Origin of the sequence: Staphylococcus sp. ZWU0021 (assembly GCF_000798895.1) — a bacterium.
GTDB classification, from domain to species: domain Bacteria; phylum Bacillota; class Bacilli; order Staphylococcales; family Staphylococcaceae; genus Staphylococcus; species Staphylococcus saprophyticus.
Genome location: NZ_JTLN01000034.1, coordinates 1 through 115,343 on the forward strand (window position 1 = coordinate 1; position 115,343 = coordinate 115,343).

Below are 115,343 nucleotides of genomic sequence, written 5' to 3' on the forward strand. Positions count from 1 at the left end.
AATTGCTTCCACCGTTGGTGCTGTTTTATCCGTTACTGTAATCGTGAATGTTGTTTCTGTTTCATTATACGTGCTATCTGAAGTAATGATTGTAACTTTATAATCTCCTACTTCTGTTGGAGTTCCACTAATTGTATTTGTCTTTGAATCGAATATTACTCCGTCAGGTAACCCATATACATCGTTTCTCACAGGTTTATCACTATCATCTTTTGCATTTATAGTAATTGTTTCAATCGGCGTTTTCACTTCTTTTTCTTGGTCTGGAATTATTTCCACCGTTGGGGGCGTTGTATCAGATACAATGACACCTGAAGAGTTACTTGTAGAAGGGGCAGCTTTACCTATTTTATTAGTATTAGAAATACTACTTAAATTAGACCCAGACAAATTAATTTTACTTTCAATAAATGTTCCTGCTACAAAAGGTTTGGAGGTTTTGCTGTCAACAACAATTATATATGGTGAGGTTATATTTTTTAGGCTAATTGATATTGTTCCGTCGGTGTTATATACAGGAGTATATTGTGAAGTTACATCTGTTTTATCAACGTATTCAGCACTACCACTCTCATTTAAAGTTGTAGCATCATTTACTTTATAAATAGTAATATTAGTATCGTTCTTATTAAACTGACTTATAGCGTTTGGAGATTTACTATTATCTACATACGGCGTCAATTTAATATTAGCATTATTTATAGAGTAGTTTTTAGCGTTTATCGTATATGTTGTATTATATGGATGATAACCTTCTTTTTTTCCTTCTACTTCAGTTTCTTGAAATACATTTGACGTTGAAGCATCACTACTAAAAGCAATAGTTTTAGTATTTTCAAATATTTGATTCCCAACTTTAAGTTCGAGATTATAATTTCCAGACTTAAGCGTAGTTTTAAAATTAATAATTTGCATAAGTGAGACATTTACTTTTCTATCTTTATACTTTTCTACGTTATCAGTAAATTTAAATATAAAAGAATTTGCCTCTGCATTATATGTACCTTTTGCATAAATATTATTTTGATTTTCACCTAAAAGGATACCATTGTCCCTGTCAGCTGATGTTGGTTTAAGTTCTTTAGGCATTTTCACTTCAAAATAATCGTTTCGCTTCACTTCATTTGGAACATCTAAATCAAAACTGATTGAATATGGCTTACCCTTTGTCCAAGTACCATCTGTATATTTAACATTAGATGTCTTGATTAAATCATTTACATTTTTACCAGTAATAACAGTTGTATCTGCTGCTTCATTCTTCATAGAAGTTACTTGTGCATTTGTCGCAGCTAGACTTCTAATTTTTAAATTAGCTGTTTTCAACTTATTTTCGACTACATTTTTATCATCTGATTTATTTTTTAAATCTTCTAAAGAAATGACTTTACCGCTTTTATTATCAGAACTAATTAATGAACCGCTGTCTGTTTCTTTAGCAGTAATTTGTGCATTATTTTCAGGTACCGAATTATTTGCAGTAGTTACTTGTTCAATTATTTTATCAGCGGTAATTTTATTATTTATTACATTAGATTCTTCAGATTGTTCATTATTTTCAGCAGTATTTTTTTCTGAATTTGTTCCAGTTTTTTCTTTTAGTTCATCTTGTTCGTCAAACTTCGCAATTTTTTGCACTTCGTCTTCATTCTGTTTCTCAGACTTCGCGTTTTCTTTTACTTCATCTTTGTCCTGTTTCTCAGACTTCGCGTTTTCTTTTACTTCATCTTCGCCCTGTTTCTCAGACTTCGCGTTTTCTTTTACTTCATCTTCGTCCTGTTTCTCAGACTTCGCGTTTTCTTTTACTTCATCTTCGTCCTGTTCCTCATACTTCGTGTTTTCGTTTACATCATCTTCATTCTGGACTTTGGATTTCGCGTTTTCTTCTATCTCTTCATTATTATTTTTATTTATTTTCCTATCTGAAGAATTAGTTTCTTCTTGTTTCGCTGAAACTTCTTGATAATTCTCGTTTGTGTTAATATTCTGTTTTTTATCTCGTCCATTTCCTGTGCTTTCAACATCTTGCTCTGAATTTGTTTCTTCTGAACGCTTCTCTTGTTTCTCAACTGATATTTTTCCATTTGTCGTTTCACGTGCTGCTTCTTGAGTTTCCTCGACACGACCGTCTAAATTTTGTGATTGGTTACTGGCAGTCTCTTGCACATTTAAGTCACTATTTGAATTGGTTTCATCCACTTCATCTTTATCATTATTTTTTTCACTATCTGTCATATGTCCAATACTTGATGGAATATTAGCTTTAGCTTCAGCTGCTTCTACTTTAGCGGAATCAACCGCAAAAGATAAGCTCAAACCAATTAAAACCGAACCTGCTCCAAATGTATATTTCCTAATTGAAAATCTTTGTTTCTCAGTATGTTTTCCCATAAACATCACCTTTTTCTAAATATTTATGTATATTACCCTCAATTAAAAAATTTATTTTTATAATGGTACATCCAATTATACACTTTAAGTAAAAAGATACAACCATTTTTTAATGAATTTAGAATAAAAACATTTTAAAAATTTAGAGTATTACTTAGGATTATTAATTTGGCTATCTTCATGTTATTTACCTAAAATTATTTTAATTCATTGGGTCACCTAATACATCATTTATAATACCAGTAATACTTTTCATTAATTTTCCTTTAAATGAGAAAGTCCTTTTTATTCCAGACAAACTTAACCCTAGAGCTATTGTTGTACCGAATATTCCTGAGGCTGCCAATGGGAAAGCTAATGCAACTTTCCCTATTTGCTTTAAAGTTTTTGACGATGTGCTATAACATTTCCATTACCTTTAGTTTAATGTGACTTTTTGTTCTTCAATTTTTTCATTCATCAAGCCATCCCAAATTTGAACAGTTCCATCTTGATCTACAATAAAGGTATATGAACCGTGACCACTCTTATTATTTGCTGCTATTCTCCATAAGCCATCATCTTGTGCTGAAAATTCTGGTTGTTGAAATTTTATAACAGAAGCATCTCCACCATCAGTTTGATTAACAGCTGCTATGACGTAATCAAACACATTATCTCTATTCACTTTCAAATCAGAAAATTCATCTTTATCCACAGTTCTTTCACTACTTCCTTCGTGAACTTTTACTGTTTGACTAACATCATTCTCTTGCGCTTGACTATTATTTTGACTTTCATTCGATTGATTCTCATTATTAGATATTTCACTAACATTATGAGAATTATTGTCGTCATTCTCTTTTTGCTGAGCTTGTAATTTATTTTTCTCTAACTCTACTTCTTGATACTCGTTGTATCCAAAAAATCCAACAGCTGCTAATATGCCAACAATAGCAATTATTGTTATTATACTTAATAATTTTTTCATGATTTATTCATCCTTAAATTTAATAATTGCCACCTTGACCATTGGCGCGTGCTTCAACTTGACCTCTTAAATAACCAATATAATCTCCAGAACCTTCAGCTCTACTATCAACAGCGGCAGCTTCTTCTTCACTCATGCCTTCTTTATATGCATCTAAGAATTCATCATCAGACATGTTTTTAGCATCTTCAGCTGTATATTTAGGTGAACTTTCATCTGTATTTTCTCCATTTGTAGCTCCACCACCAGATTGGGCCATTACACCTTTTTCAAACTCTTCCTCTTCTTCAGGAGAATCAAATTCACCAGTATAATCTACGCCATTCTTAGTTTTTTTAATTTCTTCACCGTCTTCTGTTGTTCGCACTTCATTAGTATTGAGTTCTTCATTCAATTTGGAGATATAAAAATTATGATTGCGGATGACACTGAAGGTTTACCTATAACCCAAGGTAATAATATATCTCTTTGTATCACTTTTGACCACGTAGATGAAACTAAGCATGTGTATAATCAGTTAATAGATAAAGGCAGTGAGGTATTAAAAGCATTTAGTCCAGAGTTCTATACTGAAGGTTATGGTTATGTAAAAGATCCATATGGTATCTCTTTACATTTATTTACGAAGAGAAAAGATTAAACCAAATTTCAATTGTTCTATTACATTTAATGATCCTCATTCTTATAAAAAATCCTCTTACGCATAAAATGAGTAAGAGGATTATATATATACATAACTTATTTTTAGTCTTATTTATAATACTGTCAAAATTTTACTGGTTCTAATAATTCACTGATTTCACCGTTTGGACCTTTAATAATTGTATTTATTACTTCAACTGCAGATTGACGTAGTGGTAGTGATTCATAGCTATTTAATATTTTATAGTGATTGTACTTTTAAATTATCTAATACTTTTTTTATAGGATCTATTGCTAACGCAACGTGTAATACATATCCATTTATATTCTCATCTGTTTCTTTAGTATAGGTTCTTCACTTGTGATTTTTGTATGTTTATCCAATATTTCAAAATATTTATCTTTTTCATTACGTTAATTTTTTCACCCCTTATAAGATAATTTATATAGAAAGAATATCACTTAATGTTTGGGAATACCTTTTTTTGATAATCACTACCTATTTCATAAAAATATGTCTTTTTATCTTCTTCATCATAACCAGGAGTAACACAAAAACATTTAATATTATTCATCTCATCTATATTTGCAACTATTGCCCCATCTAATTTCAATTTCTTTTTTGCAATTTCTGGTCGAAAACAAACATTATACGATTTCTTATCAATAGTTGAAATATAAGCCCATGCATCCTGAATTTCTTCGGGAGGCAAATCAAAAAAGCTTTTTGCAATAAGTTCTGAAGTTTTATATAGGTGCTCTGTACCAATACCCACTTCTCTACTATATTCTTCCCTTAGAAAGTTATTAATCATTTCATGGATAAATATTGCCTTTTTACTTTTTATATTCATTCTTTCATAATTATATTCTCCACCAATTATGTTAACTTTTATATCTTTTATCGCTCTATACTTTATTAACACAAAAAATTTTCCAGGTTCTATTTTTAATTCATTTATACAAATAAGTGGATTTCCAGGAGTAGTATACAATAAGGACTCTCCAATTTTATTTAAGCGTCCAAAGTTTCTCACTAAATTTTCAGGTGGATTCCAAAAATCCTGAGAAGTTTGCATAATTTGATTTAATCTTACATCCTCGTTTAATGTTCTTACTCTAAAAAATTCTGTATTCTTTTGATAAGTCGCTCCATTAACTATATAACTAAAACCACTATCTTCATCACATAAAACGTTAAAAATTTCATTGTTTATATCTTCATAATTCATATTTTTTAAATCTAATTTTCTAAAATTCTTAATTTTATCTTGTAATACATACTCATCTAAACTCTCTAAATTCTTTTCTACCTCTCTGTAATTAGTCATTCTGTACCTCTTTCTACAGCTTTATATTTTTAATACTATCAAGTTATTTTTTAAACAATATATTTAATAACATTTAAATCAATTTTTTGTATTATCATTTATCTTATTTTTATTAATTAAAGTGTTACTTACAAAAGCCAGAATTAAAACCCCATACACCGATACAAAAGCTTTACTTAATATGCTGAAAATCACTTTGCTTTTGTCTATTAAATGATTATTAGTACTTTTCACAACCGATATTCCAATTTCATTTGTTAAATTATCTACTGCATATGCAATTAAAGCAATAAATATACTATATGCATTTTTATTTTCAGTAATATTCAGTATTGCTTCATTTGGTTTTATATCTTGTATACTCGCATTATACAAGGTAAAACCAACTCCAATAACTATAAATAAGAGTAAAGTAGTAATAATAATTTGAACGTAACATAATATCAGATTTAATTGCTGTAAATATTTCACTTCTTCCAAATAATAAATTTTTATCGATATATATTGCCAAAGAATCAATGTTAATAGCATTAATATGTAGAGTTTTATATTAAAATTCTCACTTTGTAACTGTCTTTGCAAAATTTCTATATAAATAATTATTAAAAAGCATGGTATCATAATTTGACCAAACAAAAACCTTGACACAGAATCCATTTCTTTCAAGAATCTTATAAAGATATTTATTATTAAGTAGATCATAAGTGCAATAATTAAAAATCGATATACAATACTAAGTGATGGTATTCTAATAATAAAAATTAAAACGACTATAATAAGGCCAATTAATTTTTCATAAGAGTTTATCAAAAAAATATTTGGTGCTGAAGCAAAAACATCATCTAAAAATGATTTAAATCGAAATTCTTTAATTTTTCTATTTAACAAATTTATATTTTTTAAATAGGTCGAAAAAATCCAAAAACCATAATATAAAATTATCTCTATATTTATAAAAAAGCATACTACTAAATATAACACTATGCCAAATGTTATCAACAATGCGAATCCTCCTATTCAATCCAATAATTTCAACACATATTATATTGCATAAAATCTCTTTTTAGTTTTATTTGTTGTAGGCTCTTCTTATCGGGTAGTGATGCGGTTGTTGTACATAAATGCTTATAATACAAAATGACTGTTAATACTCCTAATCTTTCACTAACTCAACTTTAATAATTGACAATACATCTATTAGATATAAAAGCTTTATACAATCAATCTTCTTAATTGATTCAATATCCATAATACCATGCATTAATCTATTCCTATTAATGTAGTCTGGATCATCTATATCATTATTAATACCATAATATTCCTTTATCAGCTTAACAGTATATTCAATGATAACTTGTTCGATTTCTTCTTCATTATCGAGTATATCTTTATTCAAAATCATATTTATACTTTTATAATTGGCTTCTCTTTCTTCCTGATACGCACTATATATAGTTAAATAATCAATAGATGCTAATGCAAGCATAGCAGTTTCTGTATAACGCTTATTTTCAAAGTTATCTATGATCCTATGGATATAAGAGCTCTTCGGATAGTAAAAATCATTTTCAATGAGATTATTTTTTATGGTCGCGTAATGAGATTTAAAAGTTACATAAATATCTTCATCAGTGATCTTGTCTTTTTCAAGATAAATATCATAGTAATCAGAAAAATATTCTAATTTCATGCTTAGTCTGTATTTCTTACTATATTTAATGAATAACTTTAAACTTTCTTCTAATAAATTTATTGATTCTCGTAACTTACTAAAATCGATATTGGCCGTTATATTATTAATCAAATTTATATGAACTTTGATGCTATCATTTAAAGCACTATTTACTTTCACTATAGTATCTTCTATCAAATTATTTATATTTGATACAGACGTTTGAACATTTCTCATTTTATTCTCAACATTTGATAAATATGGTTTAATACTAACTATACCTAACTGGTGTAATTTCATATTATTCATGACATTCAAATTGTTATTTATCGCTTTTGTTAGTCCATTACTATAATCTAAACAAGACTTAGATATCTTTAATTTATTCTTCTTATTTACCTTCTTGTTAGCATATAAAATCTTATTATACTTTATTAATTTAAATGATTTCACAATAATCACTCCATATTCAATGTTAAACTTTAAAATACAGCATAAAATGATATAGCTATAATAATTTCAAAAAATTCATCACATCGGAATCATCAATTTTATTTTTTATTGGTATCGAATTTAATATTGATGCTCTATGTCGGTAATTTTTGTTGTTCATTCTTGAATCCAATATTGTCAATAATCCTCTATCTTTTGATGTTCTGATCAATCTACCGGTGCCTTGTTTAAATTTCATAATCATCTCTGGTACTAATACTTGTTCACTATCACCCAGTAATTCAATCTTTCTTTGTATTACTGGATCAGGAACTGGAAATGGTAACCTTGCTATTATAAGTGATGTTAAATCTTTCTCTTTCAAATCAATCCCTTCCCAAAACACTCCAGTGCCTAATATTATGCCATGTGTTTTTTTGAAGTTTTGAATGATTTCATTTTGACTTACTTCGCCGTTATCTAAATAAAGACGCTTTTGGATGTTTAGCTTTTTTAACTCACTAGATACTAATAAAATATCTTCTTTGGCCATAAATAAAACCATTGTACCTCCTGAGTTATGTATTGATACATTGTAAATATACTTTGCTATTTCTTTATAGTATTCATTATCTCGCTTATTATGATTTGGCAATTGCGAAGGAATGTATAACCTACTTTCATCATATGGAAACTCATTTTTTTCGACATTTTCATGGTAGCCATTAAATCCTATACTTTCTATTATATAGTAATATCCGTCCATCTCACTAGAATCACTTGTAATCGTTGCTGAAAAGCAAGCAACTATATTATCACCATTAAATAAAGTTTTATTTAATATTTTAGAGGGGTTGCTAGGACAATACGATATTCTAATTTGATTATTAGATAACTTTTCACTCCATATAACATAATCATCATCATTTGTAGCTATAATTTCTAATGCTTTTATAATATTTTCTATTTCATCTAATTCATTATCATTCACTTTTTGTTTTCTAATAAAAGTATCTAAACTTTTTAATTCAAGCATGCTTTTTAACTCTTCTAAATTTTCTATTAACTTATCCAAGTTAATAATATTACTTTTATTAATCTTTATTCTTCCACTATTTATAACTTGATTACTTTCATACATATTGTGAGACTTTATATAAGTTAACTGGCTATTAAACCAACTCTTTAACTCACTCACACATTCAAAATCGTGTTGATTTCCGTTAACCTTATTTATTGCTCTTTTTAAAGTACTAATACAATAAGAAGATTTAATACTTGTAGTGTACGCATCACGCTGGTTTTCTTCCAAATTATGTACTTCATCAATAATAATCATACAAGGATTTTCATAAATTATTCCCTTTTTACCTGTCTTTTTTTTTTATAATGTTGTAAAAGTAGGTTTTGATTAACAATTATTACTTTTGGTTTAGACCCTTTAAGTCTAATATGATTATTTCCTTTTACCATTTGATTTCTCATTTTCAAAAAAGAGCAATCTTTACTATGAATACATTTTTCATATATACATCTATCAGTTCTCATATCATCCCAATCTATCGGTAAATTATTTACTTCTTGCTTAGTCAAACCTCGATTAGCAATATCTAATGCTATATTTAACTTTTCAGATTTTAAATTATCGTGGATTTTTCTAAAACAAGGATAATTTGTAATCCCTTTGCCAACTATACAATCAATATCAAGGTTAAGTATATTTTCTACTTTTTTTATATCACTAGATAATTGTTCAGTTAATTGAATAGTTGAACTAGCAACAATAAGTGGTTTATTAGTAGCCATTGAAATTATAATCCCCGGTATTAAGTAGCCAAATGATTTGCCAATACCTACTTGTGCTTCTACAATAACATTTTCATGCTTTTCAAAAGCTTCACCAACGCTATACATAAGATTCTCTTGACCTTCCCTAGTCTCCATTCCCATTTTACTCATATTTTGTATTGCTTTATCAATTTCTTGATAAATCCTCTGATAATTCACAGACACACCCCAGAACTTAAGTTCTTATATTATACCATAAAAAGAACTTATGTTCCCTGTGAATATTTATATTTCAATAGAGTATAATTAAAAGAAAATGAAGAAATGAGTGATCTGATGAACAGCAATTGGGGGCGTGAATTGCAATCAATAATTGGAAATATGGATACGAAAGATGTAAAAGATGTGATGAATCAAGCAAGTAAACCTTATGAGGAATTAGATAGCAATCACAACAATCGTGATAAAGAAAATTACCCTTTGAATCTCAATGATATAATTAAACTTGAAGTAGAACGTATTTATTACACCCATCATACAGATGACGAAAATATACCAAAAAAATGGGAAGATCATGATTTATTTGTTTCAACTAAAACTAACTTTTCAGCAAATTTCAAAAAGTTTTGTCTTGCACTAGGCATTGATTCTGAAAACTTTAAAATTGGAAAATCTTATGCATTTAAATCTGAAAGTAAATCTGTTATACATGATATATTGTTAAACAACTCTGAGTATATACATTTTTTGAAAAACGGAGTCAATAAAAAAGATTTGGAATATACAAATAAAATTAATGAAAATATTTTTTATTTTATTAAAACTGAAATCACAGACTTTGTTGATTACGAAACGGCAATGACAAATTATTATTTATATTTCTTAGTCAATTCAAACATTGAAGTCGGTATAAAATCTAAAATTATTGATATACTAACAGCGCCAGATGTGAATAATACACAAAAATTAGATTTAATGGATTACTATCTTGATGAATTAGCTGAACTTAGTGACGAAGTTAATTCAAAATTAGCTATATATCAATCTTATAACTACAATGATTATCTAAAGCAAGAGCACCGTGTCCAAATTGATGTAAACCTTGCGAAGTATTTAACTAGCAAAGAAACTCAAGCATCTGCCCCGAAAGACTTAATAATTAGATTATTAAATCAAAGTGAGTTAGTCGAATCTCCAGTGTACACTAAAGAAAATCGCAACAAACTTATCTCTGAATTAAAAAAAGCTTTAAATTATCATTTAAAGAAGGACATCAATGGTAAAAATAACCTTGATGATTCTGAATATTTTTATATCAAGTCAAAATAGTAACCATCATTATAGAAGTGCCGATGAAAATTGGCACTTCTTTTTTTGTCAATATATTTCTTCCAAATTTTTGTCTGGAATTTTCAAGTCTATTTTACAGACTTACTCTTCACACTATTACCTATATAGTTATATATGTATTCGGCCGATACACAAATTAATACATTCGGAGGTAAATAATTATGAAGTACGAAGGTAAATATTTTGTAAAGCACGCACCAAATGTTCCATTTGTCATTATTGGTAAGAATAGCAACGGGAACTTAGTTTATCGTAAGACAGGACCTAATCCAAAGCTTCACAAACATAACTGGAAAGGTGGTAACAACTAATGACTAACAACATCTTCGAGCAATATCCATACTGGGTAAATCCAACTGGATGTTACGAACTTATTCCAGCAAAAAACAAAAATGACGAAGATAAGATAATTCGTTTATCTAGTGCAATCGTCATAGAAAACAAATTTCTCGACCCTACTACAGGGGTTGAGAAATTGACTATCACGGATGGCAAAAATATTGAACGTATTGAAACGTCAGATATTCTAACGACACAAAAGTTACCTAGACTGGTTATGTTTGGGTTCAGCATCAATGAAAAGTACATTAAATCGCTAGGTAATGCACTACAATTAATGCGTCAATCACTGCCCATTTCTACATTGTATACAGGTGTAGGTGTCTTAAGTACTGATGAAGGTACTGTCATTTCATTAGATGAACCATATCTTTCAAAAGACATCGAGCAGTCTCAGGCTGATGAAATCATTTGTGAAACAAAGTATGACTTACAACCTAAAGGTACATTTGAAGGCTGGTGGCAAATGTATTTGCCGTTGTGATATAGGTCAGTGTGATTCAAATTCTATTACATCAACGTCTTAAGCAAGATGCACCACTTCATCGATTATTTCTGACTCATCATAGTCAACTCAAACTTTATAGTACCTATATCATTACACATGTCATTATTCTATTTTGTATATTAGTGCTCATTAGTATAGGAATGCATCAACCTTTAAGTATATGGTTTTACTTGAAATCAATCATCATATTAGTAGTTTACGAGTTTGGTATGGCACTATAAATGTCTTAAGTCATCGTCTATTTATGGCGATCGTGTATGCCATGGTATTAAGTGTGATTTATATATGGATTCAATTATAAAGGAGTGTGATATACATGATAGACATTCAACACGTAGCAAAACATTATAAGAAGAAGCACATTTTCGATTCACTAAATATGACATTTCAGAACAATCTCATCACGATTCTATTAGGTGAAAATGGTGCAGGTAAGTCTACGTTATTACGCTTAATCGCTGGTATTGAAAAGGTCGATGCAGGTAGCATTCAATATTTTGGAAAGGCATTAACTAAACGTCAAATCAGACAATTAGTGGGTTATGTACCACAAGACATCGCATTATTTGAACATATGACTGTCGAAGAGAATATTCAATTTTTCAAATCATTATGTGAACATCCAATAGCAGAAGAGACGATTCAAAGTTATTTAAAACAACTCAATTTTGATGAAACCAAAGCTAAAGTTTCGAAGCTATCTGGTGGTAATAAAAGAAAAATCAATATATTAATCGGACTACTTAGCCAACCTAAGATTTTAATTCTAGACGAACCAACTGTAGGTATTGATTTAGAATCTAGATATGCTATCCATCATTTATTGGAACAATTAAAATCTCAATGTTTAATTATTATGACCACACACCACTTGGATGAAGTTGAAGTATTAGCTGACCACATTAAAATTATCGGTCAAAATCCATTCTATCGACATGTTCTCGAAGACAAAGGGATGACTTATGAAAATGATGAAAATGCGCTCAATTCATAACTTAATAAAAGTGGAAAAGACTTATGAAAAAATTAATGAGTATTTTTATTTTGGTAATTGCTTTGAGTTTAACTGGTTGTAGTCATGAAGATGATTCGAAAAACAAAGAAGACCATCATAAATCTGAAGCTAAAAGTAAAATTGAACGTTTTAAAGAATACGATGATAATACCGAAGCTTATAAAATAGCTCAGAAAAAATATAGTAAATATCAATCTGTGCCAATCCTTGATAAATTAGATCCAATAATGACAGAAAAAACGTTCACTAATGAAAAAGGTATGCAAGGTTGGAAAGACTATAAAAATTAATGGATAAAGTTGAACTTGCTGATTATAAATATACTAAGGAGTCTAAAGGCTCATCTGTTAATGACGTTGACGCATTTTTCAAAGATAAAAAAGGGGTCAAACGACAAAAAATCGACTCAGGTGAAGATGGTATTAAACAAGTAAATTATTGGTATGTCACCGGTTCTAAAGAAAAAGTTCGTGACACAAATTACCCAGAATTTTATACAGAAATTTTAACAAAATACAAAGACGGTAAGTTAGTATATGCATCAGTAGAACCAGGTTTATACCACGTTTCTTTTAAAGATGCTATATCACAAAAAGACGGAGAAAAAATTAAGAAATAAAACGATTTAATATCGCTTAAAAATCCACACCCTGTTTCTTATAGTGTAGCTCAAATGAAATACAAAGCACTTCCAATCACAAATGTTTCCATGTTTCTAGAAAGTAGCAAAGATGACGAACATCCCAACTACTTAGCGTATTATAACTTCTCTCCTTTAATACATGATAAACACAAAAACCATAAAGTCATTAGTGTCAATACTTTACCATTCCAACAAGCTCAAGTTGACTTTGGTAACTGTGCTTATATTGCTATGCAAGAAGGCATGAAAGACACCGAGTAATATAATAAAAATATCCTCAACTTAAATGGATGAACACCATTGAATCTAGAGTGATGATTGATTCACACTTTTCAATATTGTTGATACCACAAGTTGAGGATTTTATATTAATGTTTCTTCATTTAGATTCTTTTTAAAATATAATAATCTACCCTTAGACAAACCGCAGACTTACCCTTACCTTATCCTTCTGCATTCACTTTACCGACTGTTACAGTTGATACATAGCCCTTTTTAACTACAAATTGTAACCTTGTAGCATCACCTTGATAAACATAAATACCATCATCAGGATATTGTGCATCATTACTTGTATGGGGAATATGTTTTAACTTTGATGAATCATATACGTCCTTCATCTGTTGTAATGACACACTTGGATTTGCTACTGAAAATCTCACACTCGATGCTGAATGGGAATCAATAACTGTGATATCTTGATCAAACACTTGCTTGTTATACGTTGATTTTCCATCATCATTTGATACAACTTGGTAACCATTAAATGAAACAGTTCCTTTATCTAGTGATTTTAGAAACGATTCATCAAGTAAAAATTGTGCGTGATTACCGACATTTCCAGATTTTTCAAACTGAATATCATGGATATCAGTATGTACTGATGACATATTTGTTTGATTAGTTTGCGCATATGCTGAACCATTCATCGGTATCACAGTTAAAGTACAAATTAATACGAGACCTGACCATCGAATTAACTTCATATTCATTCTCCTTTACACTAAGTATATTGATACATTTAATGTAACAATAACTTGATAATCGGAGACCTATCTTCCCCAGTTGATGGTTAGCAATGACTGTATGTCTATATGAATTATTTAAAGACTTCTTCAAATTCCTTAATAGACGATTGTCTAAATGGTTCGAAATTAAATGATTTAATTTCATATTGATTATATCTATGTTTATATAAACCGTTATAGATTCCTTTCGCATTATTATCTACAATAATGGCTTTATCTTCTTCTAAGTATTGAATTGTTTCTGGAAGATCTACAGTGATTACATCTGTTTCTAGCGCTAATGCTTCGTATACAACCAATCCTAATCCCTCGTAATTTGATGATAACACAAATGCATCACATTTCGATAATAGTGGGTATGGATTATTCATTCCACCTAAAAGGACGATACTTTCCCTAGCCGATGAATTTCTAACCCTATTAATCGTTTTACTTTTTAGTGGACCATGCGGACAAACTAAAACTAAGAATATATTTTGATTGATTTCATATAAATCTTCGAATGCCTCAATTAATTTATCGTGTCCTTTTTGATAATCATATCGTCCTATATTAATGTAAACCTTAATATTTTCATCATATATAGCATTTAAAAGTTTCACTTTAGAAATTCTAAAGTGATTGTAAAAATCAAATATTGGTTTTTTAGATAACTGATTTTCATTATCTAAAACTGAGTGATTCATATAGTTAGACACTTTTTCAAACTGTTTACCAAATAAATGATCATATTTAGCTGATAAATCTTTTTCTTTTTTTAAAGTTTGATAACTATCTAAAATTAATTTTTCAACTTTTGGAGATAGTTGTTGTCGAGGTTGATTAATTGCATCATTACTCAAATCTTCATTTTCATCGATTTCACTATCTCTATATTGTTCTATTCGATCGTTTAACTCAGGAAAATCAAAGTGCAGTTCGTCTTCTTTATCTTTTAATGTAGGAAGTATAGCTGATACAAAATCTTCAAATGCTAGTTCATATACCAAATCTTCATTATCATTAAATATACCTTGAAGTCTGTGTATAGACTCATTAATCATTTCAATCTCTTTATTAACGACATGAGTTAAATAGTCACTAAGCTTGTATGTTGAGCTGATTTCAATAATTTTATCTATGACTAACTTATAGTTTATATTTTTCTTATTTTTAATTTCATTTAATAGAGTTTGAATTTCATCTTTAAAGTTCTCTAGATGAATTTGGTTCTTAGATTTATATGCATTGTCATTAAAAGAATAATCGACCTTAACACCCTCTAATGATTCAAACAAATCTTCATTACCAAGATTTCGAGTTCTATTTTCTCCTAAGAAATTATTCACAGTTGTCATTTTATGACTAATACCTTTGATATTGTTCACTAGATTCTCTCTTAAATTATTATGTACCAAAACAATCTTATCCACATCTTTATATGCGCCAAATACAATCTTTTTACTAAAATTACGTTTTGCTTTATATTCTTCAAACATATCAGTATGCACCCATATAGCTGTTTTAGCATCTATATGTCTCATCATCTCGGCTTCTTTTCGTTCAAAACCAGTATAATGAATCATCCAATCTATTTTTACATCTCCGAATAATCGTTTGAATTCTTCACTATAGAGTCGTTTTAATTGGTTTTTCCTAGCTTTTGCAGAATAATTTTCATCCCATAAATACTTTTTAACTAACATCCGATCATATAAATTACCATTTAATTCCCCGGTTGTAGGATAAAAAAGTACATTTTCTGGAAGATTTAGCAATCTATAATAGTGGTCTGGTTTCACCTTAGATTTTTCAAAAAAGCATATATAGTTTCGTTGAGAGGTGTCAACATTTTCCAAAGTATTGATAAGTGCCGTCGTTACACCATTATTCCAAAAGCCCCCGCTAAGAATGGCTACAGTTTCTTTTCCGTTGTGTATATCATATTCTATGATTGAATCATCCGTATAATCATTCAATATATTATTAGTTATTTTATAGGCGCCTGCTTGGCTATCGTATTTAGTGAATCTATTTTTCATTTCAGTGTAATCAGTGGTTGGTTCAATTTTATTAATAACCTTTTCTAATTCTTCTAAGGTATCTGTATTAATAAATGGATAATCTGTTAAATCCTCATACATTCCTCTTGTATTGGCGTATTCATCTAAGTCATATGTATATAGAATGACAGGTTTATCCATGTTCAAATAATCGTACATCACTGATGAATAGTCTGTTATTAAAGCGTCTGTAGCAGTTAAGAATTCATATGTTTCAAAGTTTTCTGGGAAGAATCGTATATTTCTATACGTATTTTTTATACTATTTTTTTCTAAATCATGAAGTTTAACAAATAATATAGTATTGTCATCTAAAAATTTATCTAAGTAGTTGAGCATTTTTTCGACTTCTGTTGATTTTTTTACCTTACCTACTGTTCCTCTCCATGTCGGCATGTAACTTATCACTTTTTTATTCTCTAGACCTAAGTTTTTTCTAATAACTTCTCGTAATTCCTGATTATAAAACACGCTATTTCTAGGTGATGGTCCGACAACTACTTTACCTGGATAGATATTTTTTAAATTATGTGAATCTACTAAAACGTCTTTAGTATGTTCATTACTTACAATGATTTTGTCAGCCATGTAGAAGTTTCGTTGGACATTAGCAACATCTACGACTACTTCCATATCTTTCCCCATATTTTTTAATGGTGTACCATGCCAAATAATATAATATTTTTGTCCTTCTCTTTTACTGAAGAATGGATAAAATGTTGTATCATTGATTAAATACTCAGAAACCGCCATCAATTCATAATATTCTTCTGATAAATGTTTCACCATATGAATGTTAGAAATCCCTTTTTCATCAAGCAATTTTTTATGCTTGTCTGGTTTTTTAGAAACGATGAAAATTTTACTTTTTTCAACTTGCTTTTGGATTTCATCAATAAGATAAAAAATATGTCCACCTACCGAATCACCATGAGTGGATTCTAATACAAAATAGTTTTTTTGTATCTTTTTCTTTCTTCGATTCTTTATATAACAAAATTTACCTTTATTCTTTTTGTAATTATCAATCTTTTTTTTATATCTACTTTTTTCAATTTTTTTCTCCTAATATTAAAAATTCAATTCTCTAATATATTTTTTCACATCGTCTTTCATATCTTCGTTTTTTAATGCATATTCAATCGTTGTTTTAACGAAGCCTAGTTTTTCACCGACATCGTAACGATCACCTTCGAAATCGTATGCGTATACTTGGCTTTCGGCGTTCATACGTTCAATTGCATCTGTTAATTGAATTTCGTTACCTGCACCTTCTTCTTGTGTTTCAAGATAATCAAAGATTTCAGGTGTTAGTACATAGCGTCCCATAATCGCTAAATTAGATGGTGCTGTACCTTGTTTTGGTTTTTCTACGAATTTATTAACTTCATAACGTAAACCCGATTTTTCTAATGGATCGATAATACCGTAACGGTGTGTGTCTTCTTCAGCTACTTCTTGAACACCAATTACGGATTTACCTGTTTCATCGTAAACATCCATCAATTGTTTAATTGCTGGTGTGTCTGATTCCACAATGTCATCACCTAATAATACAGCGAATGGTTCATTTCCAATGAATTGACGTGCTGTATGAATGGCATGGCCTAAACCTTTTTGCTCTTTTTGACGAACATAGAAGATGTTAGCTAAATCTGTTGAGTATTGAACCTTTTCTAATAGGTCATTTTTCCCTTTTTCCTGTAATACCATTTCTAATTCTTTTTGGTTATCGAAATGATCTTCAATCGCACGTTTATGCTTACCTGTAACTATAATAATATCTTCAATTCCCGCTGCTACTGCTTCTTCTACTATATATTGGATAGTAGGCTTATCTAAAATAGGTAACATTTCTTTAGGCATCGCCTTAGTTGCTGGTAAAAATCTTGTACCTAGCCCCGCCGCTGGTATTATTGCCTTTTTAATTTTCATAATTTATTTCCTCCCTTTATCATTTAAAATCACTTATAAAAAGCCCAAATTTTTATCAATAGATCTTATACTTAATAATCAATAAAAACTTTCTTAAATATTATACTTGAATAAAAAGACATCTTTTTTAGTATAACAAAATTTAATAGAAAACATAAAGTGACATTTAATACATTTTGAATTTCTTTTAATAATAAAAATGAACTCTATTTACATGAATCTTTGTATTGAGATTACATCTTTAAAATATCCAAATTAAGATTTCTCTGTTTATAACTTATTTAACAGATTAGAGAAAAATTGAATGATAGATTGAATAATTTCCACAATACCGTCCCATATGCGTTGAAGAAGATTTCTATTTTCTTCTGTACTCAAATCTTTGGCTTTATCCTTCCCTTTATTCAATAAATCATCTGAGTTTTTTCAATATTTTTTAATACATCTTTAGCATTTTGTTTAAATGCTTTAGGATCGGAAGTTAAGGCATTAGAGTTTGCCACATTAATCATATTATTATTAATCATTTGAATTTGATTATCTGATAATATCTCTGATAACCCACGCTCATCGAGGACTTTATTAACAGTGTCTTCAACTTGTTGTTGCGTGATTTGTTTATCTTGATTTTGTTTAATATCGGCAAGTTGTTCTTTAATATCTGCTATAGAAGCATTCAAAGCTTCATCTGAATACCCATCTTTACCTTTATTTTCTTCCGAAATTGTACCTAAATCATTCATTTCTTGATTTGAATTTTGAATATCTTCAGTGTTTAGGTCGTTACCTTTTTTTCATAAGATTTATAAATACCTGCTAAAGCACCTTCACCCGTTACTGGTTCTACAGAAGCTATATGTATTTCTGCATTTTTAATTCCTGCCGTAATTGCATCATTTTGATATTGTTCAGATGTCACTTTTGTAATGTTATCTGGTGTATCAATTTTCACATCAACACCTTTACCCCATTTTTTATGTTCAATTATTGCACTTGAATAAATATAACTTAGATTACTGCTGTTTGGGATATAATTACTCACATCATTGACGTTAACATTATAAGTTTCATATTTATCATCAACGCCTAGATCATTCTCAGTTTGTTGTAAATCTTGCCCTTCTAAGTCAGCGCCTTTAATAAAAACAGGTTCATCCCAATCCTCTTTATTATCAGCTGCTTTAACAACTCCTGTTGCTGATAACAATAATGTAGCTACTGCTAAACTAGTTAATGTTTTTTTCATTTTCAATAAACCATCCCTTAAAATATTTCATATATTTATATTAATCGTATCCAATAACATGTTTTTGGATTGTTTCAATCATTTCTGAATCAGCCTGTGTCATATCATATTTATAAATTTGGTTGAATCTTGGATTATAAATACCAATGTAACGTATATTCTCAAAGGTAGGCTTTTGAGATGCCTTACCCATTAAATAATATATCACTAATTGAAGCGTACTGTTTTTCTGTGGTAGTTGTTTTGAAACTTTAAAATCCCACAAAGTATCTTCAGTTAGAAAGTCTCCATCTCCAGTATCAATAATGCTTGTATAACCACCCTCAAATGTGAAACCATCCATTTTAACTTCACCAATTTGATTAAAAAATGAAAGACTTCTGTTTATAAGTGATTTTATATTATTAATTGTGTCTTGATCTGGAATTTTAAATTCTTTAGGCATGCTTCCTGCTCTATATACCATATCGTAATTTACCAATTGACATGCTTTAATAATAGATAGATCATCATTATCATTAATATCTTTTAACAATGATTCGGCTGTTTGTAATTCCCCAGCTAATTTTGCGCCAGTTAACGATATGGCAAATGATTTTTCTTTGTCTTGATTTATAACCATACGAGTAAGGTAGTCTACGACTAAACCAATTGTTTGAGGTGCTATATTTTCATATTTTGTATCTATAAGTGTTTCTGGTTCTAGTTGCTTAACTTCAAATGATTTTATGTTTAAATACCCACCACGGTGTTGTTTAATTTGTGAAATTCTTTGTGTAACACTAACCAATTAAAGACTCCTTTTGATAATAATATTTTTATATTTATGAAGCGTTTGAAGTTTCTTTGTCATTTTCTGAGCTTTTTGATTCTACATCTTGAGATTGTTCATTTTCATAGTTGTTACCATCAGTATTTTCATCATTGTTTTCGTTATTATTTTCTTGTGCTGCATCTGGGTTTTGCTTATCTTCGCTAGATGGTTGTTCTATTTGTTGATTTGGATCCTCACGTTCCTCATTTTGCGAAGCTTCCTCGTTACTATTTTCTTGCTGTTCTTCATTATTTTGTTTTTGATTGGATTCATCATTATTTGTTTCAATGTTCTCTCGGTTTTGGTCAACTTTTGCATCTTTTTTCGTTGATTGTTTACTATCATCACTTGTTTGATTATTCTCTTTTTCATTTTGAGACTGGTTGTTATTTGATGTTGATTGATTTGACTCATTGTCATATCCTTGTTCTTTTTGCCAATAATTACCTACGATGTTTGAAAGTTCTTTATATTTTTGTTCTGGAACATCAGAAGTAGCAGTTTCAAACTCAGGCATTCCTTTTTTGTATACGTAAGTATTGTAAAAATCAGTAGTTGAATTATAGATATCTTTGTCTATATAACCATTTTTAGCTTTTATAGGTCCATCTGGAGAGGTAATAGCACCACCCGTTTTGATAATTTTTCCTGTATTTCTATCTATAATTGCGTGATGCTTAACGGATTCGTTTATCCCACCAAAAGGTGTTTCAATAAAAATTTCATCATTATTACTTTTATCTTTATTGTAAATTAGTTCATCTTTATTTTGAGTGAAATTGAGTATGTCTTCGGAGTTAAAAGCGATAGATTTTGCTTCATCAATTGTTATAGGTTGACTATTTTGGCTATTAGTTTCATTTGTTGTTTTTGCAGCATTAGACTCACCTTGAGATTGATTCTTTGTATTTTGATTGTTTTCTGCTACTTCATCATTTGATTGATTTTCAGTTGCATCTGATTTTTTATCCCTTTCCTGTGTTTGACCATTGTCTTTTTTATGACTATCGTCTGTATTTTGACCACAAGCACTTAAAATAATAAAAGAAGACAAACCTAACATCCCTAATTTTCTAAATTTCATTATTACATCTCCCTTATGTAAGCTTCACTTTCAATGCTACCAAAAAACAAGGTGTTGTAAAATACAATAAAATAAAAATATACTATACTTAATAATATCAATATAAAAACACTGCAATAACAAATGATTAATTTGTTTGTCTGTATTTCCATAACAATTTAAATGTTATAATTATTAATGAATAAATCATTCAAGCCATGTACCTCATTTGGATTGAACAACCAAGCAAGCATATTACTATGTCTAATTTCTGTATTGATTGTGCCTAATATTTCAAACACATTAAAATTATCTACATTTGCTTCAATTTCATTTAATATATCTACATCTTTTAAAAACTCAACTAATAATTTTTCATCATTATCCACCTGAAGTCCACCCTCTAACACAATAATAATTAATTTTGTCTATTATTAAATCTAAATATTTATATGTCTATATTAATCGTTCAAAGTATACCTTATTTGGCTAATGTTTCTTAATATTTAATAAGCGTTGTTTATAACTCATATCATCGCAAATCTTTTTATAATATTTTGTCATACGATTTCTTTCTAGTACTTTGCTTTTAGAATTTTTTAAGTATCATCATTTTTTATTAGAAAAACTTCTATTAGTAATTTCTGAATAAAGATTATCCTCATAACGTAATTCTCTTGTAAAATCTTCAAAAATGATTCTACAGTAGCCTAGATCTTAAAAGAACACCCATTTTCTTATAACTAATTGAAATTTTACTTTATAATATAATTAAAGTAAACATAACCAGTAAAGACGGTTTGAAAGGACTATCATTTTGAATTTTGAAAATTATAAATATTTTACAGGAAAAGATTTAATGAAAGAATGTAACTTAAGTGAAAAAATGTTTAAGAATAGTATGGATAAGCTCGAACGAGTTTATAAGTTAGATATCAATAGATACAAATCCAATTCATCAGCAAGCAATAGCGGTTACAGCTTTAACTTATTTGAATTAGAGTTATTTAAAATTTTGCTAAACACTATTGAGGACTTTCCTGTTCCAACATCTGCTAAAAAATTTGATGACATAGATTTAAGAGAGGAAGCATTAAAGAAAAATAATAGTCAATTTATTAGCTATATTACTAATATCAGCGATTCAATTGATAATATTAAAAATGATGCATTAAAAGCGCAAATTTATGCATCTGAAAACTATTCTTTTACTTTAGAATGGCTTAGTGCTCAGTCAAAGTGTAATGATGCATTGTCTTCATTTTTTAATTATACAAATTCTCTAGATTTAGATAAGAGTTCAAAATTATATAGAAAATTAGCACATAGAATTGACGAGTTACTGTTTGAAACATTAATGGAAGATAATATGACATTTGATAATGACTTCAATTTCAAGCAATTATATAAAGCTCATCAATATAATAAAGAAAACAATCCCGAAAATTTTATTATATACAACCAAGTAGAACCTGATGATTCCAAGTATTCAAATGTAAATCATGAAGTAGCTAGATATATATCAAATGAGCCAACTATAGATGAGTATAGTGAACGTACTGATAACAAATTATTAGATTTTTTCATTATTGATATATTAAACAAACTCTACCTTCCAAGTTTGAATAAAAGAATCAATCATAAAATTGTGACTGATGATATACAAAATGATGAATCGAAAATCCGTGAAAAATTAAGAAAAAAAGAAATTGTAAAATACCCATTCAACGTTAATGGATACTTTCTCAGTATTGAAAACGACTTATTTTCTAACTATCAAAGAATTATTAATACTATAAATCAATATAAAAACAGTACTTTTGATTTACAAAATTTTGAATCACGTCTAGACAATATAATAAGTAGCTCCAAGCCATTAATATCAAACGATAAGTTTCTCAATATTTATAAAGAATTTTATTTGTCATTATCTAAATTTTCTAACCTATTTTATACTAATCGCCAATCTTATATTGATGATGGTATGAGTCCAAATCAAGTAGAGAGCTTCTTAAATGACTTGTATCGAATTCATCTTTTATTAGATAAATATTCATTTAATGAAGATATTGAGCCACTTTCAAAAATAAACATTACCGAATTAACGAACGCTTTCCACTTATTTGAAGAAATAAAATCTACTCAAATTAAAGACGAAATCGTCAGTAAACAAGTCAATGATTTATCTAGTTGGTCTATCGCAAAAACTCTAAGTGAAACCTTAGACAATTTAAAATTTGAATAGCACTACCAAAGGAGGTCGTCCATTTTTTTTGTTTATGGACGACCTCCTTTTTTGCGTTTAATTCTCCTTTAATATGTATTTAGCAACACAAATTTAATGCTTATATAGCAAAGGAGAGATTTATTATGACTAACAACATATTCAAGCAATATCCATATTTTTTAAATTCAAATGGCTTTTATGAAGTGATTCCACCTAAAAGTAACAATGATGTAGAAAAAATCATTCAATTGTCTACTCCCATCATTATTGAAAATAAATTTCTCGACCCGTCTACAGGGGTTGAGAAGTTGATTATTACAGATGGAAAAAATATTGAACGTATTGAAGCATCGGATATCTTAACATCTTTCAAGCTACCTGGATTGATTAAGTACGGCTTCAACATCAATGAACGGTACATTAAATCATTAAGCTATGCGTTACAATCGATGCGCCAGTCACTTCCATTATCTAAATTATATACCGGCGTAGGTGTATTACAGTCTGATGATGAAGGTATGGTCATTTCATTGGATAAACCATACTTTTCAAAAGAAATAGAGCAATCTCAAGCTAATGAAATCATTTGTGAAACACACTATGATTTACAACCAAAAGGTACTTTCAAAGGCTGGTGGGAGATGTACTTAAAACAAGTTAAAGGGAACTTACTACTAGAACTTGCAGTAGTATTTGCTGCTTCTTCATTAGTTACTGCGTTCCTAAAAACAAGACATGAGGTCGAGTTTGCGGGAACCATATTCTCATTTATGGGAAATTCAAGCACAGGTAAATCGACTGCAGCTGCTTTAGCTGTTTCAATAGCCGGCAACCCTACTAAAGGTAGTAATACCCTGTTTAGATCATGGAATGGTACTAGAAACGCGCTTGAAGGATATTTAAGTAGCAATTATGGTTTGCCTATCGTATTGGACGAATTATCGGCTGCAACCTTCAAAGACACTACCGGGTTGTTGTACAGTCTGGCAGAAGGACAAGGCCGACAACGATCTAATATAGATGGTAATGTCAAAGCACTCAAAAATTGGGGGACCTCAGTGATAAGTACGGCAGAACACAGTGTTTTAAATAATAGTGCACGTAATGATGGATTAAATGTTCGTACCATTGAAATATCAGAAGCTTTTACGACGAGTGCTGACAATGCAGATGCAATTAAAAGGGCTACATCGGTCAATTATGGCCATATCATGCCATTAGTAGCTGAATATCTTTTAAAACGTGAAGACGAAGTAATTAAATGGTTTCATGCGGAACATGATTGGTTCAAAAGCCAACTAAAAAATGAAACGAGTAATACTGGTATTCGTATGTTCAAACGCTATGCAGTAATTACGACATCTGCTCGTATATTCGAGCGTGTTATTGCTATACCTCTCGATATGGATGCATTAAGAGAATACTTGGTTAGTTATCATTTGGAGTCAGTTTCAGAACGCTCACTAGCAGAGAAATCTATCGAGGTCATTGTTCAGTTTGTAGCGCAAAATCGGGGGAAATTCTCTGAAGATGAAAAACTCTCAACGATGATTGAAAATTATGGGCTTATTGAACTCAAAGACGATCACATTCAAGTGAAAATGATTGCCAATGTCTTTAAAAACATGCTTGATGAAAACCAATTCCAAGATGTAAATACTGTAATTGATGCTTTACGAGACAAAGGTTATATCCAATCTGACCGCAACCGTAAAACAACAAAACGTAGTGTCCCAGATTCTAATGGCAAAAAGAAGACTATTGTCTTTTACCATCTTAAGCTAGATATGACTTATGCTTCAATGTTTGGTTTGAGTTCTAAAACAGAACCTAGTATACCACCACCATTCGTTGATAATACAAATAAAAATTTGCTAGAAGATTTTGTAACGAAAGCTAAACAATTCGAAGCAAATGACGATTTAGGATTATAAAATATCGCTATAACACCCTAAAGGCTGTTGTAGCTTACTTAATCAAATACTTGGAGGAAATTAAAATGAATACTAAATTCAAATTAACACAATACACATTATGCTCTTTGGTCGAATTAGAGAATCAACAATTAGTCGTAAACTATATTGATCATGACTATGATATAGAATCCTATACGTTAACTGAGACACAACGTAAGCTCTTGATACTTTATAAATTGCACCCTGAATTTATGAATGAGGTAGCTCTCACTAATTTCTTTGTGAAAAGTACAAGAGACGACAGAATGACTGTTTATCATATTATCAAATCCTTAAATATTTTATAGAATCGGAGGTCTTTTCATTGGACGAATTAATCACATTACTCGCTGATTTAGTGATTGAAGAAATCAATCACTCTGATGACTAATAATAACGCCCAACACCTCACTGGTGTTGGGCTTATATATAAATTCGTTCATAAATATATATTATCAATTTGGAAGGAGGAAACAGGATGAAACAAGCAATAGGTTATCTACGTCAAAGTACACTCAAACAACAATCACTCTCAGCCCAGAAACAAACCATCAAGGCATTAGCCGAAAAGCATAATATTCAACACATTACCTTTTATAGCGATAAGCAATCAGGACGCACTGATAAGCGAAACGGTTACCAGCAAATTACTGAACTGATTCAACAAGGACAATGTGACGTACTATGTTGCTATCGGCTGAATCGACTTCATCGTAATCTAAAAAATGCATTAAAACTCATGAAATTATGTCAAAAATACCATGTTCATATTCTAAGTGTTCATGATGGCTATTTTGATATGGATAAAGCGTTTGATCGCCTAAAGCTCAATATATTCATAAGCCTCGCAGAATTAGAGTCCGATAATATTGGTGAACAAGTCAAAAATGGTCTTAAAGAAAAAGCTAGACAAGGTAAACTCATCACGACACATGCACCATTTGGCTATACCTATCACAATGGCACATTCACAATTAATCAAGATGAAGCACCAACGGTGAAGGCAATATTCCATTACTACCTACAAGGCTATGGTTATAAAAAAATTGCGCAATACCTAGAAACAGATGATCAATATATCAAGCGTAAACCCTACCAAGTACGCGCTATTATCATGAATCCTAATTACTGTAGTCGCGTTATCAATCAATATGGACAATATGACAACATGTTTCCACCTATTATTTCTATCAGTAGCTATGAACAAGCGCAGATTTTACGGTCTGAAAAACATGTCAAACGAACACCTTCAGCTAATCAACTGAAACAAAAAATCAAATGTCCATGCTGTGGCGCCACACTTACAAATATGACAATTAGAAGAAAGCAACATAATACATTACGTTATTATGTCTGTCCTCGAAATATGAATGAATCTCGTTTTGTCTGTGACTTTAAAGGGATTAACGCTAAAGATATAGAAACAAGTGTTTTAAAAACATGTCAACACTTCTTTCAAGACCAACAGGTCTATTCCAAAATAAATGATGCCATTCAACAACACATCCAAAAACAAAACACACTGGAAACTAAGCGCACGTATACCCAAGCACAACTCATCAATAAGTTAGCCAAAGGAACGATAGATGCTGAATCATTCAGAAAACAGACTCATTCGATGAATCAAAAGCACAAAACCATATCCTCCATAAGTGATAATCAGTTACAAACATCACTACAAAATGTGATACAGCATAGTTTCACGTTAAACATGATGTATCCCTATATTGATGAAATTCATATTACTAAAAACAAAGCCCTTGTTGGTATCTATTTCAAAAATGAGCCACTAAACATTGTTAATCAAACCAGGCAATCATCAATTGCCTAAATAAGAAAGGATGAAAAAATATGCAACAACTTAAACAAAAACGTGTCGGTATCTATGTCCGTGTATCAACAGAAATGCAAAGTACTGAAGGATATAGTATCGATGGACAAATCAATCAAATTCGAGAATATTGTGATTTCAATAACTTTGTTGTTGTAGATGTATACGCGGATAGAGGTATCTCTGGAAAATCTATGAACCGACCAGAACTACAACGTTTGTTAAAAGATGCGAACGAAGGTCAGATCGATTCTGTTATGGTCTACAAAACAAACCGACTAGCACGTAACACTTCTGACTTACTCAAAATTGTTGAAGACCTTCATCGTCAAAATGTCGAATTCTTCAGCTTATCTGAGCGTATGGAAGTCAATACGAGTAGTGGTAAACTGATGCTACAAATTCTAGCTTCCTTTTCGGAATTCGAAAGAAATAATATTGTCGAGAACGTATTCATGGGCCAAACCCGACGCGCTCAAGAAGGCTATTATCAAGGTAATTTGCCATTAGGCTATGAGAAAATACCAGATAATAAGCATGAACTCATGATTAATCAACATGAAGCCAATATCGTTAAATACATCTTTGAATCATATGCTAAAGGCCATGGATATCGTAGAATTGCCAATGCTCTCAACTATAAAGGTTATGTCACTAAAAAAGGTAAACCATTCAGTATTGGTTCAGTGACCTATATCTTATCTAATCCATTCTATGTTGGTAAAATTCAATTTGCCAAATACAAAGATTGGAATGAAAAACGTCGTAAGGGATTGAATGATCATCCGGTAATTGCTAATGGAAAGCACTCCCCTATCATTAGTCAAGAGCTGTGGGATAAAGTACAAGCTCGTAAGAAGCAAGTCAGCAAAAAACCACAAGTCCATGGTAAAGGGACAAATATTTTAACTGGGTTAATTTCGTGTCCAAAATGTTCTGCTTCTATGTCTGCGAGCACGACAACCAATACACTTAAAGATGGTACAAAAAAGCGAATACGCTATTATTCCTGTAGTAATTTTCGCAACAAAGGATCGAAAGGTGTTCTGCAAATAGTGTAAGGGCAGATGTCATAGAAAAATATGTCATGGATCAAATACTCGAAATTGTCAAAAGTGATAAGGTCATCAACCAAGTCGTAGAACGTGTCAATAAAGGGAAACAAGTCGATATAGCTGCACTTAACCATGATATCGCTTATAAGCAACAACAATTTGATGAAGTCCATGCGAAACTAGACAACTTGATTAAAACAATCGAAGACAATCCAGACTTAACATCTGCACTCAAACCAACCATTCATCAATATGAAACACAACTCAATGACATTACAAATCAAATGAATCAACTCAAGCACCAACAAAATCAAGAGAAACCATCTTATGATACGAAACAAATCGCTTCCCTATTACAACAAATATTTCAAAACATAGAATCAATGGATAAAGCACAACTCAAAGCATTATATCTTACAGTCATTGACCGTATTGATATTCGTAAAGACGGTAATCATAAAAAACAGTTCTACGTTACACTAAAACTCAATAATGAAATTATTAAACAACTTTTCAATAATACCCCTCTCGACGAAGTGCTCCTCAGCACTTCGTCTTTATTTTTGCCTCAAACGCTCTTTCTTCAAATCTAATATCTATGTACTGTCCTTTCGTCATTCAATAACACCTATCTAACAAATATCTTCAACACGCTAACAAATCATGGCTCAATGTGAAGCTTATATTGATATGACGAAAGAACATCCCAAAACAAAATATAAGTGGGATAGTAACGGGATTGGCTAACTTCATGTAGGAGAAGGATTACGCAAGCGTAATCCCAAAATCCCATTATTATTTATAAATAAATAATATAAAAAGAAAAAAGTAAATCATAACCACACCTATTAATCCAAATGATATATAAATATATAGCTATATTTCCCGACAAATGAACGGGATAACGGGATTTCCTTGTCATATCAACAATTGTGACGACTTTCGATTGGGATCTTTTCTGTATTTCAGTGGGATTTCCAGGCGAAACAAACGGTATTTCAAACTTATATTATCAAAATGATGTATCACATGCATACATCAATCAAATATATTAGGAGGTCATAACAATGACATTGGAACAACAACTCAAGCACTATATAACCAACTTATTCAATCTGCCAAAGGATGAAAAATGGGAATGTGAATCCATCGAAGAAATCGCTGATGATATCCTACCTGACCAATATGTAAGGCTTGGGCCACTCAGTAATAAAATACTTCAAACCTACACCTACTACTCTGATACACTTCACGAAAGTAATATCTACCCTTTCATTCTCTATCATCAGAAACAACTCATAGCTATCGGCTATATCGATGAAAATCACGATATGGATTTCTTATACCTACACAACACTATCATGCCCCTTTTGGATCAACGATACTTACTAACAGGAGGACAATAATATGCATAAATACATCAAAATTACACAACTCGTCATTACAATTCTCAATGAAATTATCATTTGGATGAAAGAATCAGAACGAAAGGAAAACGCTTATGAATAGATATATCACCCGCGGTATTGCCAATAATTTGCCAACAAACCTACAACACCTATTATGGCAACTTGTAGCGCAACGTGAAAACGAACAGTCCAAGGAACTAGAAGCAATAGATTACTTTCATGTCTTCCAGTTCAACATGCACAATAATCAATTATATGTAAAACACAAACAAGAACGTCCTGAGTATGTCAAAATTCATAAAGCTAATTATTCAAAAGCTATCAATATGAATAAGGTCTATATTATCCGAGAAGATGATGTAGACCTTTCTTATTACGTCATGTTACTACCTGAAGAATATTAATAGGAGGCATCAATCATGCAGAATATACAATGTATATTAGAAACTGAAGCAATATTTAGTGACGATAATCAACATCGTTATTTACTCAAAAAAACGTGGGACAAAGATAAAAAGATAATTTCAGTTATAACTTGTTATCCAAATTTTGAAGGAACCAAAAAATTAGATTTAACGACTCAATTAATTCTAAATAAAGTATCTGAGATGAAAGACTTCGGATCAATTAATTTTGTGAACCTATATTCAAACATGATAACAACCACAAATATAAAGCATATGGCAAATAGTCATGATAAGCATACTGATATTCATATTATGAAAGTAGTGAAAGAATCGGATGAAGTGATATTAGCATGGGGTGCTTACGCTAAAAAACCGATTGTTGAAATGCGTGTCAATGAAATATTAGAGATGTTGAAACCACATAAAAAGAAAGTGAAACAACTCATCAACCCAGAAACGAATGAAATTATGCATCCACTCAACCCTAAGGCACGTCAAAAATGGATTTTGAAATCATAGCAAATACATGGAGGTCAATATGGAAACAAAACAAATCAACATCGTTTCACTGCAAATGATTAAAATAGATACTTTGAGTTATCTTAAAAGACGAATTACGAGTCCCCACCAAATTGTAAAGTATTCAAATAGAGTTTTTTTAATAAGCATAGATGATACATTTATTTTACTTTAATTATAATTAGCTGAAAAATTATATACAAGAAAGGTTCAGTCACTAACTCATTTATAGTGTATGATGATGGAAAATTAATTAAGAATAAAAAAACGTTGACCAATATTGACCTTTAGTTTAGAATAAGCTTAATTATATGGCGAAGGGTGATAAAATGATTGTTGGTAATTACCATTACAATGAGGTTTATGATGAATATACTAGTTTGAAAGTTTGGAGGTACATGGAAAGCGAGGATGTTGATTTAGAAACAGCATTAAATCATCTAGGACTAGATTATATAGATGCATTACCAGATGAAGAAGAAATTCCTGAACTTGAGAAGGAAAAACAAAAATTAATTGAACGAGGATACTAATAAATGCGGTTAGAGAAATGTTTCTCTAACCGCATTATGATTTATTTTTTTATTGCTGACTTGCCATTAATTCTGCTTGCTCGACAACTTGTTCCACAGCCATTTTTTGAAGATCTGGTGGATAGCCATATTTCTTTAATAGGCGTCTAACTTGAACTCTCATTTTAGCTTTAGCACTGTCTCGTTTAGACCAATCAACACTCATGTTATCCTTAACTGTTTTAGTTAACTCATGTGCAATGGCTCTTAACTCTTTATCGCCCAAAGCTTCTTTAGCTGTTTCATGTGAAGCTAATGCATCATAAAAAGCAATTTCTTCTGTACTTAAACCTAAATCTTTTCCTCGTTGTTGCTCTTGATTAATTTCTTTTGCCATTTGTATTAATTCTTCAATAACTTTAGAAGCTTCTATAGACCGATTGTTGTATTTTTGAATAGATTTACCTAGCATTTCAGAAAATTGTTTGGATACGGTTGCGTTCGTTTTCATTAAAGACTTAACTTGGCCTTTAAGTAATTTATTCAATAATTCTACAGCTACATTTTTCTGTTGTAGTCCTTCTACATCTTTTAAGAAATCATCAGATAAAATTGATATATCTGGGTTTTCTAAACCGAGTGTTTGATATATATCTACAACTTCTTCAGTTACAACGGATTTTGATATCAACTGATTAATTTCAGCTTCAACTTCAGCTGGGGATTTTTTACGTTCATCATCTCCTGGTGGTGGCGCTAATAATTTAATGATGCCTGCTTTAACGGCTTTTAAGAACGCGATTTCACTATTTAATTCTTGAGCTGCTTCTTCTGTTGCACATAACGCGAATGCTTTACCAAGTTCAGTGACTGTATTCACAAATCTTTGTCTTTCTTCTTCACCTAAGCCAATTACATAATCCATCGTGCTTGAGATGACATTATATCGATCAGATTTTTTATCTGATTCGAAGTCAGAATAATCATGATTATATAACATATCTTGAATGACATCGTATTTCATTAACATAATTTCTAAAGCTTTATCTGTATCCACACCCGTTTGATCTTTATCAGAATCTGTATACTCTTTTAAAGCTTCTTTAAGACTTTCAGCGATACCTACATAGTCCACAATTAAGCCACCAGGTTTGTCTTTAAACACTCTATTCACACGTGCAATTGCTTGCATTAGATTATGCCCATGCATTGGTTTATCAATATACATGGTATGCATAGAAGGTACATCAAAACCTGTTAACCACATATCTCTCACAATAACGAGTTGTAATTCATCTTCAACATCTTTCATACGACTCTCTAGCAGGTTCCTTCTTTTTTTAGGACCAATATGTCTCTGGAAGTTTTTAGGATCGCTTGATGAACCTGTCATTACAACTTTGATAACACCTTGGTTATCATCATCTGAATGCCATTCGGGTTTTAGTCTTACAATTTCATCATATAAATCAACCGCTATACGGCGACTCATTGTGACAATCATGCCTTTACCTTTCATCGCCTTTTGTCTTGTTTCAAAGTGATTGATAATATCAGTTGCTAAAGAATGGACACGTTGTTCTGAGCCTGATAATGCTTCTATGCGAGACCATTTAGACTTCAAACGTGATTTTACGTCGTCTTCTTGACCAGAAGTAATATCATCATAAGCTGCATCAATATCTAAATCAGTCGGTAAATTTAATGGGATTATTCGACTCTCATAATAAATTTTAACCGTACTACCATCTTCAACAGCTTGTGTCATATCATACACATCAATATAATTACCGAATACCATTTGCGTATTTTTGTCTGTTGAAGATACAGGAGTTCCAGTGAATCCAACAAATGAAGCGTTAGGTAAAGCATCTCTTAAATATTTGGCATAACCATATTTAATACCTTCACCTTTTTCGTCGTAAGATGCGCTAAAACCGTATTGTGTACGGTGTGCTTCATCGGCCATTACAATAACATTTCTACGTTCTGTTAAGGCATCCATAGTAACTTTGCCTTCTTCTGGTTCGAATTTCTGCATCGTTGTAAATACAATCCCTCCAGATTCAACTGACAATAGTTCTTTCAACTCTTTACGAGAATCTGCTTGTTTAGGTGTCTGTCTTAATAATCCTTTACCAGAACGACCCTTAGATTTTACAAATGTACTATATAATTGATTGTCTAGGTCATTACGGTCTGTTACAACAACTAAAGTAGGGTTATTTAACTTTTGAATTAATTTTCCTGAAAAGAAAACCATAGTCAAACTTTTACCTGAGCCCTGAGTATGCCAAATAACGCCACCTTTACCATCTCCCTGGTCAGAAGTGGCTTCTATTGCGCGATCAACGGCTTTATTAACCGCATAATATTGATGATAAGCAGCTAAAATTTTAACAATATTACCTTTACCATCATCTTGAAATAAAATGAAATGTCGAATTAAATCTAATAATACTTCTTTATTTAACATGCCATGGATTAATACATCTAAACTTGCCATTGTAGACGAAGCTTCAGTCTTACCATCTTTTGTTCGCCATGTCATGAAACGATCATAATCTGCAGTCATAGAGCCCGCTTTTGTATTAATACCATCACTTGTCACCAATACAGCATTGTGATTAAATAATTGAGGAATTCTCATTTTATAAGTTTCCAATTGATGATAACCATCTTCTACACCCACAGATTCATTAGTAGAACTTTTAAGTTCAATGACAACAACAGGTAAACCATTGATAAACAATACAACGTCTGGTCGTTTATTGTAATCACCATTTACTACCGTCAATTGATTCACAGCCAGGAAGTCATTATTTACTGGGTTATTAAAGTCGAATACATAAACCAAATCATTGATTGTTTCTCCATCTTCATTATAATGTTCTACTTCAATCCCATTTGTGATCATTTCATGGAATATTCTATTATTTTCAATTGAATTTGGTGATTTTTCTATAGAAATTTGATGAATAGCCTGTTGAATCGCATTGTTATGTAATTCAGGATTAATACGTCTCAAAGCCTTTTCTAAACGTTTATCAAGCACAACATCCTTATCACTCTCTCGTTCAGGCGTAATCGCTGTTTCACTAATTTCTCGGCCATTTTTAACTGTATAACCAAGTTCCTCAAACCATTCAAGTGCAACTTGTTCTAAATCATCTTCACTAAATTGAAAATTCATCTTTATTCACCTCGATATCGTCAGGTATTTCCAGTTCACCAGACATTAATTTTGGTAGCAATGTGTCACGGAGTTGAGTTAATTTCATATTTTCATTCTTCTTACTTTCTATTAAATTAATATGTTTTTTTATGATTTCAATTAAATTATCCATATCATTTTTACTAGGTAATATAATAAATGAATTTCTCAAATCCGTCTTATTAAATTTCATTTGTACTGATCCTGAAGTAATAGAATTAATTAAGTTTTTACCTATAGTTGATTTAAAAAATAAATAGAAGTAATAATTCATATTTTTATCATCTGAATTCAAAAATATCTGATTATTACCTAGAACCATTGGTTTATTTAAAATTGGTGAAAGATAAACTGATCCAACATCTCCAACATTAGAAATAATGACTTCATGACCGTATAAATGAGTCTTTTTCAAAAAATCATAACTTGTTTTAGTTACATATTTTTCAAATTTATTATTCCCTTTTTTCAAATCAACATTCCTTGCAAAAACAGCATATTCATCTATTAAATCTTCTGCAAATTGTACATTCTCTTTTATCGATTTAAAACTACCATTTGCCACATGATCAGAAATTACGATATTTATATCTTTAATTTTTGAACATTTCCAATTAAAAGGTATTTTTCCTGACTCACTACCAATCATTTCTCCACCACTTGATTTGTATGGATTACCATTTTCATCTGGGAATTCAAAATCAACGAACCAACGTTTGAATAGTGTTTGTGAAAGTTCTTCAAGGTTTTCAATTATTTGTTTATTTAAATCTAATTTATCTTCAATCATAGTAATCATTCTTAAAATAACATCTTGTGTTTTTAAAGAGGGAATATTTACTTTGAAATTTTTTACAATGTCTGTTTTTAAGTTATTAAAAACACTACCATTAGATAGTTGTAATAACTTTTCCCTATTTTGAATGAGCACATAGTATAAAAATTCTTTTCTAACATTTTTAAAGTTTCTTAACAATAACCATCCATCATGAATAAATGCCTTTGTTTTCATAATTTTAGGTAAACCAGGTGTAGCACTATTAGAAATTATTAAATCTCCAGGAACTACTTCTACTGATTTCAAACTACCTTCTTTAGAAACTCTTTCTTTTGTTATGCTTATGTATCTGCTCGAATCTTTAGTTGCATCTGCAATTTTAACCCAAGGAAAACTATCTTCATGGCTTTCAACTATAAAATTTTTTATTGGTCTCGGTGATGCACCTCTTCTAATATCACATAATTCACTTATTCTATACTCCATAACCTAACCCCTCCAATGATTTTCGGATTTGGTCTTCGAGTTCTTTTGATTTCGCAAATTGTTCACTTAAATCTGCTGTGATTCTTTCCATTTTCTGTTCAAATGGTTCTGAATCTTCTTCGACTTCTGCTAAGCCTACATAACGTCCTGGTGTTAAGATATATTCGTTATCTTTTATTTCTTCTGTCTTTGCTACTTTACAAAATCCTGCTTTATCTTCATATTGTTGTTCGCTTGTTCCACGCCATGAATGATATACACTTGCTATATCTTTAATTTCTTCGTTAGAGAATTCTTTTAATGTTCTAGATACCATACTTCCAACATTTCTAGCATCGATAAAGAGGACTTCTTCTTTACGTTCATTTTTGCCATTCTTTTCTTTATCTTTTGAAATAAACCATAAACAAACTGGTATTTGTGTTGAGTAGAATAATTGACCTGGTAAGGTTACAATACACTCTACTAAATCTTGTTCGATTAAGTTTTTACGAATTTCTAATTCATCTTTACCGCTTGTAGACATTGAACCATTTGCTAAAACAAATCCTGCTGTACCACTTGGTGCTAGCTTAGAAATCATGTGTTCAATCCACGCATAGTTGGCATTTCCTTTGGGTGGGATACCAAATTTCCAACGATGGTCATCTAATAATTTTTCTTGCCCCCAATCACTCGCATTAAAAGGTGGATTAGCAAGGATAAAATCTGCTTTTAGCCCCTTGTGTAAATCGTTATGAAACGTGTCAGCATGATGGTCACCTAAATCACTATCAATACCTCTAATAGCTAAGTTCATTTTTGCTAATTTCCAAGTCGTTGGATTTGATTCTTGACCATAAACCGCAATATTGTCTAAACGTCCTTGATGACGCTCTACAAAGCGTTCACTTTGTACAAACATACCACCAGAACCACAACATGGGTCATAAATTCTACCTTCATAAGGTTCAACCATTTCAACAAGTAATTTAACAATTGACGCAGGTGTATAGAATTCCCCCGCATTTTTACCTTCAGCACTCGCAAACTTCGCGATAAAGTATTCATAAACACGACCTAAGACGTCTTGCTTTTTACTTTCAGAGTCTCCAACTTTAAAAGTAAATAGATCAATAATATCGCCTAATTTTTCTTTATCTAATGCTGGTCTTGCGTAATCTTTAGGTAACACGCCTTTTAATGACTCATTTTCTTTTTCAATTGCTATCATAGCTTTATCAATAATTTGACCAATTTCTGGTTTCTTTGAATTATCGTTAATATATTGCCAACGTGCTTCTTTAGGAACCCAGAAGATATTCTCTGCTAAATACTCATCTTTATCCTCTTCATCAGCATATTCATCATTTAACAATTCTTCATATTTCTCTTCAAATGAATCTGATACATATTTTAAAAATATGATACCTAATGCTACATTCTTGTATTCTGCTGCATCCATACTCCCTCGTAATTTATCCGCAGCTTGCCATAATTTTTCTTCAAATCCAATTGTCGCCATTTATATTCCACCTTTATGTTATCCTTTACACAAATATATCAAATATTAAGGCTTTATGTGACTTTTCTTGTGGTTTTCTATGTGAAAAAATATTATTTGTGATATTTGGTAAGTGAAATTAAGTAGCTAGTTACAAAAGTATAGCTTATTATATAATCAATTAAGCAAAAAAGGTTTTTTAATGAAAAAAATATAAGTTGAAAAAGTATGATAAGAAATATAGGAGTGGTTGGTGCAATAAATGTGACAATTAATACTACTATTTATGCGATGATTGTGGTTATTGTAGATATCGTTAATCAATAATACTGTATATTAGTAGTAATTTTGCGTTCAAATATCTAGTGAAATATTCTGTTATTAAAATTATAAGGGGAAAGAAAAAATTTAGTAATATAAAAAAACAATGGAGGGTGTTAAATGTTTAATTATGATGTGAACAAAACTATGTATGATGATAAGAGCATATTTGATAATTTAGCTAAGCAATGTATTGCAGATTTGATGGTTTCATATGATAGAAATCGCTTTTTTCTAGCTTTAGCGCAAGAAGAAATGGAAGAGAGTTTTAAAAGCTTTGAAAATAATGATTTAAAAGAAAATTTAATATTAGATTATCATATAACAAATTCAATAAGGTTGATAACTACTTTAGACGATATACTTATAAGAGTACGCTGTTTCACATTAATGGTTGATATTAATGATATAAATATAGATAAAGTAGGAAGATTATATAATGGTGAAGATGAGAAATCTAAAGGTTTGACGCAGGATGCTAGAGAATATTTCGAGCAAAATAATAAAAAAAGTAGCAATAAAAAGTACTATCCTAATTTACCTGACAAAAGTAATCGTAAAACGAGGGACTACAGAAATAAAATAACACATGAAGGTTTGAGTTTTTACCAGACTAGCCATATTGAAATCAATGGTTTAATTTTAGGTGGCCCACAGGAATTTATGACATTACAAAATGAGAAGGAAATAACTGACATAATAAGGTTAATAAAAGAAGATACAGATATATTAGATGAAGAACAGCAGCAACTAGATAATATTATCCAAAAACACCTCAAGTTAACTAAGTTTCCAAATGGTTAAAAAGGAGTGATGAAAATATAGAATGAGCTCATTATTAGAGTTCATTCTATATTTTTTTAGCAATATCATTGATAAGGGGAGCCTTATCAAAAACCGCATCATTTATGATATGCTTCACAAAAACATAACAGCAATTCTCATAAACCTCATATGTTCTGATACGTTCAAAATCCCTTTATGAAGCGGCTGAAAAAACCGCATCATTTATGATATGCTTCCCCTCGCATGATTTTAAACGCACGATAAACTTGTTCTATTAATATCACGCGCATCATTTGATGTGGGAAGGTCATCTTGCTGAATGATAGTGCGTAGTCGCTGCGGTCTAGTACGTCTTTATGCAGACCGTTGGACCCGCCAATAATGAATGTAAAGTCACTTTGGCCACGTGTCATGCGGCTTTCTATTTCTTTTGCCAAACCTTCAGACGTTAACATATTACCTTTAATTTCTAACGTGATGACCGTGGACTGCTGTTTTACTTTTGCTAGCAAACGCTGGCCTTCTTTTTCCTTAACTTGTTCAACTTCTTTATCGCTCATATTTTCTGGTGCTTTTTCATCGGGAACTTCGATGATCTCAATTTTTGAATAAGCACTTAAACGCTTTTCATATTCTGCAATGGCTTGTTTCCAGTATTTTTCTTTTAATTTACCTACTGTGAGTATTGTAATCTTCATTTTTATCCTCCGAGTTTTGTAAAAAGTGTAAGTTATTATACTTATCCACAAGTTATACACTTATTAACACTATTCCCTCTTATTATAACAGTAATGTATACTGCTTTTTAATAATTTTTACGTTTTATCAACAAAAAAGAAAGAATAACCTGTGTATTTGTGGATAAATCTGTGTATAATGTGGGTATTTCTATGTTAATTGTGCACATCTCTGGATAACTTTGGACAAAACAGTGGATAAGTTGACGGTTGTCTTACATACTTATTCACAAACTTAACCTTTTCTTCATAAAATCCTCGTCTAATCCTTACAAAATACCATGTTATCCCCTGGTTATATTTATTCGATTACTGTATATTTCATCTGTGTTAAGACATAGGGTTGTATAACCATGTACGATTTATGATGACGACTAACAAAAAACCTATACCTCCTTATGAGATATAGGTTAAATATGTATCTTAAATGATGTCTATTATGTGAGTTCCTTAAGTAGTCGCTAAACTTTTCCTGTTAAGTCTGTTTATATTAATGATTACATTCGCTTACGCTAATGCATTAAGAAGCCCTAACCTCTCAATAAAGGGGCAAGGGCTTCTATAACGTATATATTGGTGTGGCGTTGGCTTTGTCGGTATCGCACAGCAATACTTCTTTTTCTGTGTCGATATCGTTCTCGTTAAGTACTTGGCCGACGCTCATGCGTGCGAGATCTTTCATATTGTTGTCTTGTGATAAGTGAGACAGGTAAATGCGTTTGGTACTACCTGTGATGACGTCTGTCATGGCACGACCTGCATCTTCGTTGGAAACATGGCCCATATCGCTGAGGATACGTTGTTTGGTCTTCCAAGGGTAACCGCACATGCGTAACATATCTACATCATGATTACTTTCAAAGACAAATGCATCGCTGCCTTGAATCATGCCTTTCATACGATCTGAGACATAACCTGTGTCTGTTAAAATCGTAAATTTCTTATAATTGTTATGGAAGATATAGAATTGTGGATCGATGGCATCGTGTGACACGTTAAACGATTCGATATCAAAGCCGGCTAATGATTTTGTTTCGTATGGATTGAAGATAAATTTTTGATCCATTGGAATTTTGCTGTCTTTCTTTTCTATTGCTGTCCATGTTTTTTCATTAGCGTAAATTGGCAACTTATATTTACGTGCTAACACGCCAAGACCTTTAATATGGTCCGAGTGTTCATGTGTCACCAATATGCCATTCAAATTTTGAATCTGTTTGTCTATTTGTCCAAATAGTTCTTCCATTTTCTTTCCTGTCAAACCTGCGTCGACAAGGATACTGCCTTTATCACTTTCCACATAAGTGGCGTTTCCTGTACTACCACTCGCTAATACACTCATACGTATCAAGCGATTCACCCTTTCTAATCTATAAACATTGTTTAACGTTATTATTACTGGGCAGACTACGGTTTATGTGCCGTCAACATGCCCTCTGTCTAATTTATTCTATTGATAAAGTGCAATCTAGCAACGCTATCATAACTTTTCCTTATATCGTTATAAAAGTTACAAGCATACTGCACTTTTCTAAAATATTAACCGTCTTATGATTATCTACTCAATGATAAATCAACATGATTTCGACTTTTTTATAATATCTTTTCGCGTTATTTAAAATTTCCATAACACGTTATTAACAGTATTTAATTCTAACATACTTTTGACTTCACTTCTGTGTATATTGTTTATTTTAACAAGCATCTTTTTCAAAAATTCTCAAACAAAACTCAAACAATCCAAAAAAAGCACACCTTCAAAAGGTGTGCCTATATAATCCACATTATTCTTCAATAATTTTTGGGCTGTCTGATACGGCTTCAACATAGTAGGTCTTAATCTTATCACCGTGTTTGACTTTAATTTCCCAATTGGCTTCGAGTACTTGTACGTTCGGCTCTTTAACAACGGTATAGTAGCCAAGTCGTGCATTGGTTACTTCATCATTACGCTTCAAGTAACGATTATAATACAGTGCTTCTATGGCGCTCTTAGCTGAATTCACTTGTTTCTTATCGTTATTCGCACCTTCAGATGGCGCAATCGATTTCATTGCGGTTTGCTTATAGCTCGTTGCTTTACCATCATTCGTAACATTAAATTCAAGTCTCGCTTTATTATTGTTCATAATCGGATAGTCATGATACGTTTGTTCAAAGGTCACTTTGTCGTTATCAATATTACTCATTTCGTAATCCTTACCTTTATAGACATTGTCTTTGACGTAGGATTTTAATGCGGTATATTGATCATTTCCGACATCGACCGCATTATTGATTTCGCCTTTTGCTCTGGCATCGGAATCTTCACTTGAGATCTCAGAGCGTGATTTTGCATAAGATGAAAAATCAAATGACCGTGCAGTCAATAATTGCATTTTCAAACCTTTAACACTTGGAAGGTTATCAGGAATTGTAATTTCTTCTTGTTTAAAATTCACAGCATTTTCTTCTTCGCTATCATTGATATGCGATTTATTCACCTTATCAATATAAATAATCACTAAGCTAATATTGACTAGAATAAACACGAAAATAAATAAAGTTTTGGCTCGTTTCCAGTTCATTTATTCTAGCCTCCCATCTTCGTATGCACGCCATTCACCGTTATATTGTACATACCATTGTGGTTTAAATTCGCTATTGCGTTGAATTTCAATATCACTTTTATCTGGTTTTTCTTCCATTCTGTAACCAATCGTCATGTTCGTCACATCTTCAAAGTTAATTTCTGGGTTGTTGGCCAACTCTGAACGTACCGTTTCAGCACCAGGCAATTTCGTTTCATTTCCGCCACTGTCAATTGTGACATTGGCTTTAAGCAATGCACGTGCATAGCTGAAGACGCCTTTATCTCCCCAAGATACTTTGATATTGTTTAAATTTTCATCGTTAAATGTTGGACGACCGTTTAAGAACATTTGATAGGTAAGTTCCCCATTTTTATTATCTATATTGAATAAACGATAATCATCAGTAAAACCACCGTGGTTATTAATATAGTCATAGGTACTTGGTATACTATCTTGCATGTTAGTTGAACGGTTTTCATCTTCTGAGAGGTTAGTATAACGATACTTTTCAGTTTCATCATTATAATTCGCCACACCTGTATTATTGTTATAGGTTGCGGTACCGCTCTTCGTACTACGTACAACGACAGAATCATTGAATAATATAGAGTTCATCGTATCAACACTGATGCGGTTGTAAATCGTATGATATGATTTCATCGCTTCTGGTGATTTTGGTGCAAAGATATGTGTCGCTCTATCAATCGTATCTTTATTCGTTATGATTTCTGAGTATGAATTCATTTTTTTATGTTGTGATTGCATCACTTTTTTAAAGTTATTTAATTTTGCGGAAGTGGTCATACGCACAACGTTATGTCTATCGCCACTAATCGCATAAAGTTTCACATTGCCATCTTTGTTATTGTCGATGATAAGTCGATCGAATTTAAAATTATTCGGTACTTTGGCATCGATATTCAGCGCTTGGCCTAAGTAAGTTGCTAATGGCGTGTCATAGCTGAAATCAAGTACGAGAAACTCATCCGTTAAATCTGGAATGATTAAGTTGTGGTTGCTGTGCATTTGTTCCGCATGCAATACGCGATGGTTCTTTAATGGCTTTAATATGGTTTCGATATTTTGCTTTGTCGCTTCCATGCCTTCAATCTGGTCACCTTTAGAGTGAACCACTTGATAGGGTGTAATGACTTGATCCATACCTTGATTCAACGGTTTGCCAATTGTATTGGGCTCATAATCTTTGCTGTTGCTACCTTGGTTATCTACATTGGCTAAATCAGGTGAGAAATTCCAAGTCATATAGGTTAACACGACGCTCATTAAGACAAGAAGGATGAGGATAATCGATTTAATTAATTCTTTACTCCGCATCCCAATCACCATCTTCTAGAACTTCACAAGGAAGTGTAATAAAGATTGACGTGCCTTGTCCTTCTACGCTGTTTGCCCATATACGACCGTTGTGTGCTTCAACGATTTCTTTAGAGATGGCTAAGCCTAAACCTGTACCACCCATTTTACGTGTACGTGCTTTATCTACACGATAGAAGCGGTCAAATATTTTATCTACTTTATTAATTGGAATACCAATCCCATTATCTTTCACACGAATGGTCATACGATTATATAACGCATTCTGTTTCACGTGAAACTCGACACGTTTATCGCCACGAGAGTATTTCATCGCGTTCGTTATGACGTTGTCAAACACTTGGGTCATCTTATCTGGATCGATTTCCGTAAAGATGGTTTCGGTTGGTATTTCACGCACAAATGTCGTATCTTTTGCTGACATTTCATGGCGGTTAATGATTTTATTAATAAACATATTAAAGTCGACAATTTCTTTGGTAATTTGCTCTGATTCATTGTCCATTTTAGATAATTGTAATAGGTCATTAACAAGACGAATCATACGTTCTGTTTCTTCACGTGTAACGGATAGAAATTGTGGTGCTAATTCGCCATCTTTCCAAGCACCACTTTCGAGTGCCTCGATATAACTGTTCATGGAAGTCAGTGGCGTACGCAATTCGTGTGAGACGTTCGCAACGAATTCACGGCGTTCGCGTTCTACTTGTTGTTGTTCTGTTACATCATGTAGCACGGCAATATAACCTGTCACAAAACCAGTTTCTTGTACAATCGTACTAAAGTTAACCCGGGCAATAATACCTTCATTTTCATTAATATCTAATAAGAAGCTATCATTATTTTCTTGAATTTCATCTAATGAGAAATCTTCTTCGAGTTTAAGCACTTTAAGCATGTGGTCACCGATAATGTCTTCTTTCATTGTGCCCATCATAGTTAGTGCCATGTCATTGACAATGCGCACACGGCCACGACGGTCGGTTGCAATGATACCGTCACTCATATGTGTGATAACAGAATCGAGACGGCGTTTCTCACTTTCGGTATTCGCTTGTGCTTCTTGAACACGTTTGGACAGATTGTTAAAGGCGAGTGCGAGCTCACCGATTTCATCGTTACCGTAGATTTTCACACGTTGTGTATAGTTACCTTTAGACATTTCAACGGTTTGGTTCCGCATGTCTGTAATCGGCTTTGTAATGGTACGGGCAATAAAGAAACCGAGTATCACGGTAATCAATAGTGATATCCCTGTACCAACGATAAAGATTTGATTGATATTGCTCAATTGGTTATACACATCATTGATGTCCGCTTCGATATAGACATCACCAATTGTGCCATCGTTTGATGTTTTCACAGGCAGGTTGTATACCCACACACGTTGTTTACCATTACCGTAGTCTTTTAATACGGTATGGCTATTGATTTCACCGAGTGACAGCGCCTTTTGAATGGAGTTGTCATTCGCTTTTTGATTAATTAGACTACGCGTAGACTGCTTTGAAGTAGCCATGATAATCTGATCTTTATCTATAAAGCGGATTTCTTCTATTTCTTGTCTATTCGCATACTCATTAAGTAAGTTCTGAACTTCTTTTTGAGCATTAATTGCATTATCTTCGTCATAGACTTTTTCTATATTAATTTCAATTTGTTTCGCGTATTGCGAAATATTATTTTTAAATGTTTGTGTTAATTCTTTTTCTAGACTATTCGTAAAATATAAACCGATAATTTGCATACCGATTATAATGAGTAATACATAGACAATAACCAATTTCGTGTGTAAGGACTGAAAATGTTTAAGCCATTTCATTAATATGTGCCTCTATTCATGTTGTTGGAGGAAATATCCAACACCACGACGTGTAACAATATATTCTGGATGAGATGGATCATCCTCGATTTTTTCACGTAAACGACGAATTGTTACGTCTACTGTACGTACATCACCAAAATAGTCATAACCCCAAACAGTTTGTAATAAATGTTCACGTGTCATTACTTGTCCCATATGTTTAGATAAGTAATGGAATAATTCAAATTCACGGTGTGTTAATTCGATATCATCGCCACGTTTTTTAATAGAGTATGCATCTGGATAGATGACGATATCTTTAATCGTAATTTCATTGGACGCATCATTAACTTCTTGTGCTGGTTGTGAATAATGACGACGTAAGTTGGCTTTAACACGCGCGATTAATTCACGTGTGCTAAATGGTTTCGTCACATAGTCATCTGCACCTAGCTCAAGACCTAATACTTTATCAATTTCTGAGTCTTTCGCTGTTAACATGATAATTGGCATTTCGTATTTTTTACGTACTTCACGACAAACTTCCATGCCGTCGCGACCAGGTAACATAATGTCTAATAACACGATGTCTGGTTCTTCATCATAGATTAAATCGACTGCATCGTTACCATCATAGGCACAAAATACTTCGTAGCCTTCTTTTTTCAAATTAAATTCTAAAATATCAGCAATTGGTTTTTCATCATCGACTACAACAACTTTTCTAGCCATATTTATAAACCTCATTTCTATATTGTAGTACATTTACATTAAATTCTACGCATTTCCCTATAATACAATTTACCATTTATGGCGCTCTAATTCTATTTTTCCAAATAAAAATTTAAAATTGTATATTGTAAAATTATAACATTATCCCGATTAAATGGGTATTCATCGAGTCATCATAGGTATGCCTAATTTAAACAATCTTCCTGTATCATTCTAATTTATTGCTTATAACACAAATAAGGGAGCGCACGCGTCACCTAATATGCATTAGATGACGTATGCTCCTCCCTCTGTGGTGCTTTATATTTATCTAAAACTGTATCATTCCGTTATTTATCACGTGCGTGTCGACGCAACGCTTGTTTCAATGTTGAAAAGCCTCATTGTCATAGCTTACTAATCACTGTAACGGATGCTTAGACACTTTTCTGTTTCTTAACGAATAATGAAAGTATAAAACCAATCACTGTTAATGCAGTGATAAAGAAAAAGGTAAACTGTACGCCATGTGAAAGTATGATTTCTTGGCTTACATTCGGATTAGCAGCGCCAAATGATTTCATTGCTGTTGTATAAAGCGTAATGGCGATAGCTGTACCTGCTGAACCACCGACTTGTATTAATGTCGTAATGGTAGCTGAACCATCTGCGTATAAATCGTGTGGTAGTTGATTTAAAGCGTTCGTTTGTGCTGGCATCATTACCATTGTGATACCAAAGAAAAGTACCAAAAACGTAAGAATAATGGCCCAAACTGGTGTGGATGCAGAAATAATAAGTGCAAACGTCATTGCAGCGATAAACATTAATAAATACCCGATAATGCCGAAGTACCTCGCACCAAAGCGGTCAAACAATGAACCGACGACCGGAGACAATACTAAATTGACTGCGTTACCAGGTAATAACGTTAAACCAGCAATCACTGAACTAAATAGTAAGGCGCCTTTTAAATATAAGGGTAATAAGATGCCTGTTGATAAAATACATAAGATCGTAATAAATACCATAGCTGCCCCAAGGACGAACATAGGATATTTAAAGACATTTAAGTTAAGCATTGGTGAGTCAATTTTAAATTGACGTACAACAAAGATGATTAAGGCTAGGATACCGATGACTAATGGTAGCCAAACGATAACATTTGTGAAGGCCGCTTCTGCCATTGAACTTAATGCGAAGATTAATCCAGCAAATCCAATCGTTGATAAACAAATGGATAGGATATCGATTTTAGGCTTCGAAATCTCTCCTACATTCTCAGTATTTGTAAAAGCTAAACCTAAGACGACTAAATATAACACTGCACTGATCCAGAAGATGTAGTGCCAACTAGATGCGGAAATAATGACACCTGAAAGTGTGGGGCCGAGTGCTGGTCCTGCTGTAATAACCAGTCCCATGATGCCCATAACCGCACCACGTTTTTCAATTGGGAAGATAAGCATCAAAACCGTAACCATAATAGGTAATAAAATACCTGTCCCTAACGCTTGAATCAAGCGTCCCAATAATAGTAAACCGAAGTTAGGTGCAAGCGCGCCAATAACTACGCCTAATAATGATAATAAAATACCTGAAACAATTAGTGTTTTTGTGCTAAACCATTTAATAAGGTACGATGACGCTGGTACTAAACAAGCCATGACGAGTAAGTACCCTGTCGTTAACCATTGCACCGTTGCCGCTGATACTTTAAAGTCAGCCATAATATCGGTTAATGCCATATTGAGTGCTGTTTCACTGAACAGTCCCATAAATCCACCAATCATTAAGACCAGTGCAAACATTTTCGGGCTTTTTACGTTTACTTGTGTTGCCATTTGATATACTCCTTTTTGATGGTAAATGAAGTATAAGTATAAATGAGAGTGTTAAGTATGGATGAGACAAATCAACTACTGTTTCCATAATCATCGATTGCTTTCTTCTACTTAATTCATCTACATAAGTTATGACTTATTCCTATATTTCCATTGAATTTTTATTATGCTAAGGATGATGCATGCTATATAGAAGATGTTTGATGTTACTCAAGATCCCTTTGTAAAGAAACTTTATGCCACATACCCCTGAATTCAATCCATCTTTAAGTAACATTGTTTCATCATTATGCGACAATCTTCTATATAAATGCTCTAGCTATTTATGTAGTCGAAAAGACTGACCAACTTACTTTAGCAAAATTTCGCTATTATTGTCAACCTAGTTGACAATAATGAATTGCAAAAAAATTAGAGTATGTAACGTTGTGTTTATCGTTTTATATACTCTAATTATTCATCTGGCTTATCATTTTCTAATTGCCAGTCTGCTTGTAACAATTGCTCTAAATGTGCAACTTCTGACGCACCGATCACTTGACCAATATGTTCAATGATGTGTTGTTTGTTTTTAATATATTTCTCATAACACATGATACCAAATTCCGTTAAGGTTACACGTTTTTCTTTCTTATTATTGGGCACACTTTCAATTTGAACAACTTGTTTCTGTTCTAATTGTTTCACTGCTTTATGGATTGCCTGACGCGTTAAATTGATCTTGTGCGTGAGTTCTGCAAAAGTAGGCTGATCATATTTAATGATCATAATTAAATACCATTCAGAACTACCAAAATGAACCTGAGGTAATTGTTGTGCCGTCATATATTCTACTTTTTGTCTTAAGTCATGGTGTCGATCACTGATGAGGTTAATCAAATCTGTTTCTTCTATATGCTTATGATTTGTCATTTATTTACTCCTCATTTTAAATTTCATTTCATTGTAAAAAAGTTTATTCATTCATTAAATAGGTTCCAACCAAAACATACGATAAAGTATTGCTCATCCACCATATTACAACATGATATAAAAAATTATCTAGCAAAACTTATACATTTCTATATTTACGCATAAAAAAACCCATCCTATTGGATGGGTTTATACGGTCTCGACGGGAATCGAACCCGCGATCTCCTGCGTGACAGGCAGGCGTGTTAACCGCTACACTACGAGACCTAAAAATGGTGACTCCTACGGGACTCGAACCCGTGTTACCGCCGTGAAAGGGCGGTGTCTTAACCGCTTGACCAAGGAGCCTGTCTTAAGCACAAAATAAATTATATCAACTCTTATACCGGATGACAAGCTATTTTTTTAATTTTATTAGTATAATTTTCTATATTAATTGTATAAAGTTCAAATACGGTGCTAAAACGCTTAAAAAGTCTGTCATATTGGTATGGCAGCACATTCATTTTTATCATTTCAGTCACTAAAATATGAGAAATTGATATTTTTTAAAAACTATTAAAATTTAAATCTTTTTTGTTTTCAACACTTTTTGATAAACTAGTTAAATAAAATATGAGGAGGGCTTATGATTGGCTAAGGTATTATTTATTAATTCAGGATCCATTGGACATCTTAATCCTACGATTGCCGTGTGTAAAGAACTTGTGGCGCGTGGTGAAGAGGTGGTTTACTACATTGGAAATCAATATCAAGACAAGCTAAAAGATACGGGTGTGGAAATACGTACACTACCAACAGATGAGATTATACAACGCTTTACAGCATACGGCTCTGGCAATTTATTCCACGTCGTCAACGGCTTATTGAATATTGCGGATGTAATACTTCCAAAGATTTTGGAAGATACGAAAAATGAACATTATGATTATTTAATTTCTGACTCCATGTTTAGTTTTGGTAACTTAATTGCGCAAAAATTACATATTCCTACCATTTCGTCGATTACCTCTTTTGCACATACTGCAGAAACGTTTGAAGCGGCACTCAACTATAATGCACAGGCGTTATCAGAAACAGAAATGAATGACGTAGAAGACACTTTTAATCATTTACAACAGCATATTCAAACAACCTATGGCGTCGAGGTTAACTCACGTTATGAAACAATGAATAATCCGGGGGATTTCAATATTGCTTATATCTTGGAAAAATTCCAAATAAATCCTGAATTATTTGATTCAGCACATTATCGTTTTGTTGGACCATCTGTGATGCAACCACAGTCAACGGATTTTATGAGTCAAGTTGATCAAAGCCGACCAATAGTTTACGTTTCCCTTGGCACGGTATTTAATCAAAATATTGGTTTCTTTAATCAATGTTTTGCCGCGTTAAAAGATCTTGATGTATCTGTCATCGTATCGATTGGTGAAGCAAATAACGCGGCTGACTTTGATACAGTCCCTGATAATGTATTATTGAAATCCTATGTACCTCAGACAGAACTATTACAGCATACAGCACTTTTCTTAACACATGCTGGAATGAATAGTACAAATGAAGCATTATTAATGTATGTGCCTTTATTGGCTTTTCCACAAAATGCGGACCAACCGCTCGTTGCGCAACAAATTGAAAATATCAACGTAGGTCAACAACTGAATTCTGAAACTGTCACAACCGAAGATTTGAAAGCAAAAGTTGTGGAAATGTTACAGAATCGCGCAACTTATCAAGCACAGATTAAAAAAATCAAGCAAACACAAGCCTTGGATCAACCTGGTTACGTAACGGCAGTTGATCAAATCCTCACTTTTCGCGATCATCACATAAATCATTAATATAGATAAACAAAAAACCTTGTAGATGTACCATCCACTCATTGTGTGATGACATCTACAAGGTTTTTATAATATCTAATCTACAATCTTACCATAGTGATTTTAATAGGTTTGTTTGATTACGGTCTGGACCTACTGAGAAGATTGAAATCTTCACGTCACATAATTCAGAAATACGTTCTAAGTATCTACGCGCATTATTAGGTAATTCTTCTAATGAACGACAACCTGTCACATCTTCTGTCCAACCTGGTAATGTTTCAAAAATTGGCTTACAACGTTGTAAGTCTTTCAAGTTAGCTGGGTATTCCGTAATTTCTTTACCGTCTAACTCATAAGCAGTACAGATTTTAACTTCTTTAAGGCCTGTTAATACATCAATTGAGTTAATAGATAAATCTGTAATACCACTTGCACGACGAGAATGACGTAATACAACTGAGTCGAACCAACCTACACGACGTGGACGTCCTGTTGTTGTACCGTATTCACGACCTACTTCACGGATATGGTGCCCATCTTCGTCAAATAGTTCTGTTGGGAATGGACCATCGCCGACACGTGATGTATAGGCTTTACACACACCGATAACTTTAGAGACGAATGTTGGACCTACACCGCCACCGACAGTCACATTACCTGCAACTGGGTTACTTGATGTAACGAATGGATATGTACCATGGTCGATATCTAACATCACACCTTGTGCGCCTTCGAATAATACTTTTTCGTCAGCTACAAAGGCATCATCTAAAACTTTTGCAGTATCTGTCACGAATGGTGCTAAACGTTGACCAGCTGCATAATATGTTTCAAAGATTTCTTCAAATGTTGGACATGCTTTGCCAAACATCCCTTCGAAGTATGCACCTTTGTATTCAATATTATCTTTTAATAATTTTTCAAATGTTTCTTTATCTAATAAATCTGCGACACGGATACCAATACGTTGTGCTTTATCTACATAAGCTGGACCGATACCTTTTTTCGTTGTACCGATTTTATTATCTCCGCGACGTTCTTCTTCATATTCATCTTGTTTAATATGATAAGGTAAAATAACTTGCGCACGGTTTGAAATGCGTAAATTATCCGTTGAAATACCTCTTTCGTTTAGCGCGTCTAATTCTTTTAATAGTGCTACTGGATCGACAACGACACCATTACCAATAACTGCTAATTTTTCTTTATAGAAAATACCAGATGGCACTAAGTGTAATTTATATGTTTCTCCACCAAATTTAATTGTGTGGCCTGCATTGTTACCGCCTGAAAAACGTGCAATAACATCTGCTTGTTCTGCTAAGAAATCTGTAATTTTACCTTTACCTTCGTCTCCCCATTGTGTCCCAACGACTACTATTGATGACATATGAGCACCTCCAAGTTTTCTCGATTAACCATTACGTATTTTACCAATACACCAACCATATTGCAAACCAAAAATCGAACATTAATTTATTTATATTTTGAAAATTTTGATGGTGTTCAAAGTGGAAAGAGATACAGTTTAAATCCAGTCGCACCAAGTATTAAGACCATTTTTTACATTTATAAGGACACATACTTACCGCGAATACACGGCAATAAACACAAACAAAAACCGTACAATGAAATACGTATTTGTATTGTTGTACGGAAATTAACAAGAAAATTATTTTTTTACCTTATCCAAAATCAGCATGTGCATAATCTATATCTGTAAATTTATTATATTGTTTCATAAAGTGTAACTTAACGGTGCCTGTAGGGCCGTTACGTTGTTTCGCAATAATGATTTCAATTTCACCATTATCGTCATTCGTTTGTGGTTCGTAATTTGAATCATCATCTTCGTCTTCATCTTCGCCACGATTGTAATAATCATCACGATATAAGAAGGCTACGATATCGGCATCTTGCTCGATAGAACCCGACTCACGTATATCACTCATCATCGGACGTTTATCCTGACGTTGTTCTACACCACGAGATAACTGACTCAATGCAATCACAGGACATTCTAATTCTCTGGCAATCGCCTTTAAAGTACGTGATATTTCTGATACTTCTTGTTGTCGATTGTCAGAAAAACGAGAACCACTACCTGAAATTAACTGTAAGTAGTCAATAACAATCATGTCTAAGCCATGTTCTTGTTTCAAGCGACGACACTTTGAACGAATATCTGTGATACGAATCCCAGGTGTATCATCAATAAATATCTTTGTACGTGATAATTTACCTACAGCAATTGTGAAACGATTCCAGTCTTCCTCAGTCATCATACCTGTTCTTAAGCGGTTCGAATCCACATTGCCCGAGCTACAAATCATACGTGTTGCTAACTGGTCTGCACCCATCTCTAAAGAAAAAATCCCTACAGAAAAATGATCTTCATGTGTTGCCACTTTTTGTGCAATATTAAGTGCGAAGGCAGTCTTACCTACCGAAGGACGTGCTGCTAAGATAATTAAATCGTTACGGTTAAAACCCGCTGTCATTTGGTCTAAATCGCGATACCCTGTTGGAATACCTGGCGTTTGACCACTGTTTTGATCTAATAGTTCTGCATTTTCATAAACATCACCTAAGACATCTCGAATGTCTTTAAATCCATCACTTTCACGTGTGGATGATAGTTCTAATATACGACGTTCAGCATCGTTAAGTATCGTATCTAGTTCCAGTTCATCATTATAGCCATCGTTCGCAATACTATCCGCAGTTTGAATTAATTTACGCTTCGTGGCGTGTTTAAACACAATTTCCGTATAATATTGAATATTACGTGTGGTCGGCACATTACTTGATAATTCTGCAAGATATTGAGGACCGCCCGCTTCATTCAATCGTCCTTCTTGGGATAACTGATCCATAATGGTAACGACATCGATATCTTTATTATCTTCACTGAGGTTCATCATTGCTCTGAAAATGTGCTGGTGTGCCCCTCTATAAAAGGACTCAGGAAGTAATACTTCCTGAGTAGTGTTGATTAATTCTGGATCTATGATAATGGCACCTAAGACAGACTGTTCAGCCTCATTACTGTGTGGCATTTGATTTTGTTCGTACATTCCATCCATTCCATCCATTGCGCTTACACCTCATATCTCAATCCGTTATTATTGTTCAACTGTGTGTACACGAATTGTACCTTCAACTTCTTTGTCTAATTTAACTGGTACGTTAGTGTAACCTAATGCATGGATACCATTTGGTAAGTCCATTTTACGTTTATCAATCTTAATGTCATGTTGTTGTTGTAATGCTTGTGTGATTTGTTTGGTACTTACTGAACCAAATAATTTACCGCCTTCACCTGTTTTAGCAGATACTTCGACTTCAATCTCACTTAATTGTTCTTTTAATTTTTTAGCATCTTCAATTTCTTGTTGACGTTCTGCTTCAGCAGCTTTATTTTTTTGTTCTAATTGTTTTAAGTTACCTGGCGTTGCTTCAACTGCCATGTTTTTCTTCAATAAGAAGTTATTTGCGTAACCAACTGGTACGTCTTTAACTTCGCCTTTTTTACCTTTACCTTTAACATCTTGTGTGAATATTACTTTCATGAATTTTCACTCCTACTCATTTGTTCTGTTATAGCTTGTTGTAATTTTTCAATTGCTTCATCAACAGTCACATCTTTTAATTGTGTGGCTGCATTCGTTAAATGACCTCCACCACCAAGTGCTTCCATTGTTAACTGAACATTGACTGCACCAAGTGAACGCGCAGACATACCTACGACATTGTCTTCTCTTCTTGCAATTACATAAGAAGCTTCTACACCATCTAAACTTAACAGTTCATCGGCAGCTTGTGCAACTGTAACAGGATGGTAGATTTTCTCATCTGAACCATGTGCAATGGCAACACCATTATCTTGTAGTTTCACTGTTTGAATCAATTCAGTACGATTAATATACGTATCAAGGTCATCTTTTAAGAAATGTTGCGTCAAGATTGTATCGGCACCATGTGCACGTAAATAACTTGCCGCATCAAATGTTCTAGAGCCGGTACGTAATGTAAAGTTACGTGTATCTACAATGATGCCGGCAAACATGACCGTTGATTCTAAACGTGTCAGACGCTGTTCTGTTGGTTGATACTCGAGTAATTCTGTAACGAGTTCTGCTGTTGAACTTGCATAAGGTTCCATATATACAAGTAATGGACTCGAAATGAAACTTTCACCACGTCTATGATGGTCAATGACTACTTTACGATTGGCTTTATTTAAAATATTTTCATCGATGACCATTTCTGGTTTGTGCGTATCTACAACGACAAGCGTTGTCTTGGAAGTCATAATATCCCATGCTTCATCTGAAGTGATGAAACGATCTTTAAGTTCTGGTTTTTCATTTACCGCATCCATAACACGTCGTAACGTCGGATCGATATCAGATTCATTTAAAACGATATAGGCATCTAGGTTATTCATCATCGCAAAACGGGATACACCGATTGCTGCACCAATTGCGTCTAAATCGGGACGTTTGTGCCCCATGATAATCACTTTGTCGCCTTCCATTAAGATATCTTTAAGCGCATGTGAGATAACACGCGCTCTTACACGTGTACGTTTTTCCATTGGGTCAGTCTTACCACCATAGAAACGTACATTACCGTTCATGTGTTTAATCGCAACTTGGTCGCCACCACGACCGAGTGCTAAATCTAGGCCAGATTGAGAAAGTTCTCCAAGATCAATTAGATTTTCAGAACCTTCACCCACACCAATACTTAATGTTAATTGCGCGCGATAACCTACGCTCTTTTCACGTAATTGGCTTAAAATACTAAAGTTAGTTGCTTCAATTTCGTTTAAAATATTTTGGTTTAAATATGCCACGAATTGATCCGAACTATAGCGTTTAAAGTAAATATCATGTTCCGTTGCCCATCTACTGATGACGCGCGTAACCATTGAGTTAATTTCTGATTTTTGCGTATCATTCATATTTTGGGTAATTTCATCATAATTATCCAAGAATAATGTCGCTATAATTGGTTTAGATGATTCATATAATTCATTTGTATAGACTTCTTTTGTAATGTCGAAGAAATAAAGCACGTGTTCTTTTTCTGAATAACGCACACGATAGTGGTATTCATTTTCATTAATTTCTATTTCTTGTGTTTTTTCTAATTGTTTTAAGATATTAGGATATACTTCGTTGACTGGGTCGGAAATTACATTACGATTTAAACGTTCCGACATAAATCTATTCATCCACTCTATGTTTTCATTTTCATCTAAGATAATCATTCCGATAGGTAGATTTTTAATTGCGATATTACTACCTTCAGAGATATGACCACTTAAATTGTCCACATAGCTGTCTAATTTTTGTAAAGCTTGTCTTACCATAAATGCTGTCCCTATAATAATAATCACTAATACAATCGTCGCTATACCTGCTACGAGTTGGTTAAAAACAAACCAAACTACAACCAGCGCAATTGCCGTGAGCGTCATAATTACAAATGGTAAAATCAACGCTTTTTTAGTGGATTGACGGTTCATTCTTCCACCTCAAATCATTTTTTAATGATACTTTTTAAGTTAAAACATAAATCGATTACACCCAGGAGACTTACAATATGTGTTAATGGCATTAAAATTGTCCCTATAACCATTAGTAACACAGTAAGTACGAGTGGCATTGATTTTGCTTTGCCGAAAAAGTGAATAACACTTAACCCCTGAATATACATACATAATGATAACACAATTTCAAAATTTAAAACGATACTTTGGAAAGTACCAGCTTGGCTTGCAAACATAACACAAATCAAGACAATAATATATATCCATAATAATGAACGGCTCATCTGCCAAGCATATAATGGTTTAAATATTGGTGTAGCGATTTTGAATTTACGTAAAATTGGAAAAGTAATAATTAAATTGATTAAAATAAGTAGAAAAACTGCAATGATTACCATACTTGGTAACTGAACTGCCAATTGACGGAATCCCTCTTCGAGCATTTGTTTATACTCGTTACCAACTGAAGCACCTGAAATAACCTGATGCATTTGATCTTTTATTGGGTTCATTAAAACTGTCGCGCTTGGTATCTTATCAAACGTTTGCAGTCCCATAAATGCAATTAATGAAATCATACTAATATATGTAGTCGTTATATATAGTATACGTTCTTTAGATGTTCTTTCTTTTAATAATTGGCCAACAACGAAACTCGTAATGAGCACGAGGACCATGATACTTAATACAAATATATTACCCAGTAAAGTTGTTAATACAACCGTTACGACAGCTGTCAATCCGAATGATTCAATTGATTTATGCCATAAGATAATGCCAGGAATTGTCGCAAACGCGCTCAATACAAGACCAAGCGGTGGTAATATATGCAAAGCCAAAGCGACTACGATTAGCGTTAGAATACTAAGCACAGTTGCTTTAGGATATATTTTAGAAAACAAATTCGCCACTCCCATACTATTTTTGACTATACCCTTTATTTTAACCTCTTTAAAACTTTTATACAATTATTGGCAACCCATTTTATATAGAAGTTCTATTCAGAAAATACACCTTCACTATAATCCTTAGAAATCATTGTTATATATCAATCGCTTCTTCACTAACAACAACTTATTTATATTTCACACAAAAATAGGATGTAACCAACTTGTTTCTCACCTCTATTTAGTAGTAAGAAGACAACCGGCACATCCCAAAAATTAAATCTATTTAGTTAGTTCATTTACGTTTGATTTTATAGACTTTTAAAAAGTGATATAGATTCGGCGCCCAATCATTGAAGTTAAGTAAAAATCCATCATGTCCTACATTGTCAGGAACGAAAAAATGTTTATGAAATTTAAAGCGCTCGCCGACTGCTCGAACAAGGTCATCAGGATAAAGTAAGTCATCGGTAAAGCCCATTGTCATAACCTTCGTATCTAAATTACGGAATACTTCATCCACATCATCACGTCCTCTATCGACATCATGACTATCCAAGACATCCAGCAGTGTTAAATAACATGCGTAATCAAAATGATTCATAAACTTATCACCTTGATGTTTTTGATAGGCGACAACTTGATCTGGTGAAAAGCGCTTATCGTAACTTTTAGATGATCGATAAGTTAAGAAACCCAATTGTCTAGCAATACTCATACCATTTTTAGGATCTAAATGAATGGCTTGCCTCGCTATCTCGTTAAACGCTCGACTGTAGGATGATGTTTTATCCGTTGCAGCAAGTATAACGGCTTTATCGACATTAAATTTGCGATTATATAATAATTCAATCGCTTGCATGCCTCCTAAAGAACCACCAATGAGAATATTAATGTGTTCAAATCCTAACGTTTCTATGCCTATTTCAATTGCACGTACAATGTCTCTTAACGTGAGCGTTTGAGGGAAATCAGCATCTGTTAATGCCGAACTTGAACCATACGGACTACCAATTACATTAAAAGTTAAAAATTGATAATCATTGATGGGCATATAGCCCCCATCAATGATACCTCTCCACCATCCTGGTTGATCATTTGTCCCATATGTTAAATGGTTACCTGTCAAAGCGTGACAGACAACAACTAAAGGTTGTCCTTTCAACCCCACATGTTCATAGCGTAGTTTCAAATTAGATATGAGTTCTCCAGATTCCGTTGTAAAAGGCCCTAATTCTAAAGTATCTACCGTATAATTCGTCATGATTTCCCTCCTACTTAATAAAAAACTTCTCACTCATATAAAATAAGTAAGAAGTTATGATTACTTATCATTCGAGTGTATCGTTGGTTTTAGCACCGTACTACACAGCCGGTTGCTGAAGCATCACTGGGCCAAGTCCCTCAGCTTCTCGAAATAAGATTTGATTTTAATTGTATAAAACAAAAGTATGACAGACTAAAAATCGGAAATATCATAATTTTCTAATTATTCTAATTCTAACGGATATCCTGTGTTTCATCAATGATATTCTTTAAAAAACCCATCTCAACAATGCCATAATAATAATCCCACTTAAAATCGTTATCGTTAAACTTCTTGAAACGATGGCAACTACAATCGTAGGTATCATCGTTATCAAAAATGGCATATTGATTGTGTATCCCATTACGCCCTCTTGTTGAACCAAGACACCATCAATAATCAACGCTGTAAACAATGTAATTGGGATAAAAGAGAGCCATTTGACTACACGTTCAGATAAATGAACTTTAGAAATCATCACAAACGGTATAATTCGAGTCAACCATGTCACAATTCCGCATAAAATAATAATCGTTAACATATGTATCGTTGTCGTCATCGTTCCATCACCACCCCAAGTGCTGCCGTTATTGTAGAAGCTAAAATAATCGCTAAATATGATGGCATAAATAAACTTAATCCCAACATCATCACAATGACACAAATAATCAGAACTAAGTAAATCTTAACTTTTGAGCGCCTGATTGATTCAAATTGGGAGACGGCAAGAAAAATAAACATAGCCGTTATTGCAAAGTCTAAGCCTAATACGTCTGGGTCATGGATGTATTTACCAAATAAAGCACCAATAATACATGCAATCGTCCAAAAAACATAAGCCGTTATATTCAAACCGTGTAGCCATCGATCATTAATTTTTTCGCCTTTTAGATGTGGTGTCACTGCAACCCCAAATGTTTCATCTGTTACCAATGTTGCCAACCCAATTCTATTTAGTAAACTATAATCTTTATAGCTTGGTGCAAGTGTCATACTTAATAAGAACATCCTAGAATTGACGATGAACGCAGTTAATACAATTGCGGATATAGGTGTACCTGCAATAACAAGCGCGCAAATTATAAATTGTGCTGCGCCTGCGTATACAAGCAAACACAGTAAAATAATTTCCAACAAGCTAAATCCTGAAGCAACTGCAACAATTCCAAATGATAAACCCACACCTGCGTATCCTAACAAGGTAGGAATACACGCTTTGACACCTTGTTTAAATGTTACATGCGCTTCATTTTCCATACACACCCACCCTCTCATGGCACTTCAAAAATAATATATCAATTCTAATACAACTGATTCTAAATGCGCAATATCTTCAGACATCCGTTTGTGTTAGGTTAGACTAACGATTGTCTTAAAAAGCTTAAACACACGTTGTTTATATTTATCTGAATTTTTAGAAATAATTAAGACATACCTCTAAAATATATCTGAATTCCGCCTAATCATATTTGCTATTTTATACTTTTTACACCTCCCCTACCCTTTCGATAGTGCACAAAAAAACGCATAGGACCTATTGTCGCTACGCGTTTTTAGCATTACTTTCAGTTTTTTATTTAGTCGGACGGATGACTGTTTTACCACCCATAAATGGAACTAACACTTCTGGAATTGTAACTGAGCCATCTTCATTTTGATAGTTCTCAACGATAGCTGCAAAGGTACGACCTACAGCTAATCCGCTACCATTTAAAGTATGCGCTAATTCTGGTTTCGCATTTTTATCGCGTTTGAAGCGAATGTTTGAACGACGTGCTTGGAAATCTGTAATATTTGAACAAGAGCTGATTTCTTTATAATCATTATAGCTTGGTAACCAAACTTCTAAATCATATGTTTTACTTGAACCAAAACCAATATCTCCTGTACACAAGATAACACGGCGATATGGTAAACCAAGTTCTTCTAAAATCGCTTCTGCATGATGAGTCATGTCTTCAAGTGCTTGCCAAGAATCTTCAGGTTTTTCAATACGTACCATTTCAACTTTATCAAATTGGTGTAAGCGAATAAGTCCTCGTGTATCACGACCAGCAGATCCAGCCTCACTACGATAACAAGCTGATTGAGCTGTAAATTTAGCTGGTAATACGTCAGGTGCAATGATTTCATTGCGGTAATAATTCGTTAATGGCACTTCTGCAGTTGGAATGGTATAAAGACCTTCTTTTTCTACTTTAAATAAGTCTTCTTCAAATTTTGGAAGTTGACCTGTACCATACATAGAATCGGCATTAACTAATTGTGGTACCATCATTTCCGTATAGCCATGTTGTGTCGTATGTTTCGTAATCATGTAGTTCATTAACGCTCTCTCTAATTGTGCACCGTCACCTGTCAAGAATACGAATCTCGCACCAGAGACTTTAGCTGCTCTTTCAAAATCAACCATCTCTAACTCTTCTACTAAATCCCAGTGTGCTTTATCTTCAAATTCAAAAGTTCTAGGTGTACCCCAACGTTTAACTTCTATATTATCTTCATCCGTAGCACCTTCTGGTACATCGTCGTGAATGATATTTGGAATACGAGACAATTTATCACTAAGGTCAACATCTACTTGATTTAAAGTATCATCTAGTACTTTAATTTCATCACCTAGATTACGCATAGCTGCGATTGCATCGTCTGCATCTTCTTTATTACGTTTTTTCTGAGCAATTTCTCCACTCACTTTATTACGCTCTGCCTTCATTTCTTCGGCTTGACTGATAAGTTGACGACGTTGCTCATCTAGTTCTAATACTTCATCTACTACTTTTGAATCCATACCACGTTTTGCAACTTTTTCTTTAAGGAATTCTGGATCATTACGGAATAATTTAATATCTAACATGCTGGTCATCCTTTCAAATTTCAAAATTTATTGGATAATAACACAAAAAGACCACGTCCCTGTACAAGGGACGTGGTCTACGCGTTGCCACCCTATTTAACAGTCCAAAATTAGACTGCACTCTCACTAAATAACGGCTATAACCGATTGTTCTCATATAGTAGGTAGATTCATATTAAATATGATTACTTGTTCACACTAACCACAAGCTCTCTGAAATCAAGATTCAATATTACTTATCCTACGAACAATAGCATAATTAAGTTAATTTAAATATAGCAAATAACATCAGCTATTTCAAGGGTGACAACGTTTATGTCAATTAGAGTCCCTACATATAAGCAAGATCTTGTAAATATTGCGATACCACTTCAATATCTTTATGGAACTGTCTATCTTCTGTAATTGATGGTACGATGTGACGTAATTCTTGATACTTTTCATATGTTTTCGGTGATAATTTATCAATATCTTTATATTCAACGGCTTGTAATGCAATAATCGTTTCAATTGCTAAGACACGTCTCGCATTTTCAATGATGTGATAGCCATGACGAGAGGCAATCGTTCCCATCGAAACGTGATCCTCTTGATTAGCTGACGATGGTATTGAGTCAACACTTGCTGGATGTGCGAGTGTTTTATTTTCTGATACTAAGCTCGCAGCAGCATACTGCATAATCATCGCGCCACTCTGTAATCCTGGTTGTGGACTTAAAAAGGCAGGCAATCCATTATTTAATTGAGGATTTACGAGTCGTTCTAAACGACGCTCTGATACATTAGCCAATTCACTTACACCTAACTTTAAGAAATCTAATGCAAAGGCAATCGGTTGCCCATGGAAATTACCTCCAGAAATAACAAGCGTTTCATCGCCTTCATCAAATATTAATGGATTATCATTAGCAGCGTTCATTTCAAATTCTAATTTTTCTTTCACATAATTAAATACTTGAAAACTTGCGCCATGTATTTGTGGAATACAGCGTAATGTGTATGCATCTTGTACACGTATGTCACCTTGTGTAGTGGTTAACTCTGAGCCATCTAACCAGTCTAACATTCTAGCTGCAACATCTATTTGTTCTTGAAAATTACGTGCTTTATGCACTTTTTCATTATAAGCATCTGTAATACCATTTAATGCTTGATGTGTTAGAGCAGCAATCCATTCTGCTTGGTAACCTAAGGCTTCCGCTTCAATATAATTAATCACACCTTGTGCAGTCATCGCTTGCGTGCCATTAATGAGTGCAAGTCCCTCTTTAGCTTGTAATTGTATTGGGTTACGATTTAATTGATTTAAGACATACCGGCTGTCTACTTCTTCACCTTTAAAAAATACATTGCCTTCACCAATTAAAGCTAATGCTAAATGAGATAATGGTGCTAGGTCCCCTGATGCGCCTAAAGATCCTTGCTGTGGAATCACTGGTACAATTCTGTTATTGATATAATAAACAAGTTGCTCTACTAACGCGACTGTCGTACCAGAATGACCTTTCAACAAAGTATTTAATCGTAAGACCATCATTACTAAAGCAACTTCTTCTGAAAATGGTTTCCCAACACCACAAGCATGTGATCGAATTAAATTTACTTGTAATTGATTGTATTCATCTTTATCAATTCGCACATCACTAAATAATCCAAATCCAGTTGTAATACCATAGATTGTTTCTTTGTTTTCTATAATATGTTCCACCGTTTGTCTACTTTTCTTTACGCGTTCCAGTGCTTCTTGTGTTACTTCAACGGTATCTTCCTTATTTAAGAACGTTTTAATATCATTGATTGTTAGCATTTCACCATTAAGTTGTAATGTCATTTCCCCATCTCCTTGCTTATCTATTTTGTTCAATTAATTCGAGTATACGCTTACATTTTCACACGAACAATAGGATTGACCATATCCGTAATATGGTATTAAATTACTGATTTAATGGGATAAAGTCGTATCAAAATTATGTTTTCTAAAATTAATATTTTCTTTACGACTTTGCCTATTGACTAATCTCGAAACCAGGTATAATATTTCTTATTGTATTTATAAATGAGCACATGAAAATAAGATATAAGTAACTTAAAAGAAAATGGTTTTAACATTCTATGATATAGAGAATATAAGATAGCCAACTTTAACATTTATCATTTTAAGCAGATGCTTATCTTTTTCAAGTCAACGTATTAAATTAACGCTAAATGTTTAAAAGGAGGTTTCAAAATGGAAACTTTATCACAAGTAAGCATTCCAAAACGTAAAGATGAAACACATAAAGGTGATTATGGGAGAATTCTTTTAATTGGGGGCAATGCGAACTTAGGTGGTGCAATCATGCTTGCAGCTCGAGCGTGTGTTTATAGTGGTAGCGGATTAATCACTGTAGCTACACATCCAACAAATCATGCCGCTTTACATTCACGTTGTCCAGAGGCCATGGTGATTGATATTAACGATACTAAAATGTTAACAAAAATGATTGAGAACACGGATTGTATCTTAATCGGACCAGGACTCGGTTGTGATTTTAAAGGCAATAATGCCATTACTTTCCTATTACAAAATATTCAACCACATCAAAAATTAATTGTAGATGGGGATGCTATTACAATTTTTAGTAAATTGAAACCAGACATTCCTACGTGCAAGGTTATCTTTACGCCTCACCAAAAAGAGTGGGAACGTTTAAGTGGTATTCCTATAGAGGAACAAACGTATGAACGTAATCGTGAAGCCGCAGATCGCATTGGTGCAACCATTGTCTTAAAAATGCACGGAACTGAAATCTATTTCAGAGGTAAAGACTACAAACTGCCAATAGGGACACCAGCAATGGCTACAGGTGGTATGGGTGATACTTTATCTGGTATGATTACAAGCTTTGTCGGCCAATTCAACGACACAGAAGAAGCCGTTACAAGTGCTACGTATACGCATAGTTATATTGGAGAACAGTTAGCAGAAAAAATGTATGTCGTGCCACCATCCAGACTAATCAGTGAAATACCTCATGCTATGAAAGCTTTAGAAAATTAAGCCAAAAAAGACCTACCTCATTGAGGTAGGTCTTTTTTATAATGACTATTATCGCATAAAATTACTCTTCTTCGTTATCTTCGTTATCTTCGTTGTCCGCATTATCAATATCTTCATTCACACGGTCCATAAAGTCTTGTCGTACTTCTTGACGATCATCATCATCTGATACATCACTATCTTCAACTTCTGTATGAATGGCGTTGCCTGGTGCATCGTCCTCTATCACAGCTTCACCTTGTTGTGAATCTTGTGCCATTTGTTCAGTTGCATCAGTATTTTCTGAATCGGAGGCAATTGCTTCAGTTTCTGTTTCAGCTTCATCTTCCTCATTTACTTTAGCTACTGTAGATACGAATTGATTTTCACCTAATTTAATCAATCTCACACCTTGTGCTGCACGGCCGTTTTGTGAAATATCCTCTACATCAATACGGATAATCACGCCAGAGTTTGTAACAACCATCAAGTCTTCTTCACCAGTCACTGATGTGATACAAACTACATTACCATTACGTTCTGTGATAGTCGCTGTTTTAATACCTTTACCACCACGGTTTGATAATCTGTAATCTTCAACTGGTGTACGTTTACCGTAACCATTTTCAGTCACGACGAGTATTTCATCATCGCTTTCGGCTTTTGTAACATCTAAACCGACTACTTTATCGTCTTCTCTAAGTGTAATACCTTTCACACCCGCCGCGGTACGGCCAAGTGGACGCAATGCAGTTTCAGGGAAGCGAATTAATGAAGCGTGCGATGTACCTATTAGAATATCAGTTTCACCATCAGTTAGACGTACTGCAATCAATTCGTCATCCTGTTTGAAACTAATCGCAATTTTACCGTTTTTATTAATATGTGAGAAGTTACTTAGGGCAGAACGTTTCACTCTACCTTTTTGAGTAGCAAAGACTAAATAATCTTCTTCACTTTCTAAATCTTTAACAGCAATCATCGTACTAATCGATTCGTCATTGTCTAACTCAATTGCGTTAACTACTGGAATACCTTTAGACTGACGAGAAAGCTCTGGCACTTCATAGCCTTTAAGTTTATAGACACGACCTTTATTCGTAAAGAATAGCACGTTGTCATGTGTACTTAACGTCACAAGTTGACTTACAAAGTCTTCTTCTAGCGTATTCATACCTTGAACACCACGACCACCACGGTGTTGTGCTCTATAAGTTGAAACTGGTAATCGTTTGATGTAGTTATTATGACTTAACGTAATCACAATTTGTTCTTCTGGAATTAAATCCTCATCTTCAATGTCATCTAAACCACCAAGTTGGATTTCAGTCTTACGTTCATCACCATAACGCTCACGGACATCAATCAATTCATCACGAACAATTTGTAATAATTTTTCTTCATCTGCAAGGATAGATTTCAATTCTTCAATATAAGCAATTAGTTCATTATATTCAGCTTCAATCTTATCTCTTTCTAAACCAGTTAAACGTCTTAAACGCATATCTAAAATCGCTTGTGCTTGACGTTCAGATAATTTAAATTGTTCTTGTAAACTTGCCATGGCAATCTTATCGTTATCTGATTCACGAATAACTCTGATAATTTCATCAATATGATCAAGCGCAATTCTCAAACCTTCTAATATATGTGCACGATCTAAAGCTTTTTTCAAATTATATTCGGTACGTCTTCTTACAACGACTTTTTGATGTTCTAAGTATTCAACTAAGGCATCTTTAAGTGAAATAAGTTTTGGTCTGCCATTAACTAAGGCAATCATGTTTACACCAAATGATGTTTGTAATGGTGTTTGTTTGTATAAGTTATTTAAGACAACACTCGCGTTGGCATCTTTACGGATATCGATTACTACACGGACACCTGTACGTAAACTTGTTTCATCGCGTAAGTCTGTGATACCGTCTATTTTCTTATCACGCGCTAATTCAGCAATCTTTTCTATCATACGTGCTTTGTTAACTTGGTACGGTACTTCTGTAACAACAATACGTTGACGACCGCCACCACGTTCTTCTATTTCTGCACGAGAGCGCAATTGTATTGATCCTCGACCTGTTTCAAATGCACGACGAATCCCACTCTTTCCAAGGATAATACCTGCAGTCGGGAAGTCTGGCCCTTGTATATCTTCCATCAATTCAGCAATGGTAATATCGGGATTATAACTTAAACTTAAAATACCGTTGATGACCTCTGTTAAATTATGTGGTGGAATATTTGTAGCCATACCAACAGCGATACCTGATGCACCATTAACTAATAAGTTAGGGAATCTAGCAGGTAAGACTGACGGCTCTCTTTCATTACCATCATAGTTATCGATAAAATCAATGGTATCTTTATTTAAATCTCTAAGTAATTCAAGTGTAATCTTAGACATACGTGCTTCTGTATAACGCATCGCAGCCGCACCGTCGCCATCCATAGAACCAAAGTTACCTTGTCCATCAACTAAAGGATATCGATAGCTGAAGTCTTGTGCCATTCTAACCATTGCTTCATAAATTGATGAGTCACCATGTGGGTGATATTTACCCATTACGTCCCCAACAATACGCGCAGATTTCTTGTATGACTTGTCTGGTGTCATACCTTGTTCATGTAATCCATACAATATGCGTCGATGTACTGGTTTCAAACCATCTCTAACATCAGGTAAAGCACGTGAGACAATAACACTCATTGCATAGTCTAAGAATGACTCGCGCATCTCATTCGTTATATTTCGTTCATTAATTCTTGATTCAGGTAATTCAGCCATCAAGATATCCTCCTTCAAAAATTCAGTTCATCGTATTAGAAATCTAAGTTGGCATAGACTGCATTATCTTCAATAAACTGTCTACGGTTCTCTACAACGTCGCCCATTAACATTTCGAAGACTTGGTCCGCTTCAATCGCATCATCCAATGATACTTGTAACATGGCTCTATTTTCTGGATTCATGGTAGTTTCCCATAATTGATCCGCATTCATTTCACCAAGACCTTTGTAACGTGAAATCGACCATTTTGGCGTTGGTTCTAACTCAGCTTTAAGTTTTTCTAATTCACGTTCATTAAAGACATAGTATTTTTGTTTACCTTGTGTCAGTTTGAATAAAGGTGGTTGTGCAATATACACATATCCTGCTTCTAACAATGGTCTCATAAAGCGATAGAAGAATGTTAATAACAATGTTCTAATATGTGCACCATCGACATCAGCATCTGTCATAAGGACAATCTTATGATAGCGTGCCTTACTTAAATCAAATTCGCCACCAATACCCGTACCAAATGCCGTAATCATCGAACGAATCTCGTTATTATTTAAAATTCTATCTAAACGTGCTTTTTCAACGTTCAAGATTTTACCACGCAATGGCAATATCGCTTGTGTTTCTGAATCACGACCGGATTTTGTAGACCCACCGGCAGAGTCACCCTCGACGATAAAGATTTCACTACGTGATGGGTCTTTACTAGAGCAATCCGCCAATTTACCAGGTAAGCTTGATATTTCTAATGCTGATTTACGGCGCGTAACTTCACGTGCTTTTTTCGCAGCAAGGCGTGCGTGTGAAGCCATGATACCTTTTTCAACTACAATACGGCCTACTTGAGGATGTTCATATAAGAAACGCTCAAATAACTCAGAGAATAGTTTATCAACGATTTGACGTACTTCAGAGTTACCTAATTTTGTTTTTGTTTGTCCTTCAAATTGTGGATCACCGTGCTTAATTGAAACAATTGCTGTCAAACCTTCACGTGTGTCTTCACCTGAAAGTCTTTCTTTATCTTCTTTGATAATTTTACTATTTAATCCGTAACTATTAAGTACACGAGATAGTGCACGTTTGAAACCTTCTTCGTGTGTACCACCTTCATATGTGTGAATATTATTCGCATACGTCAACAAGTTTGTTGCAAAACCTTTGTTGTATTGTAAAGCAATTTCAACTTCAATATCATCTTTGCTTTGATGCACGTAAATAGGTTCTTCATGTAAAGGCTGTTTGTTTTCATTTAGCATTTCAACATAAGATTTAATACCACCTTCATAGTGATATGTGTCTTCACGAACTTCTTCACCACGTTCATCTCTTAAAGTAATTGAAATACCTTTATTTAGGAACGCAAGCTCTCTTGTACGTTGTTGTAATGTTTCATAATGATATGTTGTCGTTTCTGTGAAAATTTCAGAATCCGCTTTAAAACGAATGACTGTACCTGTATTATCATCATCTGTTTCTTCAATGACTTTCAAGTCAAATTGAGGTACACCTTTTTTATAACCTTGATGATAAACTTTGCGGTCTTTATACACGTATACTTCAAGATCTTCTGATAACGCGTTTACTACTGATGAACCTACACCATGTAAACCACCAGAAACTTTATAACCGCCGCCACCGAATTTACCACCAGCATGTAATACAGTTAGAATAACCTCAACTGCAGGACGTCCCATTTTTTCTTGAATGCCAACAGGTATACCACGGCCATTATCCGTTACCTTAATCCAATTATCTTTTTCGATTACAACTTCAATTGTGTCGGCATAACCTGCAAGTGCTTCATCGATACTGTTATCGACAATTTCCCATACAAGATGGTGTAAACCTTTTTCTGAAGTTGAACCAATATACATACCTGGTCTTTTACGTACCGCTTCTAGACCTTCCAATACCTGAATCTGTCCAGCACCATAATCTTCCGTGTTGTTCACATCTGACACTGCTTCCACCTTCACTTTCCATTACTTTATAATTTCGCCCTGATTAATGCGATAAAGTTTAGCGTTTTTCATAATTTCATGTTCTATACCGTCTACGGATGTCGTAGTAACAAAAGTCTGCACTTTATGTTGAATAGTGCTCAATAAATGAGATTGACGTGAATCATCTAACTCACTTAATACATCATCTAGCAATAGAATTGGATACTCACCTACTTCAATATTCATTAACTCAATTTCAGCGAGTTTGATTGATAGTGCAGTAGTTCTTTGTTGACCTTGCGAGCCATAAGTCTGAGCGTCCATTCCATTCACATTAAAACCTAAATCATCTCTGTGAGGTCCGTATAAACACACACCTCGATCTTTTTCTCGTTCCATATTGTCATTAAGTATCGTTAAGACTTCCTCTAAGCGTTCCGTCTCACTTTTATCTTTATTTTCTAGTTTAATACTAGGTAAATAGTTTAAAGACAATGTTTCACGTTCATTTGTAATCCCAGAATGGATAGGTTTCGCTAGTGATTCAAGTTCATTAATAAAATGTTCACGTCTTAGCGTAATTTTGAGTGCGTATTCTGCAAATTGTTGGTTTAAGACTTCAAGCATGGTGCTGTCTGTCTTTTGTCCATATTGCAGTTGCTTCAAATAATTATTCTTTTGTTTTAAAATACGTTGATACTGTGACAAATCATTTAAATATACTGCTGAGATTTGTCCAAGTTCCATATCTATAAATCTACGTCTAATCTGCGGTGATCCTTTGACAATATTTAAATCCTCAGGCGCAAACAAAACGACGTTCAAGTGCCCAATATACTGGGTCAGTCTACTTTGTTCTAAGTGATTGATTTTGACTTGTTTACCTTTTTTAGTGATGTACATCGTTAAAGGCATCTCACCATATCTATAACTAAGGTCACCCTCTATTTTAGCATAGTCGCTATCGAAACGTATGAGTTCTTTGTCATTAGACGTTCTGTGACTTTTAGCTAGTGCTAACGTATAAATAGATTCTAATAAATTAGTCTTCCCTTGGGCATTTTCACCAATCAATATATTGACATCGGGATGACAATTTAAGGAAATCGACTCATAATTACGATAATTTTGTAACTGGAGTGTCTTTAATTTCATTCTTCACCTTGATGTAATATCAAAAATGAACCGACTTCTGGTATGACAATGCTATCTCGATGATTTAATTTCTTACCGCGACGCGTTTCACGCTCATCATTGATCATGACATCAAAATCTTGTAAGAACCATTTTGCTTGTCCGCCAGATTCGATAATACCTTCTGTCTTTAGAAATTGCCCTAAAGTAATGTCTCCATCAACAATTACCTCTTCAACCAAATCAATCACTCCATTTCTTTTAAGCTCACTTATATATTATACCTTTTTTTGCGGAAAATTTCATGCAAAATACAGTGAGTAAGCGATTTCTTTTAACTTATTTTAACTATTTTTAAATAATTAGTTTCAAAGTTATTTTTAACGTTGTTTCATAATGTCATATTATATCAAAAATAAATACATTATATGGGCATTCTTTACAAATAATATTAATTTTCACTAAATACCTTAATCTGCTTAAAAATTTATGTATGATATACGGACTATATTTATTTTGCATTTAGAGCTGTTTTAAGACACTTTTATTACTTTTAAGCATTTTCCCCTAAGAAAATGTTCAAAATGCTTATATTTGCCCTTTAAATGTCTTTAATCATGAAATTAATTAATAACATTAGCAAATTTCTAATTATCTCTTAGTATCTGCTTTTAAACTCAGACTCTTTTTTCAAATAAAAACAGGAACAAACCAGAAATCACTAAGATTTCAAAGGCTTGTTCCTGTTAAGTTGCACTTTTATGAGAAAAGTTATTGCGTTGATCTATTTAACAATACGATTAATACGTTCTAATCGGTAAGATGAGTTGTGTAACTGAATCATCATCTTTTGGTTTTAAAATAAATGGTTTCATTGTACCGAAAAATTCTACTTCCACTTCATCGTTATCAATGGCTTTTAAAGCATCCATCATATATTTTGAGTTGAATGAAATTTTTAGGTTGCCACCATCTACATTACTTGCTTTAACATCTTCTTTTACCGTACCAATTTCTGGTGATGTTGAAGATAATTCTACAAGTTCATTACCTGTACTTAATTTAATGACATTATTGCCGCCTTCACGTGCTAATAATGATGCACGATCGATGGCATGATAGAATTCACCATTATCAATTCCTAATTTAATTTCGTAATTCTCTGGGAATAAACGAGATGTATCAGGATAATGACCTTCTAATAAACGTGAAATAAAGTTTACGTTACCCACTTTGAATAACACTTGATTTGAAGCAAAGAAAATATCGATGTCTTCTTCACTGTCTGACATAATCTTATTTAACTCAGATAATGCTTTACCAGGAATGATGACATTTTTATTTTCTGAGTCATCTTCTAATGCTACCTTTCTTACAGCCAAGCGGTGCGAGTCAGTAGCTGTGCATATTAATTCATTTTCTTGTATAAGCCAGTTGACACCAGTAAGTACTGGGCGTGTTTCTGAGGTGGACACTGCGAAATTAGTCTGTGCGATAACGTTTTTAAGCACTTTAACTGATAATTGGATCGCATCATCACGAGAAACTTGTGGCAATAACGGGTATTGATCTGGGTCTAAACCACTTAAGTTAAATTCAGAATGTCCAGATGTAATAAGTGTTTGGAACTGTTCATTTGTAGAAAGTTTAACTTCTTTACCTGGTAATTTTTTTATAATGTCTACGAAGAAACGACCAGGAAGCACGACTGATCCGGTTTCAGCAATATCAATAATATTTTCACCATCGACTTGTTTAGGAATAGTGATTTCGATTGAGATTTCTGAATCAGAACCAGTTAGTATAACTTCGTTGTTTTTAACTTCAATTTTGATACCAGTTAAGATAGGTAATGTTGTTCTTGGTGAGATGGCCTTAAGTGTGTCATTTAATTGATTAATAAAATAATCTCTTCTTATTGTGAATTCCATCTTTATTAAACTCCTTCCAGTCGTTTATATATTAAATTATATAGGTTTTAAGACAGTAGTAATAGTAGTAGGGCTTGTGGATTAGGGGATAAGTTAATTTTAGTGAACAGTGACGTCGATTAAAGACTGTGGATAACTTGTGCACTGTGTGTATGACTTTTTAACATTATCCACAATAACGTTTATAATTCCTCTATTAACTATTCCTCAAAATACCTACGATTAATCTGTTATAGTACAGTTTATTTTATTGGTTTCTTATTTCTTTTTCTAAATTTTCAACTTCTTGTTTAAAAATTGGATCATTTTGTATATCTTTAACTATTTTTTCATGTGCATGAATAACCGTTGTATGATCACGACCGCCAAACTCTTCACCAATTTTTGGTAATGAAAAATCGGTTAACTCACGTGATAAGTACATTGCAATTTGACGCGGATAAGCGATGGATTTTGTTCGTTTTTTAGCGCTAAAATCTTCAATTCTTACACTATAATACTGACCAACAATTTTCTGAATATCTTGTATCGTGATTTTTTTAGATTTAGGTGCTTGAATAATATCTTTAAGTGCTTCAGCTGTTAACTCAGTCGTAATGGGTTGTCCCTGTAATTTTGAAAATGCTAAGACACGTGTTAATGCACCTTCAAGTTCACGAATATTAGACTGAATTTGATTAGCGATGTAAGTAAGCGCCTCAGTTGGAATGTTAAGATTTTCTTCGCCAATTTTCTTCTGTAAAATCGCCATTCTTGTTTCATAATCAGGCGGCGTAATATCTACGATTAATCCCCATTCGAAACGTGAACGTAAACGATCTTCTAGTTTAGCAATTTCTTTTGGAGGTCGATCACTAGAAATTACAATTTGCTTATTTGCTTGATGTAATTCATTAAATGTATGGAAAAATTCTTCTTGAGTTTGTTCTTTATTTTGAATAAATTGAATATCATCAATTAATAAAACGTCGATATTACGGTATTTTTCCCTAAAACGTTCAGTTTTATTATCACGAATAGACTTAATAAATTCATTTGTAAATTTTTCACTAGACGTATAAATAACTTTAGCGTCTGGATTGTTATCCAATACATAATGACCAATCGCATGCATTAGATGGGTCTTACCTAAACCAACACCACCATAAATAAATAATGGATTATACGCTTTAGCTGGTGCTTCTGCCACTGCAAGACTTGCAGCATGAGGGAATCTATTACCTGGTCCAATGACAAATGTTTCAAACGTATTATGTGTATTGAACTGTTCACCGCCAATGACAGCTTCATCAACGCCTGGCGTATACTTTTTGGCTGGTTGTTCTGGTTGATTTTCTTCTTTTTGCTCACTTGTATGTAAGCTTTTTAGCTCTTCTTCAGTATAAAAGACTGGTGCTATCTCATGACCAATTGCTTCATATAAAGCAGCTTTAATAATTTCTGCGTAATTCATCTTTAACCAATTAGCAACAAAATCGTCATCAGTAACTACAATCGCTTGTTCATTCTGCAGTTTAAACAATTTTGTATCTTTAAGAAATGTTTGGTAGCTTGCACTACTTACTTTTTCTTGAGCCAAGGTTAGAACTTTTTCCCAAATTTCTTGTTCTGACATAATAACAAACTCCAACTTTCATAAATTTTAAAGTTATACACAAAAACAACAGGTACAAATAAAAAGAATCACAGGCTGTTGATAATTATCCACAAGTTACGCACAATCAGTGGATAACTATTACCTAACTGTGATTTATACACAGGCTTTTGTTGTATAATTTATTAATTTAAACCCTGTAGTAATCAATATCTACATAACTTATCCACACAATTATACTTTTTAACAACAACCTCTGTCAAATGGGTGTGAATATGTTCTTAAATGCTGAGGAACTCTGTGAATAACATTATACTTATCCACAAATTTGAGGTATAGCGTTGTGTATAAGTGGATAACTTTAAGTAATAGACAGTATACCAAATTTTAAGGTGTTTGTGGGTTTGGGAAATAATTTATAAAGATTGTATGAAAAATGTATAACACAAAATGGATAAATGCAGGGGTGCTGCAAAAGGGGAGTATCTGCATAGACAGAAGCACTTTTGGAGTGAAACATAGTAAATGCTTGATTGTAATATAATAAAGGAAGTGTATGATGTAACTCATATATTTTAAATCAGTCACTTAAATTGAGACTTGCTTTATAAAATAGATTTTGTTATATTGTAGTAGTTGCTTGAATTATGACTAGAAATTAATAACAGTTAAATCAAGACTTGAAGCAGAAGCGTATATTAATTTATCTATTATAATAGTATAGAACCGAATAAAGATGGAGGTGTTTTTGCATGGTAAAACGTACTTATCAACCAAATAAACGTAAACATAGTAAAGTTCATGGTTTCAGAAAACGCATGAGCACAAAAAATGGTCGTAAAGTGTTGGCGCGTCGTCGTCGTAAAGGCCGTAAAGTATTATCAGCATAAGATCACTGACTCATCAGTGGTCTTTTTTTTGGTTTTAGTGAAGTAAAATTGCTAAAAATTACGTAGATTTCTACTATTAATTTATGATAACGAATGAATAGAACGAAACATAAGGTTCGTTGGTATATGTATTGAAAAGATATGATAAGTGAGTGATGCTTGGTGGAGAAAGCTTACCGAATAAAAAAAAATAGTGATTTCCAGTTTATTTATAAGAAAGGGAAATCAGTTGCAAATAGACAATTTGTAATATATACGCAACCTAATAAAGCGTTGAATCATTTTCGCTTAGGTATTAGTGTTTCTAAAAAGTTAGGTAATGCAGTCGTAAGAAATAGAATTAAACGTGCCATTCGCGAAAATTTTAAAATCCATAAAGAAGATATCTTACCAATGGATATTATTGTGATAGCGAGGCAACCAGCAAAAGATATGGACACATTACAAATACAAGCGAGTTTGGAACATGTACTCAAAATAGCAAAGGTATTTAATAAGCGTGTTTAAGTAGGGAAGGGGAAGAAGATGTTAGACAACTGTAAGTCTTACCTCATACAAACCGAAGACTAACTTTTACAAAATGGTAAACAAGATACTCGCTTTTTAATAGGAAACTATTTACAATATTATAATGATAAAAATGAAGTCGAAAAGGAGGCGAGATGGATGATGGATTTAGATACGATAACGAGTATATCAACACCAATGGGTGAAGGTGCAATTGGTATTGTACGTTTATCAGGTGTAGATGCTGTAGATATTGCAGATAAACTTTATAAAGGTAAAGAAAGACTTGAAGATGTAACGTCTCACACGATTAACTATGGTCATATTATTGATCCTGAATCGAACGAAGTGGTGGAAGAAGTTATGGTTTCCGTACTACGTGCACCAAAGACGTTCACACGTGAAGATATTGTCGAAATTAACTGTCATGGTGGCATTTTAACAATTAATAGAATACTAGAATTGACGATGACCTATGGAGCCCGTATGGCTGATCCAGGTGAATATACAAAGCGTGCTTTCTTAAATGGCAGAATAGACTTATCTCAAGCAGAAGCAGTGATGGATTTTATTCGTTCTAAAACCGATCGTGCGTCTAAAGTTGCAATGAATCAAATAGAAGGTCGTTTAAGTGATATGATAAAACGACAGCGACAATCCATTCTCGAAATCCTTGCTCAAGTCGAAGTGAACATAGATTACCCAGAATATGATGATGTCGAAGATGCGACTACAGAGGTATTATTAGGGAAATCAAATGAAATTAAAACAGAAATTAATAAATTACTCGATACAGGTACACAAGGGAAGATTATGAGAGAAGGGCTTTCTACGGTTATCGTAGGTAAGCCTAATGTCGGTAAATCATCGATGCTCAATAACCTCATTCAAGATAATAAAGCCATTGTGACTGAAGTGCCTGGTACTACAAGAGATACTTTAGAAGAATATGTTAATGTCCGTGGTGTACCATTAAGACTTGTCGATACAGCAGGTATACGTGATACAGAAGATATCGTCGAACGTATTGGTGTAGAGCGATCAAGAAAAGCTTTAGGCGAAGCGGATTTAATACTATTTGTACTTAATTATAATGAAAGATTAACAGATGAAGATCGTAAGTTGTATGAAGTGATTAAGAATGAAGATGCGATTGTTATTGTTAATAAGATGGATTTAGACAAGCATTTAGATCTTGATGAAGTCAAAGATATGATTGGCGATATGCCATTGATTCAGACATCGATGCTCAAACAAGAAGGCATTGATCAATTAGAAATTCAAATTAGAGATTTATTCTTTGGTGGCGATGTTCAAAACCAAGATATGACTTATGTTTCTAATTCAAGACATATTTCATTATTGAAACAAGCAAGAAATACCATTCAAGATGCAATAGATGCAGCAGAATCAGGTGTACCGATGGATATGGTACAAATCGACTTAACAAGAACATGGGAAATTTTAGGTGAGATTATCGGTGAATCTGCAAGTGATGAATTAATTGACCAGTTATTTAGTCAATTCTGTTTAGGAAAATAATAAGGAGGAAATAATAATGGCTCAAGAATATGATGTGATAGTAATAGGAGCCGGACATGCTGGTATTGAAGCTGGATTAGCTTCAGCACGTCGTGGTGCCAAAACGTTAATGTTGACGATTAACCTAGATAATATTGCTTTTATGCCGTGTAACCCATCAGTGGGTGGTCCAGCAAAAGGTATTGTCGTACGTGAAATCGATGCATTAGGTGGTCAAATGGCGAAAACCATTGATAAAACGCACATTCAAATGCGTATGTTAAATACTGGTAAAGGTCCAGCAGTAAGAGCATTACGTGCTCAAGCAGATAAAGTCTTGTATCAACAAGAAATGAAAAAAGTAATTGAAGATGAAGCAAACCTTGATATCATGCAAGGTATGGTAGATGACCTCATTATTGAAGATGATGTCATTAAAGGTGTAAGAACAAATATCGGTACAGAATACTGGTCAGAGGCAGTTATTATTACAACAGGTACATTTTTACGCGGTGAAATCATTTTAGGTAACATGAAGTATTCAAGTGGTCCAAACCATCAATTACCTTCAATCTCTCTAGCTGATAACTTAAGAGGATTAGGTTTTGAAGTCGTTAGATTTAAAACAGGTACACCACCACGTGTAAATGCCAAAACGATTGATTATTCTAAAACGGAAATCCAACCTGGTGATGATGTTGGAAGAGCCTTCAGCTTTGAAACAACAGAATATATTTTAGATCAATTGCCATGTTGGTTAACTTATACAAATGGTGATACACACCAAGTGATTGATGATAACTTACATTTATCAGCAATGTATTCAGGTATGATCAAAGGTACTGGTCCAAGATATTGCCCATCCATTGAAGATAAATTTGTAAGATTCAATGACAAACCACGCCATCAACTATTCTTAGAACCAGAAGGTAGAAATACAAACGAAGTTTATGTCCAAGGTCTATCAACAAGTTTACCTGAACATGTGCAACGTCAAATGTTAGAAACGATTCCTGGTTTAGAAAAAGCAGATATGATGCGTGCAGGCTATGCCATCGAGTATGATGCGTTAGTTCCAACACAATTATGGCCAACACTTGAAACTAAAAAAATTAAAAACTTATACACTGCTGGCCAAATTAATGGGACATCAGGTTATGAAGAAGCGGCTGGACAAGGTATCATGGCTGGTATCAATGCAGCAGCACGTGTTCAAGGTAAGGATGAAGTTATCTTAAGTCGTTCAGATGCCTATATTGGTGTATTAATTGATGATTTAATTACTAAAGGTACAAACGAACCTTATCGTTTATTGACTTCTCGTGCTGAATACCGTCTATTATTAAGACATGACAACGCTGATTTACGTCTAACAGACTTAGGTTATGAATTAGGTATGATTTCAGAGGAACGCTATGCACGTTTTAATGAAAAACGCGCTATGATTAAAGCAGAACAAGAACGTCTAAATGGTATTCGTGTCAAACCAAACGACCGTGTGCAAGAGATTATTGAGGCTCAAGGCGGCTCTCGTTTGAAAGACGGTATCCTTGCTTTAGAATTATTACGTCGTCCTGAAATGACATACGATTTAATTCTAGAAATTTTAGATGAATCACATCAATTGCCTTCAGACGTTGAAGAACAAGTTGAAATTCAAACTAAATATGAAGGTTATATCAATAAATCCTTACAACAAGTTGAAAAAGTTAAACGTATGGAAGAGAAGAAAATTCCAGAAGATCTAGATTATAGTAAGGTAGATAGTTTAGCGACTGAAGCTCGTGAGAAATTAGCAGAAGTTAAACCACTCAATATTGCACAAGCTTCACGTATATCTGGTGTCAATCCAGCCGATATTTCAATTTTACTTGTATATCTTGAACAAGGTAAAATCCAAAGGGTGAATAACTAAGATGAGTGTAGCATGGTTAACACAGCAACTGAGTACACATGGAATAGAACTTTCAGATAAACAACAACAACAGTTTCAAACGTATTATCAAATGCTTGTTGAATGGAATGAAAAAATGAATTTAACAAGTATTACTGAAGAACATGAAGTATATTTGAAGCATTTTTATGATTCAATTGCGACAAGTTTTTATACGGATTTAACTAAAGAATTAACGATATGTGACGTGGGTGCTGGTGCTGGTTTTCCTAGCATTCCTTTGAAAATCATTTTTCCGAATTTGAAAGTTACAATTGTAGATTCATTGAATAAACGCATTCACTTTTTAAATCAATTAGCGGAAGCTTTAGAGTTAGACAATGTGAGTTTTGTACATGATCGTGCCGAAACTTATGGTAAGGGAGACTACAGGGCGTCTTACGATATCGTTACAGCACGTGCAGTTGCTAGACTTTCTGTATTAAGTGAGCTATGCTTGCCATTAGTTAAAAAAGGTGGTCACTTCATAGCACTGAAATCGTCTAAAGGTGAAGAAGAATTGGAAGAAGCACGTTTCGGTATTGGCGTATTAGGTGGTAAAGTACTTGATACAATTTCATATGAACTACCTGAAGATGCAGGTGAAAGACAGATGATTATCATAGACAAACGTAGTCAAACACCTAAGAAATATCCTAGAAAACCAGGAACACCAAATAAATCACCGTTACTTGAAAAATAGTAAAATTCAATACAATTAATTTAGAGGGAGCGCATAGTAAATGAAAAAACCTTTTTCTAAATTATTTGGTTTAAAGAACAAAGATGACATCGTTGGTTATATTGAAGAGGATTATAATAATAGCGTTGAATCTATTCATACGGAACGTATTGTGCCAAACCGTTATCAACCAAGACAAGTATTTGAGCCAAATAAGATTAAAGAACTCGCAGAATCTATAGAAGAACATGGTTTGCTACAACCGATTGTCGTACGTCCAATTGAAGAGGATATGTTTGAGATTATAGCAGGCGAACGTAGATTTAGAGCTTTACAGAGTCTAAGTAAAACGCACGCTGATGTAATTATTAGATATTTAGATGATGAGGAAACTGCTGTAGTCGCACTCATTGAAAATATTCAACGTGAAAATTTATCTGTTGTTGAAGAAGCCGAAGCTTATAAAAAGTTACTAGAAATCGGGGATACCACACAGAGCGAATTAGCTAAAAGTGTCGGTAAAAGTCAGAGCTTTATTGCAAATAAACTACGTTTATTAAAATTGGCGCCTAAAGTATTGGAACGTTTACGTGAAAGTAAAATTACGGAACGCCATGCGCGCGCGATGCTCAGTTTATCAGAAGAAGATCAAGAAATATTAGTTGAAACGGTTATAAGTCAAAAATTAAATGTAAAACAAACAGAAGCACGTGTGAAACAAAAGATAGGCCCTGAAAAAGTAAAAGCACAAAGATTTGAATTTGAAAAAGATTTGACCGATGCGCGTGAAGCAGTTGGTAAAAGTCTAGATTCTATCGAAAAAAGCGGTATTAAATATGAGCATCAAGCCAAAGATTACGATGATTATTATGAAATTAAAATAAAATTATTTAAACATTAATAGTGATAGAGGTTTACCTATGATAAGACGAGGTAAGCCTCTATTTTTTGTACTAATATATATGATTAGGTATTAATTAAGGTTTAATAAAATCAAAAATACATATTTATAAAATTAGAATAAAAAACAAATGCAATATTGTGGGATTTTACCATTTATGGTTAAATTAAGAAAACGCTTTCAAGTTATCTAAGGGGGAATGGTAACATGATTACTTTTATTGTAGCTATTATTTTATTGGTGGTGGGTTATTTCACTTATGGAAAATACATAGACAAAATGTTTGGACCAAATAAAGAGCGACCCACACCAGCGTATGATCAAAGAGATGATGTTGATTATTTACCGATGAAGACGCGATCTAACTCGCTTATACAATTGTTAAATATCGCAGGTGTTGGACCTATATTTGGACCTATTATGGGAGCACTTTATGGACCCATAGCATTTATTTGGATTGTTGTAGGCTGTATCTTTGCAGGGGCAGTACATGATTATCTGACCGGTATGATTTCAATTAGAAATAAAGGGGCGCACTTACCAGAACTTGCAGGGAAATTTTTAGGTCAAGTGATGAAGCACTTTGTTAATATATTTTCTATTTTATTATTACTCTTAACAGGAACTGTATTTGTGACTAGTCCGGCACTTCTATTACATAATTTAATGGATGGACGCATTGCACTGAGTATTATTATTTTTGTTATATTTGTGTATTATACATTATCTACAATTTTACCTATAGATAAGATCATTGGTAGAATTTATCCAGTGTTTGGCGCATTATTATTAGTGAGTGCGGTAGGTATAGGTTTCCGTCTTATTCAAACAGGGGCACCTATTCCAGAACTAAATTTTAGTAATATGCATCCTGATGGGGCGCCAGTATTTCCATTACTATTCTTTACAATAACTTGTGGTGCATTGTCTGGATTTCATGCGACACAGACACCGATTATTTCTAGAACAACAAATAAAGAACAGAATGGTAGATTCATCTTTTACGGTATGATGATTGCGGAAGGTATCATAGCAATGATTTGGGCTGCAGCGGGTATGAGTTTATTTAATGGCTATAATGGTTTGAATGATGTCTTAGCACGTGGTGAAGCTGCATTAGTAGTGAGCCAGGCATCACATCTATTACTGGGCTCTGTATTCGGTACGATCGCCGTGTTAGGTGTTATCATTTTACCAATCACTAGCGGGGATACGTCTTTCAGAAGCGCTAGAATGATTATTGCAGATTATTTAAACTATGGTCAGCGAAATATTGTTAAACGTATTATTGTAGCAGTACCATTGTTCGTTATTAGCTTTGGTCTTACACAAGTTGATTTCACGATTCTATGGAGATATTTCTCTTGGGCAAATCAAACAACAGCGGTTGTTGCACTATGGGTAGGTGCGATGTATCTATTGATTGCGAAAAAGAATTTCTGGGTGGCAGCAATCCCAGCTGTGTTTATGACATGGAATATTTTTACTTATATTTTAAGTCAGAAAATTGGATTGGGTTTAGACCTCAATTTAAGTTATATCATAGCCTTTGTGCTAACGATTTTATGGGTAGCTTATTTCAGTTATCAATACAAAAAAATCACAGCAGGTGCTAAATTTGAATTGGATTATCAAATATCTTATAAGCAACAACAAACAACATAATATTATATTAAAGGATAGGAGCTTGCTAATATAACAAGTTTCCTATCCTTTGGTATGTCTAAAGGGCAGTCTTGATTCACTGTGACAACAGTATGTAAAAATATTTAAGCATGGCAAAATGATGCAGATGTCAACGAACTTTGATAGTCTTATATTGAAAATCATCATAATCTCTACTTAAAGGAGCAGAACAATGAATTTAGGACATCAAATTAAATATTATCGGCAACGCGATTATTTATCTCAAGAAAGTTTAGCTGAAAAATTATATGTTTCACGACAAACAATTTCTAATTGGGAGAATGATAAAAGCTATCCAGATATTCATAATTTATTGATGCTAAGTTCATTGTTTGATGTTTCTTTAGATGACTTAGTCAAAGGAGACGTGGAGATTATGGAGCGTAAGTTGAAAGAAAGCAGATTTAATCTATCGTCGCATTTAATGATATGGCCGATGTTGATAGCAGGAATATTAATTGGACCTGCGATGTATTACTGGGGAGCATTTGGTTTAATACTAGAAATATTATTATTAGGTACTGGTATTATTGCATCATTTAAGGTAGAGCGTTTTAAGAAATCATATCAAATACAAACCTATGATCGTATCGTAGCTTTTATGAATGGAAAGGATCCAAATGAAGTACATTCATCTAATTTAAGAAATTTAATTACTTCGATATATAGTTTCGTATTAGTCGTGGGTATTTTTATCGCAGTTGTATTAATTAGTATATATCTATTTAAGCCATAAGTATGATATAAAACATGTGGATGATAGTTCGATTTTTAAAAATTAGAAATTTCTCCTTGAGATTGACGTAACGTAAGGGTGTAACGTGTTATTTGTCAGGAGGTGAATTATGGAATATACCGTAAGTCAATTAGCTAAACTATCAGGTGTAAGTCCTCGCACATTGCGCTATTATGATCAAATTGGATTGCTTAAACCAGATAGAATCAATTCATCAGGATACCGGATATATGGCAAAGAACAAGTAGACATGCTACAACAAATTATATTCTATCGAGAGTTAGATGTAAGTATTGAAGAAATAAAAAACATCGTCCAACAACCTGGATTTGATCAAGTAACTGCTTTAGAAAATCATTCTGAAAATTTAAAACAAAAACGTGCACACCTCGACAAAATTATAGAAACCGTAGAAAAAACCATTGCGCATACGAAAGGAGAAATTGCTATGCAAGATAAAGAAAAATTTGAAGGATTGAAAGTACAAGCAATTCAAGAAAACGAACATGAATATGGTACTGAAATCAGAGAAAAATACGGTGACAAGACTGTAGATGAAAGTAACGCAAAATTTAAAGATATGACTGAAGCGGAATATAATGAATGGCGTAAATTAGAGAATGAAATTATTGAGTTATTACCCAAAGCATATCAAACCGGCGATCCATCATCTGAAGTTGCGCAAATGTTAGCTGCGAAACATAAAGCATGGTTAATGTATACGTGGTCTGATTATACTAAAGAAGCACATGCAGGTTTAGCTGAAATGTACGTGGCTGATGAACGATTTTCTAGATATTATGATAAATATGTAGAAGGTGGTGCTCAATTTTTAAGAGATGCCATAATCGCTTTTGTTAAGAAATAAAAACGGATAAGATAGCGGGACGTCTTAGGTAATGTCTTTCGAGCTAAAGATTATATATTAATTAAGAAGTTAGACAACACAACGTTGTTTAGCTTCTTTTTATTATTTGGGGATGGTAAAAGTAGGGAGTTAATCAATTTTAAGTTTATAGTTTTTGGTAGTAAAAGTGTTGGAAATGAGGCATTCTTTAATATGCTTCAACGTAGTTTAAGTAGGTACGCTGATACATTAGCAGGTGGTATAATAATAGAGTCGCCTTAACTTCCGGCGGGCGATATTTTCGGCGGAAGGAGGTGTTTAATATGCTTATGATCTTCGTTCACATCATTGCACCAGTCATTAGTGGCTGTGCAGTTGCGTATTTTACTTATTGGCTTAGTAGTAAACGCAATAAATAGAAGGCGACGTTAAGCCGCATCAAAAAATCCCCTCACTACCGCAAATAGTGAGGGGATTGGTGCTTATATGCATATAACCTTCGTTAATTGAATTATAACATCATAGTGGGTAGGAATGCAAAATCGAAATTGTGAAATATAAATATTTAATATAAAGGGAATGGGATAGTAGAAATATATACTTAATTATTTAAGTGAAAGATTTTATATAACCTTTATAAGCGTAACAAAAACACATGCAATATTATGCATGTGTTTTAATTTTTTCAAAATATTAATTTATTTGCTTATAATTGTATAAAATACTAATATAATAGCTTTAATAGCATTGAAAGGTGTGATCATTAAATATGAATTATGAAAACTTTTTTCCAATATTGTATAAAAAATTATGAAGATATACTTAATAATAAATTTTTATTTTTTATTGACTTTATACCTAAAAAAACGAATGTGTATGATATATCACCAATTAATAAGAAAAGAAACAAACCAATTTATACTAGTTATATCAATTCAATAAATAACTCTTCACTATTAACTAGTAGTGCTATTAATAAAGCAATTTTAAATACCAATAAATTCAACAATAACGTTATTAATCCTACCGTTTACAATACATCTGTGCTTAATGCAATAGGGTTACTTAATAAAAAAACAAATTCATTAATTTCTACCAATTATACTTATCCTATTAAAAATCCTTCACTATTAGCTAATAACGCTATTAATAAAGCGTATTCAAATACAACTAAATTCAATAATATAATTGGCAAAATCAATTTATACAATACATATAATTATTCGGTAACTGATAAAATTTTAAAAAGTTTAAATTATAATAAACCTTCTTATTTCAGTACCATCAAAAACTTTAATTATAAGATACCGTCATCTGCTTTTTACACTAACTTTAATAAAACTATTGATATTAACAAACTAATAGTTCCCAAAAATCATTTCGATTTATTTGGTAGAGTGGGATTCAAAGAGAACTTTACAGCAACTAGAATTAGAGGCCATAGTACATATTTAAAAAGAAAAGATAGTGATGAATATACTGACATAAATAGTATTTCTGACGCTTATGCTCTTTATGATGAAAATTTAGGATTTAGCGAAAAAGAACTTTTTGAATTTATTAGGTATATTCAAAATACTCCAATGCTTATTTTAAATCATAAAATTGGCAAGAAAATTTATGATGAAATCCAAAGTTTTAATATAGGTTTATTCGAAACTGCAGAAGAACTAACACTTTATAAAACCAGAACTAAAAAGGATAAATTTCCATTTTCATATGAGCAAATGAGTATTACACCTTATGATATTTCAAGAGGTGGACGCTTTGATTCTTATGGCCAATCTCTACTATATACTGCTAATCAAAAAGAAATTTCGTTATTAGAAGTGTATGACGAACATTCAAAGTATTACCATGTTCAGCAGTACTTATATAATAATAATTTGAAGCTAGCTGATTTTACTAAAATTGATAGTCATCTTTTAGATATATTACTAAGGCCTAAAACCTCAAATAACTATCAAGAATATATATTACCTAGGTTCATTGCGGAATGTATTAAATTTGGTGATTATGGTGGTCTTGTTATTAGAAGTAGTAAATCATTAAAACACCGTAATGATTTAAATTTTAATTTATTTGATCACGCTACAAATGAGCTAAAAAGAGGTGAATATGAGGTTTTATCCAAGAAAGAAGTAGACTTTTTAATTCATAATTATAAATGAAGTTAAAAGATGTACACTATAGCTATGATAAGATTATCTCAAATATGAAATTTCTCTTATTGTTTACATAAATTATGATTAAAGGAATAGGAAATTTTATTTGTTAACAAGTAGTATTATAATAGTCTCACCTATTTATCATTCGTCAAATTGAATTTGGAGGAAGTGCTGTTCTCATTGGAAATCTTTGTGCACAATCATAAGTGTTTGTATTATTGCGTTATTTACGCATTGGTTACGTAAATATAAATAGGATACAATAACTACATCTACAAAAAACCTCACTATTGCGAGTAGTGAGGGGTTCGGTGCATCAAATGCAAATATCCTTGAAAATCTGACATGCGTCACAACCACGGATACTTAAATTTTGACCATTCATTTCTAAAATGCAGGGTCCCTTAAATAAACATTTTTGTTTGATTTTTATCTTGGTTCCATGAGTTAAACCTAATGCATGGAGACGCTGAAGCATGTGCTTGTTTCTAATTTTTAAATCAGTTACTGTGTAATTTTTTTCTAGAACGCCAGTCTTTAAATTCAACATATACATCACTCTTTCACAATAATAATCATTATCAATTATATAATTAGGTTTAGTGCAATAGAAGTGGTATAAATATTAAATTTATAAACATTTTGTTAAACTTTATTGCTGTATGCATACAACTTTAACGTGGATAATGATATTAGAAAAAGGGTATAGAAAAGTGAGCAAAGAGATTGTATTTACTTATATGTAATATTACACTATAGATACTATCGAAATATGAAACAATAATGTTTTATATTGAATATGTAATATGACTATACATAATGATTAACGGCAACTAGGTGATTTGATCTCAATCCAATAAGTAGCAGATGTGATAAAAATGAAGTTGATGTTTGTCAAATGCACATGAATGTTAGGAGGGATTCAAATGGCTATCCGTGAAAATAAACGTATTAAAGTAAAAAGAGTAAACGAAACACGTTCAAATGGTATTTCTGTCATGATTGAAGAAGGTGGATTGGGGGCCGATCAATACTATCAGATAGAAAAGCAAAATGCGAAGACCTCAGAAGAACATTTGCATCAATTTGAACATGAAGTCAGTGAGAAAAGCGACGTAGAATTGGTTGATTTATTAATTATTAATGCACAAGAAAGTACAAATCGTGAATATAATGAAGCATTAAAAGTAATACAGTTAGAAGTGTTACAACGCATGAAGCATTAAACGTATAACGTACTGTATGACCTGCTAGAATAGCATACCAATAAACTTTGGAATGAAGTAACGATACGCTAAAGTTTATTGGTATTTTTTTAATGTTAAAATAAATGCGTACGAAGTATAACCTACAAGTCTATTGTAAATTCAAAAAATTAGGGTGAACACATGTATAATCCTCAAATCAAAACATTTATTAAAGTTGCTGATTTAGGAAGTTTTAATTAATTACGGAATGAATAGCATCTTTTTTCAAAGACAACTTAGAATTGAAAATAACGGAGAGGGACAAAAATCCAATTTTCTAATAGAGATTTTGTAGTCCTACCTATGCAATCAAGGCAAGGATGACTAGAATTGAAAAAAGCTTGATACAAGGGTATTTTCAATTCAGTCATCTACTGCTTAATTGAAAAAGAGCCTTAGACATCATTAAATGTCTAAGGCTCTTTTATGAGGGAAAATGAGTATACTATCCGTTGAACTCTAAAGGATTTGGTCCAATTCTACGATCTTGATTTAACGCATCGATGCGTGCGATTTGTGCTTGCGTTAATGAAAAATCAAATATATTTATATTTTCTTCGATTCTATGTGGTGTGACTGATTTAGGTATAGTCACCACACCATGCTCAATATTCCATCTGATAACGACTTGAGCTGGGGATTTTCCAATTTCATCAGCGATTGCGACGATTGTCTCATCTGTAAGAATTTCAGCATTCATTAAAGGAGACCAAGATTCCATTTGAATAGATTCAGAAGCAAGATAATCTCTTAATGATTGTTGTATAAGGTATGGATGGAATTCCACTTGATCGATGACCGGTTTGATAGAAGTATGTGCTTTTAAAGTTTCAAGGTGTTCAATATCAAAGTTACTGACACCAATGTTTTTGACTTTTCCATCATTATATAATGCTTCCATGCCTTCCCATGTTTCTATCATTAGCGACTGATCAGTACCTGGCCAATGAATAAGATAAAGGTCTAAGTAATCTAAGCCTAAAAGCTTTAATGAAGTTTCATAACCTACTTGAACGTTATCTTTACCGTAGTGGTCTAACCATAATTTTGATGTGATAAACAAATCTTCTCTTTGAATACCAGCTTCAAGGATGCCTTCTTGAATGCCCTGACCGACCATTTCTTCATTACCGTATACGAAAGCAGCATCAATACTACGGTAGCCACTAACAATTGCATGTTTAACAGCATCCTTTGCCGTATCATTATTTTCCACTCTAAAAACGCCTAAACCTAGTTGAGGCATCGTATGTCCATTATTAAATGTTGTATATTGCATCAAAAAACTCCTTTTTATCTAAATTCGTATTATGACGATAATTATTATTTTAAAGGGCATACTTTAAAAAAGTAAGTACGCACTTTAAAGTACCCGTGCAATAGATAATGCCAAGAAAATAAGTGATGTAAAAAAGTCCCTGAATATAAGGTAGGTGATTAACGGATAACTTTGTAAAATATATGAAAATACAAGAAAAGTTAATTCTTTCTTCAATAGCATATACATCAGATTCAAAAATCATTATACTTAAAAACATGTTTGTTTTAAAAATAGCAAGGAGAAGTAAAAAATGAATCTTATACAAAGCTTATTACGAAAAGAAGATGTATCTCGATACCAAAATAAAGATGCGCATCTAGAACGTACACTCCGTGTAAAAGACTTTTTAGCGCTAGGTGTAGGGACAATTGTTTCTACAGCGATTTTTACACTGCCTGGTGTTGTATCAGCAGATCATACGGGGCCATCTGTTAGCTTATCTTTTTTAGTGGCGGCGATTGTTGCTGCAATGGTCGCATTTGTCTATGCTGAAATGGCAACGGTAATGCCTTTTGCGGGTTCTGCATATACTTGGATTAGTATTTTATTTGGAGAGTTCTTTGGATGGATTGTTGGATGGGCATTAATTGCTGAATATCTGATTGCCGTATCTTTCGTTGCTTCAGGTTTTTCTGCTAATTTAAGAGGGCTGTTAGACCCTTTCCATATTTCATTACCGAATTCACTTTCTAACTCATTGGGTACGGATGGCGGTATCTTAGATTTGATAGCAGCAGTCGTCGTTGTTATTACTGCCTTGTTATTATCTCGTGGAACTTCTGAAACAGCACGTGTTCAAAATATATTAGTAGTACTTAAAGTACTCGCGATTTTTTTATTTATTATTGTAGGGGTATCAGTGATAGATCTTGGAAATTACGTTCCGTTTATACCTGAATATAAAGAAACTGCAGCAGGCGCATTTGGAGGATGGCAAGGTATTTATGCTGGAAGTTCAGTCATCTTCGTAGCATATATTGGTTTTGATTCAATAGCAGCTAATTCTGGTGAAGCGATTAATCCACAGAAAACAATGCCAAGAGGTATACTAGGTTCGCTACTGATTGCCGTAACGCTCTTTATTGTTGTAGCACTTGTGCTAGTCGGCATGTTTGACTATAGTTCATATAAAAATAATGCAGAGCCAGTTGGATGGGCATTACGTACAAGTGGCTATGGTACGATTGCTGTCATTGTTCAAGCCATTTCAGTTATTGGTATGTTTACTGCCTTAATCGGTATGATGTTGGCTGGTTCCCGTTTATTATATTCATTTGGTCGGGATGGTATCCTTCCGTCTTGGCTTGGAAAATTAAACAATAAAAATCTACCGAATCGTGCATTGATTGTACTTTCTATTGTTGCTGTAGTTATTGGTGCAGTCTTTCCGTTTGGTTTCCTTGCACAATTAATTTCTGCAGGTGCTTTGGTAGCATTTATGTTCGTTACGGTTGGTATCTATGCCTTACGTAAGAGAGAAGGAAAAGATTTGCCAATGCCAGCATTTAAACTACCATTTTATCCAATCATGCCAATCATTATCTTTGTGTGTGTATTCGCTGTATTTTGGGGCTTAAGTGGACAGGCTAAGCTCTATACATTGATTTGGTTTATCATTGGTATTGTGTATTATCTATTTTATCTAGTGAAAACGAATCGTCAGCAAAAATAAGTAGTTCAAATAAAAATAAAACGATCCAATCGATCAATAGCATCACAGTAATTAACATTGAAGTTGCTATTGGTAGTGTAAGTTGAGTGATATTATAACCTTTATCTATAAGGCCCCTCGTTAATTTAGTTTAGTAGTATTTATTAAATTATACGAAAGGGCCTTATTTTTTTAAAAGCATTGTGATATAAAATGACGTATAAATGGTATTTATGTCCGAGTTCATTGGCAATACTAAACACGATTTGAGCTAGGAAAACGTCTTCATATACATTTAATATATAAATAGATACAATTAATATAAATATATTAATAAAGGGGATTTTTAATGAATATCAAGCTTATTGTGACGGATATGGATGGAACTTTTTTAAATAGTAATAGTCAATTCAATAGTGAATCATTTCAATTATTGAAAGAACACTGTGCACAAGCACACATTCGTTTTGTGTTTTGTACTGGTAAACAATGTGAGCGCGTTGAAAATATCGTTGGGGATTTAGCGCAAGATACATTTATCGTTGGAGATAGTGCTACTAGAACTAAATATAATGGATCGTTTATATACAATGCCACGATTGATCATCATAAAGGGCAAGAAATTATCCAAGCAATTAGTGAGATTGATTCGACGCAAACGATTTTAGGTTGTACGGCATCTAGTGCATATGTACTCAATCATATTTCTGAAGCAGAGAAAAGAATTGTACATGGCTCGTATCAAGAAGTGACCTATATTAATGATTTTTCAGAAGTTGAGGAAGATTTTTTGAAAATTTCAGTGCATGATCCTAAAGCAAATTGTAAAGCGACGGCACAGCAAATTAAGCACTATGAGTCAGACGTTTATATTATTGCATCTGATGAGGAATGGATTGATATTGCAGATTTAGGTGTTAATAAAGGGACGACGATACGTCGTATTCAAAATTTATTACAAATTAGTCCCGCGGAAACAATCGCATTTGGTGATGGTATGAATGATATTGATTTATTTAAAGCGGCTAAATATAAAGTAGCGATGGATAATGCATACCCAGAGTTGAAAGCAGAAGCGAATTTAATCGCCAAAAATAATGATGAAGATGGTGTCATTCAAACACTTAATCTTTTACTTGGTTTTAAATAATTAATCATAAAAAATGTTTTTAATTTTATGAAAACGCTTTTTACAAAACCATGTTTGAACTTGGTAAAGCATCCATACTGCAAGAAAAGTTATATACCCTGATATATAGTCATTTAAGTGCGTATAAAAATGCGGATGACAAAATTGGCAATATGCCATTTGATTACTTTATGAGTTATGTATCAGGTGCCGGTATTTCCATACTGAAACACTGGGTCAAAGATGACAATAGAATAGATAAGCGTGAATTTGTTCATCATTTCTATAATATTGTGACCGTAGGGACGGTGGGTATTGTAAAGCAAGCCTTTTAAATGAAGTATGTGAGATATTTATCGTGAAATTGAATGACAAACATCTAATAGATATATAGGAGCAATCAATATGAACAAGATTACATTAACATTTTTTGAAAAAGTGACAGTTATCCTTACGCCGTTTCTTTTATCAGGTATTGCATACGCCATATTAGTGAATTTATTGTACATAAAGAAAATCCCAATCATTGGTGACAATATGCTATTTAATCTTATTGAGCGTTATTATAGTGATTGGCTTGTCGTTAGGTTTTCCGAGCTTTAATTTACCAATAGGGCTAAATATTAAGAAGACACAGAAGAATATCATCAATGCAACGATAATCATATAATACCAACCGAAGTATTCTGTAATCCAACCCGTAATGTTTGTCCCTATGGTATTGAACTGATTAGGGAAAATAGCACCTAATAATACAACGATAGCTGTAAGAATAAGACTATAAGTAAAAACAGAAGAAAGCTTTTTTCCGCTAAATTTTTGTTCATTAGATTCCAAAATAAACCCTCCTTATATTTTTAAACATTGTTAAGGATAAAAACTTATGCGAATGCTACAACTATATAAAATGTTTATAAAAGCAACGATGTATAAAAAATAATTAATATTTTTGTAACGAAAATATTAAATAATATAATGTCGAAATCTAAATTTTAAAAAAATAGAAATGCTGTAAATCATCAGCATTAATAAAGTAAATATGATGAGTCAACTAGACATGATGTGTTAAAACATTAATTTGAATTTATGTCTGCTCAAACCCCGTTATAAAGCCATAAAATAGTTAATCTTAATTTGTAAAATTTAAAATTTTTGCATAATTTTCAAAAATAATGTTATATTACATGTAAGGGCTTACATTTACATAAAAAGGAGCGCTTTTTAAAGGGGAAAGCTTATAACAGATTGGATTAAATAAAGATAGGAGACACCTATATGAAAATTATTCCATTTTCAAAATTGACAAGCATCATTAATAAAGGTGATGTTATAGCTCTGGCAGCCTTATCAACGGCTAATTTACCAGCTGAGATACTCAAAACGTTAGTCGAATATAATGATGAAGATCAATCGTTTACAGATTTTACATTTATGTTAGCAAATGATATTAGTGATTATCGTGGCGATAGCTATGACTTAGATGCGTTTACAACAAGGGGTATGATTAAGCGATTAATCACAAGTATCATCACAGCGTCACCGGCAACAATCAATGCAATGCGCAATAACGAGATCGAAGCGTATTACTTACCTCAAGGCGTGATTACCACACATTACAGAAGTAAGACGCAAGCATCACCAGGTACCATATCTAAAATTGGCCTGAACACCAATGTAGATCCTAGGTATACAGGTGGTAAAGTCAATGAGCGCACGACCGAAGATTTAGTATCGTTGATTGAAATTAATCATCAGACATATTTACAGTATGACTTTCCAGACATAGATATTGCGCTATTAAGAGGTACATATGCGGACATGGATGGCAACATATACATGACACATGAAGCACATCTTGGTGAAGGATATAGCTTAGCATTAGCAACACATAATAATCGCGGAAAAGTGATTGTACAAGTTAAAGCAGTTGTTCAAAATGGTAACTTTAATCCCAATGATGTATTTATTCCAGGAAAACTGGTCGATTATGTTGTCGTAAACACGAATCCTAAACTGCATAGGCAAGTGATGCAAACGCAATATGATCCAGCACTATCAGGACATTATCAAATTACAGAAATGCGAGAACCATATATAGCATTAGGTACCCGTAAAGTGATTTTGAGACGTGCGGCTCAATTTTTATTAGAGGGTGACGTAATCAGTATTGGTTTTGGCATAAATAATGAATTATCTAATGTCTTATCGGAAGAACAAGTCAATCATTTAGTTCAGCCTAATATTGATACGGGCGTATTTGGTGGATTAATCAGTAGTCGAGAACACTTTGGTATGAATTACAACTTGAGTGCACGAATGAGACATGATATGACTTGGGATTTTATCTATAACAATGGCTTGGATGTTGCCTATTTAAGCTTTGCTGAAGTTGATCAGATGGGTAATGTCAATGTGTCTAAGTTTGGAGAAAAAATGAACGGCTGCGGTGGTTTTATAGATATTAGTCAGACAGTAAAGACAATTGTATTTTCAGGAGCGATGGTTGTTGGGGGTCAACTATCATACGAAAATAATAAAGTAACTGTAGAAGCGCAAGGACGCGCTACAAAATTTGTGGATAAAGTGGGTAGTATGGATTTCAATGCTGAAAATGCAATTAAATTTAATCAAGAGGTCTACTTCGTAACGGAACGTGCAGTATTTGAACTAACGCACAAGGGTTTAAAACTTATTGAGATTGCACCAGGTTTAGATTTAGAACAAGATATTTTAGCCAACATGGCTTTTAGACCGATTCTTTCTGATGATATCAAGCTAACACACAGTGATATCTATCAAGCGCACTGGGGAGGATTGGCTCAAGCAATTAAGTCGGATTATCGTATTTAAATAAGGGGGAGAAAAATATGAACTACGACTGGATTAAAACAAGAGCAACGTTTGACGAACCAAAAGCAGCGGTCATTGATCCATTCAAAGGTACAGAATGGACATATCAAGATTTAAATATTAGAGCAGAGAACTTGGCGAATTATCTACAAGAACAAGGGGTTCAACGTGGTGATGTTGTTGGTATTTTTTCACCAAATGATGTTGCGTTATTAGACCTATTGTTTGCTTCATTCAAACTAGGCGCTGTGTATTTGCCCATTAATTGGCGATTAAAGACACAGGAAATTGAAAGCGTGATTGCTGATTCTGATGTGAAATTAATATTTTATTCAGCAAAGCATTTATCAAGTTTAGAAGGCATCGCAGATGAACTGATTCATATGGATATTGATTCTAAGACATATGATGATATCGTTGATCCAACCCATCATCGTCCTTTTACAACGGTTAGTGTTGAAGGTGATGATTTAGCATCTTTAATGTACACGAGTGGTACGACAGGATTACCAAAAGGCGTGATGTTCTCTTATGATTCATTTGTAAATAATCCAATTAACACAGCATTGACATACAAAGTATACGCATCCTATACAACCATTATTTCAACACCGATGTTTCATGTACTAGGATTTAATGACTTAACGATTCCATTATTAATGGCAGGTGGAACATTGGTATTACAACGGTACTTTAACGGTGAATCATTAAATGATTTAATGGCTCAATATCAACCGAATTTCTTAATTCAAATCCCAACGATGTACTACGCCATGTTGGCTGCTGACAACTTTGATTTAAAGAACTTTGCCAATATTGAATTCCTCATACAAGGGGGGGCAGCGCCTTTACCAACTGTACAGAAAAAATTTGTGAGCTTGGGAATTCCTATTATTACAGGTTATGGTTTAACAGAGGCACCACTTGTCAGCGTCAATACAGCAGCGAATAACGAACGTAAACCAGCGAGTATTGGGCAACCCGTGATGTTCACAGATATCCGTATCTTCGATGATAATTTTGAAGAAGCACAAGTTGGAGAAATTGGAGAACTGGGCGTTAGAGGTAATAATGTGACGCCAGGTTATTGGAATAAACCAGAAGAAACAGCCAAAGCATTTAGTGGTGAATTTTTCTTAACAGGAGATTTAGCCAAGATAGATGAAGATGGAGATGTTTATATAGTGGATCGCCGCAAAGAGATGATTATTACTGGCGGTGAAAATGTTCTCCCTTCCGAAGTTGAAAGGGTACTATCAGAACATCCACTTGTCGCTCAAGGTGTTGTGGTCGGTTATGATAGTCCGAAATACGGGGAGTCAGTTTCAGCAGCAGTTGTTTTAACAGAAGATGATCCAGATTTTGAACAGAAATTAGATGCACATATGCGAGAACATATTGCGGGTTATAAAATACCGAGATTGTATCTCAAATTAACACATATTCCATTAAACTCAACATCGAAACCAGATAAATTAGAAATTCAAAAATATATGAATGACAAAGCGCAAAAGCAAGACCAAAGTAAAGACGAATTAACATAACCCGTCGATTTGAAGCAGGATGTATTTAAAAGTTGGAAAAATTTTTAACTGTAAATGTAAGCGCAATCATAATAAATGGAGGTTTATATTATGCCAACAAAAGAAGAAGTAATCAAAGCATTATACCCAGAAGATATTTTAAGTATCGCAAAAGATTTAACGGAAGGAGAAGTGAAATTATTAAAACAACTTAACGATATGTTAGAAGAAAAATATCGTGATTCTGTTAATGAACATTGGTTAAATGCAACTGAGCCTGAAGACTATTTTGAGGAATTAGGAAAATTAAATTACTTCCAAAATCCATTGCTTTTTGAGGGACGTGAAGGTGAAAAAACGCCTAGCCAATTATTCCAATTCTTTATGTCGTATACAATAGCGAAATTTGATGTATCTCTAGCAACATTACTCGGTGTACACCAAGGACTCGGTCATAATTCATTTTGGTTTGGAGGCAGTAAAGAACAACAAGCTTACTATTTACCGAAATTACAATCACATGAATTACGTACCTGTTTCGCATTAACAGAACCCGAACATGGCTCTGATGTTGCTGGCGGTCTTGAAACCACTGCCAAACGAGATGGTGATAAATGGATTATCAATGGACAGAAGAAATGGATTGGCGGTGCCAATGTAGCAGATGTGATTCCAGTCTATGCAGTTGATGTAGAAACTGGCAAACCTAAAGGCTTTATTATCGAACCCAGTCAAGAAGGTGTCGAAATCGATGTGATTGAAAATAAAATTGCCTTACGTATCGTACCGAATACAAATATTCATTTGAACAACGTAGTCGTCAAAGAAGAACAACGTCTACAAAATATTAATAGCTTTAAAGATATTGCACGAGTACTTTACTCAACACGTGCAGGCGTTGCATACATGGCGACAGGCGCTATGGCAGGTGCGTTAAAAGCCACAACAGATTATGTAACGAAGCGTAAACAATTTGGTAAAGAAATTAGTAAATTCCAGTTAATTCAAGAGAAATTAGCCATGATGCAAGGAAATCTTGCACAAGCCATGGCAACATGTGCACAATTGGCGCGCATGCAGGCAAATGGAGAATATGATGAAGTGGCTACTTCTACAGCTAAGATGATGAATGCCTTACGTCTAAGAGAGTCTGTTGCGATGGGCAGAGGGGTTCATGGCGGAAATGGTATTCTAGCTGGTGAGTATGATATTGCCCGATTCTTTGCGGATGCAGAAGCTATCTACACATATGAAGGTACACATGAAATTAACGCACTTGTCATAGGCCGTGCATTGACAGGTGATTCCGCGTTTATCTAATAGATGAACGCATTGATATAACGCATTAATTCAGAACATTAAATTTGGAGGGTTTAGTATGACAATAAGAAAAGCAACGGTGTTAGGTGCAGGAACAATGGGGAGTCAAATTGCTGCGCTACTAGTCAACGCAGGATTAAAAGTAAAATTACTAGATATTGTGATTGACGAGAACGAACCAAATAAAATTTCAAAAAAAGCATATGAAATTATCACAAATCCTAAACGTCCACAATTATTCGATTTATCATTTGCCTCTAACCTGACGTACGGTAATTTTAATGAGGATTTAGCAGGGGAAGACGATGCAGATATCTATATTGAAGCAGTAAAAGAAGAAGTTGATATCAAACATCAAATTTGGAACAAAGTGAAAGACGTGGCTAAAGACGAAGCAATATTTGCCACGAATACGTCAGGTATTCCAATCGAATCAATTGCAGATGTCTTTGAAGATAGTGACAAAGAAAGATTTTTCGGAATGCATTTCTTTAATCCACCACGCATCATGAAATTAGTTGAAGTGATTCCTAATAGCAAGACTTCGAAATCGGTTGTCGATCGCGTGCAACGTTTTGCTGAAGACGTGTTAGGTAAAGGTGTTATTGTTGCTAACGATGTACCTGGATTTGTAGCGAACCGTGTTGGTACACAAACAATGAACGACATTATGTATCGCGCAGAAGTACAAGGATTTTCAATCACAGAAGTAGATGCACTGACAGGTCGCAGTATCGGGCGTCCAAAAATGGGAACTTATGGTTTATCAGATTTGGTAGGTCTTGATATCGCGATTGCAGTTATTAAAGGACTACAACAAATACCTGAAGAACAACCATTCTTCCATGATGTGAAACTATCCGAAAAACTTGCAGAAAAAGGTGCACTCGGCAATAAAACAAAACAAGGATTCTATAAAAAGGTAAACAAAAAGCGTTACGTCTTTGATCCTAAACAAAATGATTATGTTGAGCCACAGAAACCACATTTAGAAATATTAGGTCAATTCGGCAAAGATTTAGCTAAAAATTTAGATGTCATTTTTAATGCACAAGATGATGCTGGTGTGTTTTTATGGGAGACGCTAAGAAATAACTTCTATTATTCAGCAATTAATGTACCTAAAGCGGCAGAATCTTTCAAAGACATTGATAGAGCGCTTGTATGGGGCTTTAACTGGAAACAAGGTCCATTCCAATTATGGGATTTAATGGGTTTCGAACGTGTGAAAGCACGTATGAAAGAAGAGGTAGGACAGTTACCTGATTGGATAGAGCAACGCAATGAATCATTTTATGCGAAAGGTGAGACTATCGAGCGCATTACGCCCGTAGCGGAATATATTGATCAAGAACTATGGGATAGATCAGATTCTAATCTGTCTGTAGCAAATAAAGATCAATTATTACTAAAACTACAAAGTAAGAATAATGTTATTTCAAATAGCTTCCTTGATGACTTACTTGAAGCTATCGATACATTAGAGCGTGAAGACTATAGTAGCATGGTGATTTACGCAGGTGGATTTAATTTCAGTGTCGGTGCAAACTTATTCCAAATGAAACAAGCACATGAAGAAGGACGCGTTGTAGAAGAAGTCGGTGCAGCCGTTGAGCAACTGCATCATGTCTTTGCAAGATTAAAATATGCGCTTAAACCGATTGTTACAGCTGTACAAGGTAAAGCGCTTGGTGGTGGCTGTGAACTTGTACTACATTCACCGATTGTTGTTGCTGCCAGTGAATCATATATTGGTCTAGTTGAGACAGGTGTCGGATTATTACCTGCAGGTGGCGGACTTGCAGAGTTATCAGATAGAATTCTTCGCACAAACCATAAAAATGATGACAAACAAAAATCAATTACTGATATACTCATGCAAATCGGCTTTGCCAAAGTATCAACTAACGCATATGAAGCGGTTAGATATGGTTATTTAAGAAATACAGATACAATTATTTTAAATACAGAAAAACGTGTCGAAGTTGCTTTAAACCGAGCGCGTTATGAATCGCAAACAAATTATATTCCAACACCAAAAGCACAGTATATTGGTTTAGGCAAAGACTTTAAAGCGCTGGCAGAAGGACAGTTGGATGCGCAGCGTATAGGTCATTTCATTAGTGACTATGATTACGAGATTACGTTGAAAGTGGCTGAAGTATTAGGCGGTGGAGATATTCCTCGTAACACATATATCAATCAAAGATATTTGCAAAAGCTTGAAAAAGAGAGATTTTTAGAATTGTTACAAAACAAAAAAACATATGACAGAATTTCTCATATCTTAGAAACTGGTAAACCACTACGCAACTAATTATGAATCAGTACAGGAAGGGTGAATTTAAATGCGAGACGCATATATAGTAGCTTACGGACGTTCAGCAGCTGGCAAAGCTAAAAATGGTGCTATGGCACATGAAAGACCAGATGAGGTTGCTGCAAAAGTATTAAAAGGTGTATTAGAAAGAGTCGGTGGTTCGTTTGAACCGAGTATGGTTGAAGATGTCATTGTAGGGAATTCATTCCCAGAAGGTTTACAAGGACAAAATATCGCTAGAACCATTGCTTTGCTAGCAGGTCTACCGAATGAAGTACCAGGTCAAACGGTCAATCGTTATTGCTCATCAGGACTTCAAACTATTGCACATGCAGCAAATCAAATTATTGCCGATCAGGCAGATGTTATTGTCGCAGGTGGTATTGAATTGATGAGCGCTGTGCCAATGGGTGGTAATGAACCAACGAATAATCCGATTCTTCAAGATGAAGATTCAGGCGTTTCATACCCGATGGGACTTACAGCGGAAATGGTAGCAGAAACATATCATGTTTCTAGAGAAGATCAAGACGCATATGCAGTTCAAAGTCATCAACGCGCAGCAGAAGCGCAACAATCTGGTAAATTTGATGATGAAATTATACCTATTGAAGTCAATCAAGTAACATATGATGACAATGGACCTGTTGTTAGTAAAGCAGTATTTAAAGAAGATGAACTCATTAGACCAGATACAAATAAAGAAACTTTAGCTAAATTACCAACCGTATTTAAGGCTGACGGTACAGTGACGGCAGGCTCCTCGGCCCCATTAACAGATGGCTCAGGTTTTGTCGTTGTGATGTCTGGTGACAAAGTGAAGGAGCTAGGCGTAGAACCTATTGCACGCTTTGTTGGATTTAAAGCAGTAGGGGTAGATCCTAAATTGATGGGTATCGGTCCAGCATATGCGATTCCAGAAGTATTGGAACAAGCTAACTTAGACGTTAATGATATTGATTTAGTAGAATTAAATGAAGCATTCGCTTCTCAAACATTGGCTTCTATGAGAGAAGTGGGATTAGATGCTGAGAAGACGAATGTAAATGGCGGTGCCATTGCACTTGGACATCCACTTGGTGCTACAGGTGCGATGTTAGTAGGGCGCTTATTGTCTGAAATGAAGAAACGCCCAGAAACACGATACGGTATGGTTACCATGTGTATCGGTGTAGGTATGGGCGCAGCTGGAATTTTTGAATATGTGAGATAACACATGGATTAGTAAATGAAGTTATAACAATAAATAAAATATTTGTGATATAAACATTTCAAAATAAAAACGACAATTTCTGCAGTAATGGAAATTGTCGTTTTCTTTTTATGCGAATGACATTTATGAATTTCAGTAAAAGATGCTATAACTATCTCGTAATAAATGATTGTTATTGTGACAGTACGTATGCCTTTGACATTTCAACTTCAACTCTATGATTATGATATCGTTTGATTTAAAATACGCGTTAAGTATGTTTTTTTAGTCGTTGTTTTTCAGTATGTGTGGCTTTGCTTACAGGTTCATTACCGAGTGCTTTGCCGAGACCGAAATCAGGCATATTGATATAAATATTTTCATATTGATGGGAATCTACATTATATGTTTCATGGTAAAAACCAACGGCTTCATTATGCATTAATTTTTTCGAGAATTTGCGCCAAGCTTTTAAATGTACAGGCATTTTTGCATAACTAAGCAATTTTTCGTTTGTTTCCCAATATTGAACGATCATAACACCACGATATTTAAACAACATTTCATAAGATAAACAACCGAGTGATTTATCCTTTGATAATTCCGAGAGCATTGGTGGCATAGCTAAAAGTACAGGCAACCAGTGATGGACTTTATACCACTTGTTGATGTGAAGGCCAATCAAAAATACAGTGACCGATTCATTAGGTAGTACAGTATAACGACCTTGATTCATATCAAATCATCCCTTCCGTTTTGAGAGCATGGTATTAATTTCGTCTATATCTTGTTGATTACGTCTTGTTTCAATACCCCAAATGATAAAATAAACAATTGTATAAATGACCACAAATAGTATGATTGCTGAAAGTTTAAGAGGAAACCATCCAGCTAATATAGCCAGTGGGAACATGATGATGAGCATTAAACTAAAGTGAGTTAATGTTTTAAACCATAATGTCTTTCGTGAATTCGAAAAGATAAGCGCGCCATAACTGAATGTGATACCGATTAATGCCCATATCACAACAGCAATAAACATAATTTGTAATTCAGTTAAATGTGCAAAGTAAATGCTACCCATCGTTGATTCTGGAGAAACTGGATGAAATTGGTGGTGCGCAAATAGTGTTGAAAATATTAAAGAGACAAAGACGCCAATCGTAATACCAATGGTTACACCGTGAAAGAATCGTTTCATAGCTTTAAAGCCTCCTTAATTAATGGTAAGTATCTTCTAGAAGAGTACGTAAATGATTGATCAGTAAAACGAATTTCAATCGTGCCATTTTTATTTAATGTTAGATAATCAATGAAGTTCACATTGATGATTTCAGATTTTGAAATTTGTAGAAAGCTATGATTAAGCTGTGCTTTTATTTCGTATAAACGTTGATTCATCGTATATTGACGTTGAGCGGTGATAACATTTAATATCTTATTTTCTATCCGAAAACAAATGATATCTTGTGGTTTAAGATAATAGATGGTTTCGTTGTATTTTCCGGGAAATAATATATTTTGAGATAATTGTTGAATTGAGTTGATAATATCTGATAAATTGTTGGCATCTTTACGCGTGTATAGTATGATTTCATCTTCGTCTAATGTTTGATCATAAACAACCTTTACTTTCATGTTCAGTCCCTCCCCTTACATTAAGTAAAACAAATTTTTGATTGTAATACTATATAGAACAGGCAAGTGGCTTCTATATGAAGCTAAGTGGCGCGATTAAGGGTAAAAACGTGTAAATAAAAACACCCAAAAGATTGAATTTATCATACAATCTTTTGGGTGTTTACTTATATCATCTATACTAACATTACTTAGTCTAAAGTGATCAATTGATAAACATGTTGCTCTGTTAATTCATTTGGCCATGTTATGTTCAAAGGATGCCAACTTTTACCACCATTGTCGGAAGAGAAGATACCTTTATTATTCGCAATATAAAAAATACCATCTCTTTCAGTGACAGCGGAGATAAGCGCGCCATTTGTGGAAGGTAAGCCTTCAGTTGCTTCAATCCAGGCATTATCTTGTGATTTATCAATAGCATAAATGGTTGAAAATGTATGACTTTCATAACTATGGGCATTCATTGGCGAATTTGATGTTGAGATGACGATATTCTCAGCATTATTTGAATTGATTGCCAAGCCATAACCATATCTATGCTCAATGCCATCTATAAATGTTGTCCATGTTTTACCGTAGTCATCACTTTCAATAAAGGTATCTCTACCACCATTTAAAAAGGCATCTCCGAGAACGCCATATAATTTGTTGGGATGCTCGTCATGACTTTTGAGTACGTGAATATCGATAGGCGCATGATCCGTTTGCGGTACTTCCCAATGTTGTCCAGAATCTGTAGATTGAATCAAACCACCAGCCTCAATTGTAAGAGAAATGATATTGGGCGAGCGATGATTGTTATCTAACCATTTAACGTGATGTGTGTGCGGTCTTGGAGGGAAAAACCATTGTTCTTTTCCAGGAATATGTGCGAAATCTGTCAGTAATTCAAATGAGTCACCTTGATCATAGGAAATAAAGAGTGCACTTGGTTCTGTACCTACTAATACCGCACCAGTATTGTTACCTGTATCTATGACTGAGACTGCAGTAATGGATGTCATAGGAATGTCTTGCTTTTTAAAAGGACTATTATACGTAAAGCGTGTGCCAATAGGTAACCATGAATCGCCTTTGTCCACGCTTTTCCACAAACCGCGATCAAACGTGCCACAATATAATATGTCAGGATTGAATGGATCCTGAGCGATGGCGGTGGGGTTCATTCCTTCTAGTTTCTTTTCTATATGAAAACGACCATTAACTTGTTTAACTAATAATAGTGTATTTGCATATGTTGCTATGAATTGACTCATCAGATTAGCCTCTTTTTTATCATTTTTTGAAGTCTATTTGTGATGTACTTAATATACATCACGTTGGTAACGTTGATTTTTAATCATTTCTGTCAAATAGGCTTCGGCTTCAGTTTCATCCAAGTTACCTTCTTTGATGAGTACTTTAATTAATGATTCGTGTACACCGCTTGCCATCTCATCTTTATTACCACACAGGTAAATTGTGGCACCTGCCTGAATCCATTTATAGAATTCAGCACTATTTTCTTCGATGCGGTGTTGGACGTAAATTTTATTTTCAGTTTCTCTTGAGAAGGCTAAGTCTAATTTGCTTAATACACCTTCTTCGAGCCATTGTTCCAAATCATCTTTATAAAGAAAATCATGATGATAATTTTGATTGCCAAAAATCAACCATTGCTCACCTTTAAGATTGAGATAAGCTCTTTCTTGAAGATAAGCACGATAAGGCGCAATGCCTGTACCTGCACCAATCATGATGACAGGTGTTTCTGTGTCATATGGAAATTTGAAATTTGGATTCTTTTTCAAGTATACAGGTAGCTTATCCCCAACAGACGTACGATCTGCTAATTGGACAGAACAAACACCAAAGCGTTCACGACGATGTGCTTCGTATTTCACAACACGTACAGTAATGTGTACACTATTAGGATTTACCTTGTTACTACTTGCAATTGAATATTCTCGTGGCGGTAATTTTCTTAACAGTTGTGGTAGCATGTTGGGTTCAAGCGCAACAGGCGTAAAATCTCTAATTAAATCAATGACATCTTTACCGTAAATATAGTTTTGGACCCATTCCGATTTTTGAATATTAGCATTTAACATGGGATTACCTAATAATTCTGCAGCATTTTTCATCAGCACAGGCGTTAATTTTGCAATTTCAAAATCATGTGTTAAAGCCTCTTTAAGCGAACGCATTGAATCACTGTCGTTCATTTGAATAGGTGTTTCAGCATCCCAATTAAGTGCATCGATGAGTTGGTTCACGAGTACAGGATCGTTTTGTGGGATAACGACTAAGCTATCACCGGGTTCATAGGCCTCACGATAACCTTCAAGTGATATTTCAAGGTGTCTTACTTCTCGAGAAGCTTCTGGTTGTGTAAGAATGGTATTTTTCAGTACTTCTGCTTGAAAAGGATTAGATTTTGAATAAGGTGCTTGAGGTTCTTCTATTGTGACGTCCTCATTTTCAACGCTAGGCGTCTCTTCATTTGTATTGGATGAGGCTTGTGTTAATAGCTCAATCATGTTGGTAATCCATTGTTCAGCTGTCTCTTCATAATCAAAGTCGCAATCCACTCTATCTGCCACTCTATTCGCACCGAGTTGACCTAAGATATGATCAAAGTCTTTACCAGCTTGGCAAAAATCAGGAAAATCTTGGTCACCAAGCGCTAGTACCGCAAAGTTGACTTGATCTAATTGTGGCGCATCATCACCGTGAAGGTAATCATATAAATCTAACGCATTGATAGGTGGTTCGCCAACGCCTTGTGTTGAACAAATAATAAAAAGGTGTTCAACCTCAGGTAATGAATCTCTCGGAAAATCATCCATATCCCAGAGATGGACATTTAAGTTCTGGGATTTGAGTTTTGTTTCAAATGTTTCAGCAATTTCTTCAGCATTACCAGTTTCAGTACCATATAGTACATGCACGTCTAGTGGTTCTGTTGAAGCTGATACAGGTTCTGACACGGACTGGTCAGTAGAAGTGCTAGTTTCTGTTTCGGTAATACCAGCCTCATTTTCTTGTATGTCCGTTTTGTTATCTGACACTGAAGTTGTTGCTGGATTGAGTAGATAACCACTTAACCAATGTTGTTGTTCAGGTGTTAACATAGGTAGTAGTTGATTGATAAGTGCCAATTGCTCCTCATTAAAAGGGGTGTTGGTTTGGTTCAGTTGCACGGATGTCACCTCTATTGATTATATTTATATAGAAAATAGGTGCATTTGCCCTATGATAAACTATATTGAATTTTATTGAATTATAACATTGATTGAATCATTTTAAATGATAGGAATTATCATTTATTTGAAAATCAAACTAATGACCTATACAGCTCATATATCCAGTACACTTAAATATGCCCACATCATATCGATAATGATGCGGGCATGTTATATATTTTAAAGGAGAATCGTAAATTAAGAAGTGCTCAAGTTCTTAATTTTTAATATAATGGCTAGGTTTTAATAGTAATAAACGAAATACGATGTTGTCGTATACGAATATATGTTTAAGGTTTTATAGCAAATGCGCGTACAGGGAAACCTGGCGCATCTTTAGGCTTAGGACTGATTGTGTAAATAATTGCCCCTCGACTTGGGAGTTGATCAAGATTTGTCAGTAGTTATACTTGGAAAGTATCTTGACCTAATACATAACGCTCACCAATAATGTCACCGTTTTTTGCGACATCGATAGAGGCATCGGTATCAAATGTTTCATGACCGATGGCTTTCACATGGCGCTCTTCAAATAAATACTTTAATGCGTCTAGTCCCCATCCAGGTAAATGGAGCGCACCAGCATCATCTTTATTCTCGAAAGCTTCAATGTTGGGCCAACGTTTAGACCAATCACTTCTAAATGCAACAAAGGTGCCTTGCTCAATAGGGCCGTTATCAGCTTCCCATTGTTCAATGTGTCGACGTGTTAAGATGAAATCCGAATTTGCTTTAACGCTTTGTGAAAAATCTAAAACAACGAGTGGTAGGGCAAGTTCTTTTAAATTTAATTCATGTAAATAGCGCGTATGTTCCACAAAATGAATCGGTGCATCAATATGGGTACCATACTGACTCACAACATTCCAATTTTGAACATAGAATCCGTCGTCTGCGACATTGAATAGTGTCGACACTTGGCCCGTTCAAATTCGCTAAAACACGGTATGGTTTCATCAAAAGTGTGGGTCAAATCGACCCACGTTGCTGATTTTAATTCTTCTAATTGCTTCCATAAAGGATAACTCATACGCATCACCTATTTAAGTTAATTTTAAACAGTTGCTGGATTTGTTGATTTACGTAATTTATCGACAGAATTAACTAACACACTTAAGGCTTCTTTAACTTCATCTTCTTTACGCGTCTTCAAACCGCAATCTGGATTTACCCAGAATAATGAACGATCTATTTCTTGTAATGCTCTGTTAATTGCAGCTGTAATTTCTGATTCAGTTGGAATTCTTGGACTGTGAATATCGTATACACCTAAACCAATACCTAAATCATAAGTAATATCTTCAAAATCTTGAATCAAATCACCATGGCTACGAGAAGTTTCAATAGAAATAACATCCGCATCTAAATCATAGATTGCATGAATAATTTGACCGAATTGAGAATAGCACATATGCGTGTGAATTTGTGTTTCATCAGCGACTGAAGATGTTGAGAGTTTGAATGAACGAACGGCTTTATCTAGATAGTCTGCATGGTATTCTGAACGAAGTGGTAAGCCTTCTCTTAATGCTGGCTCATCAACTTGTATGATTTGAATACCTTCACTTTCAAGCGCTAATACTTCTTCATTAATTGCTAATGCAATTTGGTCTTGAACCTCTTCACGTGGTAAGTCAACACGTTCAAATGACCAGTTTAAAATAGTGACAGGACCAGTAAGCATACCTTTAACTGGTTTATCAGTTAAACTTTGTGCGTATAATGTTTCTTTGACAGTAAGTGGCTCTGTCCATTTAACATCACCATAAATAACAGGTGGTTTAACCGCACGTGAACCGTATGATTGTACCCAGCCATATTTTGTAACTAGGAAACCTTGAAGTTTTTCACCAAAGAACTCTACCATGTCGTTACGTTCAAATTCACCATGTACCAGAACATCTAAACCGATATCTTCTTGAATTTTTATCCAACGTGCAATTTCATTTTTTAGAAATGTTTTATATGCTTCATCAGTGATACGGTTATTTTTCCAATCAGCACGGTATTTACGTACTTCTTGAGATTGTGGGAATGAACCAATCGTAGTTGTTGGTAAATCAGGTAAATTTAGGCGTGCGTCTTGTGCTTTTTTACGTTCTTTAAATGCTGATTGTCTAGAAGTTCTGACGCTATCAAAGTCGTATTCAAGATTTTTAAATGATTGGTTTTGAAAGCGTTCATAGCGGGCTTTCAATTCATTGTATTTTTGATCATCGTCTTTGTTGAATAAACGTTTTAACGCATCGAGTTCATCTAGTTTTTCAGTAGCAAAACTTAATCCTTCTGCAATAGAAGTATCAAGTGTTTCATCATCAAGTGATACTGGAACGTGTAATAATGAAGATGAAGGTTGAATGACAAGGTCATCTGTATAATTTTGTAATGTTTCGATAAGCTCTTTTTTAGCTTCTATATCAGCAGCCCATACATTACGACCATCAATAATACCTGCATAGAGTGTCTTCGTACGATCAAATTGGCCGTCTTCAATTTGTTTAAGATTAAAGCCGTGGTCGTGTACGAAATCTAGACCGATACCTCTGATTGGTAGGCTGTTTAAGAATGATAAGTTTACGCGTTCAAAGTAAGTTTGAACGACTAGGTAATCACCTAAGTTTGCTTCAGAAAAATAATTATATGCCGTTTTTGTGATGTCTTCGTAATCTACGCTATCGTCCGTAACAAGTGCAGGTTCATCAATTTGAATATACTCTGCGCCTGCATCAACGAGTGATTGTAAGACTTCTTTATATAATGGCAATAATGTTTGTACTTTTTCTTCAAATGATTGGTCGCCACCTTTAGATAACTTAACAAACGTAATTGGACCAACGATCACAGGGTGTGCGTTGACGTTTAATGATTTTGCATAGTTAAAGCGTTCTAATAATACATTTTTATTTAATTTTGGTTCAGCATTGTCCCATTCAGGTACAATATAATGATAATTTGTGTTGAACCATTTAATTAAGGCACTTGCAACATCTTCTTTGTTACCTCTGGCAATATCAAATAGTAAGTCATCATCGATATCTCTACCTTGGAAACGTTCAGGAATGATATTGAAAAGTAATGATGTATCAAGAATATGGTCATATAAAGAAAAGTCGCCAACCGGAATACTAGATAAATTATAATTTTTTTGTAGTAATAAATTCTCTTTGTGCAAATCTGTTAATTGTTGATGTAATGTTTCTAAATCATATTTATTTGCCCAGTAGCCCTCGATGGCTTTTTTCCATTCTCTCTTTCTACCTAATCTCGGAAAACCTAAGTTTGATGTTTGAATTGTCATAATATTGCCTCCTGTTTAGTTGAAGTAATTGATTTTGAATAATTTGCAAGTTCCAGTGTATAATCGACCTTTTGGAATGGTGTAATTAAATACAAGCCATTAAAATATTCATGCACTGTGTCGATCAATGCTTTTGATAATTCAATGCTCAATGATTTTGTTTTTGCTTTATCATCTTTAACAGCTTCAAATTGTTCGAGAATGTCTTCTGACAATTTAATGCCTGGTACTTCATTGTGTAAAAATAATGCGTTGTTATAACTAGTGACAGGCATAATGCCAATAAACAATGGCACATCTAAATGTTTGGTTGCTTCATAGACTTCTTTAATTTTCTCTTTGCTATAGACCGGTTGGGTTATAAAGTAGTGGGTACCACTTTCTAATTTTTTCTCTAACCGTCGTACAGCACCGTCTAATTTTCTTACATTTGGATCAAATGCCCCTGCGATGTTGAAGTTCGTCTGCGTCTTCAGCGCATCACCGTCTGTGTTAATACCTTGATTGAAGCGTAAAGCAATTTCAGTTAACCCTTTAGAATTCACATCGTATACATTGGTTGCGCCTGGAAGGTGCCCAATCTTTGAAGGATCACCTGTAATGGTCAAAATTTCATTAATACCTAAGAGTGATAGGCCAAGTAAATGTGATTGTAAGCCAATCAAATTGCGATCACGACAAGTGATATGGACTAAAGGTTCGATGTCATATTGTTGTTTAATGATACTCGCTGCGGCAACATTACTGATTCTTACTGTGGCTAACGAATTATCAGCTAAGGTTACGGCATCAATCTTGGCATCGTCGAGTTTTTTGATATTTCTGAAAAATAAGTCTGTGTCAAGATGTTTCGGTGTATCTAGTTCAACGATAATTGTAGGTCTGTGTTTAACCTTTGATGTTAGATTTTGTTTTTGTGTTGGTTTCTCCGAATGACCCGTATATTTAGCGATAGGAATGACATTTTTTTGGTTTACCGGTTTTAAATCTGAGACCGATGATTTGATGTATTGAATATGCTCAGGTGTCGTGCCACAACAGCCGCCAATTAAACGAACGCCTTCATTGATGAGTTGCTCAGCTACTTTTCCAAAATAAGCTGCATTATCACTATATTTAAATTGACTATTTTCAATATCTAATAAGCTTGCGTTTGGATAACATGATAGATAAGCACCATCGGGCAATTCAATATGTGAAAACGATTGTTGCATATGGTGGGGACCGTGATGACAATTCAGTCCAACAATATCAGCACCGCTCTTAACAACTTGTTGCAAGGCTGTATTGATTTCAGTACCATTTCTTAAATAGTTTGTATTTAAAGCCGTGAGTTGAGCAATAATCGGAATATCATATTTACGTTTAGTAGCTTTGATAATGGTTGTAAGCTCTTCTAAATCGTAATATGTTTCAAATAGAATGCCATCAACACCTGCATCGATTAATGTCTCAATTTGTATTTCTGTATGATATTGAATCGATGATAATTCTAAATCTTCTTGTTTGATACCCCTGAATCCACCTACTGTGCCTAAAATAAAGGTGTCGTCGTTTGCAGCTTGTTTAGCAATTTCTACTGCTGCGTAGTGAATGTCTTTAACTTTATGCTCAAGACCAAAAGGTTTTAACTTTTCAAAATTAGCACCATACGTATTGGTTTGAATAATATCGGCACCAGCGTCTATATAAGAACGATGAATGCGCGCCACTTTATCTGGATGTGTAATATTATAGGCTTCTGGGCATGTATCTAGACCTTCTGAATATAGAATGGTTCCAATCGCACCATCAGCTACTAATATGTTGTGCTTTAGTTTGTCGAGTAGTTGACTCATTGAAGGCCTCCTTAAATGCATAATTTAGATCAGAGATTAATTCATCTGCAGTTTCTAATCCAACGCTTAATCTAAATAATCCAAAAGTGATATTTCTGGCTTCTCTTACTTCTTTAGGTACAGCTGCATGTGACATCGTAGCAGGGTGTGAAAGTATTGTTTCAACACCACCTAAGCTGACGGAAACTAAAGGTAAGGAAAGGGCATCTACAAAATCTTGCGCTTTTGTCTCATCTTTTAAGCGGAAACCTAATACAGCACCGCCATGACTTGCTTGAGATAAATGTAAATCGCTATTTCCAGGGTAATAGACTTCTGCAATTTCATCACGTTGTGCTAGATACTCATAAAGTTTTTTAGTGTTTTCAACTGATTGATTAAAACGTACAGGTAATGTTTTTAAGTGTTTAGCCAGTGTCCAACTATCTTGAGCAGATAGGGCAGTACCTGTACCGTTTTGTAATAAATATAATGCATCGGCAATCGTTTGATCGTTTGTTATTGCTACGCCTGCAATAATATCAGTATGTCCACTTAAGAATTTGGTAGCACTATGCACGACAATATCAGCGCCTAGAGCTAAGGGTGATTGTCCTAGTGGTGTCATAAACGTATTGTCTACGGCGAGTTTGAGATGATGTTTTTTAGCAATATCGGCTGCGCCTCTAATGTCTGTAATTTTAAACAGTGGATTAGAAGGTGTTTCAATATATATCAGTTTAGTATTATCTTGAATAGCCTCTTCAATTTCATTTAAATGCGTCGTATCAATAGTTGAAAATTGTATATTAAAACGAGTTAGAATTTGTTCTGTTAATCTAAACGTACCTCCATAAACATCATCAGGTAAGATGACATGATCACCTGCATTTAAAGTTAATAACACAGCTGAAATGGCTGCGATACCTGATGCGTATGCAAAGGCATGACTTCCGCCTTCCAATTTAGCTAATTTTTCTTCTAATAAGGCACGGTTTGGATTACCACTTCTGGCATAATCATATTGTGCACCGCCGCCAAGCGTTTTTTGATGGAAAGTTGAAGAATCATATAAAGGAGGATTTGCAGAATCGTAATCTACACCTCTATGTGAATCGAATATTACTTCAGTTTCTTTTGATAAACTCATGAAATCACTCCTTGTTTAGATTTTTCTAATGCTTGAATAATGTCTTGTTCGATATCTTCATAGTCTTCGATACCGATGGATAACCTAATCAAATATTCATCGATGCCCCGTTTGTCTTTCTCTGCGTCTGGCATATCTACATGTGTTTGTGTATATGGAAATGTGATAAATGTTTCTGTACCACCAAGACTTTCTGCAAAAATACAGACGTTTAAATGTTCTAAGAATTTATCCACTTTATAATCTTTATTTAAACGTAAACTCAACATACCTGTACGTCCGCTATAAAGCACTTTGTCGATGGCCTCTAAGTCACTACATCGTTCTGAGAGTAATTTCGCATTATATTCTGAACGATCCATTCTCAAATGGAGTGTCTTTAAACCACGTTGGAGTAGGTAGCTATCGAATGGTGACAAAGTAGCACCAATCATGTTGTGTAACTGTCCTAATTGTTCTGCAAGTTGATTATCTTTAACGGTTACCACACCAGCAAGTACGTCGTTATGTCCGCCAATATATTTTGTAGCTGAATGTAAGACGATATCTGCACCATCTTCTAATGGCGTAGAAAGGTATGGTGTTAAAAATGTATTATCTATAATAGTTAATAAATTAAATTTTTTGCTTAAGATATAGAACGGGTCTACATCTACTTCAATCATTTGTGGGTTTGAGATTGGTTCAATGAACAATGCTTTAGTATGTTCTGTAATACTTTGTTCCACTTCTTCATAATTGAGGAAGTCAACATATTTGAAATGGATACCATACTGTTGTTCATAAAAATCGAAAAGTCTAAAGGTACCACCATATAAATCGAAAGATACCAATATTTCGTCACCAGATTTGAACAGATTACATATTAATTGAATAGCAGACATGCCACTTGATGTTGCAAATGAAGCTGTGCCGTGTTCCAATTTGGCAAATGCCTCTTCAAATGCTGAGCGTGTTGGGTTCTTAGTTCGTGTGTAATCATATCCTGTTGACTCACCGAGATGTGGGTGTTGATATGCTGTTGATAAGTAAATTGGATTGGCTATGGCGCCTGTATGATCATGTGACAATGCGATTTGTGCTAGTTCAGTATTTTTCATAATTGTTAACCTCCTTGTAAAAATAAAAAAAGCTCCCGTCCTTTAAACCCGAAAATTCGGATGTAAAGGACGAAAGCTTAGCTCGCGGTACCACCTTTGTTTGTTACATTATCACTAAAGTAACCTTATCCAGTACGCTAAATTGTTGTATATGTAACGTTGACTGAATCGTGTTATCATTTTTCGTAAATAAAAAACCCATTCTATAAATAAAATGAGTATTAACGAGAAGATAACGTGTGGAATAATCCAGTACGCCATTTAACAAAATGTTAATACTGTAGCGCTATAACGGGCGCGCCCGTTGATACCTCATATTGGCATCAACACTCAAAGGCCATTTTCAAACTTTCTTTCTGTATCTTCTTTCAGCGTTACGAAGACTCTCTGTGTCAGCAGTGTAAGTTCTACTTTCCTTGTTACTGTGTTTCTATTATTTCGAATTTGATATACCCAAGATTACACATTAAAATTACTTTTGTCAACAACTTATCTGAAAATTTCGATTAAACTAATTATTTGTCCTATATTCTTTGGTAGATGAGTGATGATATAATAGGCACATCTAATAATAAATCAAATTAAACGAGCTAGAGAAAATAGAAAGTAGGTGTTTGACAATCGAAAATCATCAAGATGAGCAATTAACCATAGAAGATAACGAAAATATTCAAAAAATAGCTATGACTACTGTTAAGGCAAATCCATATCAACCACGTAAAACATTTGATGAGGAACGATTAAATGATCTTGCCAAATCAATTAAACTTCACGGCATATTACAACCCATCGTTTTGAGAAAAACGATTTCTGGCTATCATATCGTTGTCGGCGAAAGGCGATTTCGTGCTGCAACAATTGCGGGATTGACTGAAATACCTGCGATTGTTAAATCACTTACGGATGAAGATATGATGGAACTTGCAATCATTGAAAATTTACAGCGTGAGGATTTAAATGCAATTGAAGAAGCGGAAAGTTATCGTAAATTGATGGATGACTTAAATTTAACGCAGCAAGATGTTGCGCAACGTCTAAGTAAATCTAGACCTTACATTGCGAATATGTTGCGTTTATTAAACTTGCCACAGACTGTTTCAAATATGGTGAGAGATGGTGCGTTATCAAGCGCTCATGGCCGCACATTATTAAGTGTTAAGGACAAACAAAAAATGCAACAAATTGCCAAACAAGCTTCCCGTGAGGCATGGAGTGTAAGAGAATTAGAACATTATGTCACTACACATTATAGTGATAATAAAGATAAAGTAGAGGCTACACAAAAGGCAACAAAACCAAAGTTTATTAGACAACAAGAACGTCAACTTAAAGCGCAATATGGTGCAAATGTAGCTATTTCCACTAAAAATAAAAAAGGCCAAATTACGTTTGAATTTAAATCAGAGGATGAATTTAAACGATTAATTCATCAGTTAAATGCTAAATATCAGCATGATGAATAAAAATTTAAAAGAGGTATGACTATGATATTTGTTTTTGATATAGATGGCACGATTTGTTTTAATGGCAAATTTATAGAATCACGGTTAAATCAAGTGATACAGCAATTGAATCGGCAACACGATATCATATTTGCGTCAGCACGACCTATACGTGATTTGTTACCAGTTGTTAGAGATTACAGTAATCATTGGCTCATTGGTGGAAATGGCTCTATTATTTCAAAAGTTGGAGAAATTCAAACCATGGCTTATATCCCGAATGATTTATTTGAAAAGATTGTGAAGTTAATCAGCGATTATGATTTAAAATATATTATCGATGGAGATTTTGACTATGCTGCTAACGTAAGTGAAAGCCATCCAATTTATAGACAATTAGATCCAGATGGTTTAGCAAAGAATGTGAAGGTTGCTCATATTCAACATCCAATTAAGGTGATTCTATTCGCGACTGAGGAAAAAACATTTAAAGCACTTAAACAATGGTTTCAAAGTTACGAGGATGTATTATCAATCCATATACACGAAGTGGATCATAGCATAGATATTACAGCCATAAACATTAATAAGCACTCTACCTTAAAGTACATGATTGGTGCACAAAACTATATTGCTTTTGGAAATGATGTGAACGATACGCAATTATTAAACCATGCCCAACAATCTTTTTATGTGACTGGCACATCAGGCTGCTCTGAGGCTTATGATGTGTATATTCAAAATAATGCTGAATCCGTAGCAACAGTCATAGAAGATTTATACTTAAGTGAAAAATAAGAATAAAAAACCACGCTAAAAAGTAGTGAAGTACAGACTTTTTAGCGTGGTTTTAGTTGACTAATCATAGTGGATTAAAGTTTTAGATCATACAATATACGATTTCAATTTATAAAATGTGAGCAAATCAATACATACCAAAGAATTTGAATTTATACTTTTTTTAATTAGTTAACATTTTGTGAACTATGCATTTAGAAAATGTTTGAATTAATTGTTAATGATTGTAAGTTATATTATTTCGTACAATAATAGTGGTGAGAAGTAATTAGGAGGTATAATATGTTAACAGAAAGAGAAATTCAAACAATTAGAGATACAGTGCCATTACTTAAAGAAAAAGGACAAACTATTACGAAAATTTTCTATAAAAGGTTATTTGAAGTGCATCCAGAATTAAAAAATGTATTTAACCAAACAAATCAAAAAAAGGGACTGCAATCATCAGCACTTGCTATGGCAGTACTGGCAGCAGCGGAAAACATTGAAGATTTAACACCTATCGTACCAGCAATAATGCCTGTAGTTTATAAACATTGTGCTTTACAAGTGCAACCGGAACATTATGATATTGTTGGAGAAAATTTAATTTGGGCAATCCAAGAAGTGACAGGTTTAGAAAATAATGATCCTATTATTCAAACATGGATAAAAGCTTATGGAGCTATCGCTGATGCCTTTATTGGCTTAGAAAAAGATATTTATAAACAAATGGCATGGGAAGGTTTTAAACCATTTGAAGTTACAAATATCACTGAGGAGACAGAACTTATTAAATCATTTACTGTCACATCAAATCGCATTGATTTAAGTCAATTTATACCAGGACAATATATAACTGTAGATATTTCTAGTGAAAAATTACCTTATCGTGCAAAAAGACACTATTCCATAGTTGATGGAGATGAAAGTTACTTAACATTTGGTGTAAGAAGAGATGTTACTGAAACGCACGAAGGTGAAGTTTCTACTGTGTTACACGATGAAGTAACTGAAGGTGACATTTTAAATATATCTGCACCAGTAGGTGGATTTAAATTAGAAAATATAGAAAACAAACAATTATTTTTGGGTTCAGGTGTAGGGGTTACACCGCTTGTCTCAATGTTTAATGAAGCCGTTAACATAGGTACACCAGCTATTTTCTTACAATCAACATCTAACGCACAAAATGTTGCTTTTGAAGAAAAATTAACTACAATTGCAAATCAATCAGACCATGCCCAGTTTGATATTCATTTTCGTGATGAAGATGGTTTTATCGAATCAGAACAACTGCGTCAATATGTGGACAATGAGACGGAGATCTATGTGTGTGGCGGTAACTCATTCTTAAAAGCAATGATTGCTGAATTACAAACATTAGGTATTTCTATGAATCATGTTCATTTTGAAACATTTATACCAAGACTCAGTTTTTCAGTATAATATAAAAGGATTAAAGATTTAAGGTATTAGAGATTTAATCATTTTTGCAACGCAGGTATATAACATCAAAT

General features: G+C 33.6%; 91 protein-coding genes, 2 tRNA genes, 9 pseudogenes, 1 riboswitch and 2 other annotated features. Of the genes and pseudogenes, 45 read left to right on the plus strand and 57 right to left on the minus strand.

Annotated features, from left to right (window positions below):
- From L987_RS12125 to L987_RS14420, 3 genes are all read right to left on the minus strand, one after another.
- Positions 1-2,391, minus strand: a 2,391-nt coding sequence (locus L987_RS12125; RefSeq protein ID WP_047504999.1) for an Ig-like domain-containing protein, incomplete at its 3' end; no start/stop codon positions are given.
- 418 nt (positions 2,392-2,809) lie between these two features.
- Positions 2,810-3,361, minus strand: a complete 552-nt coding sequence (locus tag L987_RS14235) for a hypothetical protein (protein WP_231558604.1) — start codon at positions 3,359-3,361, stop codon at positions 2,810-2,812.
- A 19-nt stretch (positions 3,362-3,380) separates the two neighbouring features.
- Positions 3,381-3,755, minus strand: coding sequence for a hypothetical protein (locus tag L987_RS14420; RefSeq protein WP_443027615.1), 375 nt, complete (start codon positions 3,753-3,755; stop codon positions 3,381-3,383).
- Here L987_RS14420 and L987_RS12145 point away from each other — a divergent pair.
- Positions 3,750-4,001: pseudogene (locus L987_RS12145) on the plus strand (VOC family protein); the annotation flags it as partial. The gene L987_RS14420 and the pseudogene L987_RS12145 overlap by 6 nt on opposite strands.
- A gap of 460 nt (positions 4,002-4,461) precedes the next feature.
- Here L987_RS12145 and L987_RS12150 read toward each other — a convergent pair.
- The 5 genes from L987_RS12150 to L987_RS12170 form a co-directional block, all read right to left on the minus strand.
- Positions 4,462-5,334 carry a hypothetical protein gene (locus tag L987_RS12150; RefSeq protein ID WP_052191007.1) on the minus strand — a complete coding sequence of 291 codons (873 nt, stop codon included), beginning with the start codon at positions 5,332-5,334 and terminating at the stop codon, positions 4,462-4,464.
- 78 nt (positions 5,335-5,412) lie between these two features.
- Positions 5,413-6,336, minus strand: a complete 924-nt coding sequence (locus L987_RS12155; RefSeq protein WP_047505003.1) for a hypothetical protein — start codon at positions 6,334-6,336, stop codon at positions 5,413-5,415.
- A 151-nt stretch (positions 6,337-6,487) separates the two neighbouring features.
- Positions 6,488-7,459, minus strand: coding sequence for a hypothetical protein (locus L987_RS12160; protein ID WP_047505006.1), 972 nt, complete (start codon positions 7,457-7,459; stop codon positions 6,488-6,490).
- Between the two features lie 55 nt (positions 7,460-7,514).
- A complete protein-coding gene (locus L987_RS14240) occupies positions 7,515-8,777 on the minus strand; it encodes an ATP-dependent DNA helicase (RefSeq protein WP_047505011.1) in 1,263 nt (420 codons plus the stop codon).
- Positions 8,778-8,794: 17 nt separating this feature from the next.
- Positions 8,795-9,445, minus strand: a complete 651-nt coding sequence (locus L987_RS12170) for a DEAD/DEAH box helicase (protein ID WP_047505014.1) — start codon at positions 9,443-9,445, stop codon at positions 8,795-8,797.
- Between the two features lie 105 nt (positions 9,446-9,550).
- Here L987_RS12170 and L987_RS12175 point away from each other — a divergent pair, with 105 nt between their 5' ends.
- From L987_RS12175 to L987_RS14255, 7 genes and pseudogenes are all read left to right on the plus strand, one after another.
- A complete protein-coding gene (locus L987_RS12175; RefSeq protein WP_052191009.1) occupies positions 9,551-10,555 on the plus strand; it encodes a hypothetical protein in 1,005 nt (334 codons plus the stop codon).
- 200 nt (positions 10,556-10,755) lie between these two features.
- Positions 10,756-10,887 (plus strand): annotated as a pseudogene (locus tag L987_RS13980) (cassette chromosome ssDNA-binding protein); the annotation flags it as partial.
- A pseudogene (locus L987_RS12180) lies at positions 10,887-11,390 on the plus strand (DUF927 domain-containing protein); the annotation flags it as partial. The pseudogenes L987_RS13980 and L987_RS12180, both read left to right, overlap by 1 nt.
- 349 nt (positions 11,391-11,739) lie before the next feature.
- Positions 11,740-12,417, plus strand: a complete 678-nt coding sequence (locus L987_RS12185; protein WP_047505020.1) for an ABC transporter ATP-binding protein — start codon at positions 11,740-11,742, stop codon at positions 12,415-12,417.
- Between the two features lie 23 nt (positions 12,418-12,440).
- Positions 12,441-12,728, plus strand: a complete 288-nt coding sequence (locus L987_RS14245) for a hypothetical protein (RefSeq protein ID WP_231558605.1) — start codon at positions 12,441-12,443, stop codon at positions 12,726-12,728.
- The gene (locus tag L987_RS14250; RefSeq protein ID WP_231558606.1) at positions 12,728-13,057 is read left to right on the plus strand and encodes a hypothetical protein; all 330 of its coding nucleotides are present in this window, start codon (positions 12,728-12,730) and stop codon (positions 13,055-13,057) included. The genes L987_RS14245 and L987_RS14250 overlap by 1 nt, the downstream gene beginning before the upstream one ends.
- A gap of 54 nt (positions 13,058-13,111) precedes the next feature.
- On the plus strand, positions 13,112-13,342 hold the full coding sequence (locus L987_RS14255; RefSeq protein ID WP_231558607.1) for a hypothetical protein: 231 nt from the start codon (positions 13,112-13,114) through the stop codon (positions 13,340-13,342).
- Between the two features lie 182 nt (positions 13,343-13,524).
- Here the strand turns inward: L987_RS14255 and isaB are convergent, their stop codons facing one another.
- The 7 genes and pseudogenes from isaB to L987_RS12225 form a co-directional block, all read right to left on the minus strand.
- Complete coding sequence (gene isaB, locus L987_RS12195; RefSeq protein ID WP_047505023.1) at positions 13,525-14,067, minus strand: immunodominant staphylococcal antigen IsaB family protein; 543 nt, start codon at positions 14,065-14,067, stop codon at positions 13,525-13,527.
- A gap of 113 nt (positions 14,068-14,180) precedes the next feature.
- Positions 14,181-17,207, minus strand: coding sequence for a CDP-glycerol glycerophosphotransferase family protein (locus L987_RS12200; RefSeq protein ID WP_081979851.1), 3,027 nt, complete (start codon positions 17,205-17,207; stop codon positions 14,181-14,183).
- A 15-nt stretch (positions 17,208-17,222) separates the two neighbouring features.
- Entirely contained in the window at positions 17,223-18,089 is an 867-nt protein-coding gene (galU, locus tag L987_RS12205) for a UTP--glucose-1-phosphate uridylyltransferase GalU (protein ID WP_047505028.1), read from the minus strand.
- Positions 18,090-18,356: 267 nt separating this feature from the next.
- A pseudogene (locus L987_RS12210) lies at positions 18,357-19,332 on the minus strand (DUF1002 domain-containing protein).
- Between the two features lie 40 nt (positions 19,333-19,372).
- Positions 19,373-20,122 carry a hypothetical protein gene (locus L987_RS12215; protein ID WP_047505030.1) on the minus strand — a complete coding sequence of 250 codons (750 nt, stop codon included), beginning with the start codon at positions 20,120-20,122 and terminating at the stop codon, positions 19,373-19,375.
- 34 nt (positions 20,123-20,156) lie between these two features.
- Positions 20,157-21,230 (minus strand): hypothetical protein, encoded by a 1,074-nt coding sequence (locus L987_RS12220; protein ID WP_047505032.1) that lies wholly within the window; start codon positions 21,228-21,230, stop codon positions 20,157-20,159.
- A 158-nt stretch (positions 21,231-21,388) separates the two neighbouring features.
- On the minus strand, positions 21,389-21,598 hold the full coding sequence (locus L987_RS12225; protein WP_047505035.1) for a PD-(D/E)XK nuclease family protein: 210 nt from the start codon (positions 21,596-21,598) through the stop codon (positions 21,389-21,391).
- Between the two features lie 428 nt (positions 21,599-22,026).
- Between L987_RS12225 and L987_RS12230 the strand changes: the two genes are divergently transcribed.
- From L987_RS12230 to L987_RS12270, 10 genes and pseudogenes are all read left to right on the plus strand, one after another.
- On the plus strand, positions 22,027-23,454 hold the full coding sequence (locus L987_RS12230; RefSeq protein ID WP_047505038.1) for a DUF6038 family protein: 1,428 nt from the start codon (positions 22,027-22,029) through the stop codon (positions 23,452-23,454).
- A 125-nt stretch (positions 23,455-23,579) separates the two neighbouring features.
- Positions 23,580-25,370 carry a cassette chromosome replicative helicase gene (gene cch1, locus L987_RS12235; RefSeq protein WP_047505041.1) on the plus strand — a complete coding sequence of 597 codons (1,791 nt, stop codon included), beginning with the start codon at positions 23,580-23,582 and terminating at the stop codon, positions 25,368-25,370.
- A gap of 65 nt (positions 25,371-25,435) precedes the next feature.
- Positions 25,436-25,699: a hypothetical protein gene (locus L987_RS12240; RefSeq protein ID WP_047505043.1), complete on the plus strand. Its 264-nt coding sequence runs from the start codon at positions 25,436-25,438 to the stop codon at positions 25,697-25,699.
- A 170-nt stretch (positions 25,700-25,869) separates the two neighbouring features.
- Positions 25,870-27,222 (plus strand): cassette chromosome recombinase CcrA, encoded by a 1,353-nt coding sequence (gene ccrA / locus L987_RS12245; RefSeq protein ID WP_047505046.1) that lies wholly within the window; start codon positions 25,870-25,872, stop codon positions 27,220-27,222.
- A gap of 20 nt (positions 27,223-27,242) precedes the next feature.
- Positions 27,243-28,870, plus strand: a pseudogene (gene ccrB / locus L987_RS12250) (cassette chromosome recombinase CcrB).
- Positions 28,871-29,344: 474 nt separating this feature from the next.
- Positions 29,345-29,683: an SAUGI family uracil-DNA glycosylase inhibitor gene (locus tag L987_RS12255; protein WP_046465684.1), complete on the plus strand. Its 339-nt coding sequence runs from the start codon at positions 29,345-29,347 to the stop codon at positions 29,681-29,683.
- 95 nt (positions 29,684-29,778) lie between these two features.
- Positions 29,779-30,090 (plus strand): DUF960 family protein, encoded by a 312-nt coding sequence (locus L987_RS12260; RefSeq protein WP_047505055.1) that lies wholly within the window; start codon positions 29,779-29,781, stop codon positions 30,088-30,090.
- 15 nt (positions 30,091-30,105) lie between these two features.
- The gene (locus L987_RS12265) at positions 30,106-30,612 is read left to right on the plus strand and encodes a DUF1643 domain-containing protein (RefSeq protein ID WP_011302051.1); all 507 of its coding nucleotides are present in this window, start codon (positions 30,106-30,108) and stop codon (positions 30,610-30,612) included.
- 19 nt (positions 30,613-30,631) lie between these two features.
- Positions 30,632-30,719, plus strand: a pseudogene (locus L987_RS13985) (JAB domain-containing protein); the annotation flags it as partial.
- A gap of 222 nt (positions 30,720-30,941) precedes the next feature.
- Positions 30,942-31,145 carry a hypothetical protein gene (locus L987_RS12270; RefSeq protein WP_046465682.1) on the plus strand — a complete coding sequence of 68 codons (204 nt, stop codon included), beginning with the start codon at positions 30,942-30,944 and terminating at the stop codon, positions 31,143-31,145.
- A 49-nt stretch (positions 31,146-31,194) separates the two neighbouring features.
- Here the strand turns inward: L987_RS12270 and L987_RS12275 are convergent, their stop codons facing one another.
- The 3 genes from L987_RS12275 to L987_RS12285 are packed head-to-tail and all read right to left on the minus strand — an operon-like array spanning position 31,195 to position 37,106.
- The gene (locus L987_RS12275; protein ID WP_047505058.1) at positions 31,195-34,317 is read right to left on the minus strand and encodes a type I restriction endonuclease subunit R; all 3,123 of its coding nucleotides are present in this window, start codon (positions 34,315-34,317) and stop codon (positions 31,195-31,197) included.
- Positions 34,301-35,602 (minus strand): restriction endonuclease subunit S, encoded by a 1,302-nt coding sequence (locus L987_RS12280; protein ID WP_052191011.1) that lies wholly within the window; start codon positions 35,600-35,602, stop codon positions 34,301-34,303. Before L987_RS12280 ends, L987_RS12275 begins: the two co-directional genes overlap by 17 nt.
- On the minus strand, positions 35,592-37,106 hold the full coding sequence (locus tag L987_RS12285; RefSeq protein ID WP_047505061.1) for a class I SAM-dependent DNA methyltransferase: 1,515 nt from the start codon (positions 37,104-37,106) through the stop codon (positions 35,592-35,594). The genes L987_RS12280 and L987_RS12285 overlap by 11 nt, the downstream gene beginning before the upstream one ends.
- A 420-nt stretch (positions 37,107-37,526) precedes the next feature.
- Between L987_RS12285 and L987_RS12290 the strand changes: the two genes are divergently transcribed.
- Positions 37,527-38,210: a hypothetical protein gene (locus tag L987_RS12290; RefSeq protein ID WP_047505064.1), complete on the plus strand. Its 684-nt coding sequence runs from the start codon at positions 37,527-37,529 to the stop codon at positions 38,208-38,210.
- A 200-nt stretch (positions 38,211-38,410) separates the two neighbouring features.
- Here the strand turns inward: L987_RS12290 and rlmH are convergent, their stop codons facing one another.
- The 10 genes from rlmH to L987_RS12340 form a co-directional block, all read right to left on the minus strand.
- The gene (gene rlmH / locus L987_RS12295) at positions 38,411-38,890 is read right to left on the minus strand and encodes a 23S rRNA (pseudouridine(1915)-N(3))-methyltransferase RlmH (RefSeq protein ID WP_011302030.1); all 480 of its coding nucleotides are present in this window, start codon (positions 38,888-38,890) and stop codon (positions 38,411-38,413) included.
- A gap of 598 nt (positions 38,891-39,488) precedes the next feature.
- A complete protein-coding gene (locus L987_RS12300) occupies positions 39,489-40,289 on the minus strand; it encodes an MBL fold metallo-hydrolase (protein ID WP_103301463.1) in 801 nt (266 codons plus the stop codon).
- Positions 40,290-40,713: 424 nt separating this feature from the next.
- The gene (locus L987_RS12305) at positions 40,714-41,496 is read right to left on the minus strand and encodes a two-component system regulatory protein YycI (protein ID WP_047505067.1); all 783 of its coding nucleotides are present in this window, start codon (positions 41,494-41,496) and stop codon (positions 40,714-40,716) included.
- The gene (locus tag L987_RS12310; protein WP_047505069.1) at positions 41,497-42,837 is read right to left on the minus strand and encodes a YycH family regulatory protein; all 1,341 of its coding nucleotides are present in this window, start codon (positions 42,835-42,837) and stop codon (positions 41,497-41,499) included.
- Complete coding sequence (walK, locus tag L987_RS12315) at positions 42,827-44,659, minus strand: cell wall metabolism sensor histidine kinase WalK (protein WP_047505072.1); 1,833 nt, start codon at positions 44,657-44,659, stop codon at positions 42,827-42,829. The genes L987_RS12310 and walK overlap by 11 nt, the downstream gene beginning before the upstream one ends.
- 12 nt (positions 44,660-44,671) lie before the next feature.
- Positions 44,672-45,373, minus strand: coding sequence for a response regulator YycF (gene yycF, locus L987_RS12320; RefSeq protein ID WP_002481985.1), 702 nt, complete (start codon positions 45,371-45,373; stop codon positions 44,672-44,674).
- Between the two features lie 416 nt (positions 45,374-45,789).
- On the minus strand, positions 45,790-47,196 hold the full coding sequence (locus L987_RS12325) for a DHA2 family efflux MFS transporter permease subunit (protein WP_047505077.1): 1,407 nt from the start codon (positions 47,194-47,196) through the stop codon (positions 45,790-45,792).
- A 453-nt stretch (positions 47,197-47,649) separates the two neighbouring features.
- On the minus strand, positions 47,650-48,108 hold the full coding sequence (locus L987_RS12330; RefSeq protein ID WP_011302024.1) for a MarR family winged helix-turn-helix transcriptional regulator: 459 nt from the start codon (positions 48,106-48,108) through the stop codon (positions 47,650-47,652).
- Between the two features lie 194 nt (positions 48,109-48,302).
- A tRNA-Asp gene (locus tag L987_RS12335) sits at positions 48,303-48,375 on the minus strand.
- A gap of 6 nt (positions 48,376-48,381) precedes the next feature.
- A tRNA-Glu gene (locus tag L987_RS12340) sits at positions 48,382-48,456 on the minus strand.
- A 284-nt stretch (positions 48,457-48,740) separates the two neighbouring features.
- On the opposite strand from L987_RS12340, the gene L987_RS12345 reads away from it, so the two are divergent.
- On the plus strand, positions 48,741-49,952 hold the full coding sequence (locus tag L987_RS12345) for a macrolide family glycosyltransferase (protein WP_047505080.1): 1,212 nt from the start codon (positions 48,741-48,743) through the stop codon (positions 49,950-49,952).
- Positions 49,953-50,040: 88 nt separating this feature from the next.
- Here L987_RS12345 and L987_RS12350 read toward each other — a convergent pair whose 3' ends face one another.
- The 10 genes from L987_RS12350 to hutH form a co-directional block, all read right to left on the minus strand.
- On the minus strand, positions 50,041-51,324 hold the full coding sequence (locus tag L987_RS12350; protein WP_002481979.1) for an adenylosuccinate synthase: 1,284 nt from the start codon (positions 51,322-51,324) through the stop codon (positions 50,041-50,043).
- Between the two features lie 295 nt (positions 51,325-51,619).
- Positions 51,620-53,020, minus strand: a complete 1,401-nt coding sequence (gene dnaB / locus L987_RS12355; protein ID WP_047505381.1) for a replicative DNA helicase — start codon at positions 53,018-53,020, stop codon at positions 51,620-51,622.
- 39 nt (positions 53,021-53,059) lie between these two features.
- Positions 53,060-53,506, minus strand: coding sequence for a 50S ribosomal protein L9 (rplI, locus tag L987_RS12360; RefSeq protein ID WP_002481977.1), 447 nt, complete (start codon positions 53,504-53,506; stop codon positions 53,060-53,062).
- Entirely contained in the window at positions 53,503-55,470 is a 1,968-nt protein-coding gene (locus tag L987_RS12365; RefSeq protein WP_047505084.1) for a DHH family phosphoesterase, read from the minus strand. Before L987_RS12365 ends, rplI begins: the two co-directional genes overlap by 4 nt.
- A 14-nt stretch (positions 55,471-55,484) precedes the next feature.
- Entirely contained in the window at positions 55,485-56,411 is a 927-nt protein-coding gene (locus L987_RS12370) for a DUF2232 domain-containing protein (RefSeq protein ID WP_172606392.1), read from the minus strand.
- Positions 56,412-56,676: 265 nt separating this feature from the next.
- Positions 56,677-57,645, minus strand: a complete 969-nt coding sequence (gene metX / locus L987_RS12375; RefSeq protein ID WP_002481973.1) for a homoserine O-acetyltransferase MetX — start codon at positions 57,643-57,645, stop codon at positions 56,677-56,679.
- Positions 57,646-57,706: 61 nt separating this feature from the next.
- A riboswitch (SAM riboswitch) is annotated at positions 57,707-57,805 on the minus strand.
- Between the two features lie 111 nt (positions 57,806-57,916).
- On the minus strand, positions 57,917-58,246 hold the full coding sequence (locus tag L987_RS12380) for an AzlD domain-containing protein (protein WP_011302018.1): 330 nt from the start codon (positions 58,244-58,246) through the stop codon (positions 57,917-57,919).
- On the minus strand, positions 58,243-58,944 hold the full coding sequence (locus tag L987_RS12385) for an AzlC family ABC transporter permease (RefSeq protein ID WP_011302017.1): 702 nt from the start codon (positions 58,942-58,944) through the stop codon (positions 58,243-58,245). Before L987_RS12385 ends, L987_RS12380 begins: the two co-directional genes overlap by 4 nt.
- Before the next feature lie 316 nt (positions 58,945-59,260).
- Positions 59,261-60,544: a serine--tRNA ligase gene (serS, locus tag L987_RS12390; protein ID WP_047505087.1), complete on the minus strand. Its 1,284-nt coding sequence runs from the start codon at positions 60,542-60,544 to the stop codon at positions 59,261-59,263.
- A gap of 63 nt (positions 60,545-60,607) precedes the next feature.
- Positions 60,608-60,796: a binding site (T-box leader), on the minus strand.
- A gap of 79 nt (positions 60,797-60,875) precedes the next feature.
- Complete coding sequence (hutH, locus tag L987_RS12395) at positions 60,876-62,375, minus strand: histidine ammonia-lyase (protein ID WP_047505090.1); 1,500 nt, start codon at positions 62,373-62,375, stop codon at positions 60,876-60,878.
- 396 nt (positions 62,376-62,771) lie between these two features.
- Here hutH and L987_RS12400 point away from each other — a divergent pair, with 396 nt between their 5' ends.
- Positions 62,772-63,584 carry an NAD(P)H-hydrate dehydratase gene (locus tag L987_RS12400; protein ID WP_011302014.1) on the plus strand — a complete coding sequence of 271 codons (813 nt, stop codon included), beginning with the start codon at positions 62,772-62,774 and terminating at the stop codon, positions 63,582-63,584.
- Positions 63,585-63,645: 61 nt separating this feature from the next.
- Here L987_RS12400 and gyrA read toward each other — a convergent pair whose 3' ends face one another.
- The 6 genes from gyrA to dnaA form a co-directional block, all read right to left on the minus strand.
- The gene (gene gyrA, locus L987_RS12405) at positions 63,646-66,348 is read right to left on the minus strand and encodes a DNA gyrase subunit A (RefSeq protein ID WP_047505094.1); all 2,703 of its coding nucleotides are present in this window, start codon (positions 66,346-66,348) and stop codon (positions 63,646-63,648) included.
- Between the two features lie 35 nt (positions 66,349-66,383).
- The gene (gene gyrB / locus L987_RS12410; protein WP_172969227.1) at positions 66,384-68,318 is read right to left on the minus strand and encodes a DNA topoisomerase (ATP-hydrolyzing) subunit B; all 1,935 of its coding nucleotides are present in this window, start codon (positions 68,316-68,318) and stop codon (positions 66,384-66,386) included.
- Positions 68,319-68,330: 12 nt separating this feature from the next.
- On the minus strand, positions 68,331-69,446 hold the full coding sequence (gene recF, locus L987_RS12415; protein WP_011302011.1) for a DNA replication/repair protein RecF: 1,116 nt from the start codon (positions 69,444-69,446) through the stop codon (positions 68,331-68,333).
- Entirely contained in the window at positions 69,443-69,676 is a 234-nt protein-coding gene (gene yaaA, locus L987_RS12420; protein WP_171914394.1) for a S4 domain-containing protein YaaA, read from the minus strand. The genes recF and yaaA overlap by 4 nt, the downstream gene beginning before the upstream one ends.
- Before the next feature lie 549 nt (positions 69,677-70,225).
- Positions 70,226-71,356: a DNA polymerase III subunit beta gene (gene dnaN, locus L987_RS12425; protein WP_047505101.1), complete on the minus strand. Its 1,131-nt coding sequence runs from the start codon at positions 71,354-71,356 to the stop codon at positions 70,226-70,228.
- 247 nt (positions 71,357-71,603) lie between these two features.
- Positions 71,604-72,971: a chromosomal replication initiator protein DnaA gene (gene dnaA / locus L987_RS12430; RefSeq protein ID WP_047505104.1), complete on the minus strand. Its 1,368-nt coding sequence runs from the start codon at positions 72,969-72,971 to the stop codon at positions 71,604-71,606.
- Positions 72,972-73,702: 731 nt separating this feature from the next.
- Between dnaA and rpmH the strand changes: the two genes are divergently transcribed.
- The 12 genes from rpmH to L987_RS13825 all read left to right on the plus strand — a co-directional run bounded on the left by rpmH (position 73,703) and on the right by L987_RS13825 (position 85,077).
- Positions 73,703-73,840: a 50S ribosomal protein L34 gene (rpmH, locus tag L987_RS12435; protein ID WP_000240855.1), complete on the plus strand. Its 138-nt coding sequence runs from the start codon at positions 73,703-73,705 to the stop codon at positions 73,838-73,840.
- A gap of 159 nt (positions 73,841-73,999) precedes the next feature.
- The gene (gene rnpA, locus L987_RS12440) at positions 74,000-74,347 is read left to right on the plus strand and encodes a ribonuclease P protein component (protein WP_011304029.1); all 348 of its coding nucleotides are present in this window, start codon (positions 74,000-74,002) and stop codon (positions 74,345-74,347) included.
- 162 nt (positions 74,348-74,509) lie between these two features.
- Complete coding sequence (gene mnmE, locus L987_RS12445; protein ID WP_103301806.1) at positions 74,510-75,889, plus strand: tRNA uridine-5-carboxymethylaminomethyl(34) synthesis GTPase MnmE; 1,380 nt, start codon at positions 74,510-74,512, stop codon at positions 75,887-75,889.
- A 16-nt stretch (positions 75,890-75,905) separates the two neighbouring features.
- Positions 75,906-77,783 (plus strand): tRNA uridine-5-carboxymethylaminomethyl(34) synthesis enzyme MnmG, encoded by a 1,878-nt coding sequence (mnmG, locus tag L987_RS12450; protein ID WP_002481959.1) that lies wholly within the window; start codon positions 75,906-75,908, stop codon positions 77,781-77,783.
- A 1-nt stretch (position 77,784) separates the two neighbouring features.
- On the plus strand, positions 77,785-78,504 hold the full coding sequence (gene rsmG, locus L987_RS12455) for a 16S rRNA (guanine(527)-N(7))-methyltransferase RsmG (RefSeq protein ID WP_011304027.1): 720 nt from the start codon (positions 77,785-77,787) through the stop codon (positions 78,502-78,504).
- Between the two features lie 40 nt (positions 78,505-78,544).
- On the plus strand, positions 78,545-79,384 hold the full coding sequence (locus L987_RS12460) for a ParB/RepB/Spo0J family partition protein (RefSeq protein ID WP_002481957.1): 840 nt from the start codon (positions 78,545-78,547) through the stop codon (positions 79,382-79,384).
- A 207-nt stretch (positions 79,385-79,591) separates the two neighbouring features.
- On the plus strand, positions 79,592-81,049 hold the full coding sequence (locus L987_RS12465; protein WP_047505109.1) for a carbon starvation CstA family protein: 1,458 nt from the start codon (positions 79,592-79,594) through the stop codon (positions 81,047-81,049).
- Between the two features lie 193 nt (positions 81,050-81,242).
- Positions 81,243-81,806 carry a helix-turn-helix transcriptional regulator gene (locus L987_RS12470; protein ID WP_047505113.1) on the plus strand — a complete coding sequence of 188 codons (564 nt, stop codon included), beginning with the start codon at positions 81,243-81,245 and terminating at the stop codon, positions 81,804-81,806.
- A gap of 109 nt (positions 81,807-81,915) precedes the next feature.
- The gene (locus L987_RS12475) at positions 81,916-82,674 is read left to right on the plus strand and encodes a MerR family transcriptional regulator (protein ID WP_011304024.1); all 759 of its coding nucleotides are present in this window, start codon (positions 81,916-81,918) and stop codon (positions 82,672-82,674) included.
- Between the two features lie 302 nt (positions 82,675-82,976).
- Positions 82,977-83,072, plus strand: a complete 96-nt coding sequence (locus L987_RS13820) for a type I toxin-antitoxin system Fst family toxin (RefSeq protein WP_002441941.1) — start codon at positions 82,977-82,979, stop codon at positions 83,070-83,072.
- Between the two features lie 357 nt (positions 83,073-83,429).
- On the plus strand, positions 83,430-84,824 hold the full coding sequence (locus L987_RS12480) for an RES family NAD+ phosphorylase (RefSeq protein ID WP_047505116.1): 1,395 nt from the start codon (positions 83,430-83,432) through the stop codon (positions 84,822-84,824).
- A 187-nt stretch (positions 84,825-85,011) separates the two neighbouring features.
- Positions 85,012-85,077, plus strand: a complete 66-nt coding sequence (locus L987_RS13825) for a type I toxin-antitoxin system Fst family toxin (protein ID WP_162009580.1) — start codon at positions 85,012-85,014, stop codon at positions 85,075-85,077.
- 60 nt (positions 85,078-85,137) lie between these two features.
- Here the strand turns inward: L987_RS13825 and L987_RS12485 are convergent, their stop codons facing one another.
- Positions 85,138-85,371 carry a FeoA family protein gene (locus L987_RS12485; protein ID WP_047505119.1) on the minus strand — a complete coding sequence of 78 codons (234 nt, stop codon included), beginning with the start codon at positions 85,369-85,371 and terminating at the stop codon, positions 85,138-85,140.
- A 376-nt stretch (positions 85,372-85,747) separates the two neighbouring features.
- On the opposite strand from L987_RS12485, the gene L987_RS12490 reads away from it, so the two are divergent.
- Positions 85,748-86,047, plus strand: a complete 300-nt coding sequence (locus L987_RS12490) for a hypothetical protein (RefSeq protein ID WP_011304021.1) — start codon at positions 85,748-85,750, stop codon at positions 86,045-86,047.
- Positions 86,048-86,513: 466 nt separating this feature from the next.
- Here the strand turns inward: L987_RS12490 and L987_RS12495 are convergent, their stop codons facing one another.
- Entirely contained in the window at positions 86,514-87,347 is an 834-nt protein-coding gene (locus L987_RS12495) for an aldo/keto reductase (RefSeq protein WP_047505122.1), read from the minus strand.
- Between the two features lie 292 nt (positions 87,348-87,639).
- Between L987_RS12495 and L987_RS12500 the strand changes: the two genes are divergently transcribed.
- From L987_RS12500 to L987_RS12510, 3 genes and pseudogenes are all read left to right on the plus strand, one after another.
- On the plus strand, positions 87,640-89,061 hold the full coding sequence (locus L987_RS12500; RefSeq protein ID WP_002484362.1) for an APC family permease: 1,422 nt from the start codon (positions 87,640-87,642) through the stop codon (positions 89,059-89,061).
- A gap of 328 nt (positions 89,062-89,389) precedes the next feature.
- The gene (locus tag L987_RS12505; protein ID WP_041784855.1) at positions 89,390-90,190 is read left to right on the plus strand and encodes a Cof-type HAD-IIB family hydrolase; all 801 of its coding nucleotides are present in this window, start codon (positions 89,390-89,392) and stop codon (positions 90,188-90,190) included.
- Between the two features lie 47 nt (positions 90,191-90,237).
- Positions 90,238-90,504 (plus strand): annotated as a pseudogene (locus L987_RS12510) (TetR-like C-terminal domain-containing protein); the annotation flags it as partial.
- Positions 90,505-90,742: 238 nt separating this feature from the next.
- Here L987_RS12510 and L987_RS12515 read toward each other — a convergent pair.
- Positions 90,743-91,009: pseudogene (locus L987_RS12515) on the minus strand (BCCT family transporter); the annotation flags it as partial.
- Between the two features lie 435 nt (positions 91,010-91,444).
- On the opposite strand from L987_RS12515, the gene fadX reads away from it, so the two are divergent.
- From fadX to L987_RS12540, 5 genes are all read left to right on the plus strand, one after another.
- Entirely contained in the window at positions 91,445-93,019 is a 1,575-nt protein-coding gene (fadX, locus tag L987_RS12520; RefSeq protein WP_047505126.1) for a fatty acid degradation protein FadX, read from the plus strand.
- Positions 93,020-93,036: 17 nt separating this feature from the next.
- The gene (fadD, locus tag L987_RS12525) at positions 93,037-94,563 is read left to right on the plus strand and encodes a long-chain-fatty-acid--CoA ligase FadD (RefSeq protein WP_047505128.1); all 1,527 of its coding nucleotides are present in this window, start codon (positions 93,037-93,039) and stop codon (positions 94,561-94,563) included.
- 90 nt (positions 94,564-94,653) lie between these two features.
- Positions 94,654-95,862, plus strand: a complete 1,209-nt coding sequence (fadE, locus tag L987_RS12530; protein WP_011304013.1) for an acyl-CoA dehydrogenase FadE — start codon at positions 94,654-94,656, stop codon at positions 95,860-95,862.
- A 58-nt stretch (positions 95,863-95,920) separates the two neighbouring features.
- Positions 95,921-98,179 (plus strand): 3-hydroxyacyl-CoA dehydrogenase/crotonase FadB, encoded by a 2,259-nt coding sequence (gene fadB / locus L987_RS12535; RefSeq protein WP_047505131.1) that lies wholly within the window; start codon positions 95,921-95,923, stop codon positions 98,177-98,179.
- A 31-nt stretch (positions 98,180-98,210) separates the two neighbouring features.
- The gene (locus L987_RS12540) at positions 98,211-99,395 is read left to right on the plus strand and encodes a thiolase family protein (RefSeq protein WP_011304011.1); all 1,185 of its coding nucleotides are present in this window, start codon (positions 98,211-98,213) and stop codon (positions 99,393-99,395) included.
- Between the two features lie 250 nt (positions 99,396-99,645).
- Here the strand turns inward: L987_RS12540 and L987_RS12545 are convergent, their stop codons facing one another.
- The 10 genes and pseudogenes from L987_RS12545 to L987_RS12590 form a co-directional block, all read right to left on the minus strand.
- Positions 99,646-100,110 carry a DUF4188 domain-containing protein gene (locus tag L987_RS12545; protein ID WP_047505133.1) on the minus strand — a complete coding sequence of 155 codons (465 nt, stop codon included), beginning with the start codon at positions 100,108-100,110 and terminating at the stop codon, positions 99,646-99,648.
- A 6-nt stretch (positions 100,111-100,116) separates the two neighbouring features.
- Positions 100,117-100,575 (minus strand): DUF3021 domain-containing protein, encoded by a 459-nt coding sequence (locus L987_RS12550; RefSeq protein WP_011304009.1) that lies wholly within the window; start codon positions 100,573-100,575, stop codon positions 100,117-100,119.
- Positions 100,572-101,012 (minus strand): LytTR family DNA-binding domain-containing protein, encoded by a 441-nt coding sequence (locus tag L987_RS12555; RefSeq protein ID WP_047505135.1) that lies wholly within the window; start codon positions 101,010-101,012, stop codon positions 100,572-100,574. The genes L987_RS12550 and L987_RS12555 overlap by 4 nt, the downstream gene beginning before the upstream one ends.
- Before the next feature lie 191 nt (positions 101,013-101,203).
- Positions 101,204-102,271 (minus strand): WD40/YVTN/BNR-like repeat-containing protein, encoded by a 1,068-nt coding sequence (locus tag L987_RS12560; protein WP_047505138.1) that lies wholly within the window; start codon positions 102,269-102,271, stop codon positions 101,204-101,206.
- A 48-nt stretch (positions 102,272-102,319) separates the two neighbouring features.
- Complete coding sequence (locus L987_RS12565; protein WP_047505140.1) at positions 102,320-104,197, minus strand: assimilatory sulfite reductase (NADPH) flavoprotein subunit; 1,878 nt, start codon at positions 104,195-104,197, stop codon at positions 102,320-102,322.
- Positions 104,198-104,529: 332 nt separating this feature from the next.
- Positions 104,530-105,269, minus strand: a pseudogene (locus tag L987_RS12570) (cyclase family protein).
- A gap of 24 nt (positions 105,270-105,293) precedes the next feature.
- Positions 105,294-107,540 carry a 5-methyltetrahydropteroyltriglutamate--homocysteine S-methyltransferase gene (metE, locus tag L987_RS12575; protein WP_156105220.1) on the minus strand — a complete coding sequence of 749 codons (2,247 nt, stop codon included), beginning with the start codon at positions 107,538-107,540 and terminating at the stop codon, positions 105,294-105,296.
- Positions 107,534-109,375, minus strand: a complete 1,842-nt coding sequence (locus L987_RS12580) for a bifunctional homocysteine S-methyltransferase/methylenetetrahydrofolate reductase (RefSeq protein ID WP_047505146.1) — start codon at positions 109,373-109,375, stop codon at positions 107,534-107,536. Before L987_RS12580 ends, metE begins: the two co-directional genes overlap by 7 nt.
- A complete protein-coding gene (gene metC / locus L987_RS12585) occupies positions 109,329-110,504 on the minus strand; it encodes a cystathionine beta-lyase MetC (protein ID WP_002484348.1) in 1,176 nt (391 codons plus the stop codon). The genes L987_RS12580 and metC overlap by 47 nt, the downstream gene beginning before the upstream one ends.
- A complete protein-coding gene (locus tag L987_RS12590) occupies positions 110,501-111,604 on the minus strand; it encodes a PLP-dependent transferase (protein WP_002484347.1) in 1,104 nt (367 codons plus the stop codon). Before L987_RS12590 ends, metC begins: the two co-directional genes overlap by 4 nt.
- 62 nt (positions 111,605-111,666) lie before the next feature.
- Positions 111,667-112,036 (minus strand) — a binding site (T-box leader).
- A gap of 182 nt (positions 112,037-112,218) precedes the next feature.
- Here L987_RS12590 and L987_RS12595 point away from each other — a divergent pair.
- The 3 genes from L987_RS12595 to L987_RS12605 all read left to right on the plus strand — a co-directional run bounded on the left by L987_RS12595 (position 112,219) and on the right by L987_RS12605 (position 115,272).
- Complete coding sequence (locus tag L987_RS12595; RefSeq protein ID WP_011304002.1) at positions 112,219-113,067, plus strand: ParB/RepB/Spo0J family partition protein; 849 nt, start codon at positions 112,219-112,221, stop codon at positions 113,065-113,067.
- A gap of 21 nt (positions 113,068-113,088) precedes the next feature.
- Positions 113,089-113,844, plus strand: a complete 756-nt coding sequence (locus L987_RS12600; RefSeq protein WP_047505150.1) for an HAD hydrolase family protein — start codon at positions 113,089-113,091, stop codon at positions 113,842-113,844.
- Between the two features lie 282 nt (positions 113,845-114,126).
- Positions 114,127-115,272, plus strand: coding sequence for a globin domain-containing protein (locus tag L987_RS12605; RefSeq protein ID WP_047505153.1), 1,146 nt, complete (start codon positions 114,127-114,129; stop codon positions 115,270-115,272).
- Positions 115,273-115,343: the final 71 nt, after the last annotated feature.

Coding starts and splice junctions, on each gene's coding strand:
- L987_RS14235 (WP_231558604.1), bottom strand. CDS start 3,361: ATGAAAAAATTATTAAGTATAATAACAATAATTGCTATTGTTGGCATA.
- L987_RS12150 (WP_052191007.1), bottom strand. CDS start 5,334: ATGACTAATTACAGAGAGGTAGAAAAGAATTTAGAGAGTTTAGATGAG.
- L987_RS14240 (WP_047505011.1), bottom strand. CDS start 8,777: ATGATTATTATTGATGAAGTACATAATTTGGAAGAAAACCAGCGTGAT.
- L987_RS12175 (WP_052191009.1), top strand. CDS start 9,551: ATGAGTGATCTGATGAACAGCAATTGGGGGCGTGAATTGCAATCAATA.
- L987_RS12185 (WP_047505020.1), top strand. CDS start 11,740: ATGATAGACATTCAACACGTAGCAAAACATTATAAGAAGAAGCACATT.
- L987_RS14245 (WP_231558605.1), top strand. CDS start 12,441: ATGAAAAAATTAATGAGTATTTTTATTTTGGTAATTGCTTTGAGTTTA.
- L987_RS14250 (WP_231558606.1), top strand. CDS start 12,728: ATGGATAAAGTTGAACTTGCTGATTATAAATATACTAAGGAGTCTAAA.
- L987_RS14255 (WP_231558607.1), top strand. CDS start 13,112: ATGAAATACAAAGCACTTCCAATCACAAATGTTTCCATGTTTCTAGAA.
- isaB (WP_047505023.1), bottom strand. CDS start 14,067: ATGAAGTTAATTCGATGGTCAGGTCTCGTATTAATTTGTACTTTAACT.
- L987_RS12220 (WP_047505032.1), bottom strand. CDS start 21,230: ATGAAATTTAGAAAATTAGGGATGTTAGGTTTGTCTTCTTTTATTATT.
- cch1 (WP_047505041.1), top strand. CDS start 23,580: ATGACTAACAACATATTCAAGCAATATCCATATTTTTTAAATTCAAAT.
- L987_RS12240 (WP_047505043.1), top strand. CDS start 25,436: ATGAATACTAAATTCAAATTAACACAATACACATTATGCTCTTTGGTC.
- ccrA (WP_047505046.1), top strand. CDS start 25,870: ATGAAACAAGCAATAGGTTATCTACGTCAAAGTACACTCAAACAACAA.
- L987_RS12255 (WP_046465684.1), top strand. CDS start 29,345: ATGACATTGGAACAACAACTCAAGCACTATATAACCAACTTATTCAAT.
- L987_RS12260 (WP_047505055.1), top strand. CDS start 29,779: ATGAATAGATATATCACCCGCGGTATTGCCAATAATTTGCCAACAAAC.
- L987_RS12265 (WP_011302051.1), top strand. CDS start 30,106: ATGCAGAATATACAATGTATATTAGAAACTGAAGCAATATTTAGTGAC.
- L987_RS12270 (WP_046465682.1), top strand. CDS start 30,942: ATGATTGTTGGTAATTACCATTACAATGAGGTTTATGATGAATATACT.
- L987_RS12275 (WP_047505058.1), bottom strand. CDS start 34,317: ATGAATTTTCAATTTAGTGAAGATGATTTAGAACAAGTTGCACTTGAA.
- L987_RS12280 (WP_052191011.1), bottom strand. CDS start 35,602: ATGGAGTATAGAATAAGTGAATTATGTGATATTAGAAGAGGTGCATCA.
- L987_RS12285 (WP_047505061.1), bottom strand. CDS start 37,106: ATGGCGACAATTGGATTTGAAGAAAAATTATGGCAAGCTGCGGATAAA.
- L987_RS12290 (WP_047505064.1), top strand. CDS start 37,527: ATGTTTAATTATGATGTGAACAAAACTATGTATGATGATAAGAGCATA.
- rlmH (WP_011302030.1), bottom strand. CDS start 38,890: ATGAAGATTACAATACTCACAGTAGGTAAATTAAAAGAAAAATACTGG.
- L987_RS12305 (WP_047505067.1), bottom strand. CDS start 41,496: ATGAACTGGAAACGAGCCAAAACTTTATTTATTTTCGTGTTTATTCTA.
- L987_RS12310 (WP_047505069.1), bottom strand. CDS start 42,837: ATGCGGAGTAAAGAATTAATTAAATCGATTATCCTCATCCTTCTTGTC.
- walK (WP_047505072.1), bottom strand. CDS start 44,659: ATGAAATGGCTTAAACATTTTCAGTCCTTACACACGAAATTGGTTATT.
- yycF (WP_002481985.1), bottom strand. CDS start 45,373: ATGGCTAGAAAAGTTGTTGTAGTCGATGATGAAAAACCAATTGCTGAT.
- L987_RS12325 (WP_047505077.1), bottom strand. CDS start 47,196: ATGGCAACACAAGTAAACGTAAAAAGCCCGAAAATGTTTGCACTGGTC.
- L987_RS12330 (WP_011302024.1), bottom strand. CDS start 48,108: ATGACAAATCATAAGCATATAGAAGAAACAGATTTGATTAACCTCATC.
- L987_RS12350 (WP_002481979.1), bottom strand. CDS start 51,324: ATGTCATCAATAGTAGTCGTTGGGACACAATGGGGAGACGAAGGTAAA.
- dnaB (WP_047505381.1), bottom strand. CDS start 53,020: ATGGATGGAATGTACGAACAAAATCAAATGCCACACAGTAATGAGGCT.
- rplI (WP_002481977.1), bottom strand. CDS start 53,506: ATGAAAGTAATATTCACACAAGATGTTAAAGGTAAAGGTAAAAAAGGC.
- L987_RS12365 (WP_047505084.1), bottom strand. CDS start 55,470: ATGAACCGTCAATCCACTAAAAAAGCGTTGATTTTACCATTTGTAATT.
- L987_RS12370 (WP_172606392.1), bottom strand. CDS start 56,411: ATGGGAGTGGCGAATTTGTTTTCTAAAATATATCCTAAAGCAACTGTG.
- metX (WP_002481973.1), bottom strand. CDS start 57,645: ATGACGAATTATACGGTAGATACTTTAGAATTAGGGCCTTTTACAACG.
- L987_RS12380 (WP_011302018.1), bottom strand. CDS start 58,246: ATGACGACAACGATACATATGTTAACGATTATTATTTTATGCGGAATT.
- L987_RS12385 (WP_011302017.1), bottom strand. CDS start 58,944: ATGGAAAATGAAGCGCATGTAACATTTAAACAAGGTGTCAAAGCGTGT.
- serS (WP_047505087.1), bottom strand. CDS start 60,544: ATGTTAGATATTAAATTATTCCGTAATGATCCAGAATTCCTTAAAGAA.
- hutH (WP_047505090.1), bottom strand. CDS start 62,375: ATGACATTACAACTTAATGGTGAAATGCTAACAATCAATGATATTAAA.
- L987_RS12400 (WP_011302014.1), top strand. CDS start 62,772: ATGGAAACTTTATCACAAGTAAGCATTCCAAAACGTAAAGATGAAACA.
- gyrA (WP_047505094.1), bottom strand. CDS start 66,348: ATGGCTGAATTACCTGAATCAAGAATTAATGAACGAAATATAACGAAT.
- recF (WP_011302011.1), bottom strand. CDS start 69,446: ATGAAATTAAAGACACTCCAGTTACAAAATTATCGTAATTATGAGTCG.
- dnaN (WP_047505101.1), bottom strand. CDS start 71,356: ATGGAATTCACAATAAGAAGAGATTATTTTATTAATCAATTAAATGAC.
- dnaA (WP_047505104.1), bottom strand. CDS start 72,971: ATGTCAGAACAAGAAATTTGGGAAAAAGTTCTAACCTTGGCTCAAGAA.
- rpmH (WP_000240855.1), top strand. CDS start 73,703: ATGGTAAAACGTACTTATCAACCAAATAAACGTAAACATAGTAAAGTT.
- mnmE (WP_103301806.1), top strand. CDS start 74,510: ATGGATTTAGATACGATAACGAGTATATCAACACCAATGGGTGAAGGT.
- mnmG (WP_002481959.1), top strand. CDS start 75,906: ATGGCTCAAGAATATGATGTGATAGTAATAGGAGCCGGACATGCTGGT.
- rsmG (WP_011304027.1), top strand. CDS start 77,785: ATGAGTGTAGCATGGTTAACACAGCAACTGAGTACACATGGAATAGAA.
- L987_RS12460 (WP_002481957.1), top strand. CDS start 78,545: ATGAAAAAACCTTTTTCTAAATTATTTGGTTTAAAGAACAAAGATGAC.
- L987_RS12465 (WP_047505109.1), top strand. CDS start 79,592: ATGATTACTTTTATTGTAGCTATTATTTTATTGGTGGTGGGTTATTTC.
- L987_RS12470 (WP_047505113.1), top strand. CDS start 81,243: ATGAATTTAGGACATCAAATTAAATATTATCGGCAACGCGATTATTTA.
- L987_RS12475 (WP_011304024.1), top strand. CDS start 81,916: ATGGAATATACCGTAAGTCAATTAGCTAAACTATCAGGTGTAAGTCCT.
- L987_RS13820 (WP_002441941.1), top strand. CDS start 82,977: ATGCTTATGATCTTCGTTCACATCATTGCACCAGTCATTAGTGGCTGT.
- L987_RS12480 (WP_047505116.1), top strand. CDS start 83,430: ATGAAAACTTTTTTCCAATATTGTATAAAAAATTATGAAGATATACTT.
- L987_RS12485 (WP_047505119.1), bottom strand. CDS start 85,371: ATGTTGAATTTAAAGACTGGCGTTCTAGAAAAAAATTACACAGTAACT.
- L987_RS12490 (WP_011304021.1), top strand. CDS start 85,748: ATGGCTATCCGTGAAAATAAACGTATTAAAGTAAAAAGAGTAAACGAA.
- L987_RS12495 (WP_047505122.1), bottom strand. CDS start 87,347: ATGCAATATACAACATTTAATAATGGACATACGATGCCTCAACTAGGT.
- L987_RS12500 (WP_002484362.1), top strand. CDS start 87,640: ATGAATCTTATACAAAGCTTATTACGAAAAGAAGATGTATCTCGATAC.
- L987_RS12505 (WP_041784855.1), top strand. CDS start 89,390: ATGAATATCAAGCTTATTGTGACGGATATGGATGGAACTTTTTTAAAT.
- fadX (WP_047505126.1), top strand. CDS start 91,445: ATGAAAATTATTCCATTTTCAAAATTGACAAGCATCATTAATAAAGGT.
- fadD (WP_047505128.1), top strand. CDS start 93,037: ATGAACTACGACTGGATTAAAACAAGAGCAACGTTTGACGAACCAAAA.
- fadE (WP_011304013.1), top strand. CDS start 94,654: ATGCCAACAAAAGAAGAAGTAATCAAAGCATTATACCCAGAAGATATT.
- fadB (WP_047505131.1), top strand. CDS start 95,921: ATGACAATAAGAAAAGCAACGGTGTTAGGTGCAGGAACAATGGGGAGT.
- L987_RS12540 (WP_011304011.1), top strand. CDS start 98,211: ATGCGAGACGCATATATAGTAGCTTACGGACGTTCAGCAGCTGGCAAA.
- L987_RS12545 (WP_047505133.1), bottom strand. CDS start 100,110: ATGAATCAAGGTCGTTATACTGTACTACCTAATGAATCGGTCACTGTA.
- L987_RS12550 (WP_011304009.1), bottom strand. CDS start 100,575: ATGAAACGATTCTTTCACGGTGTAACCATTGGTATTACGATTGGCGTC.
- L987_RS12555 (WP_047505135.1), bottom strand. CDS start 101,012: ATGAAAGTAAAGGTTGTTTATGATCAAACATTAGACGAAGATGAAATC.
- L987_RS12560 (WP_047505138.1), bottom strand. CDS start 102,271: ATGAGTCAATTCATAGCAACATATGCAAATACACTATTATTAGTTAAA.
- L987_RS12580 (WP_047505146.1), bottom strand. CDS start 109,375: ATGAGTCAACTACTCGACAAACTAAAGCACAACATATTAGTAGCTGAT.
- metC (WP_002484348.1), bottom strand. CDS start 110,504: ATGAGTTTATCAAAAGAAACTGAAGTAATATTCGATTCACATAGAGGT.
- L987_RS12590 (WP_002484347.1), bottom strand. CDS start 111,604: ATGAAAAATACTGAACTAGCACAAATCGCATTGTCACATGATCATACA.
- L987_RS12600 (WP_047505150.1), top strand. CDS start 113,089: ATGATATTTGTTTTTGATATAGATGGCACGATTTGTTTTAATGGCAAA.
- L987_RS12605 (WP_047505153.1), top strand. CDS start 114,127: ATGTTAACAGAAAGAGAAATTCAAACAATTAGAGATACAGTGCCATTA.